This window comes from Rhizobium sp. 768_B6_N1_8 (assembly GCF_051811225.1).
Taxonomy (GTDB): domain Bacteria; phylum Pseudomonadota; class Alphaproteobacteria; order Rhizobiales; family Rhizobiaceae; genus Rhizobium.
Genome location: NZ_JBPWPV010000001.1, coordinates 3,280,164 through 3,387,963, shown reverse-complemented (window position 1 = coordinate 3,387,963; position 107,800 = coordinate 3,280,164). Strand labels below are relative to the sequence as shown.

At 58.7% G+C, this 107,800-nt stretch carries 138 protein-coding genes and 1 pseudogene (2 of these 139 only partly in view); 109 read left to right on the top strand and 30 right to left on the bottom strand.

Annotation, left to right across the window (positions count from 1 at the left end; all coding sequences use genetic code 11):
• Both AB8B33_RS17570 and AB8B33_RS17565 read left to right on the top strand, forming a co-directional pair.
• Positions 1-261, top strand: partial view of an SDR family oxidoreductase gene (locus AB8B33_RS17570; RefSeq protein WP_439016337.1) — the end only. The gene continues 480 nt to the left of window position 1, outside the view; 261 of the gene's 741 nt are visible here — the last part of the coding sequence; its start codon lies off the left edge, out of view; the stop codon is at positions 259-261.
• A 53-nt stretch (positions 262-314) separates the two neighbouring features.
• Positions 315-1,217, top strand: coding sequence for an SDR family oxidoreductase (locus tag AB8B33_RS17565; RefSeq protein WP_113319566.1), 903 nt, complete (start codon positions 315-317; stop codon positions 1,215-1,217).
• A 240-nt stretch (positions 1,218-1,457) separates the two neighbouring features.
• On the opposite strand, the gene AB8B33_RS17560 is transcribed toward AB8B33_RS17565, so the two are convergent.
• Positions 1,458-2,369 (bottom strand): LysR substrate-binding domain-containing protein, encoded by a 912-nt coding sequence (locus tag AB8B33_RS17560; protein ID WP_439016336.1) that lies wholly within the window; start codon positions 2,367-2,369, stop codon positions 1,458-1,460.
• Between the two features lie 165 nt (positions 2,370-2,534).
• On the opposite strand from AB8B33_RS17560, the gene AB8B33_RS17555 reads away from it, so the two are divergent.
• The 6 genes and pseudogenes from AB8B33_RS17555 to AB8B33_RS17530 all read left to right on the top strand — a co-directional run bounded on the left by AB8B33_RS17555 (position 2,535) and on the right by AB8B33_RS17530 (position 12,779).
• A complete protein-coding gene (locus AB8B33_RS17555; protein WP_113319568.1) occupies positions 2,535-3,347 on the top strand; it encodes an alpha/beta hydrolase in 813 nt (270 codons plus the stop codon).
• Between the two features lie 47 nt (positions 3,348-3,394).
• A complete protein-coding gene (locus AB8B33_RS17550; RefSeq protein WP_439016335.1) occupies positions 3,395-4,585 on the top strand; it encodes an efflux RND transporter periplasmic adaptor subunit in 1,191 nt (396 codons plus the stop codon).
• Positions 4,586-4,706: 121 nt separating this feature from the next.
• Positions 4,707-7,904, top strand: coding sequence for an efflux RND transporter permease subunit (locus AB8B33_RS17545; RefSeq protein WP_439016334.1), 3,198 nt, complete (start codon positions 4,707-4,709; stop codon positions 7,902-7,904).
• 249 nt (positions 7,905-8,153) lie between these two features.
• A pseudogene (locus AB8B33_RS17540) lies at positions 8,154-9,071 on the top strand (NAD(P)-dependent oxidoreductase); the annotation flags it as partial.
• On the top strand, positions 9,068-10,852 hold the full coding sequence (locus tag AB8B33_RS17535) for an IlvD/Edd family dehydratase (RefSeq protein WP_439016333.1): 1,785 nt from the start codon (positions 9,068-9,070) through the stop codon (positions 10,850-10,852). The pseudogene AB8B33_RS17540 and the gene AB8B33_RS17535, both read left to right, overlap by 4 nt.
• A 115-nt stretch (positions 10,853-10,967) precedes the next feature.
• Positions 10,968-12,779, top strand: a complete 1,812-nt coding sequence (locus AB8B33_RS17530) for a putative bifunctional diguanylate cyclase/phosphodiesterase (protein ID WP_439017269.1) — start codon at positions 10,968-10,970, stop codon at positions 12,777-12,779.
• Between the two features lie 131 nt (positions 12,780-12,910).
• On the opposite strand, the gene AB8B33_RS17525 is transcribed toward AB8B33_RS17530, so the two are convergent.
• Positions 12,911-13,111, bottom strand: coding sequence for a KTSC domain-containing protein (locus tag AB8B33_RS17525; RefSeq protein ID WP_051942244.1), 201 nt, complete (start codon positions 13,109-13,111; stop codon positions 12,911-12,913).
• Between the two features lie 266 nt (positions 13,112-13,377).
• Between AB8B33_RS17525 and AB8B33_RS17520 the strand changes: the two genes are divergently transcribed.
• Positions 13,378-13,890: a hypothetical protein gene (locus AB8B33_RS17520; protein WP_439016332.1), complete on the top strand. Its 513-nt coding sequence runs from the start codon at positions 13,378-13,380 to the stop codon at positions 13,888-13,890.
• 21 nt (positions 13,891-13,911) lie between these two features.
• Here AB8B33_RS17520 and AB8B33_RS17515 read toward each other — a convergent pair whose 3' ends face one another.
• Positions 13,912-14,751 (bottom strand): DUF6030 family protein, encoded by an 840-nt coding sequence (locus AB8B33_RS17515; RefSeq protein WP_439016331.1) that lies wholly within the window; start codon positions 14,749-14,751, stop codon positions 13,912-13,914.
• A gap of 126 nt (positions 14,752-14,877) precedes the next feature.
• On the bottom strand, positions 14,878-15,087 hold the full coding sequence (locus AB8B33_RS17510; protein ID WP_113325391.1) for a KTSC domain-containing protein: 210 nt from the start codon (positions 15,085-15,087) through the stop codon (positions 14,878-14,880).
• A 263-nt stretch (positions 15,088-15,350) separates the two neighbouring features.
• On the opposite strand from AB8B33_RS17510, the gene AB8B33_RS17505 reads away from it, so the two are divergent.
• Positions 15,351-15,689 (top strand): hypothetical protein, encoded by a 339-nt coding sequence (locus AB8B33_RS17505; RefSeq protein ID WP_113325390.1) that lies wholly within the window; start codon positions 15,351-15,353, stop codon positions 15,687-15,689.
• Positions 15,690-15,956: 267 nt separating this feature from the next.
• Positions 15,957-16,805: a GNAT family N-acetyltransferase gene (locus AB8B33_RS17500; protein WP_113325389.1), complete on the top strand. Its 849-nt coding sequence runs from the start codon at positions 15,957-15,959 to the stop codon at positions 16,803-16,805.
• Here the strand turns inward: AB8B33_RS17500 and AB8B33_RS17495 are convergent.
• Positions 16,802-17,719, bottom strand: a complete 918-nt coding sequence (locus AB8B33_RS17495) for a DMT family transporter (RefSeq protein ID WP_439016330.1) — start codon at positions 17,717-17,719, stop codon at positions 16,802-16,804. The two genes, AB8B33_RS17500 and AB8B33_RS17495, sit on opposite strands and share 4 nt — an antisense overlap.
• A gap of 188 nt (positions 17,720-17,907) precedes the next feature.
• Between AB8B33_RS17495 and AB8B33_RS17490 the strand changes: the two genes are divergently transcribed.
• Complete coding sequence (locus AB8B33_RS17490) at positions 17,908-19,206, top strand: adenylosuccinate synthase (protein ID WP_113325387.1); 1,299 nt, start codon at positions 17,908-17,910, stop codon at positions 19,204-19,206.
• Between the two features lie 60 nt (positions 19,207-19,266).
• Positions 19,267-21,651 carry a hypothetical protein gene (locus tag AB8B33_RS17485; RefSeq protein ID WP_439016329.1) on the top strand — a complete coding sequence of 795 codons (2,385 nt, stop codon included), beginning with the start codon at positions 19,267-19,269 and terminating at the stop codon, positions 21,649-21,651.
• 87 nt (positions 21,652-21,738) lie between these two features.
• Here AB8B33_RS17485 and rpoH read toward each other — a convergent pair whose 3' ends face one another.
• On the bottom strand, positions 21,739-22,647 hold the full coding sequence (rpoH, locus tag AB8B33_RS17480) for an RNA polymerase sigma factor RpoH (protein WP_037104500.1): 909 nt from the start codon (positions 22,645-22,647) through the stop codon (positions 21,739-21,741).
• A 268-nt stretch (positions 22,648-22,915) separates the two neighbouring features.
• Between rpoH and AB8B33_RS17475 the strand changes: the two genes are divergently transcribed.
• Positions 22,916-23,077, top strand: a complete 162-nt coding sequence (locus tag AB8B33_RS17475) for an entericidin (protein WP_113321620.1) — start codon at positions 22,916-22,918, stop codon at positions 23,075-23,077.
• 13 nt (positions 23,078-23,090) lie between these two features.
• Here AB8B33_RS17475 and AB8B33_RS17470 read toward each other — a convergent pair whose 3' ends face one another.
• Complete coding sequence (locus tag AB8B33_RS17470) at positions 23,091-24,116, bottom strand: RluA family pseudouridine synthase (protein ID WP_439016328.1); 1,026 nt, start codon at positions 24,114-24,116, stop codon at positions 23,091-23,093.
• Between the two features lie 42 nt (positions 24,117-24,158).
• Here AB8B33_RS17470 and AB8B33_RS17465 point away from each other — a divergent pair, with 42 nt between their 5' ends.
• Both AB8B33_RS17465 and AB8B33_RS17460 read left to right on the top strand, forming a co-directional pair.
• Positions 24,159-24,551, top strand: a complete 393-nt coding sequence (locus AB8B33_RS17465; protein WP_113321622.1) for a hypothetical protein — start codon at positions 24,159-24,161, stop codon at positions 24,549-24,551.
• Positions 24,552-24,558: 7 nt separating this feature from the next.
• A complete protein-coding gene (locus AB8B33_RS17460; protein WP_439016327.1) occupies positions 24,559-25,383 on the top strand; it encodes a TrmH family RNA methyltransferase in 825 nt (274 codons plus the stop codon).
• 6 nt (positions 25,384-25,389) lie between these two features.
• Here the strand turns inward: AB8B33_RS17460 and AB8B33_RS17455 are convergent, their stop codons facing one another.
• From AB8B33_RS17455 to AB8B33_RS17400, 12 genes are all read right to left on the bottom strand, one after another.
• The gene (locus AB8B33_RS17455; RefSeq protein ID WP_439016326.1) at positions 25,390-26,550 is read right to left on the bottom strand and encodes a hypothetical protein; all 1,161 of its coding nucleotides are present in this window, start codon (positions 26,548-26,550) and stop codon (positions 25,390-25,392) included.
• Positions 26,551-26,679: 129 nt separating this feature from the next.
• Entirely contained in the window at positions 26,680-27,270 is a 591-nt protein-coding gene (locus AB8B33_RS17450; RefSeq protein ID WP_007815180.1) for a DUF1134 domain-containing protein, read from the bottom strand.
• 137 nt (positions 27,271-27,407) lie between these two features.
• Positions 27,408-28,604 (bottom strand): integrase, encoded by a 1,197-nt coding sequence (locus AB8B33_RS17445; RefSeq protein WP_439016325.1) that lies wholly within the window; start codon positions 28,602-28,604, stop codon positions 27,408-27,410.
• The gene (locus AB8B33_RS17440) at positions 28,577-28,888 is read right to left on the bottom strand and encodes a hypothetical protein (protein ID WP_439016324.1); all 312 of its coding nucleotides are present in this window, start codon (positions 28,886-28,888) and stop codon (positions 28,577-28,579) included. The genes AB8B33_RS17445 and AB8B33_RS17440 overlap by 28 nt, the downstream gene beginning before the upstream one ends.
• Before the next feature lie 210 nt (positions 28,889-29,098).
• The gene (locus AB8B33_RS17435; protein ID WP_439014637.1) at positions 29,099-29,863 is read right to left on the bottom strand and encodes a hypothetical protein; all 765 of its coding nucleotides are present in this window, start codon (positions 29,861-29,863) and stop codon (positions 29,099-29,101) included.
• Complete coding sequence (locus tag AB8B33_RS17430) at positions 29,860-30,129, bottom strand: hypothetical protein (protein WP_439014636.1); 270 nt, start codon at positions 30,127-30,129, stop codon at positions 29,860-29,862. Before AB8B33_RS17430 ends, AB8B33_RS17435 begins: the two co-directional genes overlap by 4 nt.
• Entirely contained in the window at positions 30,126-30,749 is a 624-nt protein-coding gene (locus AB8B33_RS17425; RefSeq protein WP_439016323.1) for a phosphohydrolase, read from the bottom strand. Before AB8B33_RS17425 ends, AB8B33_RS17430 begins: the two co-directional genes overlap by 4 nt.
• The gene (locus AB8B33_RS17420) at positions 30,746-31,009 is read right to left on the bottom strand and encodes a hypothetical protein (protein WP_439016322.1); all 264 of its coding nucleotides are present in this window, start codon (positions 31,007-31,009) and stop codon (positions 30,746-30,748) included. The genes AB8B33_RS17425 and AB8B33_RS17420 overlap by 4 nt, the downstream gene beginning before the upstream one ends.
• A gap of 351 nt (positions 31,010-31,360) precedes the next feature.
• Entirely contained in the window at positions 31,361-31,489 is a 129-nt protein-coding gene (locus AB8B33_RS17415) for a hypothetical protein (RefSeq protein ID WP_439016321.1), read from the bottom strand.
• On the bottom strand, positions 31,486-31,824 hold the full coding sequence (locus AB8B33_RS17410; RefSeq protein WP_439016320.1) for a hypothetical protein: 339 nt from the start codon (positions 31,822-31,824) through the stop codon (positions 31,486-31,488). Before AB8B33_RS17410 ends, AB8B33_RS17415 begins: the two co-directional genes overlap by 4 nt.
• The gene (locus AB8B33_RS17405; protein ID WP_439016319.1) at positions 31,821-32,021 is read right to left on the bottom strand and encodes a hypothetical protein; all 201 of its coding nucleotides are present in this window, start codon (positions 32,019-32,021) and stop codon (positions 31,821-31,823) included. The genes AB8B33_RS17410 and AB8B33_RS17405 overlap by 4 nt, the downstream gene beginning before the upstream one ends.
• 87 nt (positions 32,022-32,108) lie before the next feature.
• Entirely contained in the window at positions 32,109-32,849 is a 741-nt protein-coding gene (locus AB8B33_RS17400; RefSeq protein ID WP_439016318.1) for a LexA family transcriptional regulator, read from the bottom strand.
• A gap of 509 nt (positions 32,850-33,358) precedes the next feature.
• On the opposite strand from AB8B33_RS17400, the gene AB8B33_RS17395 reads away from it, so the two are divergent.
• The 4 genes from AB8B33_RS17395 (at position 33,359) to AB8B33_RS17380 (ending at position 35,914) form a co-directional block, all read left to right on the top strand.
• Positions 33,359-33,955, top strand: a complete 597-nt coding sequence (locus tag AB8B33_RS17395; RefSeq protein WP_064247021.1) for a hypothetical protein — start codon at positions 33,359-33,361, stop codon at positions 33,953-33,955.
• Between the two features lie 768 nt (positions 33,956-34,723).
• Positions 34,724-35,254: a hypothetical protein gene (locus AB8B33_RS17390; protein WP_439016317.1), complete on the top strand. Its 531-nt coding sequence runs from the start codon at positions 34,724-34,726 to the stop codon at positions 35,252-35,254.
• Positions 35,251-35,526, top strand: coding sequence for an HNH endonuclease (locus AB8B33_RS17385; protein ID WP_439016316.1), 276 nt, complete (start codon positions 35,251-35,253; stop codon positions 35,524-35,526). Before AB8B33_RS17390 ends, AB8B33_RS17385 begins: the two co-directional genes overlap by 4 nt.
• Positions 35,527-35,554: 28 nt before the next feature.
• Positions 35,555-35,914, top strand: a complete 360-nt coding sequence (locus AB8B33_RS17380) for a hypothetical protein (RefSeq protein ID WP_439016315.1) — start codon at positions 35,555-35,557, stop codon at positions 35,912-35,914.
• Positions 35,915-36,112: 198 nt separating this feature from the next.
• Here AB8B33_RS17380 and AB8B33_RS17375 read toward each other — a convergent pair whose 3' ends face one another.
• Positions 36,113-36,727 (bottom strand): hypothetical protein, encoded by a 615-nt coding sequence (locus AB8B33_RS17375; protein ID WP_439016314.1) that lies wholly within the window; start codon positions 36,725-36,727, stop codon positions 36,113-36,115.
• A gap of 98 nt (positions 36,728-36,825) precedes the next feature.
• On the opposite strand from AB8B33_RS17375, the gene AB8B33_RS17370 reads away from it, so the two are divergent.
• From AB8B33_RS17370 to AB8B33_RS17255, 24 genes are all read left to right on the top strand, one after another.
• Positions 36,826-37,170, top strand: a complete 345-nt coding sequence (locus tag AB8B33_RS17370) for a hypothetical protein (protein ID WP_439016313.1) — start codon at positions 36,826-36,828, stop codon at positions 37,168-37,170.
• Positions 37,167-37,454 (top strand): hypothetical protein, encoded by a 288-nt coding sequence (locus AB8B33_RS17365; RefSeq protein WP_439016312.1) that lies wholly within the window; start codon positions 37,167-37,169, stop codon positions 37,452-37,454. Before AB8B33_RS17370 ends, AB8B33_RS17365 begins: the two co-directional genes overlap by 4 nt.
• Positions 37,454-38,653, top strand: a complete 1,200-nt coding sequence (locus AB8B33_RS17360) for a ribosomal protein L7/L12 (RefSeq protein ID WP_439016311.1) — start codon at positions 37,454-37,456, stop codon at positions 38,651-38,653. Before AB8B33_RS17365 ends, AB8B33_RS17360 begins: the two co-directional genes overlap by 1 nt.
• A gap of 66 nt (positions 38,654-38,719) precedes the next feature.
• On the top strand, positions 38,720-38,860 hold the full coding sequence (locus tag AB8B33_RS17355; RefSeq protein WP_439016310.1) for a hypothetical protein: 141 nt from the start codon (positions 38,720-38,722) through the stop codon (positions 38,858-38,860).
• Positions 38,857-39,129 (top strand): hypothetical protein, encoded by a 273-nt coding sequence (locus AB8B33_RS17350; RefSeq protein WP_439016309.1) that lies wholly within the window; start codon positions 38,857-38,859, stop codon positions 39,127-39,129. Before AB8B33_RS17355 ends, AB8B33_RS17350 begins: the two co-directional genes overlap by 4 nt.
• 97 nt (positions 39,130-39,226) lie before the next feature.
• On the top strand, positions 39,227-39,463 hold the full coding sequence (locus AB8B33_RS17345; protein ID WP_439016308.1) for a hypothetical protein: 237 nt from the start codon (positions 39,227-39,229) through the stop codon (positions 39,461-39,463).
• Between the two features lie 14 nt (positions 39,464-39,477).
• Positions 39,478-40,314 (top strand): ATP-binding protein, encoded by an 837-nt coding sequence (locus AB8B33_RS17340; RefSeq protein WP_439016307.1) that lies wholly within the window; start codon positions 39,478-39,480, stop codon positions 40,312-40,314.
• A complete protein-coding gene (locus AB8B33_RS17335) occupies positions 40,314-40,463 on the top strand; it encodes a hypothetical protein (protein WP_439016306.1) in 150 nt (49 codons plus the stop codon). The genes AB8B33_RS17340 and AB8B33_RS17335 overlap by 1 nt, the downstream gene beginning before the upstream one ends.
• Positions 40,464-40,494: 31 nt before the next feature.
• Positions 40,495-41,079, top strand: coding sequence for a DUF669 domain-containing protein (locus AB8B33_RS17330; RefSeq protein ID WP_439016305.1), 585 nt, complete (start codon positions 40,495-40,497; stop codon positions 41,077-41,079).
• A 111-nt stretch (positions 41,080-41,190) separates the two neighbouring features.
• Complete coding sequence (locus AB8B33_RS17325) at positions 41,191-42,024, top strand: hypothetical protein (protein WP_439016304.1); 834 nt, start codon at positions 41,191-41,193, stop codon at positions 42,022-42,024.
• An 85-nt stretch (positions 42,025-42,109) separates the two neighbouring features.
• Positions 42,110-43,168: a DNA polymerase III subunit beta gene (gene dnaN / locus AB8B33_RS17320; protein WP_439016303.1), complete on the top strand. Its 1,059-nt coding sequence runs from the start codon at positions 42,110-42,112 to the stop codon at positions 43,166-43,168.
• Between the two features lie 4 nt (positions 43,169-43,172).
• Positions 43,173-43,394, top strand: a complete 222-nt coding sequence (locus AB8B33_RS17315) for a hypothetical protein (RefSeq protein ID WP_439016302.1) — start codon at positions 43,173-43,175, stop codon at positions 43,392-43,394.
• Positions 43,394-43,786, top strand: a complete 393-nt coding sequence (locus tag AB8B33_RS17310) for a hypothetical protein (RefSeq protein WP_439016301.1) — start codon at positions 43,394-43,396, stop codon at positions 43,784-43,786. The genes AB8B33_RS17315 and AB8B33_RS17310 overlap by 1 nt, the downstream gene beginning before the upstream one ends.
• Position 43,787: 1 nt before the next feature.
• Positions 43,788-44,729 carry an oxidoreductase gene (locus tag AB8B33_RS17305; RefSeq protein ID WP_439016300.1) on the top strand — a complete coding sequence of 314 codons (942 nt, stop codon included), beginning with the start codon at positions 43,788-43,790 and terminating at the stop codon, positions 44,727-44,729.
• The gene (locus AB8B33_RS17300; RefSeq protein ID WP_439016299.1) at positions 44,726-45,211 is read left to right on the top strand and encodes a sigma-70 family RNA polymerase sigma factor; all 486 of its coding nucleotides are present in this window, start codon (positions 44,726-44,728) and stop codon (positions 45,209-45,211) included. Before AB8B33_RS17305 ends, AB8B33_RS17300 begins: the two co-directional genes overlap by 4 nt.
• Positions 45,208-45,726, top strand: coding sequence for a sigma-70 family RNA polymerase sigma factor (locus AB8B33_RS17295; protein WP_439016298.1), 519 nt, complete (start codon positions 45,208-45,210; stop codon positions 45,724-45,726). The genes AB8B33_RS17300 and AB8B33_RS17295 overlap by 4 nt, the downstream gene beginning before the upstream one ends.
• A gap of 208 nt (positions 45,727-45,934) precedes the next feature.
• Positions 45,935-47,704 carry a DEAD/DEAH box helicase gene (locus AB8B33_RS17290; RefSeq protein WP_439016297.1) on the top strand — a complete coding sequence of 590 codons (1,770 nt, stop codon included), beginning with the start codon at positions 45,935-45,937 and terminating at the stop codon, positions 47,702-47,704.
• 65 nt (positions 47,705-47,769) lie between these two features.
• Entirely contained in the window at positions 47,770-48,390 is a 621-nt protein-coding gene (locus AB8B33_RS17285; RefSeq protein ID WP_439016296.1) for a hypothetical protein, read from the top strand.
• Positions 48,387-49,124: a hypothetical protein gene (locus AB8B33_RS17280; RefSeq protein WP_439016294.1), complete on the top strand. Its 738-nt coding sequence runs from the start codon at positions 48,387-48,389 to the stop codon at positions 49,122-49,124. Before AB8B33_RS17285 ends, AB8B33_RS17280 begins: the two co-directional genes overlap by 4 nt.
• Entirely contained in the window at positions 49,124-49,309 is a 186-nt protein-coding gene (locus tag AB8B33_RS17275; protein ID WP_439016293.1) for a hypothetical protein, read from the top strand. The genes AB8B33_RS17280 and AB8B33_RS17275 overlap by 1 nt, the downstream gene beginning before the upstream one ends.
• Positions 49,309-49,692, top strand: a complete 384-nt coding sequence (locus AB8B33_RS17270) for a hypothetical protein (protein ID WP_439016292.1) — start codon at positions 49,309-49,311, stop codon at positions 49,690-49,692. The genes AB8B33_RS17275 and AB8B33_RS17270 overlap by 1 nt, the downstream gene beginning before the upstream one ends.
• 91 nt (positions 49,693-49,783) lie before the next feature.
• Positions 49,784-51,196, top strand: coding sequence for a DNA-methyltransferase (locus tag AB8B33_RS17265; protein ID WP_439016291.1), 1,413 nt, complete (start codon positions 49,784-49,786; stop codon positions 51,194-51,196).
• A gap of 155 nt (positions 51,197-51,351) precedes the next feature.
• Complete coding sequence (locus AB8B33_RS17260) at positions 51,352-51,570, top strand: DUF6511 domain-containing protein (RefSeq protein WP_439016290.1); 219 nt, start codon at positions 51,352-51,354, stop codon at positions 51,568-51,570.
• Entirely contained in the window at positions 51,567-52,778 is a 1,212-nt protein-coding gene (locus AB8B33_RS17255) for a DNA cytosine methyltransferase (RefSeq protein WP_439016289.1), read from the top strand. Before AB8B33_RS17260 ends, AB8B33_RS17255 begins: the two co-directional genes overlap by 4 nt.
• A gap of 3 nt (positions 52,779-52,781) precedes the next feature.
• Here the strand turns inward: AB8B33_RS17255 and AB8B33_RS17250 are convergent, their stop codons facing one another.
• Both AB8B33_RS17250 and AB8B33_RS17245 read right to left on the bottom strand, forming a co-directional pair.
• Positions 52,782-52,979 (bottom strand): hypothetical protein, encoded by a 198-nt coding sequence (locus AB8B33_RS17250; protein WP_439016288.1) that lies wholly within the window; start codon positions 52,977-52,979, stop codon positions 52,782-52,784.
• A gap of 1 nt (position 52,980) precedes the next feature.
• Positions 52,981-53,205 (bottom strand): hypothetical protein, encoded by a 225-nt coding sequence (locus AB8B33_RS17245; protein ID WP_439016287.1) that lies wholly within the window; start codon positions 53,203-53,205, stop codon positions 52,981-52,983.
• Between the two features lie 89 nt (positions 53,206-53,294).
• Here AB8B33_RS17245 and AB8B33_RS17240 point away from each other — a divergent pair, with 89 nt between their 5' ends.
• The 53 genes from AB8B33_RS17240 to AB8B33_RS16980 all read left to right on the top strand — a co-directional run bounded on the left by AB8B33_RS17240 (position 53,295) and on the right by AB8B33_RS16980 (position 90,852).
• Positions 53,295-53,543, top strand: coding sequence for a hypothetical protein (locus AB8B33_RS17240; protein WP_439016286.1), 249 nt, complete (start codon positions 53,295-53,297; stop codon positions 53,541-53,543).
• Positions 53,540-55,903, top strand: a complete 2,364-nt coding sequence (locus AB8B33_RS17235; protein WP_439016285.1) for a bifunctional DNA primase/polymerase — start codon at positions 53,540-53,542, stop codon at positions 55,901-55,903. Before AB8B33_RS17240 ends, AB8B33_RS17235 begins: the two co-directional genes overlap by 4 nt.
• A gap of 269 nt (positions 55,904-56,172) precedes the next feature.
• On the top strand, positions 56,173-56,691 hold the full coding sequence (locus AB8B33_RS17230; RefSeq protein ID WP_439016284.1) for a VRR-NUC domain-containing protein: 519 nt from the start codon (positions 56,173-56,175) through the stop codon (positions 56,689-56,691).
• A gap of 74 nt (positions 56,692-56,765) precedes the next feature.
• Entirely contained in the window at positions 56,766-56,996 is a 231-nt protein-coding gene (locus tag AB8B33_RS17225) for a hypothetical protein (protein ID WP_439016283.1), read from the top strand.
• Positions 56,997-57,005: 9 nt separating this feature from the next.
• Positions 57,006-58,022: a hypothetical protein gene (locus AB8B33_RS17220; protein ID WP_439016282.1), complete on the top strand. Its 1,017-nt coding sequence runs from the start codon at positions 57,006-57,008 to the stop codon at positions 58,020-58,022.
• Between the two features lie 1,063 nt (positions 58,023-59,085).
• Positions 59,086-59,433: a hypothetical protein gene (locus AB8B33_RS17215; RefSeq protein WP_439016281.1), complete on the top strand. Its 348-nt coding sequence runs from the start codon at positions 59,086-59,088 to the stop codon at positions 59,431-59,433.
• 4 nt (positions 59,434-59,437) lie between these two features.
• The gene (locus tag AB8B33_RS17210; RefSeq protein WP_439016280.1) at positions 59,438-61,144 is read left to right on the top strand and encodes a terminase large subunit; all 1,707 of its coding nucleotides are present in this window, start codon (positions 59,438-59,440) and stop codon (positions 61,142-61,144) included.
• Between the two features lie 45 nt (positions 61,145-61,189).
• Positions 61,190-62,437, top strand: coding sequence for a phage portal protein (locus tag AB8B33_RS17205; RefSeq protein WP_439016278.1), 1,248 nt, complete (start codon positions 61,190-61,192; stop codon positions 62,435-62,437).
• Positions 62,434-63,066 (top strand): HK97 family phage prohead protease, encoded by a 633-nt coding sequence (locus AB8B33_RS17200; protein WP_439016277.1) that lies wholly within the window; start codon positions 62,434-62,436, stop codon positions 63,064-63,066. The genes AB8B33_RS17205 and AB8B33_RS17200 overlap by 4 nt, the downstream gene beginning before the upstream one ends.
• 74 nt (positions 63,067-63,140) lie before the next feature.
• Complete coding sequence (locus AB8B33_RS17195; RefSeq protein WP_439016276.1) at positions 63,141-64,379, top strand: phage major capsid protein; 1,239 nt, start codon at positions 63,141-63,143, stop codon at positions 64,377-64,379.
• A gap of 49 nt (positions 64,380-64,428) precedes the next feature.
• Entirely contained in the window at positions 64,429-64,695 is a 267-nt protein-coding gene (locus AB8B33_RS17190) for a hypothetical protein (RefSeq protein WP_439016275.1), read from the top strand.
• Complete coding sequence (locus AB8B33_RS17185; RefSeq protein WP_439016274.1) at positions 64,692-65,267, top strand: head-tail connector protein; 576 nt, start codon at positions 64,692-64,694, stop codon at positions 65,265-65,267. Before AB8B33_RS17190 ends, AB8B33_RS17185 begins: the two co-directional genes overlap by 4 nt.
• A 15-nt stretch (positions 65,268-65,282) precedes the next feature.
• A complete protein-coding gene (locus AB8B33_RS17180) occupies positions 65,283-65,717 on the top strand; it encodes a hypothetical protein (protein ID WP_439016273.1) in 435 nt (144 codons plus the stop codon).
• 54 nt (positions 65,718-65,771) lie between these two features.
• Complete coding sequence (locus AB8B33_RS17175) at positions 65,772-66,182, top strand: hypothetical protein (RefSeq protein ID WP_439016272.1); 411 nt, start codon at positions 65,772-65,774, stop codon at positions 66,180-66,182.
• A 163-nt stretch (positions 66,183-66,345) separates the two neighbouring features.
• Positions 66,346-66,489: a hypothetical protein gene (locus AB8B33_RS17170; RefSeq protein WP_439016271.1), complete on the top strand. Its 144-nt coding sequence runs from the start codon at positions 66,346-66,348 to the stop codon at positions 66,487-66,489.
• An 11-nt stretch (positions 66,490-66,500) separates the two neighbouring features.
• Positions 66,501-66,836 carry a phage head completion protein gene (locus tag AB8B33_RS17165; RefSeq protein ID WP_439016270.1) on the top strand — a complete coding sequence of 112 codons (336 nt, stop codon included), beginning with the start codon at positions 66,501-66,503 and terminating at the stop codon, positions 66,834-66,836.
• Positions 66,836-67,294: an HK97-gp10 family putative phage morphogenesis protein gene (locus tag AB8B33_RS17160; protein WP_439016269.1), complete on the top strand. Its 459-nt coding sequence runs from the start codon at positions 66,836-66,838 to the stop codon at positions 67,292-67,294. The genes AB8B33_RS17165 and AB8B33_RS17160 overlap by 1 nt, the downstream gene beginning before the upstream one ends.
• A 2-nt stretch (positions 67,295-67,296) precedes the next feature.
• Positions 67,297-67,713: a DUF3168 domain-containing protein gene (locus AB8B33_RS17155; protein ID WP_439016268.1), complete on the top strand. Its 417-nt coding sequence runs from the start codon at positions 67,297-67,299 to the stop codon at positions 67,711-67,713.
• 41 nt (positions 67,714-67,754) lie between these two features.
• Positions 67,755-68,192 (top strand): phage tail tube protein, encoded by a 438-nt coding sequence (locus tag AB8B33_RS17150; RefSeq protein WP_439016267.1) that lies wholly within the window; start codon positions 67,755-67,757, stop codon positions 68,190-68,192.
• Positions 68,192-68,557 carry a gene transfer agent family protein gene (locus tag AB8B33_RS17145; RefSeq protein WP_439016266.1) on the top strand — a complete coding sequence of 122 codons (366 nt, stop codon included), beginning with the start codon at positions 68,192-68,194 and terminating at the stop codon, positions 68,555-68,557. Before AB8B33_RS17150 ends, AB8B33_RS17145 begins: the two co-directional genes overlap by 1 nt.
• Before the next feature lie 86 nt (positions 68,558-68,643).
• The gene (locus AB8B33_RS17140; protein WP_439016265.1) at positions 68,644-68,766 is read left to right on the top strand and encodes a hypothetical protein; all 123 of its coding nucleotides are present in this window, start codon (positions 68,644-68,646) and stop codon (positions 68,764-68,766) included.
• A 279-nt stretch (positions 68,767-69,045) separates the two neighbouring features.
• Complete coding sequence (locus tag AB8B33_RS17135) at positions 69,046-71,244, top strand: tape measure protein (protein WP_439016264.1); 2,199 nt, start codon at positions 69,046-69,048, stop codon at positions 71,242-71,244.
• A gap of 170 nt (positions 71,245-71,414) precedes the next feature.
• Positions 71,415-71,975, top strand: a complete 561-nt coding sequence (locus AB8B33_RS17130; protein WP_439016263.1) for a hypothetical protein — start codon at positions 71,415-71,417, stop codon at positions 71,973-71,975.
• 33 nt (positions 71,976-72,008) lie between these two features.
• Complete coding sequence (locus AB8B33_RS17125; protein ID WP_439016262.1) at positions 72,009-72,575, top strand: hypothetical protein; 567 nt, start codon at positions 72,009-72,011, stop codon at positions 72,573-72,575.
• Positions 72,560-72,967, top strand: coding sequence for a DUF6950 family protein (locus AB8B33_RS17120; RefSeq protein ID WP_439016261.1), 408 nt, complete (start codon positions 72,560-72,562; stop codon positions 72,965-72,967). The genes AB8B33_RS17125 and AB8B33_RS17120 overlap by 16 nt, the downstream gene beginning before the upstream one ends.
• Positions 72,968-72,970: 3 nt before the next feature.
• Positions 72,971-75,022, top strand: coding sequence for a hypothetical protein (locus AB8B33_RS17115; protein WP_439016260.1), 2,052 nt, complete (start codon positions 72,971-72,973; stop codon positions 75,020-75,022).
• 58 nt (positions 75,023-75,080) lie between these two features.
• Positions 75,081-76,607, top strand: coding sequence for a hypothetical protein (locus AB8B33_RS17110; RefSeq protein WP_439016259.1), 1,527 nt, complete (start codon positions 75,081-75,083; stop codon positions 76,605-76,607).
• A gap of 3 nt (positions 76,608-76,610) precedes the next feature.
• Positions 76,611-77,408 carry a hypothetical protein gene (locus tag AB8B33_RS17105; protein WP_439016258.1) on the top strand — a complete coding sequence of 266 codons (798 nt, stop codon included), beginning with the start codon at positions 76,611-76,613 and terminating at the stop codon, positions 77,406-77,408.
• Positions 77,405-78,004: an SGNH/GDSL hydrolase family protein gene (locus AB8B33_RS17100; protein ID WP_439016257.1), complete on the top strand. Its 600-nt coding sequence runs from the start codon at positions 77,405-77,407 to the stop codon at positions 78,002-78,004. The genes AB8B33_RS17105 and AB8B33_RS17100 overlap by 4 nt, the downstream gene beginning before the upstream one ends.
• Before the next feature lie 30 nt (positions 78,005-78,034).
• A complete protein-coding gene (locus AB8B33_RS17095) occupies positions 78,035-78,817 on the top strand; it encodes an SGNH/GDSL hydrolase family protein (RefSeq protein WP_439016256.1) in 783 nt (260 codons plus the stop codon).
• Positions 78,811-79,278 carry a hypothetical protein gene (locus tag AB8B33_RS17090; RefSeq protein WP_439016255.1) on the top strand — a complete coding sequence of 156 codons (468 nt, stop codon included), beginning with the start codon at positions 78,811-78,813 and terminating at the stop codon, positions 79,276-79,278. Before AB8B33_RS17095 ends, AB8B33_RS17090 begins: the two co-directional genes overlap by 7 nt.
• 62 nt (positions 79,279-79,340) lie before the next feature.
• The gene (locus AB8B33_RS17085; RefSeq protein WP_439016254.1) at positions 79,341-79,592 is read left to right on the top strand and encodes a hypothetical protein; all 252 of its coding nucleotides are present in this window, start codon (positions 79,341-79,343) and stop codon (positions 79,590-79,592) included.
• Positions 79,579-80,175 carry a lysozyme gene (locus tag AB8B33_RS17080; RefSeq protein ID WP_439016253.1) on the top strand — a complete coding sequence of 199 codons (597 nt, stop codon included), beginning with the start codon at positions 79,579-79,581 and terminating at the stop codon, positions 80,173-80,175. The genes AB8B33_RS17085 and AB8B33_RS17080 overlap by 14 nt, the downstream gene beginning before the upstream one ends.
• Complete coding sequence (locus AB8B33_RS17075; protein WP_439016252.1) at positions 80,172-80,558, top strand: hypothetical protein; 387 nt, start codon at positions 80,172-80,174, stop codon at positions 80,556-80,558. The genes AB8B33_RS17080 and AB8B33_RS17075 overlap by 4 nt, the downstream gene beginning before the upstream one ends.
• 219 nt (positions 80,559-80,777) lie before the next feature.
• The gene (locus AB8B33_RS17070) at positions 80,778-81,119 is read left to right on the top strand and encodes a hypothetical protein (RefSeq protein ID WP_439016251.1); all 342 of its coding nucleotides are present in this window, start codon (positions 80,778-80,780) and stop codon (positions 81,117-81,119) included.
• A 41-nt stretch (positions 81,120-81,160) separates the two neighbouring features.
• Positions 81,161-81,475 (top strand): hypothetical protein, encoded by a 315-nt coding sequence (locus AB8B33_RS17065; RefSeq protein ID WP_439016250.1) that lies wholly within the window; start codon positions 81,161-81,163, stop codon positions 81,473-81,475.
• Between the two features lies 1 nt (position 81,476).
• Positions 81,477-83,177 carry a hypothetical protein gene (locus AB8B33_RS17060; protein ID WP_439016249.1) on the top strand — a complete coding sequence of 567 codons (1,701 nt, stop codon included), beginning with the start codon at positions 81,477-81,479 and terminating at the stop codon, positions 83,175-83,177.
• 159 nt (positions 83,178-83,336) lie between these two features.
• Positions 83,337-84,023, top strand: coding sequence for a trypsin-like peptidase domain-containing protein (locus AB8B33_RS17055; protein WP_439016248.1), 687 nt, complete (start codon positions 83,337-83,339; stop codon positions 84,021-84,023).
• Between the two features lie 136 nt (positions 84,024-84,159).
• Positions 84,160-84,300, top strand: a complete 141-nt coding sequence (locus AB8B33_RS17050) for a hypothetical protein (RefSeq protein WP_439016247.1) — start codon at positions 84,160-84,162, stop codon at positions 84,298-84,300.
• Entirely contained in the window at positions 84,297-84,740 is a 444-nt protein-coding gene (locus tag AB8B33_RS17045; RefSeq protein ID WP_439016246.1) for a hypothetical protein, read from the top strand. The genes AB8B33_RS17050 and AB8B33_RS17045 overlap by 4 nt, the downstream gene beginning before the upstream one ends.
• Positions 84,741-85,017: 277 nt before the next feature.
• Positions 85,018-85,311, top strand: coding sequence for a hypothetical protein (locus tag AB8B33_RS17040; protein WP_439016245.1), 294 nt, complete (start codon positions 85,018-85,020; stop codon positions 85,309-85,311).
• A complete protein-coding gene (locus tag AB8B33_RS17035; RefSeq protein ID WP_439016244.1) occupies positions 85,311-85,511 on the top strand; it encodes a hypothetical protein in 201 nt (66 codons plus the stop codon). Before AB8B33_RS17040 ends, AB8B33_RS17035 begins: the two co-directional genes overlap by 1 nt.
• Complete coding sequence (locus tag AB8B33_RS17030; RefSeq protein WP_439016243.1) at positions 85,508-86,044, top strand: hypothetical protein; 537 nt, start codon at positions 85,508-85,510, stop codon at positions 86,042-86,044. Before AB8B33_RS17035 ends, AB8B33_RS17030 begins: the two co-directional genes overlap by 4 nt.
• Positions 86,044-86,169, top strand: coding sequence for a hypothetical protein (locus AB8B33_RS17025; RefSeq protein WP_439016242.1), 126 nt, complete (start codon positions 86,044-86,046; stop codon positions 86,167-86,169). Before AB8B33_RS17030 ends, AB8B33_RS17025 begins: the two co-directional genes overlap by 1 nt.
• Entirely contained in the window at positions 86,166-86,597 is a 432-nt protein-coding gene (locus AB8B33_RS17020; protein WP_439016241.1) for a hypothetical protein, read from the top strand. Before AB8B33_RS17025 ends, AB8B33_RS17020 begins: the two co-directional genes overlap by 4 nt.
• On the top strand, positions 86,594-86,797 hold the full coding sequence (locus AB8B33_RS17015; RefSeq protein ID WP_439016240.1) for a hypothetical protein: 204 nt from the start codon (positions 86,594-86,596) through the stop codon (positions 86,795-86,797). Before AB8B33_RS17020 ends, AB8B33_RS17015 begins: the two co-directional genes overlap by 4 nt.
• Positions 86,797-88,065, top strand: a complete 1,269-nt coding sequence (locus tag AB8B33_RS17010; protein WP_439016239.1) for an oxidoreductase — start codon at positions 86,797-86,799, stop codon at positions 88,063-88,065. Before AB8B33_RS17015 ends, AB8B33_RS17010 begins: the two co-directional genes overlap by 1 nt.
• Before the next feature lie 142 nt (positions 88,066-88,207).
• Complete coding sequence (locus tag AB8B33_RS17005) at positions 88,208-88,438, top strand: Thoeris anti-defense Tad2 family protein (RefSeq protein WP_439016238.1); 231 nt, start codon at positions 88,208-88,210, stop codon at positions 88,436-88,438.
• Positions 88,438-89,244 (top strand): hypothetical protein, encoded by an 807-nt coding sequence (locus tag AB8B33_RS17000; RefSeq protein ID WP_439016237.1) that lies wholly within the window; start codon positions 88,438-88,440, stop codon positions 89,242-89,244. Before AB8B33_RS17005 ends, AB8B33_RS17000 begins: the two co-directional genes overlap by 1 nt.
• Positions 89,244-89,477, top strand: a complete 234-nt coding sequence (locus tag AB8B33_RS16995; protein WP_439016236.1) for a hypothetical protein — start codon at positions 89,244-89,246, stop codon at positions 89,475-89,477. Before AB8B33_RS17000 ends, AB8B33_RS16995 begins: the two co-directional genes overlap by 1 nt.
• Positions 89,474-89,752, top strand: coding sequence for a hypothetical protein (locus AB8B33_RS16990; RefSeq protein WP_439016235.1), 279 nt, complete (start codon positions 89,474-89,476; stop codon positions 89,750-89,752). The genes AB8B33_RS16995 and AB8B33_RS16990 overlap by 4 nt, the downstream gene beginning before the upstream one ends.
• Positions 89,739-89,969, top strand: coding sequence for a hypothetical protein (locus AB8B33_RS16985; RefSeq protein WP_439016234.1), 231 nt, complete (start codon positions 89,739-89,741; stop codon positions 89,967-89,969). The genes AB8B33_RS16990 and AB8B33_RS16985 overlap by 14 nt, the downstream gene beginning before the upstream one ends.
• 193 nt (positions 89,970-90,162) lie before the next feature.
• A complete protein-coding gene (locus AB8B33_RS16980) occupies positions 90,163-90,852 on the top strand; it encodes a deoxynucleotide monophosphate kinase (RefSeq protein ID WP_439016233.1) in 690 nt (229 codons plus the stop codon).
• Here the strand turns inward: AB8B33_RS16980 and AB8B33_RS16975 are convergent.
• A complete protein-coding gene (locus tag AB8B33_RS16975; RefSeq protein ID WP_439016232.1) occupies positions 90,849-91,043 on the bottom strand; it encodes a hypothetical protein in 195 nt (64 codons plus the stop codon). The genes AB8B33_RS16980 and AB8B33_RS16975 overlap by 4 nt on opposite strands.
• A 1,082-nt stretch (positions 91,044-92,125) precedes the next feature.
• On the opposite strand from AB8B33_RS16975, the gene chpT reads away from it, so the two are divergent.
• Complete coding sequence (gene chpT / locus AB8B33_RS16970) at positions 92,126-92,773, top strand: histidine phosphotransferase ChpT (RefSeq protein WP_113321625.1); 648 nt, start codon at positions 92,126-92,128, stop codon at positions 92,771-92,773.
• A gap of 113 nt (positions 92,774-92,886) precedes the next feature.
• Positions 92,887-93,249: a response regulator gene (locus tag AB8B33_RS16965; protein WP_037104520.1), complete on the top strand. Its 363-nt coding sequence runs from the start codon at positions 92,887-92,889 to the stop codon at positions 93,247-93,249.
• A 127-nt stretch (positions 93,250-93,376) separates the two neighbouring features.
• Here the strand turns inward: AB8B33_RS16965 and ctrA are convergent, their stop codons facing one another.
• The gene (gene ctrA, locus AB8B33_RS16960) at positions 93,377-94,078 is read right to left on the bottom strand and encodes a response regulator transcription factor CtrA (RefSeq protein ID WP_007815188.1); all 702 of its coding nucleotides are present in this window, start codon (positions 94,076-94,078) and stop codon (positions 93,377-93,379) included.
• A 436-nt stretch (positions 94,079-94,514) separates the two neighbouring features.
• On the opposite strand from ctrA, the gene AB8B33_RS16955 reads away from it, so the two are divergent.
• Complete coding sequence (locus tag AB8B33_RS16955; RefSeq protein ID WP_007815190.1) at positions 94,515-94,865, top strand: hypothetical protein; 351 nt, start codon at positions 94,515-94,517, stop codon at positions 94,863-94,865.
• 116 nt (positions 94,866-94,981) lie between these two features.
• Here the strand turns inward: AB8B33_RS16955 and AB8B33_RS16950 are convergent, their stop codons facing one another.
• Positions 94,982-95,260, bottom strand: coding sequence for a GNAT family N-acetyltransferase (locus tag AB8B33_RS16950; protein WP_113321626.1), 279 nt, complete (start codon positions 95,258-95,260; stop codon positions 94,982-94,984).
• A gap of 52 nt (positions 95,261-95,312) precedes the next feature.
• Between AB8B33_RS16950 and AB8B33_RS16945 the strand changes: the two genes are divergently transcribed.
• Positions 95,313-95,828: a paraquat-inducible protein A gene (locus AB8B33_RS16945; protein WP_439016231.1), complete on the top strand. Its 516-nt coding sequence runs from the start codon at positions 95,313-95,315 to the stop codon at positions 95,826-95,828.
• A 15-nt stretch (positions 95,829-95,843) separates the two neighbouring features.
• On the opposite strand, the gene sciP is transcribed toward AB8B33_RS16945, so the two are convergent.
• Positions 95,844-96,119: a CtrA inhibitor SciP gene (gene sciP, locus AB8B33_RS16940; RefSeq protein ID WP_007533628.1), complete on the bottom strand. Its 276-nt coding sequence runs from the start codon at positions 96,117-96,119 to the stop codon at positions 95,844-95,846.
• 399 nt (positions 96,120-96,518) lie between these two features.
• Here sciP and AB8B33_RS16935 point away from each other — a divergent pair, with 399 nt between their 5' ends.
• Positions 96,519-97,265: a helix-turn-helix domain-containing protein gene (locus AB8B33_RS16935; RefSeq protein ID WP_439016230.1), complete on the top strand. Its 747-nt coding sequence runs from the start codon at positions 96,519-96,521 to the stop codon at positions 97,263-97,265.
• 24 nt (positions 97,266-97,289) lie between these two features.
• On the opposite strand, the gene AB8B33_RS16930 is transcribed toward AB8B33_RS16935, so the two are convergent.
• Together AB8B33_RS16930 and cysQ are read right to left on the bottom strand one after the other, a co-directional pair.
• On the bottom strand, positions 97,290-98,006 hold the full coding sequence (locus tag AB8B33_RS16930) for a sugar transferase (protein ID WP_439017268.1): 717 nt from the start codon (positions 98,004-98,006) through the stop codon (positions 97,290-97,292).
• Positions 98,007-98,691: 685 nt separating this feature from the next.
• Positions 98,692-99,489: a 3'(2'),5'-bisphosphate nucleotidase CysQ gene (gene cysQ / locus AB8B33_RS16925; RefSeq protein ID WP_439016229.1), complete on the bottom strand. Its 798-nt coding sequence runs from the start codon at positions 99,487-99,489 to the stop codon at positions 98,692-98,694.
• A 507-nt stretch (positions 99,490-99,996) separates the two neighbouring features.
• Here cysQ and AB8B33_RS16920 point away from each other — a divergent pair.
• The 7 genes from AB8B33_RS16920 to AB8B33_RS16890 all read left to right on the top strand — a co-directional run bounded on the left by AB8B33_RS16920 (position 99,997) and on the right by AB8B33_RS16890 (position 106,650).
• A complete protein-coding gene (locus AB8B33_RS16920; RefSeq protein WP_113321631.1) occupies positions 99,997-100,899 on the top strand; it encodes an ABC transporter permease subunit in 903 nt (300 codons plus the stop codon).
• Positions 100,900-100,902: 3 nt separating this feature from the next.
• Positions 100,903-102,300, top strand: a complete 1,398-nt coding sequence (gene livM, locus AB8B33_RS16915; protein ID WP_113321632.1) for a high-affinity branched-chain amino acid ABC transporter permease LivM — start codon at positions 100,903-100,905, stop codon at positions 102,298-102,300.
• Positions 102,300-103,166 carry an ABC transporter ATP-binding protein gene (locus tag AB8B33_RS16910; RefSeq protein ID WP_113321633.1) on the top strand — a complete coding sequence of 289 codons (867 nt, stop codon included), beginning with the start codon at positions 102,300-102,302 and terminating at the stop codon, positions 103,164-103,166. The genes livM and AB8B33_RS16910 overlap by 1 nt, the downstream gene beginning before the upstream one ends.
• Complete coding sequence (locus AB8B33_RS16905; protein WP_439016228.1) at positions 103,166-103,897, top strand: ABC transporter ATP-binding protein; 732 nt, start codon at positions 103,166-103,168, stop codon at positions 103,895-103,897. The genes AB8B33_RS16910 and AB8B33_RS16905 overlap by 1 nt, the downstream gene beginning before the upstream one ends.
• 25 nt (positions 103,898-103,922) lie before the next feature.
• Positions 103,923-104,276, top strand: coding sequence for a DUF6867 family protein (locus AB8B33_RS16900; RefSeq protein WP_439016227.1), 354 nt, complete (start codon positions 103,923-103,925; stop codon positions 104,274-104,276).
• A 119-nt stretch (positions 104,277-104,395) separates the two neighbouring features.
• Entirely contained in the window at positions 104,396-105,517 is a 1,122-nt protein-coding gene (locus AB8B33_RS16895; protein WP_113321635.1) for a branched-chain amino acid ABC transporter substrate-binding protein, read from the top strand.
• Positions 105,518-105,681: 164 nt separating this feature from the next.
• The gene (locus tag AB8B33_RS16890) at positions 105,682-106,650 is read left to right on the top strand and encodes a 2-hydroxyacid dehydrogenase (RefSeq protein WP_439016226.1); all 969 of its coding nucleotides are present in this window, start codon (positions 105,682-105,684) and stop codon (positions 106,648-106,650) included.
• Positions 106,651-106,669: 19 nt separating this feature from the next.
• Here AB8B33_RS16890 and AB8B33_RS16885 read toward each other — a convergent pair whose 3' ends face one another.
• Positions 106,670-107,581, bottom strand: coding sequence for a response regulator (locus AB8B33_RS16885; protein ID WP_439016225.1), 912 nt, complete (start codon positions 107,579-107,581; stop codon positions 106,670-106,672).
• Positions 107,574-107,800: the end of a hybrid sensor histidine kinase/response regulator gene (locus AB8B33_RS16880; RefSeq protein ID WP_439016224.1), read on the bottom strand. It continues 3,160 nt past the right edge of the window; the window shows 227 of its 3,387 coding nt (coding positions 3,161-3,387); its start codon lies beyond the right edge, outside the window; the stop codon is at positions 107,574-107,576. The genes AB8B33_RS16885 and AB8B33_RS16880 overlap by 8 nt, the downstream gene beginning before the upstream one ends.

Sequence of the window (107,800 nt, the reverse complement as noted above, 5' to 3'; positions counted from 1 at the left end):
GTCGAGACGATGGGCGCGATCCTGTCCAAGGAAATGCGTGGCCGCCAGATTACCGTCAACTCGGTCGCCCCCGGTCCGACAGGCACCGATCTCTTCCTCAACGGCAAGTCCGACGAACTCATCGACCACCTTGCCAAGGCAAACCCGTTGGAACGTCTCGGAACGCCTGAGGATATTGCTGGTGTCGTTGCCTTCCTCGCCGGCCCTGATGGTGCTTGGGTCAACGGTCAGGTGCTGCGTGCCAATGGCGGCATGGTCTGACGCAAACTCGTGGCGGTGTCGCGCCGCCCCACTCTCACAGAAGGAATAGGATCATGAGCAAGCAAGTCATCGTCATCACCGGCGCTTCCAGCGGTTTCGGCGCTCTTACCGCCCGCGCTCTCGCCAAGGCCGGTCACACCGTCTATGCCTCGATGCGTGAAACCGAAGGCCGCAACCGGCCGCAAGTCGAGGCAGTGGAGGCCTTCTCCAAAGAAAACGGCGTCGAGTTGAAGGCTGTCGAACTGGATGTCGCCTCGGATGCCTCCGCCGAGGCCGGGATCGCCAAGGTGATCGCCGCCGAAGGCCATATCGATACGATCATCCACAATGCCGGTCATATGTCCTTCGGTCCGGCCGAAGCCTTTACGCCGGAGCAATATGCAGAGCTTTTCGATATCAACGTGCTGTCGACCCAGCGTGTAAACCGCGCGGTGCTGCCGCATCTGCGCAAGCAGGGCAAGGGACTGGTTGTCTGGGTTTCTTCCTCCAGCACCCGCGGCGGTACGCCTCCGTACCTTGCTCCCTATTTCGCCGCCAAGGCCGCCATGGACTCGCTTGCCGTTTCCTATGCCAGTGAGCTAACCCGGTGGGGCATCGAAACGGCAATCATCGTTCCCGGCGCCTTCACCAAGGGTACGAACCACTTCGCCCATTCCGGCTCGCCTGCCGATGCCGCCCGCGCCGCCGAATATAATGAAGGTCCCTATAAGGGCCTGCCGGAACAGGCGCTGAAAGGTCTTGCCTCGCTCGAACCCGCTGATGCAGATGCCGCTTCCGTTGCGACCGCCATCGTCGATGTCGTGAACATGCCCTTCGGAAAACGGCCGTTCCGTACCCATATCGATCCGTCGGAAGACGGCGCGGAGATCGTCAACGGCGTTGCGGACCGCGTGCGCGCCGAACTCTTCCGCCGCATCGGCATCGAGGATCTGCTGAAGCCCGTCACGAACGGATAAAGATCGTCGCAAACTTGTGAACGGTCTCTTGGGTGCGGCCCCTTACTATCCGGCTAAGCGCACCTATATCAAAATGGACGGAGGCGGACGGCAATCGCCGCCCGCCTCCCGACCTCCACTCCAGGGCCTGCCGCGCCTTTCCTGCGGTGCGACAGGCCTTCAGTTTCAGACATCAGATCAAGGCCCGTGACGGTTATCCCTCCCATCACGGGCCGCTTCTTTTCTACCAATGGCTCTATGTCAGTGGGCGTTGAGTTTGGCATCTGCCAGCAGTTTCACCAGCCAGTCGACGAAGACGCGAACCTTGTTGCTGAGATGCCGGTTCGGCGGATAGACAACGTAGAGCGGCAGCGACTCGCGCGTCCATTCCGGCAGAGTCTGAATCAGTTCCCCCTTTGCCAGTGGCTCACGAGCCATGAAGATCGGGATCTGGGCGAGGCCGAGGCCGGCAAGAGCTGCCGTCATATAGGTGCGGCTGTCGTTGACCGAGAGAATGTAGCGCGGATTAACCTCAATGATCTCGTTACCCTTCCGGAATTCGAAAGGCACCGTGCGATTGTTCTGGGCGCGAAAATAATTGACAGAATAATGTTCCGTTTCAAGCTCTTCCGGCCGCTGCGGCAGGCCGAATTTCTCGACGTAGAGGGGTGCGGCGCAGGTGACCATTTCGATCTCCGAAACGCGCCTCGCAATCAGCGACTGGTCGGCCGGCGTGCCGGCGCGCAGAGCACAGTCGACGTTTTCAGCGAGATAGTCGACGGTGCGGTCGCCGACGCCGAGGTCGATGCGGATATCGGGATAACGCTGATAGAAATCACAGAGCGCCGGCACCAGAATGGAATCGGCAAAGGCGCCCGCCATCTCGACGCGCAGCCTGCCCGTCGGCAGGCTCTGGGAGTTTGAAAGACTGCCGTCCAACTCCTCAAGTTCGGAAATGATCTGCGCGGCGCGTTCGTAATAAAGGGCGCCATCCGTCGTCACCATGACACGGCGGGTGGTGCGGTTGAGGAGCTTGGTGCGCAGATGCGCTTCCAGTCCTTGAATGAGATTGGTCACCGTCGCCTTGGGCATGGCGAGCATGTCGGCGGCGCGGGTGAAATTGCCCGTCTCCACTACGCGGATGAAGACGCGCATTGCCGAGAGTTGATCCATCGGTTCAATTCCGCAGTTTGCGTTGCAACATTGTTCGGGATTTGGAATAGTGTTATCGCGATATCGCTTCTTATTCCCGGTTTTGAATAACAATATCTTTTTAGTGCAAAATGCAAGAGACGGGCGTCATCCGTCCATCTGCAAAGCAGCGAAGAGATAGAGATTATGGTGCCCGAAATTAAGGACATGGTGCTGGAAAAGGTGGCCGCTGGCCCCGTTTCTGCGCGCGTCTACATGGGCGCCGATTTCGGCAAGGGTCCGCCGATCGTTCTCTATCTGCATGGCGGCGCGTTTCTCGACAGCGACCCCAATGCTGATCGCCCGATTGCCGCCAGCCTCGCAAAGGCAGGCGCGATCGTCGTTTCCGCGGATTACAGTACGCTTTCGGGCAATGTCTTTCCGAAGGCGCTCGAAATTTCCTTTTCGATCTTTTCCTATCTCGCTCTCAAGAAGGCCGGCCTCGGCGACCGCAAGTCACTGCTGTTCGTCGCCGGCGAAGAGGCGGGCGGCAATGTGGCCGCCGGTGTGGCGTTGAAGGCCCGCGACCAGATGCCGGATGCGCTTGACGGCCAGATCCTACTTTCGCCGCTTCTCGATCCATTCATGGGTACGTCCTCCATCCGCAAGGCGGACAAAATTGGCATGCGCCAGCGCTGGACGGAAGGCTGGAGCCACTACCTGAGTGGTGGCGGTTGTCATCCCTATGCCGCGCCTTGCCTGTGCTCGCGTATATCAGGTGTTGCGCCTGCTCTGATTTTTACAGCGGAGGATGATCCGCTGCACGACGAAACTATCGGTTACGCCGCTCGCCTGAAGAAGGCAGGTGTTGGCGTGCGCCAGCATGTTCTTCCCGCCGGGACAGGTTGGCCATCCATTTACGGCGGAAAATCTGAGGGGACTTCCACGTGGCAGGGCAACGTCAGCCGCCACTTTGGAGATTTTCTTCAGGACGTGAGCGTTCAGCCACAATTGCATTGAAGACGAACTGATTTTTACGGCCATTCGGGGCCGCAAGGAGAGTACCAATGACGTCCAGAAGTAAGCGCTGGGCCCTAGTGGGCGCCGGTCTGGGTGTTGCTGCGTCCGTTTCGGCCGCTGCCATCTTTTTCGAACTGCCGATGAGCGCAACCGCCACGGCCGCCTCTGAACCTGCGCAGCCTCCCGCTGTGCCGGTGACGGTTGCCGTCGTCGCCAGCCGTGATGTGACGAACTGGGAGAATTTCTCCGGTCGTCTTGAGGCTATCGACCGTGTTCAGATCCGTCCCCGCGTTGGGGGTGCCATCCAGTCCGTGCATTTCCGCGAAGGTGCCCTGGTCAAGCAGGGCGATCTGCTTTTCGCCATCGATCCCGCCCCCTATCAGGCGGCCGTATCCCAGGCGCAAGGTCAGGTCGCTTCGGCCGAAGCCAAGGTCAGCCTGGCGCAGACGGAACTCGACCGCGGTCGCCGTCTCTCAGACAACCGGACGATTTCGCAGAGCGACCTCGACCAGCGTCAGAGCACACTGGCCGAAGCCCAGGCAAGCCTGCGTTCGGCACAGGCGGCTCTCCAGTCCGCGCAGCTCGATCTCGATTATACGCAGGTTAAGGCACCGGTTTCCGGCCGTATCGGCAAGATCGAGGTCACGGTCGGCAACATCGTTGCAGCCGGTTCGGCTTCGCCTGAACTGACGACGCTTGTCTCTGTCGATCCGATCTATGCAAGCTTCAATGCCAGCGAAGAGATGGTCACGAAGGCTCTTTCGGAGCTTCCGGCAACCGACGCCGCATTGCCGGCCGTTGAACAGATCCCGGTTGAAATCGGCACGCTTGCCGATGAGGGAACGCCGATCAAGGGCAAGCTTCAGCTGGTCGACAACGAAGTCGATGCTGCCAGCGGCACCATTGCCGTGCGGGCAGTCTTCGACAATCCCGGCGGCAAGCTGATCCCCGGTCAGTTCGTTCGGGTGCGCATGGGCCAGCCGAAGGCCGAGAACAAGATCGTCATCAGCGACCGCGCAGTCGGCACCGACCAGGACAAGAAGTTCGTCTTCGTTGTCGATGGTGAGAACAAGGTCAACTACCGGCAGATCAAGCTTGGTTCGCTGTTCGATGGCCAACGCGTGGTCGAAGACGGCCTCGAAGTCGGCGACAAGATCGTCGTCAACGGCCTTCAGCGTATCCGTCCGGGTGCAGTCGTAGCACCCCAGATGGAAGAGAAGGTCGCGACCGCTCAGTAAGATCTGAGCTTCCTTCCCTCGGGGAGGCGGCCGTTACCCTAGACAACATGACCTGCCGGTGCGCCTTCGAGCCGCCGGCGAGGGACTTTGCATCCATGTTCACCCCGGAGAGGGCGTTAAAATGAACATATCCAGATTCTTTATCGACCGCCCGGTCTTTGCCGGTGTTCTTTCGGTCCTCATCGTGGTCGCCGGCCTCATCGGCCTCCGGGCGCTGCCGATCTCCGAATATCCGGAGGTCGTGCCGCCGTCGATCGTCGTGCATGCCACCTATCCCGGCGCAAACCCGTCGGTCATCGCCGAAACGGTGGCCACACCGCTCGAAGAACAGATCAACGGCGTCGAGGGCATGCTCTACATGTCCAGCCAGGCAACGTCTGACGGCGCCTTGAACGTCACCGTCACCTTCAAGCTCGGCACTGATGCGGACAAGGCACAGCAGCTCGTGCAGAACCGCGTGTCGCAGGCCGAACCGCGCCTGCCGGCGGAAGTTCGCGCGCTCGGCATAACCACGGTCAAGAGCTCGCCCGACTTCATCATGGTCGTCAACCTTGTCTCTGACGGGAACAGCCATGACATCACATATCTGCGCAACTATGCGACGCTGAACGTCAAGGACCGGCTAGCCCGTATCGCCGGTGTCGGCCAGGTGCAGGTCTTCGGTGCCGGCGACTATTCCATGCGTGTATGGATCGATCCGCAGAAGGCAGCCGAGCATAATCTTGCCGCAAGCGACATCAGCAATGCGATCAGCTCGCAGAACGTCCAGGCCGCTGCCGGCATCATCGGCGCTTCGCCGAGCCAGAAGGGTGTCGATCTTCAGCTCAACGTGAACGCCCAGGGTCGTCTGCGCACGCCCGAGGAGTTCGGCAGCATCATCGTCAAGACGGGCGCCAATGGCGAGATCACCCGTCTGCGCGATGTTGCCCGGATCGAACTGGGTGCCGCCGACTACACGCTGCGTTCGCTGCTCGACGGCAAGCCGGCTGTCGCCGTTGCCGTTCTCCAGGCGCCGGGTTCGAACGCAATCGAGATCGCCGACAATGTCCGCGCGACGATGGACGAGCTGCAGTTGGCCATGCCTTCAGGCGTGAAGTACGAGATCGTCTATGATACGACGAAGTTCGTTCGCGCCTCGATCGAGAAGGTCATCGACACGCTGCTCGAAGCCATCGCGCTCGTCGTTCTCGTCGTCATCCTGTTCCTGCAAACATGGCGTGCCTCGATCATCCCGCTGATTGCCGTTCCGGTATCCATCATCGGTACATTCGCGGTCATGTACATGTTCGGCTTCTCGATCAATGCACTCAGCCTTTTCGGCCTGGTGCTGGCGATCGGTATCGTTGTGGATGACGCGATCGTCGTCGTTGAAAACGTCGAACGCAACATCGAGGCTGGGCTCAGTCCGCGTCAGGCGACTTACAAGGCCATGAAGGAAGTCTCCGGCCCGATCATCGCGATCGCGCTGGTGCTTGTCGCGGTCTTCGTGCCGCTCGCCTTCATCTCCGGTCTGTCGGGTCAGTTCTATCGCCAGTTCGCGCTGACGATCGCGATCTCGACTGTCATTTCGGCCTTCAATTCGCTGACGCTGTCTCCGGCGCTTGCCGCCCTTCTCCTGAAGGGGCACCATGCGCCGAAGGACTGGCTGACGCGGTTCATGGACGCGATCTTCGGCTGGTTCTTCCGCGGCTTCAACCGCGCTTTCGGCGCCGGTTCGAACGCCTACGGCAAGGGCGTCGGCGGTCTGGTATCGCGCAAGAGCATCGTCATGGTGATCTATCTTGTGCTGGTCGGAGCGACATACAGCATCTTCAATACGGTGCCGGGCGGCTTCGTGCCGTCGCAGGACAAGCAGTATCTGATCGGTTTTGCCCAGTTGCCGGATGCTGCAAGCCTCGACCGCACGGAAGACGTCATCAAGCGTATGACCGACATCGCTCTGGCGCAGCCGGGCGTTGCCAACGCGATCGCCTTCCCGGGCCTGTCGATCAACGGCTTCACCAACTCTTCGAACGCTGGCATCGTCTTCGTGACGCTGAAGGATTTCGAGGAGCGCAAGACGCCTGATCTTTCGGGTGGGGCAATTGCCATGGCCCTGAACCAGAAGTTCGGCGCCATCCAGGACGCCTTCATCGCCATGTTCCCGCCGCCGCCGGTCAACGGCCTCGGCACGACGGGTGGTTTCAAACTGCAGATCGAGGATCGCGCGGGCTTGGGCAACCAGGCGCTCGACGAAGCCACGAAGGCCGTGCTTGCGAAGGCCTATCAGACGCCTGAACTGGCCGGCCTGTTCTCCAGCTTCCAGATCAACGTGCCGCAGCTCTATGCCGATCTCGACCGCGCCAAGGCCGAGCAGCTCGGAGTTTCCGTCACCGACGTCTTCCAGACGCTGCAGATCTATCTTGGCTCGCTCTATGTGAACGACTTCAACGCCTTCGGCCGCACTTACAGCGTCCGTGTGCAGGCTGATGCCAAGTTCCGCGCCCAGCCGGAAGATATCGGCCAGTTGAAGGTTCGCTCGGCATCGGGCCAGATGATCCCGCTTGCAGCCCTCCTGAAGGTGGACGCAAGCACTGGTCCGGAGCGTGCGAACCGGTATAACGGCTTCCTTGCTGCCGATATCAACGGCGGTCCGGCACCGGGCTTCTCCTCCGGGCAGGCTCAGGCGGCAATCGAGAAGATCCTGCATGAGACACTTCCCGCTGGCATCGACTTCGAGTGGACGGACCTGACCTACCAGCAGATCCTCGCCGGTAACTCCAGCGTCGTCGTCTTCCCGCTGGCCTTGCTGCTCGTCTTCCTGGTGCTTGCTGCCCAGTATGAGAGCCTGACACTCCCGCTTGCGATCATCATGATCGTGCCGATGGGTGTTCTCGCCGCCTTGACCGGTGTCTGGCTCACCGGTGGAGACAACAACATCTTCACGCAGATCGGCCTCGTCGTCCTTGTCGGTCTATCGGCCAAGAACGCGATCCTGATCGTGGAATTTGCCCGCGAACTCGAGTTCGAAGGCAGGACGCCACGTGAAGCCGCGATCGAGGCCAGCCGCCTGCGTCTGCGCCCGATCCTGATGACCTCCATGGCCTTTATCATGGGTGTCGTGCCGCTCGTCACCTCGACCGGTGCCGGTTCCGAAATGCGCGCGGCCATGGGTGTCGCGGTCTTCTCGGGCATGATCGGCGTGACCTTCTTCGGCATCTTCATGACGCCGGTATTCTACGTGCTTCTGCGCCGGATGACGGGCAACCGCCCGCTCGTTCAGCACAACGACAATCATCCGCAGGACGAGGACGACCATATGAAGGTCGCTGCGGAATAACCTCTCCTTTGTCGGGTAAATCGGGCGGGGGCCTTGGTCCTCGCCCGTTTCGTTTTAAAGCGTCCTTTGTACGTCCATCCGGATGCCCAAAGGACGCTTTAACTCTTTGAATCTACTCATAGTGCTTCCAAAAATCGATTCCGATTTTCGGGCCGATGCTGTGGGTATGAGACAAAAATGCGTTACGTCCATCAAAACTGTTGCATGCTGAGGTAAGGAGATTATCAAAGGCAGACAACAGTTCGGGAGGGCTGGGTGACGCACGCATCAAAAGACAGCGGGAAGCGCAAGATCGCTTTCCTTGGCACCGGCCTTATGAGCGCGCCGATGGCGCGGCGCCTGCTTGGCGCAGGCTTTTCCGTCACCGTCTGGAACCGTGATCGAACCAAGGCTGAGACCCTTTCCGGCAATGGTGCCACTATCGCCTCCGCACCCACCGAAGCCGCCTCAGGGGCCGATATCGTTATCTGCATGCTGACCAATGCTCAGGCCGTCAGTCAGGTGCTGTTCGACATGGGCACGGCGGAGGCCATGAAGCCGGGTGCTGTTGCCATCGACATGAGCTCGATCGCTCCACCTTTCGCGCGGGAACACTCAGAGAAGCTTGCCAAGCACGCCATCCGCCATATCGATGCGCCGGTTTCCGGCGGCGTGGTCGGGGCTTCGGCAGGGGCGCTTGCCATCATGGCGGGTGGGGATGCGTCCGTCATTGCTGAACTCTCGGATGTTTTTGCGCCGATGGGGCGCGTCACTCACGTCGGCCCCGATGGGGCAGGGCAGCTTGCGAAGCTCGCAAATCAGCAGATCGTGGCAGTGACGATCGGCGCCGTCGCGGAGGCGATGATGCTGATCGAGGCCGGCGGTGGTTCGCCGGCCGCTTTCCGGGATGCGGTGCGTGGTGGCTTTGCGGACAGCCGCATTCTGGAGATCCACGGCAAGCGCATGATCGACCGGCAGTTCGCGCCGGGTGGTTCTTCGGCTAACCAGTTGAAGGATCTCGACGCCGTCATGGCGACCGCGAAAGCCCTTTCCCTGACCTTGCCGCTGACGGAAGCGGTTCATGCCGAATTCACAGAATTTGTTGCCAGGGGCAACGGCGAGACGGATCACAGCGCCTTGCTGCTCCATCTCGAAGACAGGAATGCCCGACCGGGAGGAAAGAAATGACCGACAGCAAGACCGCCAAGCGCCGCCTGCGTTCGCAGGACTGGTTCGACAATCCCGATCATATCGACATGACGGCGCTCTATCTGGAGCGCTTCATGAATTACGGGGTAACGCCGGAGGAGCTGCGGTCCGGCAAGCCGATCATCGGCATCGCCCAGAGCGGCAGCGATTTGACCCCCTGCAACCGCGTCCATATCGAATTGGCAATGCGCGTGCGGGACGGCATCCGCGATGCGGGCGGCATCCCGATCGAATTTCCGACGCATCCGATCTTCGAGAACTGCAAGCGCCCGACGGCAGCACTCGACCGCAATCTCGCCTATCTCGGCCTTGTCGAAATTCTCTACGGCTATCCGCTCGACGGTGTTGTGCTGACGACCGGCTGCGACAAGACCACGCCTTCGGCGATCATGGCGGCTTCGACGGTCGATATTCCGGCGATTGTTCTCTCCGGCGGGCCAATGCTCGACGGCTGGCATGAAGGAAAACTCGCCGGCTCGGGCATGGCGATCTGGCAGTCGCGCCGGAAGCTCGCGGCTGGCGAGATCGACGAAGAGGAATTCCTGCAGACGGCACTCGATTCGGCACCCTCCGTCGGCCATTGCAACACGATGGGCACGGCCTCGACCATGAACGCGCTGGCCGAGGCGCTAGGCCTGTCGCTGACAGGCTGCGGTAATATTCCGGCTGCCTATCGTGAGCGCGGCCAGATGGCCTATCGCACCGGCCGTCGCGCAGTCGAGATCGTGCTCGAAGACCTGAAGCCGTCGGATGTCCTGACGCGCGAGGCCTTCCTCAATGCCATCAAGACCAATTCCGCGATTGGTGGCTCGACGAACGCCCAGCCGCATCTTGCCGCCATGGCGAAGCATGCTGGGGTCGAGTTGTATCCCGAGGATTGGCAGGTGCATGGTTTCGATATTCCGCTGCTGGCGAATGTGCAGCCGGCGGGTGCCTATCTCGGCGAGAAGTTCCATCGCGCCGGCGGCACCCCTGCTGTCATGTGGGAATTGCTGCAGGCCGGCAAGCTCGATGGTGACTGTCGCACCGTCACCGGCAAGACCATGGCGGAGAACCTGAGCGGGCGAGAGTCACGTGACCGCGACGTCATCAAATCCTACAGCGAGCCTCTGAAAGAGCGTGCGGGCTTCCTCGTACTCAAGGGCAACCTCTTCGATTTCGCCATCATGAAGATGAGCGTCGTATCCGAGGATTTCCGCAAGCGTTACCTGCAGGAGCCGGGCCGGGAAGGCGTCTTCGAGGGTAAGGCTGTCGTCTTCGACGGTTCGGAGGATTACCACAAGCGCATCAACGATCCGGAGCTCGGCATCGACGAGAACACGATCCTCGCCATCCGCGGTGCCGGCCCGCTCGGCTGGCCGGGCTCTGCGGAAGTGGTCAACATGCAGCCGCCGGATCATATCCTGAAGCGCGGTATCAAGAGCTTGCCGACGATCGGTGACGGGCGCCAGTCCGGCACTTCGGACAGTCCGTCGATCCTCAATGCCTCCCCGGAAAGTGCTGCAGGCGGCGGGCTTGCGTGGCTCAGGACCGGCGACATCATTCGCATCGATTTCAATCAGGGGCGTTGCGATATGCTGGTTGACGAGGCTGAAATCGAGCGACGCAAGGGCGACGGAATCCCGCCGGTGCCGGCCGATGCGACGCCATGGCAGCGCATCTACCGGAAAACGGTGACGCAGCTGTCAGATGGTGCGGTCATCGAGGGGGCAGCAGAGTTCCGGCGGATTGCCAGGAACCCACCGCGACACAATCACTGATTAAAGCAATACTGATTGAAAAGAAGGCAGTCGTAACGAAGAGTTCACCTAGTAACTAGTTCGGTACTTACGAAAAGGCTTCATTAATGAGGGCTTGCGACTATATTATGAGTTTTTGCAGGCTTCGAAGGCTGAAACGAAATTGCCCGAGAATAAACCAACGCGATCAGAGCGAGAGTTCCAGGATCTTCTTCGGCGACTGGAGCTGGCGCTTGATGCTTCGCAAATTGGTGTGTGGGAACACAGCATCAACAAGGATGCTATTCTCTGGGACGCGCAGATGCATCGCCTCTACGGCACCGGTCAGACAAATCGAGAGGTGCCGACCTCTGTCTGGTCCGAGGCCATACATCCTGACGACAGGGGGCAGGCCGAGCGGGATTTCGAAAAAGCGGTTGCCGCCCGCGGCGCCTATAATTCTCAGTTTCGCATCATCCTGCCAAGCGGCGAGATCCGCTATCTGCGGTCACGTGCGCATTTCTATGTTGATGAGGAGGGCACCCCCTCCTTCATCGGTGCCGAATGGGATGTTACATCCGATGTGCTGCTCAATGCCGAGCTCGGCAAGCAGAAGATTATGGCCGAGGCCCGGGCGCTGGCGCTTGAAGAAAGCAATGCGCGGATCGAGCATGTCGCCAATCATGATTACCTGACCGGCATGCCGAACCGGCGCCTGTTCGACAGGCGGCTCGCGGCGTTGCTGGCGGATAAGAGCGTGTCGACGCTTGCCGTTCTGCATCTCGATCTCGACCAGTTCAAACAGATCAATGACAGCCATGGCCACGCCGCCGGTGATGCCGTGCTGCGCACGGCATCACTCAGAATTGCCGCTGCCATTCCCTCAGATGGCATGGCTGCCCGTGTCGGCGGCGACGATTTCGTTATCGTACTGATCAATTTCGCCGGCCTCGATGCGCTGAAGGCAATCGTTGAGGATGTGCAGCGGCGATTGCTGAAGAAAATCCGCTTCGGGCAGGAGATGCTGCAATCCGGTGCGTCGATCGGCGTATCCTGGAGCGGCGACAAAAGGGCGCGCAACCTGCTCGCCGAATCCGATCTGGCGCTCTACCAGGCAAAAAAGCTCGGCCGTAATCGCATCGAATTCTTCAGCCGACAGCTTCAGGACGACTTGCGCGGCAAGCGTCGCCTGGCCGAAGATCTCGCCCAGGCCCTGGAGCAGGGTGAGATCATTCCCTACTATCAGGTGCAGCTCGATGCGCACACCCGCGAGATCACCGGGCTGGAAGCGCTGGCACGCTGGAACCATCCGGAAAAGGGCGTGCTTGCGCCAGGCGTCTTCCTGCGCATTGCGGATGAATACGGGCTTTCGGCGGAGATCGATGCCGCAGTTCTGCAGCGCGCGCTTGAAGATCGGGCCGCCTGGCAGGCCTTGGGCTACCATGTGCCGCGGATCGCCGTGAACATCTCGCCCGGGCGTCTTGCCGATCCTGCTCTGCTGGACAAGCTGCGCCGGCTGGCCATTCCGCCGGGTGCCATCGTCTTCGAGCTGGTGGAGACGATCTTCCTCGACGATTGCGATGAGAAATTCCTCGCCAATATCGACCTCATCAAGCAAATGGGCATCGATATCGAGATCGATGACTTCGGTTCCGGCCATGCCTCGCTCATCGGCCTCGTGCGACTGAAACCGAAGCGGCTGAAGATCGACCGCCAACTCGTCACCGATGTGGTGGAATCGGCTGAGCAGAGGCGCGTGGTCGGATCGATTGTCGAGATTGCCAAGGCTCTCGATGTGGAAGTGATTGCGGAAGGGGTGGAGACCGAAGCCCATGCCGTGACGCTGTCATGGCTCGGCTGCGACAGCCTGCAGGGTTTTGCGCTCGGCTATCCCTCCAACGCCGCCGATACGGGGCGCCTTCTTGCATCAAACGGCCACGGCGGCAAATCGCGAAGTGTGGCCGGTTGAGATTTGCGGATGAAGTTTAGTCGATGAATGGAATGGGAAGCCGATTTCGGTTCGAACGATCCAGTCGGCGAGCACTTTAAGCTAACTCTCAGTGCACTGACACGGCACGCCTTGGGTGCGTGCCGTATTTTTCAGGTAGTGCGGAAGCGGCCCCGGATCTGGCTCATGTAGAAGTCGCCAGGAGAAGCTGCTGCGGTCAGTCCGACGACGATGCCTTCAGGGACATCTTCATAATGGCGGCGTTGACCGTTGGTCAGATAGAGCGTGAGGTGTCGAGTCTCGCGCTTGTAATCGATCGCTTCAATGAGTTTGGACTGCAGTCTAGTTTCCATGCGGTACTCCCCGATGTGTTTCGCGCGAGAGAGGTGGCTGCTGGATCCGACGAGCGGTTCAAGACAGCGTCAAGCTAATCTCTGGTCGATTCAAGTCAAGGATCCAAAGAGTGGAGCCCTACCTATTTTGAGTTAAATGCGTCTGAAGTTTGACGCTCTAAATTAGCCCGAAAGCGTTATGACAATTAAGCGCAACCTGCAGCGGAACAATGCTCCCTCAGCGAGCGTTCAAAAGCGTTTCGTCCAGCCTTGAAATGGGGATGTCCTTGCGGGTGATTGCAGAGCTGATCATTCTTTTCGGCCGCATCTGTTGCGCGCTCGTGGCCGTTGTGGGCACGATGGCTTTCGCCTCCTATCTGATCGCCTCTCCGGTGGATGCGACGCCACGGATGGATGCAGAAAGTGGAGCGATCTGGACCCTCGTGCCGGTTCATATCGATCTGAGCCATCAGCCCTATGAACGCGCGCCTGATCGCTATCCCTTCAAGTTTTCTGCCGGCCCGGCCCTGAAGGTCATCGACAATGCGACCTTTTCCCTTGATGGCAACACCTTCGTCATTGCCGGTGTCGCGCGGATCGCCCCGCGGGCGCTTTGCGCCGATGCGCAGGGTCGGCGCCTTGCCTGCGGCCAGAATGCAGCGGGCCTGCTGCGGACTGCCTTGCGCCGCAGCTTCATCGAATGCAGCAGCAAGGAGTTAGCGCCGAAGCTGTTCATGGTGAGTTGCCGGCGGGACGGTCAGGACCTCGCCGGGTTGCTCAACGAAATGCCCGAGGTGTAGCTCGTTGCCAGCGCGAAGTGATCAGGCGCGTCGCCAGAAGATGAGTTCCGGCACCTGCCAGGAGGGGTCGGGCGCGGGTAGCCAGGTCTTCGGGGAGAAGTAATCCTTCGTGCGGCGCTGTTGGGCGGAGGCCTCCTGAAGCAGGAGTGTGAAATTGAAGGCGCCCGGCCGAGAATATTCCGGGGTGAAATTGATGAGGGCACCGAAGCCTTCCTCCTTCACATCCCTGAGATTGCGGATTGCCGTCAGTGCATCATGGAAATCCAGCCACGCCGGCTGAGTCAGCATGGTTTCAAAGATGCGCGATATGCTGGGATCAAGCTGTCCGTTGCTGTCGGTCGCGGGACCGAGGAGCTTCACGCGCATGCTCGTAATCGTGCCTCTGCCATTGCCGCGCACGACGAGGAAGAGCGAGCTGACGACGTGCTCTTTCTCCTTCTTGTAGACATGTTCGTAGGAGCATTCGAACGTATCGGAATTGAACGCCGTTTCCGCCCATTCGCTGGTTTCCACGCCGGCTGAGCGCAGCGCTTCGCACATGACCGGGCCGGAAATCCGCCAGGTGCGGAGGAAAACGCTCGCGAGCGCCGGCTGCGGCGGGTCGAACATGCGCGGTGCGATCTTGATGCTGACAGGTTCGGTGCGGCGGAAGACCTTGGGCGGCGGGGGAGGCGGAGGTGCCGCGGGCGGAAAAAGCTCTATGCCGAAGTAGTGGGCCAGCGACTTCAGGTGCCGCATGTCATTCGACAGCAGCACCGTTGCGCCAACAATTGAAACGGACAGAACAATCAGCAGCCACATGACGGCGCGGCCCTTTCGCGGCTGCGGCGCCAGTTTCATGTTCTGATCGGACGATGGCATCGTCAGTTCGCGAGACCTCGGACAATGGAAGTCATCATTTATAAGGCTCGGACCGATGTGGCAATCGATCTCACCTGGCGCGGCGTAATCGATTTAAAGCCGCGCCGGTAAAAGTATCGAAGTGCTTTAAGCTGCGATGCGACGGTAACGCTTTCTGATGCGGTCGATATAATACTGGCCCGGGGAGGGCGCCATCACCATGGTGCTGACGTCGTCAGCCGGTACGCCTTCGAACAGGCGTTCTTCGCCGTTGCGGAAGCAGATGCGCAGGCGCCCGTCTTCCTGACTGAAATAGACGTTCTGGATAATACGGGATTTGACTGGAACTTCGTGCATCGTTTTTGCCCCTGTTTCGTTTTGAGGCACCTTAAAAGTAAGGATGCGAAGATACCGTCAAGGCGTATGGTAAAGATTGTTTTCTGCTTGAACAGCGACAGTCTAAAAAATCGCGTTTCAATAAAATTGTACGGATCGGCTTAAAAAGCCTGCAAATACTGGCATGTAGAGTGCCCCTCATGAAAGCGGCCGGGCATGGACAGATGCGACCGGCGCTGCGGCCAGGCGGAAATCGCCGGCCGACTGGAAAAGGGGACTTTAAGATGAGCAGACTTCTTCTCGCCGCGACGCTCGCAATGACGGTATCGGCTGCAAGCCAGCCGGCTTTCGCCTTTGGCCCGGGCGGTTTCGGCCGCGATCTCATATACACGTCGGCCATCGGCCATCTGCCCGAGGAGCCGCTGACAACGAGCATTGGCTTCGTTCGCCCGAACATTCCCTTTGCCCTGAGCGCTCCGGCACAGGTCGAAGGCGAGGGCTATCAGCTGAAGGCCTATTCGCAGCAGCTGACCATCGTTGTCGGCTTCGTTTTCGACAGTGTTCTCAGCCAGGCTGCCCAGACCATCGGTACTGCCGAAGCGCTGGGTCCGTTTCTGCGCTAAGGCTTAAATACTTCATATGTCGTCTTTCGATTTGCGCCCGCCGGAAGGATCCGGCGGGCGCAGTAATTTTCTTGAGATTGCAATTACATTGTTTCATGGTAAGGCGAGATCGAAGTTCTTTTGCATTGCATTTCAAAACGACGACACACATCGTTCAAGCCGTGAACGCGAGTTCATCATGACCGGTCTGAGCGCAGGGACAATCGACTTGACGATTGCTTGGCGCATGGCGGAATGGACTTGCGGGTTTCAATCTGGGAAGGTTGCATGAATTCGGAATTTGCCGTTCGTTCCATGCGGCCCGGCGAACTGGAGCTTGCGCTGGAATGGGCACGTCAGGAGGGCTGGAATCCCGGCCTCGACGACGCGATCGCATTCCACGAAGCTGATCCTTCCGGATTTTTCGTCGGCGCCATCGGTGAGGTGCCGGTCGGTTCTATCTCGGTCGTCAAATATGGCGACAATTTTGCCTTTCTCGGTCTTTACATCGTGCATCCCGATTTCCGTGGCCGGGGCTTCGGCAAGGCGATCTGGAACGCCGGCATCGCTTCGGCGGGAGACCGGACGATCGGCCTCGATGGGGTTGCGGCTCAGCAGGCAGCCTACCGCAAGGCCGGTTTCGAGGTCGCCTATAACACGATCCGCTATGGCGGCGTGCCGACATCGGTGCCGCAGTCGTCACTCGTCGCGCAGCCGGTCCCGGATGCGAGGCTCGAAGGCCTGCTTCGCTATGACAGCGGTATTTTTCCGCAGCCCCGTGCGGCCTTCCTTGCCGCCTGGTGCACGGGCCGCAAGGGGCGCAGCTCGGTCGTCGTGCGCAAGAGCGGCAAGATCCGCGGTTACGGTACGATCCGCCGCTGTTATGAGGGCTACAAGATCGGCCCGCTTTTTGCTGGCGACGCAGATAGCGCCGCCGCTCTTCTGGCCGGCCTCATTCCTCAGGCGCATGGCGCGTCGATCTATATCGATATCCCCTCGGCCAATGCCGAGGCTATTGCACTTGCAGAAAGCGTAGGGCTCGAGCCAGTCATGGAAACCGCGCGCATGTATCGCGGTCCGGCGCCGGAAATCCCGCTGAAGAACGTCTATGGCGTGACGACGCTGGAGCTTGGTTAGTCGACCGGCGAAGCCGGCACGGTGGGTGCAGCCGTTTTCGGGCGGCCCTTTTCGGCGATAGCGATGCCGCCGAGCGTCAGCACCAGCGCAATCATGTGGAAAAGCTGCAGCGTTTCGCCGAGCAAGGCGACAGAAAGCAGCGTGCCGAAAACCGGGACGAGATTGATGAACAGGCCGGCGCGATTGGCGCCGATTTCCTCGACGCCTCTGATATAGAGTATCTGCGCCAGCAGCGAGGCGAAGATTGCCGTATAGAAGGCAATCGCCCAGCCTTTGTCATCAGGCCATTGGGCCGCACCGCGGGAGGCTTCCCATAGAAGCAGTGGCAGGGCAGTCAGCGCCGCGCCGAGCGCGGGAATCGCCATCAGCGTGCGCCAGTCGACGATGGGCTTCCAGCGCAGGAAGATCGTATAAACGGCATAGGCGGCGACAGCGATCAGCATCAATCCATCGCCGCGGTTCAGGCTGAGCTGCAGCAGGGTTGCAAGATCGCCATGGGCAGCCGTCAGTGCGACGCCCACAAGCGTCATGCCGAAGCCGACGACCTGGGCCAGCGAAACACCGGTGCGGAAAAAGACGAAATTCAACAGGAAGATCAGCATGGGAATGCCGGCCTGCTCGATCGCGACATTGATTGCCGTCGTGTACTGAACGGCCGAATAGAGCATGGCATTGAAGGTCGTGTAGCCGACCACACCATAGAAGAAGAGGAGGGGCAGGTTCTTGCGCACCACCGGCCAGTCCTTCTTCAACTGTGGCAGCGAGACGGCGGCGATCAGCACGACAGCCAGGAACCAGCGAAGGAAGGTCAGCATCATCGGGCTGACATGGCCGAGCGCCAGCTTGCCTGCCACGGCATTGCCGCCCCAGCAGAGAGTTGCAATGACGAGGCAGATATAGGCTGTAGCTTGCAAGGGGATCTTCCCGTCTTTGTCGTCTCTGGCAGGCTTTTTATGACGGGGCTTAGCCTGCCGGCGGCTGATTTGTCACGTAAAAAGCCGAATCTGCTGTGACAACAGGGTCGCTTTCCCAAAAACAAAGCTTTATAGATGCGCGGGTTTGAGCAGGTGTGCGGTTCTCCGCCGGTAACAGGAAGAGTTTGATGACGAACGTGGTCGTGGTCGGTTCGCAGTGGGGCGACGAAGGCAAGGGCAAGATTGTCGATTGGCTTTCGGAACGTGCTGACATCGTTGTGCGCTATCAGGGCGGACACAATGCCGGCCATACGCTCGTCATCGACGGTACGAGCTACAAGCTCTCGCTGCTGCCTTCCGGCGTCGTACGCCCCGGCAAGATGGCCGTCATCGGTAACGGTGTCGTCGTTGATCCGCATGCGTTGATCGCCGAGATCGGCCGGCTGGAAGCGCAGGGCGTGAAGGTGACGCCTGAGAACCTGCGCATCGCCGACAACGCGACCCTCATCCTTTCCCTGCACCGCGAGCTCGATGCCTACCGCGAAGACGCAGCCTCCAACAGCGGCACCAAGATCGGGACGACGCGGCGCGGCATCGGCCCGGCCTATGAAGACAAGGTCGGCCGTCGTGCCATCCGCGTCATGGACCTCGCGGACCTCGAAGCCTTGCCGGGCAAGGTCGATCGCATCCTGACCCACCATAACGCGCTTCGCCGCGGCCTCGGCGTTGCCGAAGTCAGCCACCAGACGATCATGGACGAGCTGACCTCGATCGCCGACCGTGTGCTGCCTTTCCGCGATACGGTCTGGCTGTTCCTTGACAAGCAGCGCCGCAAGGGCGCCCGCATCCTCTTCGAAGGTGCGCAGGGCAGCCTCCTCGACATCGATCACGGCACCTATCCCTTCGTGACCTCGTCCAACACGGTGGCCGGCCAGGCCGCTGCCGGTTCGGGCATGGGTCCGGGTTCGCTCGGCTATATCCTCGGCATCACCAAGGCCTATACGACGCGCGTCGGCGAAGGTCCGTTCCCGACCGAATTGACGGACGAGATCGGTCAGTTCCTCGGCGAGAAGGGCCATGAATTCGGCACGGTGACGGGGCGCAAGCGCCGTTGCGGCTGGTTTGACGCTGCACTGGTGCGCCAGTCGGTCGCCACGAACGGCATCAGCGGCATTGCGCTGACAAAGCTCGATGTGCTCGATGGTCTCGACGAACTGAAGATCTGCGTCGGCTACAATCTCGATGGCGAACAGATCGACCATCTTCCGGCAAGCCAGGCGGCACAAGCTCGGGTCGAGCCGATTTACGTCACGCTGGAAGGCTGGAAGGAATCGACGGTTGGCGCCCGCAGCTGGGCGGATCTGCCGGCGCAGGCGATCAAATATGTTCGCCAGGTCGAAGAGCTGATCGGCGCGCCTGTCGCGCTTCTCTCGACAAGCCCTGAGCGTGACGACACCATACTTGTGACCGATCCGTTTGAGGATTAATGTCGCGGGTCACTTAAGGCGACCGTTCGGGAGTGTGCCGGACTTCTTGAGAAAGTACTGATGGCGGATTTTATTGCAGTTATTCGGCGGGCAGTCGACGGCCTGTCTGAAAATACGCCCGAGATGCGGGTGAAGGTCTACGAGCGTGCGCGCGGCGCAGTGCAGCGGCAGCTCGAGAACATGAAGCCGCGTCCGCCGGAAGCCATGCTGCAACGCCAGCTCGAAAAGCTCGAGGCCGCAATCCGCGAAGTCGAGGGCGAACACTCGGAAGCCGTGCCTGTCGAGGAACCGGTCGCAGCCGCGCCGGAGCCTGAGGTCCATGAGGAGCCCGCGCTCGAACATGAGCCTGTCGCGGAGACGGCCCCTGCTGCTGAGGAACCCGTTTCCGAAAGCCATGAGCAGCAGGAGGACGTAGAACATCCCGCCTACGAGCAGCCTGCCGAGCCAGAGGAGGTCGTTCAGGCGGCGGCTCCCGCCGAAGAGGTGGTGTCCGAGCACGCCGAATGGCATCCGCCTCATGAGGAAGAAGCGCCTGCAGACGAATGGCGCGCGCCGGAGCAGGCAGAGGTTCATGCTGAGCCCGAGAGCCCTCATGAGCCGGTAAAGGAATATTATCCGGAAGAACCGCGGCCGGAAGAGGTCGCTGCAGAGTCGGTAGCCGAAACCGCCCATGAGGTGGAAGAAGAGCTTCAGCGCGAAGAGGCTCATCAGCCGGCTCCACGCGGCCTTGACCGTGCGTCCAACCGGCTCGTCGAGCCGATGGCCGATTTCGAACCCCAATCGCAGCCGCAAACCAGCGACTTCATCGAGCACACGCGCGAAGAACCGATTGCAATGGATGCGGCAGCGCATTTCGATCGCATGTGGTCCGAGCCGGCTGCCGAAACACCGGCTCCAGTAGCGCAGGAAGCTGAGACCGAATGGGCGCGCGAAGAACTCCATTCCTATGCTGAGGCAACGCCCGCCGTTCCCGCCGATGCTTCGGCACGCGCTCTCAATGAGGTTTCAACGCTCAGAAACAGCGCTTCGCCGGCCGTCATGCCGGCTGCCAAGGAAAATTTCTCCTGGGAAGCTGCCGCTTTCGACGATCTGCCGCCGATCGAGGCTGGCACGGACAAGAAGACACCAGCTTCCGCGCATTTCGACGACGTCGATATCTTTGCGGAAGTGCATGCTGGCAACGGTTCCGGCTCTGCAGCTCCCGCACCGGCCGCAGCGCCAAGCGAAGGCTGGCGTGAGGCGCGGACACTGCGTGGTTATGACCGCCGCAACGCTGCGACCGATGACGACGACAGCAATCCGCCGATGGATCTGGACCAGATCGTTGCCTCGAAGATGCAGGGCAAGAGTTTCCGCATGGAACCGAAGCGCCGGCGCTTCGGCATCGGCACCATTCTGGCGATTCTCGTTACGCTCGGCATTCTCGGTGGCGCCGCCTACGCGGGCTGGATGAACCGCGAAGCGGTGATGGAAATGGTCGATGGTCTCGTCAGCTCAGCGCCGTCACAGGCTGCGCGCGACGAGACGGTGACGCCAGCCACAACGCCTCCGGTGCAGCAAAACAGTACGCCGGCCACGGCCCAGCCGGCAGATCAGAGTGCTACTACGCCGCCGGCGCGACCCAACCAGGAAGTTGCCTCGCTGGACGGTTCGGCTGCCAATACCAAGTTTACCCAGCGGCTGCTCGCCGATGGCACCGAAGTCGATAGCGGCCCTGCAGCAGTGCCGGGAACGCCGACGGCGGAAGGCAAGTCGGTTGCCGCGCAGAACGTTGCTGCAGCCGATACCAGCACGCCGAGTGTCCAGTCCGATGCTGCGCCTGCTGAAAACCTGACGCCGAACGGCCCTGCCGCAGCACCTGCGGCGCAGAACACACCTATCGGCGCCACCGAAAAGATGTTCCTCTATGAGGAGCGGATCGGCGAAAGCTCGCCGACGGCAATCGAGGGGTCGGTCGTCTGGACCGTTCAGCATGAAGCCGGACAGGACGGCCGCCAGGAAGCCACCGTGCAGGGCAATGTCACCGTTCCGGAGCGCAATCTTTCGGCGCTTGTAACCTTCAAGCGCAATTCCGACCCGTCGCTGCCGGCAAGCCATCTGGTCGAGATCGTCTTCTCCGTTCCGCCGAATTTCGAAGGCGGCAGCATCGATAGCGTCCAGCGCATCTCGATGAAACGTACGGAGCAGGATCGCGGCGATCCGCTGATTGCGGTGCCGGCCAAAATTACCGACGATTTTCACATGATCGCGCTCAACGACTATCCGGATGCGCGCAAGGCCAATCTGGACCTGCTTGCCACGCGCGACTGGATCGACATTCCGGTCACCTATCGCAACGGCCGCCGTGCGCTGCTGACCATGCAGAAGGGCGCCACAGGCGGGAATGCCTTCAACACGGCTATCAAGGAATGGACAGCGCTCGGAGATCTCTCGACCAGCCAGTAAGGCCGGCGTCGCGGAGCCTCGGAAATCACGCAAAATAAAAGGCGGGCCGCAGGGACCCGCCTTTTTTGATTTCAGATGACGACCAGCTTATGCGGTGGCTTCGACCACACGCACGGCCTTGGCACGCTCCAGCGCTTCCTTGCGGACCGCATCCTGCACCTTTTCAAAGGCGCGGACTTCGATCTGGCGGACACGCTCGCGGCTGATGTCGAACTCGGCCGAAAGATCTTCCAGCGTTACCGGATCTTCAGCAAGGCGGCGAGCCTCGAAGATGCGGCGTTCGCGGTCGTTCAGCACGCTCATGGCCTTCGACAGCATACGGCGACGGGTATCGAGTTCATCCTGCTCGATCAGCACGTCTTCCTGGCTGTCGTGGTCGTCCACGAGCCAGTCCTGCCACTGGCCGCTGTCGCCTTCGGAGGCCTTGATGGGGGCGTTCAGCGATGCGTCGCCGGAAAGGCGGCGGTTCATCGAAACGACCTCTTCCTCAGAGACGTTCAGCTTGGTAGCGATTTCGGTCACATGCTCCGGCTTCAGGTCGCCGTCATCAATGGCCTGGATACGGCCCTTCAGGCGACGCAGGTTGAAGAACAGGCGCTTCTGATTGGCGGTCGTGCCCATCTTCACCAGAGACCACGAACGCAGGATATATTCCTGGATCGAGGCCTTGATCCACCACATGGCGTATGTGGCGAGGCGGAAACCACGTTCCGGATCGAACTTCTTGACGGCCTGCATGAGGCCGACGTTACCTTCGGATACGACTTCGCCGATCGGCAGGCCGTAGCCGCGATAACCCATGGCGATCTTCGCGACGAGGCGAAGGTGGCTGGTGACAAGCCTGTGTGCGGCGTCACGATCGCCGTGCTCGGAGTAACGCTTGGCGAGCATGTACTCTTCCTGCGGCTCCAGCATCGGGAATTTACGGATTTCGTCCAGGTAACGATTGAGACCGGCTTCGCCGGCGGTAATGGACGGCAAGTTATTTCGGGCCATGATGCACCCTCCTTATATGGATTCCGGTTCCCGATGGAACGCGCCCTCGCGTTAAAGGCAAACCGGGACATGCGGCTCTCTCCAAGCCCGCAATAAGTCCATTTACAGATAAGTATGGCGAAACAGCGATTCAAGGTCCCCTCGGCGTTCACGAGGGCGTTATCCGGCCGTTGCCAGAGCCAATCAGAGGCATTGATTTTACCGACAGCTGCCGCATTTTTCCAGTGGTGGTGGCACTCTTGCCAGCCACTTTTATGAGGGGAACCAGATGATCAGACCAGCCCTTGCTGCCATCCTGCTGCTTTCGCTTTCGACCGCTCTTTCATCCTGCGGAAACACCGCCAGGGGACTGGCGCAGGACGGGCGCGACACCAGCCACGCTCTCGACAATGCGACGCATCGGGTCCTGGGTGCTGGCTCCAAGAAATAGTAGCGGCCATTTCTCATCCGCGCAGGGCGTCAGCGAGCTCCACCATATCACCTGGTAGCGGCACCTCGAAATGCATCACTTCGCCGGTGCGCGGATGCTCGAATTGCAGCATGTAGGCATGCAGCGCCTGGCGATCGAAAGCCTTGACGACCTTGCGGGCGTCGTCGGGCAGGAGATTGGCCTTGGTCTTGAAGCCGGCGCCGTAGACGGCGTCGCCCAGCAAGGGATGGCCGATATGGGCCATGTGGACGCGGATCTGGTGCGTGCGGCCGGTTTCGAGGTGGCATTCGACGAGCGAGGCAAGCGCGCTCGCATCCGGGCTTTCATGGAAGCGCTCGAGCACTTCGTAGTGGGTGATCGCCTCGTCGGCACTCTCGTTTTCGGGGCGCTTGACGGCGCGGCGGGTGCGGTCGCCGGTGGCGCGGCCGAGCGGCGCGTCGATCGTTCCTGAGAGCGAGCGCGGACGGCCCCAGACGATCGCCCGATAGGCACGTTCCAGCGGCATGGTGCGGCCGTGATCGGCGAACTGCAGCGAGAGATGGCGATGCGCCATATCGTTCTTGGCGACGACCATGACGCCGGTCGTATCCTTGTCGAGGCGGTGAACGATGCCGGGGCGGCGCACGCCGCCAATGCCGGAGAGGGTATCGCCGCAATGGTAGATCAGCGCGTTGACGAGCGTACCGGTCCAGTTGCCGGGGCCGGGATGGACGACGAGGCCAGCCGGCTTGGAAATGACGATGACATCTTCATCCTCGTAGAGGATATCGAGCGGAATATCCTCGCCCTTCGGGGCCGGGTCTTCGGGCTCGGGCAGGATGATCTCGTAGCTGTCTCCGGCTCGCACCTTCTTTTGGGGATCGGTAATCGGCGCGCCCTTCAAAAAGACCTGCCCGTCCTTGATCAGCGCCTTGATGCGGCTGCGGGAAAATTCCTCACCGACCTGCGCGGTCAGCCAGGCGTCGAGGCGGCCTTCGGCTGTCTCATCGGCGGTCAGGACTTTTCTATTGTCATCTGCTTGTTTAAAGGGGTCGCTCAAGACGCTTCTTCTCCGACGTATTTTTAGAACGGGACGCCATAGATGACGAAATTCGAGCCAGCCGACGATGAGCAGGAAGAAAAGCCCCTTGATCCGGCTATGGAAAGTGTCCGGCGCAAGATGGTTCGCCTGCAGATCGTCTCGGGCGCCATCATGTTCGTGAGCCTTATGGCGGTCTTCGGCGCTGTTGTCTACAAGGTGACGCGTACGGAGCCCTCGCAGACCACAGCGTCCGCAGGCTCTTCCGGTGTTCCCTCCGACGCGCCGATGAATTCGACAGCCTCGCTGCCGCTCGGCTTCAAGATCGAGCAGACATCGCTTTCGGGCGGACAGATCCTGTTTTACGGCACGGCGGTGGACGGCAAGCGCAGGGCCCTTGTCTTCGATATCAAAGCGGGCCGCATCGTGGCTGACATCACGCTGTCAGGCAATTGAGGCCGGCATGGCCGGACAGCCCCTCACGATCGAAACCCCGGACGATCTGCGGATCGCGGAGTTTCGCGATATCCGCGAGCGCGACCTGACGGGCCGGCAGAACCGCTTCATCGCCGAGGGTACCGTCGTGCTGCGCATGCTCGCCGATGCGCATGCGACGGGTAGAGGATTTTCAGCCGAAAAGATCTTGCTGCTCCGCAATCGGCTCGACGGCGTGGCGGAGATCCTCGACACCTTTCCGGAAGACGTATCCGTCTATGTGGCCGACGCTGATGTTCTTGACGGTATCGTCGGCTTCAACATGCATCGCGGCGTGCTTGCGCTCGGTCGCCGCGAGCAGGCGACGGAAACCATGCTTCTCGATGCGCTACCCGAGCAGGCGCTAGTCCTTGTCGGCTGCGGCATTTCCAATCACGATAATGCCGGGTCGATGTTCCGCAATGCCGCTGCCTTCAGGGCGGATGCGATCCTCCTTGATGAGACCTGCTGCGACCCGCTCTACCGCAAGGCACTGCGCGTTTCGGTCGGCTCGGTCCTGAGCATGCCCTATCATCGCGGCGGCGATGCGCTCGCTCTTCTTTCGAGCCTTGCCGAGCGCGGCTTTGCAATCTGGACGCTTTCGCCACGCGGCGAGACGGATATCCGGCAGATACCGGCTTCCGGTCGCATGGCGCTCGTCGTCGGCACTGAGGGCGAGGGACTGCCGGAAGCGGTGCTTTCCCGTTTCCGCAGTGCGTGCATTCCGCAGTCTGAAGGACTGGACAGTCTCAACGTGGCGACGGCGACCGGTATTGCGCTCTTTGCGATATCTTCGGCGATGGCGCGGATCTGATGAAGTTCAGCGCTGCGGATCGGCGATGATCGCGGCTGCGCGGTCGGCGAGGTTCACGCGGTCGTTTGCGCCCTTCTTCTCCCCGCCATCGGGCAGCAGGGACAGGATCGGAGAGGACGGGCCTTCCTTGAGCGCAGTGAGCGCTACCATGTTGGCGGCGATCGAGGTGATTTCCTCGCGAAGCGCGCCATCACGGCCGGTATTGTTTCTTGCCTTCTGAAGGTGGTCGGCAAGTGCTGCGCTGCGCCGGCGCACATTGTCGCTCATCTGCGCTGTGATGGCAGCGAGATCGAGTTCAGAGGCCTCTGCTTCGCTGGCCGCTTCGGCGGGCAGATCGGCAATGTCCTTGGAGAGGCCGGCATCACGCAGCACCTTGGCGACCTTACGGAGTTCGGCATTGGCAGCCTTCAACTGATCCTTCAGCTTGGCGATTTCCTGTTGCCGGCGGCCGAGCAGGGCTTCCTTGTCCGTGGCAGAGGCGGCCTCACGGGCGGCCTTGTCTTCCAGGCGAATGACCATGTGCTGCTGCTGGCTGAGCTTCTGTTCGGCATCCTTGGCGCGCTTCTGCAGCACGGTCACGTCCTGGCGCATCGTATCGCGTTCGTCGCGCAGGGCATTGGTGCGGAACTTCATATTCTCGGCTTCAGTCTCACGCGCAGCAAGGTCGATCTTCAGGTTGTTGGCCTGTTCGGTGATCTTGGAAAGCCGCGCCCGCAGCGTTTCCAGCTCGCTATCCTTGTTGGAGCCAGCCTGCTCGGCAATATGCAGGCTCGTCTTCAACTGGCTGATATAGTTTTCGTCCTTGCGCAGGTGGGAGCGCTGCTCGGCAGCCTCTACCTGCATTTCGCCGATCTGTGCGCGCGCCTCATTGACTTCAGAGGCCAGCCTGCCGGCATCGACGGCGAGTGCGTCGTGGCGCAGCTGGAGGGAGAGCGACTTTTCGCGTTCGCGGTGCAGGTCCTGTGCGGTGCGGGCATTTTCAGCGGCGTAGAGCGCGCGCACCATGTCCTTCTGTGCCCGTACTTCCTGCGGGCTCAGCGGCATCGTCGCCTTGAGGCGGTTTTCGGTATACCAGACGATGCGGCGGTGAACCGCGGGCGAGACCAGAAAGACGAGAAAGGCCGCGGTCAGGAAGCCCAATCCGAACAAAAGAGCGTATTCGATCACGGCGCGGCCATCGATTCGAAGGTTGATACGGGTCAGTCCGCCTGATTAAGCACGCAGCGCGCGCAGCGACAAGGCTGCGGGCACCGGCAAGACTGTATTCCCAAGGATATTAGCGCCGATTTTGGCTTTTCAGAAGGGGTTCCAGGTCGGGTTCGGGGTGACCTTCAGATAGCCGACATTGATGCCGAGGCGGGCGCCGACACCAGTGCGGATCGGCACGACCAGAACATTGTTGTTCTTGAGAAGCGTCATGCCGAAGCCGGCAATGACATAGGCCGAGCCGCTGACGCCGCCGAAGCGAGCATAGATGGAGTCGATGGACGGCAGATCGTAGACCAGCATCATGACGCGGGAGCCCTGGCCACCGTAATCGAGGCCGAGAGATGGACCCTGCCAGTAAAGCGGATGCTCGCCGGCATTCTTGGTATTGAGCTGGCCTTCGCCGTAGGTGAGGCCGGCGATGAAGGCGCCGCCGCCCTCCTGGCCGAGGATGTAGCCGTTCGGCAGGCCGTATTTCTGGAAGGCGCTTTCAACGACTTTGGCAAGGCCGCCGCTGGTCTCGCCGAAGAAGGAATGACCGGCATCAACGATTTCCTGCACTGTGTACTGGCCGTTGTTCTGCTGTGCTGCGGCCTGTCCGGTAATCATCACCGACGAGATCATGATAGCGGTCAGCAACTTGCAGAAGCCGATAAATCTTCCGAGAAATTGGAGGCGCATGATGTCATCCATTCGTCATTGTCGGGGGCATTGGCATTTGATGCATTTTGCTCCGATCGTCTTAACAATCGGTTAAGTATTTTTGTGCCTAAGTCATTGATATTGCTTAGGCGCGTTATGTAGCGTTACCTAATGCGTTACGACATGGGCTTTCGTCCTGTGGTGCGAGCATCGGCGAAACGCTCCGCAGCTGCAAGTGCAGCTCGATCATATACTGCTGATGTCGTTTTGGTTGAGGCGTGTCCAGCAACCTTCGCGGCATCGTCTGTAGCGACCCCAGCGGCTCGAGCTTCTGAGATGCCACTTGCTCGCAGGTCGCGAGCCCAGATGTTGCCGGGTAGACTAGCGGCCTTCCGGTCTTTGGACCACATGCTAGAGAAGACCTCCGACAGATACGGACGACCATTCATCTCATATACGATGACTGGCCCGGTGCGTTTCTCCGCAGGCCAATGCGCCAGCTCTTCCATGACCATCTGAGCTTTGTGCAACGGGTACGCCACGGCAAGACCAGTCTTCATGGAAGTCTTGGATGGAACGTAGCGGAGAACCATATGCTCATCGATGTCATCCCATCGAAGCCCAAACCATTTGTTCCCCGTTCGATGGTTGATCACATCACTGACGCCGGCCGAGTCTAGTGGGACCCACTGGCCGATGACATCCCACAGCCGCAGCGTCGTCTCGTAGACGAGCGCATAAGCAAGTGCGCTAGACGGTCGGCCAGCCGCATGGGCCGCCTCGCGCAGCGCAATTACCTGATCGGCCATGATGACGACCTCTCGGCGCTTTGGGTTCGGCAACTTACGGCTGGCCGCCTTAAGTACCTCTCGGAGCTCGATGCATGGCGTTATGCGGCACATGACGCCATAACTTACCGCAGCGTCTATCACAGCTCGCATCATCTTTGATGCGGCCAGCCGCTTGCCATTTTCGGACCAGGAATCGTGCCATCGCTTTAGATCGACACCCGTTATCTTGTCGATACGCCTGTCACCGACCTCATGAATAAGACGAGCCAGATAGAAGTCGTATGGCTTCCGTGACTTTGGACGCAAGGCGAAATAGGGGCTATCTGCCTCTGTTTGGTATTTATCGAGGATGGACTTAAGCGACCCATCAAACGTGCGGTCGCGGTCACGAAGGCCGGCTTTCCACACATTCATTTCCGCCTGAAGAAGCGCGCATTTGGCGACAAGCTGCTCTGGCTCATCGCGCAAATGCGAAAGATTCACCGTCTTTGGCTCGTAGTCTTTTACGCCGGCCACCCATATAGGTGTGCGGCTGGCGCGCCGTTTGATCCACTTTAGTCCCGGCGCCGTGACTTCTTCCATTGCCCAAGCCTTTCTTCGCCATCTGGTGATGCGGCCGAAAATCCGGCGGTTATTCCAAAGTACCCATCATAGAATTTCTTGACTAGTGGCACTGGTCTTCCGTCATGGAGTGGGTCGATCCTGGGGAAGCCTTTACGCTCAAGTGCAGGAATAACCGTCTTAACCCACATAGACGCGCGTGACTTGCCGACGATTGCGATGGCAAGCTGGTGGTCGGTCGCGAAGAGCGGCAGGCCGCTAAGCCCTACTGCAGGTTCATTATCGTTGGCTGGGGTGCGGGTCATGCCTCCTCCCCCTGTGAGGGCGGTGGGGACAGCGCGGCGCGGCCAGCTTCCGTGATAACCCATCGGATAGTCACTTCCGCTCGGACGTTTTTGATGCGTCGGGCAAACCCGCGTTTTTCCAGTGCCAGCATGGTCCGGTTACCCATGGGGAGGACGTCGCCGACTTCTCCACGACGCCTCAAGAGATCCAAGGCTTTTTTCATGGCTGGACTAAGCATCGCCGCTGCCCTCCGTTGCGGAGGCGGCAAAGATCGGCGTCAAAGCATCAATGTCGAATTGATCGACGCCGGAAGCCTTCAACTCATCGAGCGTGGTGAACCCGGCCGTGGTGAGGATTTCATGGGCATAAACTTCTTGTCCCCACACACGCATGATGATGCCGGCGGCAATCGCCATGCCTATACCAATGCCGCGCTCTTCGGTCCCAACCACATGATCGGCGGGAGCGGGATTTTTGTTCTGGCTCTGGAGCAGGCTGATACTTTCCCACGCCGCGAACGGGTCGTCTGGCTCACCGACATCACTGGCAATTTTGATCATCTCACAGGCAAGAGCGGTGACCTGTTCGGGTGTCGTGTGGCCCTGGCCTTTGCAGACACCACACAGCAGCGAGGGATAGCCAACCGGGCAATCCTCATCCTGCTCTATCAGGGTGCAGGGGCAAGGCACGGTCACCACCAATTGTGGTGAGGGCGATGGGATGTCTGCCAACCGGATCCGGTCGCACATGATGGCAAAGACTTCCTGCGCCGTGCGGTTCTCGATTCCGATGATTGGCCGTGTCAGGGCCTCCGCATTATCGCAGACCTTGCGAGGGCTGAGTGTGGTGTGCGGGATGAGCGCGACAACAGATGCCCCGGCAGTTACCCATTGCTTCGCCTGTCGCTCGTCCATGGTTATATGTTCGCAACCGGTCGAGTCGGTGAACGTCCATGCTACTGCGGCATCCAAGCCGCGCTGTTCGTTGCTGGTCATGGGCGGGGCTCCTTCACACCTAGAACTTCGCGGATTTCGCGTTTTGCAGCGGATCGGCCCAGTTCGTAGACCTTCTCAAGGAAGGAGATCAGGGCGGCCATCCGGTAATTATCCTGGTCGGTATTCGCGAAGGTCTGCTCGCCGTATGTATAGGCACCAAGCGGCGTAACCTTGCACTCGGTCCAATCCTCGTCGGCTTTTGCTGCGGAGTGATCCGTCCAGTAGGAGACGCGGCAGAAATCGTAGCGTTGATCGTGGGTGCTCATTGGCCGCTGCCCTCTGTTGCGGTCAGGGCGCGGTAGCGGTTTAGAAACGCGAGCTTCGCGCCAGCCGGTGACAGGCCGATGATCCGCACGCCAAGCGGCGGCTCCGGCAAAATCCAGTCTTTCGGCTTAGTCCCCATGATCTGCGCCGCCTCGTCTGCGAGGATGGCGTTGTCGGCGCGCTTGACGCTTGGCGGCTCGATGTAGGGCAGATCGAAAGCGCCACAGACGGCGGCCATGATGTTGGCCTCCATCTGCTTGTAGCCGTCGATGAACCGCTTTGCCGGGCGAACGATGTCCGCGATGTATGCTTCGGAAGCATCATGCAGCAGAGCCCAAAGGGCATCCTCCGGCGGCACGTTCTCGCTCACCAGGACGCTATGCTCGGCGACCGAATAGAACCGCTCGCAGTGGCCGTTAAACCGACACATCATCGAAAGCGAGTGGGCGATATCCTCAATGAAGACATCTTCCGGGCGAGGATCTAGCGGCCAGAACTGCCGGCCGGAAACGGTCTGCATCCAGTCGCCGCGCCGCCCTTCAGTCCCAAGCACATGTGATGAGGGCGATGGGGTGTCGAGGCGGGATAAACCCGCCTCCATCTTGTCGCGGTCGCCACTCACGCCGCCACCTGCATATCCTGCTGGCCAGCCACGGCGCGCAGGCGATCGGCAATTACGCGATTGCGGCCAGTGAACTTCGCGTCATGCCAGGCAGCCACGGCCAGAAGGCGCCAGCTTGGCGCCGCGCCAGACTGCAGATCGTCGACGACTTCAGTTCCAGTGCCGGCATACGGCAAGAACTCGTAGTTGCTGGGGCGGTTTGGTGCGCGGTTGTTGTTGGCCGGCTTCGGTCTTCTGTTGTTGCTGTTGTTGTTGGTCATGGTGTCTCCTTCTCGTGGTGGTGGTGAATTGGTTAATTGGTCATTTTCACGTACCCGCCGTGGGGCGAACGATTACGCGAATTACACGGCAGCCATCGCGATATGCGCGGCGCCAGCCCTGCATTGGCGTTTCCCCTTCACGAGCCCATGACACGCCTACGCATTCGCATGCTTCTCGGCGGGTTAGGCGGGTGGTGTGGACGAGAATGAACGGATGCGGAGTGCCGTTAGGCCAGAAAGCTGCCCATCCGTGATCTTCAATTTCCATCCTTCTCTCCATTGGTAAGGGCGCGGCTGGGACAAGCGGTTGCAGCCAGCTTCACCGACCGCGCCCTATTGCCACTAGGGCAATTAGTAATGCTGTGCGACGTATGGCAGCCAGATCGAGACTGCCGCGATGAATGCACCTGCGGCCAGCATGCCGCAGAGATCCTTGAAGAAGTCGCGCAGCGTAATGCGATCGTCGTGGTGATGATTCACAGCTCGCCCCCATGGTTTACCAGAAGGCACTCGACGGCATCGCGAGCGGCTACGGACTGGCCACGCTTAAGCTTGCTCTCAATATCGCGAAGGCCGGCCACAAGCTCATCATGAGCATTCGCGGCCTTAACGATGAACGCAGCGTGCTCAGCGGCATCCGTGAATGGCACCGGCCTCGACGTGCCGCCATTGCGGACCGACAGCGAGGACGGATCGGACATGGCGTAGAAGTCGCACACGGTCGAGCCGTAAGCGGTGCAGATGTATGGGCCGTGATGCTCAGTCGCTTCGACGAGCTCGTAGGGCAGGACCGGATGCCACTTGACCGCGCTCATTCGTCACCGCCCATCTCCGCGAAGACGCGGCCGGGCTTCTGGTGGCGCAACGCAAAACGACCGCGGCAATCAACGTTGCGCGGCTTCGGGTGGCGTTTGGCTTTATGGTCAGGCTTGCGGAAAGGCTCTACGCTGCCGCAGGCTACTGCAGCTGGCGCGTAATCGTCGTCATTACGGAAAACTCTTCTGTCCAGCATTTTCGTCTCCTCAGTGGTGCAGCCAGGTTGCGGCTGTGAGGAGGGTTATAAATCAAAATCTAAATTGATGCAACAACTAAATTGACCTCAATTATATTTTCCGGACTGCACGATGAGATGCACCGACACAACATCGTCGATCGGTATCTCAATCTGTTTTTCAGGGTTGTATTGGCGCAGAATCAACTTTGATCCTGTCTGGGCGACATACTCCTTGATGTACCCAAGCGGCACACCGTCGTCGCCACGCCCCCTGACCTGCACGACCACATCATCCCCACGGCGCGGCGGCCTGCCGGGGTGAACAAAGACCGTCTCACTGGGCCGGTATCGCGGCACCATGGATTCTCCGCTCACATATACAGCGTAGGCATCCGGAACGGACGCCAGAACGGGCGGTCGTTCTGTATAGTCTATCGCTTTGCCATTCATGAGAAATTCCCCATCATCCCCTCCGGCGACCTGGCCCAAGTATGGGATCATTGCCATTGGTTTCACGGCATTTTTCCTCTCCGCATCGCGATCTGCAGAATCGCCATCTGCCTCCTTCGCTGATCGCTCCCTTTCCATATGCGCCACCAAGTCGATGCGCGGAAGCTTGGTGCTCTTGAGCGGGTCTCGGCCGGCCTCTATCATGAGAGACCGCATCTCGCTTTCAGATATCTGGAGCATGGAAGCTATTTCACGCCAATATTCTGAAGAAGCGGCGCGACCGTTGAAAAGGTTATTAATTGCCTGCGGAGTCACATTTAGCTCGCGTGCGATCGCGGCTTGCGAAATTCCAATAATTTTTGATTGTTCGTGCAACCTATCAGTCAAACGTGACATAAAATATCTCCTTGTTGATCAACTGCTTAGCAAATTTTATATCAATTGGCAATATAAGCCTGTTGACTCCATCAATTGATAATGTCATTCATAATCCCATCAACGGGCGCCGAACGGGTCAGCAAAGGAGGAACGCGATGCTGGCAGTGATCGACGACAGAAGAGTTTAAAGCAGGGCAAAGTAAGCCGACGAGTTTTCAGCAGGGGCTCCGGCCTCAATTTTAACAGGGCATCATTTCCGACAACCGCCATTTGAGGAGTGACGACATGCGGCAACAGCAGAAAGAAACAACCGTCAGAAGAAGAGTTGCGACGAAAGGTCGTGGACCACCCAGAAGAAGATGAGGCTGGGGCATGAAGCCCCAGCTCCTCTCCAGCCAGTCCGCTTGATTGCAAGCTGATCAGGGTGGAGACACCACCACGCGACACACCACGCCACGACACAACTTCTCGCCGCGCGAGTCGCAGCATCTCAACGACCACTCACCACCACCATAGAGGAGACTATCATGGACTTTTCCGTAGCCACCGTAACACTCAGAAGCTTTTCCCCATACAGCCAGAGCAAGCAGCATGACGAGCCGACGCTCAAGGGCGAGGGCAAGGGCGACTACGACAAGCGCACTTGGAAATCAAAGGCGCACATCACGAAGGACGGCACACTTGGCATTCCTGCCGCGTCCATGACGCAGGCCATCGCCGAAGCCGCAAAATATTCCAAGAAGCAAATCCCCGGCCAGGGCAAGGCCACATGGACCGCCAAATTCAAGAGTGGCATCATGCTTGTCGATAGCTTCATCGACACCGGCATCACACTCAAAGACACCGACTTCGTCGACATCATGTGCGACGCCCAAGGCAAGACCGGCTCTGCCGTCAGCAGCCGCGTACCGCGCCGCTTTCCGCAGGTGCCGGAGTGGTCGGCCACATTCCAGGTATGGATCCTCGATCCTATCATCACCGAAGAAATCTTCCGCGAGATGGTCGAACTGGCCGGCATGTTCATCGGCATCGGCCGCTGGCGGCCAGTCATGAACGGCGGGATGAACGGACGCTTCATCATCGACAAGCTTCAATGGGAAGACAACCGCAAGTTTGCGGCCTGATCGGTTCATGCTTTGCAAGACCGGCTCTTTCGGGAGCCGGTTCATGGAGGGCATTGTCTTTCCACTTGGTTCCGTTCCGCAGCGCGCCACAGGGTTACGCAGGGCACGGCATCTCAACGCAAGGAACTATCATGACTATCGTTGCCCAACATTATCAGCCTGAAAGACCGATAGCGGTGGGCAACCGCCAATCGCGCGTCGAAGCGTTACGCAGCGCCGCGCCTCGCCGTGCACGTCCTGTCATCTCAACGTTTCCTAGCTTGGTCGGTTCTTTCGGGAACCGCCTTGGGGTGGGAAACCGCCAACTAAGCCACATTGCGCGTCACGGCGCGGCGCGTCGCAACACAACGACCTGCAACTCTCCTCGACGAATACCAAACTCAGCAGCGACCGCATTCGTGCGGTCATTGGTGGGCTTGTCCTGCCTTGTCGCTCTACAGCTTTGCGCGCCACTACACCGCACTGTGCGTTGCGTCGCATCTCAACGAATTACGCTACCCAGCGTCGTCGGCCTTCGGGCCGAGTGCGGTGGGTATCTCCTGCCAACTGCCGCAAGGTTGCGCCGCTCAGGTCGCCGCTGCGCCACATTTCGCAACTCTTCTCACCTCAACGAATACCTGCCAAGCGTCGGTTGCCTTCGGGCAACTTGCGGTTCGCAGGAACCACGACAGCGTTGCTAACCGCAACTCGACACAGGGCCGCGTCTATTTACGCAGCGCTGCGCACGTCATCTCAACGCACCGATCCATCACCACATGAGGAGACAACATGGCCTACGAAAGCACGCCTGAAAGATTGGAGATCCGCAATCGCCTCGTCGATGCCTTTCTTCATGTATCGGCACAAGGACTCATCACCCATAAGGAAATCGCCGACCTGATCGGCAAGAAGACCACCTCGCCGGATGCTATAAAGCATTCTGCCTTTCGCGTCGCCTCAGATGAGCACGGTATCGTCTTTGAGAATATTCGCGGCACTGGCTACCGCCGCATAGCAGCAGGTGACGTTCACCGCGTCGGCACGCAGACGCGCCACAGCATTCGCGGCAAAGCAAAGCGCGGGTCGAAAAAAATCATTGCCGTGCTCTCCACCAATTCAAATTCCATGACGAACGGCGAGCGCATCAAGGCGCATGCCGAGCTTGGCATTCTGGGAATGATCCGAATGTCAGCTGGCCGTGGCGCTGCAGCCAAGGCGTATCGAGAGGCGGAGCGTCACGAAGAAAAGCACCATAAGCCACCGACCCAGGAAGAGATTTCCAAGTCTGTCTTGCGCGCCTTAGCGGGCAGGGCGGCATGACTGCGGATACCGTTGGCGTTCGCCGGATACTAACGGAGCGTCAAAACAACAGGTGCTGTTATTGTGAATGCATTCTTCTCCCGACAAATGCCCAGTGGCGAAAAGTAATTCATCCTCGATCACAGACTATAGAACACCTTCACCGCAAGGCAGATGGCGGAGGCGGACATCGCGATAATAAAGCTCTTGCCTGTTACGAGTGCAACACTGGTCGAGGCAGCATTGACTGGCTCACCTATAAGTCAATCAAGATGGGTGAGATAGTTACCTGACCAAACCACCACAGAAGAGGAGACGTAAATGGATAACCCCACTCACGATGAAACCGAATTTGTGCTTAGCGCCTATTTCGGAAAGATGCGACGGCCCCAACAGGCCGTGGTCTGTGACCCGCACGAAGCCTACAGGATTCTGCGCAAGAACGGCATGAAAATCAGCGTCCGCGTCGGCAAGGCGGAAGACTGTGACGTAAAGTTGACGGCCTTCACAAAGATGGATGAGGACGGCAGGCACGCCGGGATGGTTGTATCTGTCGAAGATGTCACAATCGAAGACGCGTTGATTGCCGCCGCCCGACAAGTGTGTCGAGTTGCGTCGACAATGCAGATCTACGCTGAATCGGCTGGCGAAGAAGATTTCGCTGATTTCATATTTCTTTAACACCAATCCATCCCACCCGAGCTGACCCGAAGGCCAGCACCACCTGATTATCAGCTCGGGGAAATGGTTCCTACTATCTCGGAGGAGGAGACTTGGCTGGAGCCACGCCGTAAAACTCCGGATTTCGTTACTGCCACCACAGCAGCGTGGGATGTCTACCAAACATTCCACAAATTTGTCAAGCCTTAATAGCGCCACCTACTGCGCTATCCTTTCAGAAAGGACGATGGCATGCACAGCTTCGACATCGCGGATCGTCATCGTCAGCCCGCCGCGTTCAATCTCGGCCGTCTGGCCAACCACGGCAACAAGCCGACCAAGCCATGCTGCGCCACCCTTGGCGTGAACCATGACCTCATACCCCGGCTTAGGCCAGACTGCAGGATCGACCCAAGCCCGCGTTCCGACGGGCAGGGCTGGCTCCATGACCTTCGTATCGATCTCGATCCAGTAACGGCCGTCGGGAATGCGCTTGCGGCCCTGATTGAACGCCTCGAAGGCATACTTGCCGTCTTTTCGATCGGACACGCGGCCGTAGGTCTTGGCCGTGTTGAACACCCCCGTTCGCGGAACCGGAGAGGATGCGGTTTGCCGCGCCTCAAGAACCAACGATTCTACGGCGTCGCGATCGATGCCAAGGAAAGTCGCCAACGACGCATACATATCGGGGCGCGGCACGCCGCCGTTCTTCCACCTATTGAAAGTCTGCTGCAGCCAGCCGTGACGCTCCGCGACTTCGCGGTCGGTGTCGCCGCCCTGCTTCTCGATAATCAATCGCGCCAGGCGAGTTCTCTGTTTTTGCTGGCGTGGCATAGAAACCCCTTTGACAAATTTGTAAAACACTATCACCGTACGATTTGACTGGCAATACCACCATTGCGCCGGTTCCACCACGCAGAAGAGGAGATACGATGACGATCGAAAGCAAGATTTCGATGTCCGAAATGCTGGCCATGAGACAGGCCGGAGCGGAATTCGAAGACATAGCAGCAAAAGCCGGCCTGAAGTGGATCACGGTCTACCAGCGTATGCGGCGCGCATTCGGCACCGACGCCATCCGCGCCAGACGCCAGGCTGCAAATGACAACAACCCCAACCGCGCTACCATGATGATGCCTCGCAACGGCGGATGCTCGACGACGTCTGGAGAAATGCCGGTGTCCGTAAAGCGCATCCCCACGCTCGACAAGGCAGAAGTTGAGCCTTCCGACCGCGAGCTTCTGCTTGCTGGCCTTGAGATGCAGGTGGCGGCATGAGTTGCCCTGATTGTGATTGCATTGGCATCGGCGACGTCGTCGAGCACAAGATGAACACCAGCGTTTTTGGAATCGTCATCGGCTTCATGGGAAGCATCGTCCTCATCCGTGTGTCGCCTTCCTTGGAGGTTCTGCAGTTCCACGAATGGGAGCTCGAGATCGTCGAGGATGACGAGTTGCCGCCGCCGACCGCCAAGAAGGCGCCGGTCGACGATGACAAGGTCATCGATTTCACCAAGGAGCGCGAGCTCCGCAAAACCACCAAGACGAGAGGAGCTGCGTGATGGGTAAGTTTAAGGTTGGCGATCGCGTTCGCGTTATCGACGCTGCTGGCGGCGGGAAGCTGGGCGACATCTGCACCGTGACTGATTTGGGAGACGATGGCTATATCGTCCTCGACGGACTTACTGGCGGCGCTTACGGCCTATACGACCATCGCATCGAACTCGTCGAGCAGCCATGGCAGCCGAAGGTCGGCGACCGGGTGGTGTCGAATGACGAAGACAATCGTGGCGAAATCGGTACCGTCGTGAACGGACCTGGGGGTTATGACGGCCTCACCATGGTCAAGTTCGATACCTGGCGCCGAGGCCATGATGGCGTCAACCTGCTTGGAAATTGCGGAAAGGATCATTGGCTCGTAAGGAGCAATGATCCGCAGCCAGCAACAGCCACCCTCACCATCACCGCCGGCAAATTCTATACGACGCGCGACGGCCGCAAGGTCGGGCCTATTTCTCGTAACGTAGGGAGGGAAGGTCACTGGTACTGGGAAGCCGATGAATTTCTGTTGGAAGGCTTCGGATCGTACTGGTGCAAGAATGGTTCTTTCTATGAAAGTGGGAAGTCAAATAACGACCTCATCGCCGAGTGGGTCGACGAGCCTGCCGCGTCGGCAAGCAACGACAATGGCCCGTTTGCATCGCTGATCGGCAAGATGGTGACGGTTCAGGTCGCCAAGCCAAAGTTCAAGGTCGGTGATCGCGTTCGGCTGATCAGTAATGTTGCTTCGTACCAAACTCTCGGATTGGAAGGTATCGTCACTCATGTCGGCACTTCATCCGTAGAGGTCGACTATGCGCCCCACCGGGCTGGGCAGTGCACGGAATTCTTCAATGACGTCGAACTCGTCACCGACGCACCGGTCACTCCAACCGCCATCGTCGCCCTCATTGAGGACGGCCAGCCCAAGACCGCCAGCCGTCCTTACGTTCACGCCACCGAAGCATCCGCCCGCGCAGAAGCCAACCGCCTCGCATCCATCCACAAAGGCCAGCAGTTCGGCGTCTACGTCCTGACGACCACCAGCCAGGAAGTTGCGCCGACCTACGCCCACGAATGGCAGCGGCTTGCCGCAAAAGGCGAGAAGATCGCGGCAATCAAGGAACTGCGCGGCATCACTGGCCTCGGCCTGAAATCCACGAAGGACGCAGTCGAGCACTGGCTCGCGAACGACGAGCCTCGCTCGCGCATAGCCGCCTAAGCAGACACCACCAACCACCACAACAACGCCGTGCGGCCACCACCGCACGGCTGAGAGGAGACTATTGTGAGAACATTCCATCTAATTTGCGTCGTTGCAGCACTGGCTGGCTCGATTTATTCGACCTTCACCGGTAACGACGCCGGCGCGGCTGCACTTATCGGCCTTGCCGTCCTGTCAAAACTATACGCGCAGGAATCTGCATGAGCTGGCGCGACCCACCACTTACCGGCACGCCGCTCGACTACGTGCCGATCGACGCACCCATAGAGCCGACAACACCAACCGTCTTCCGCGCCCTGATCATCAGGCGCGCTCTCATTGCCGCGGCGGCATTCGGCGGTGCGGTTGCCGCCCTTCTTTTCTTTCCTGTCGCTACCATCGCGATCGTCGCGATGCTCGGGGCGGTGCGCTGCGGAGACTGGGCGGCAAGTCGCCTCAACGCCTACGAGGACAGCAATGACCAAAAACCCTGACGCGGCCGGTATGTGGCCGCTCAATCCGTTCAGCTGGTGGCCGGTCATTCTGGTCTGCTTGGCTATCGTTGCATTTTTCTTTCTCTAGGAGGTGTGAATGGCGCAACTAGGCGCAACATACGAAGACCGCATCACCGGTTTTCGCGGCGTGGCCACCGGCTACGTCCAATACATCACCGGATGTAATCAGGTGCTTTTGGCGCCGCGATCGACTGGCGAGATGAAGTCTGAGTGGATAGACGAGCAGCGTCTTGAGCTCGACAGCTTCTATCCAGTCATCACTATCAACAATGGCGCAAACCCCGGAAGCGACCGGGCAGCACCGAAGCGCTGATCGGAGGCAATGGAATGTCGGTTTTCGACAAACTGAAATCAAGCAAACGAAAGACGCCGCCAGTTCTCGCAATCTATGGAATCGGAGGCATCGGCAAGACAACACTTGCCGGTGAGTTTCCAGACCCGATCTACCTGCATACGGTAGGCGAGGAGACACCCGTTGATCTCGACGTCCCGTCGATCGAGATCGAGAACTACAACGAAATGATGGATGCATTCGAGCATCTGCTCACGCAGGAGCACGAATTCAAAACAATCATTATCGATAGCTTGGACGCCTTCGAGAAGATGGTCTGGGACTACACATGCGCTCGCATGGGCGGCGTTGTCGCCGGATGGAGCACCATCGATAGCAACGACAAGGGCTCGCCGACATCATTTGGCAAAGGCTACCTCGAGGCGGATAACGACTGGCTTGAATACATGTCAGCCGTCCGCGCCCTGTCTCGCTCCGGTATTCATGTGGTGCAGATCCTGCATAGCAAGGTCAAGGCCTTCAACGACCCGCTTGTAGACTCTTACGATCGGTACAGGCCAAAGCTGCAGGACCGCGCGACCGACATCATCATGGAGAAGAGTGATGCTCTTCTCTTCATGAGCAAGCGCACATCGGTCAAGCAGGTCGACAAGGGCTTCGGCAAGAAGGTCAACAAGGCGGAAGGAATGTCAGGCGCAGAGCGCGTCATCTACACTGACGAGCGGACGGGCTTCTTGGCAAAGAACCGCCTCAACATGCCTCCGACAATTCCATTCAAGAAGGGTAGTGGCTTCGCGACGATCTCGAAATACTTCTACACGGCCCATCCTGTCGCAGCCAACGAAAGCATCGACGAGGACGAGGCCGCCTGATGTTCCGGCAAGAGCAATGGTTCGCGTGGTTCCCGGTGATGGTCCGGACGCGCGGCGGCCAGCGCTTGGCCTGGCTTGAAAACGTGATGCGCGAATGCGCGCACACCGACTACGGCAGCGGCGCTTGGCGCTACTACGCCATCAACTAACCACCACACCACCACAGAAGGAGACTACTGAATGGCCAGACTTGGTACAGCATTCAATGCGCAGGATCACGACACAACGCAGCGCGACTATGCCGGCGAAGTTCCGAACGGCATCTATCTTCTCGAGATCGAGACTTCCGAGGTGAAGCCGACGAAGAAGGGCAACGGCACCATCCTCGCGACAACCGTCAAGGTCATCGAACCGGAAGAGCTCAAGGGCCGCACGATCTTCAATAACAACTATAATCTCGAAAACGACAACCCGAAGGCCCAGGAAATCGGCCAGAAGCAGTTCGCCTCGCTTTGCCGCGCCATCGGCGTCGACAGCGTCGAAGACAGCGAAGAGCTGCATTTCCGCGCCTTTACCGCCAAGGTCGGCCGAGGCAAGGCATCCGTCGGCGAAGACAGCAAGTCGTATCCTGGCCGTGCCGAGATCAAGCGCTACTACTTCCCTGACGAGGGCAACGTGCCGTCGCCTGAGATCGACGCGGTGCAGCCTGCCGAGGAAGCGCCGCCAGCCGCCGCCAACGACAACCGTCCGGCACAGCTCAGCGCGCCGGCGCAACAGCAGCAGGAAGCCAAGCCTGCCGGTCGCCGGCCGTGGGGCGCGAAATAGCCCATACAATGTAGCGGAAGCTAACTACGGGTATGCTTCCGAGTGCCGCGCCTTCGTGTTGCTCAACAATGAGTTGGCGCGGCCCGTTATCCACCACAAGAGGAGATACAGGTGACAAGCTACAAAGCTGAAGCCAGAAAGATTACCGAAAAATGCTCACCAATCCCCGGCGCTTTCGCTGCCGGTGGAGCGGTGACCAGTATTTTCACCAATCGCGACATCAATGATGTCGACGTCTATTTCAAGAGCCGCGAGGCTTTTGACTACGCCGTCGCGCAGGCCTACGAGGATGGCTGGTGGTGTGTCGCCGCCACGAAGCGTGCCGTAACGTTCAGCGATCATGGCGGCACCCCAGTCCAGTTCATGCATTTCGATTTCTTCCCGACGGCGCAGGATATCTTTGCGGCGTTCGACTTCACGGTCGTCATGGGCGCTCTCGACTTCGACACCGACGAATTCGTCTTTCATGATGACTTCCTGAAGCACAACTCGCAGCGCTTCCTTCGTTTCCATCCCGGAACGCGCTTCCCGCTGGCGTCGGCAACCCGCGTCCTGAAATACCAGGATCGCGGATACACCATCGGCAAGGGTGACATTCTCAAGATCGCGCTTGCTAGCCGCAAGGTGAAAATCGACACCTGGGAAGAACTGAAAGACCAGATCGGCGGGGCATATGGCGAGAAAGTCGTACTGGTCGGTGAGCATCAGGCGTTCTCGCTTGATGCTGCAATCGAAGCTCTCTCCGTAGGCGAAGACGGGAAAGAGCAGTTCATCGCCAACGACAATGAAGAGCAACCTGGCAGCGCGATCGGACTGCAGAAGAAGATCGCCGAGCTGAAGGGCGAAACTTTCGATGAAAGCCGCTTCGACGATGGAGGGGACGGCTACGGCTACCCCGTCGGCTACGAGCCGCAGCCGCGCAATTCGTTCCCTTGGGCAGCATAAGAATACATCGCTGGTGTTAGCGCACCAGTAGGCCCGTAGACGTTGGCGCGTCTACGGGCGCACCACACCACAAGAGGAGACCACCATGAAACTCACCATTGCTCGCGGCGAGCTCGCGCGCGTGCTGACGAATGTCGGCCGCGTTGTCGAAAGCCGCAACACCATTCCGATCCTTGGCAATGTGAAGCTGTCCGCCGTCCCAGGACAGTTGCGCATCACAGGCACCGACCTCGATATCATCGCGACCGACGTTGCGCCGGCCGACGTCACCGCGCCTGGCAGCATCTGCGTTGACGCGAAGCTGCTGGCTGATATCGCCAAGAAGGCTGGCGGCGACGTTTCCATCAGCCTTGAGGCTGATAGGCTCATCGTAAAATCAGGCCGCAGCGTGTTTAAGCTGGGCATCCTTGATGCGAAGGACTTCCCCAGTTTCGGCGATGAAGCATATGCGGCGTCGTTCGATATCGATCTGGCCGCACTGTTCGCACCGGTGGCGTTCGCGATCGGCAACGATGCCAACCGCCCGTTCCTTCATGGCGTCTTCTTCCACGTTCTGGACGGCGAGGCAGTCGCGGTAGCTACCAACGGCCACCGCCTGGCTAGACACAAGGGCGGGGAGCTTCCGGAGTTCGAAGGCGTCATCGTGCCGCAGAAGACCGTCGGCATGTTGCCCAAAGGTTCGGCCAGCGTGTCGGTCAACGCGAACCTCATCCGCATCGTGTCGGGCGATTTCACACTCACCAGCAAGCTCATCGATGGCATTTTCCCAGACTATCAGCGCGTCATCCCGACCGAGAACGATCTCGTTGCCAGCGCCGAGAAGGACGAACTGCTCAAGGCATCGGATCGCGTCGCCACGGTCAGCAGCGAGCGCGGCAACGCCGTCAAGCTGTCAATCGCACCAGGCGCCATTGCGCTCACCGTCAATTCTATCGAGCGCGGCGAAGCGGCCGACGAAGTGCAGGCAGAATACAGCGGAAAGCCCGTCGATATCGGGTTCAACTCGATCTATTTCCGCGACGCGCTGCAAGTCTTCCCGGCCGGTCTGGTGAACCTTGCGGTGCGGGATGGTGGATCACCAGCGCTCATCACGTCACCGATCTATCCGGCGCTCGACGTCACTCTCATGCCGATGAGGGTGTAGGGAGATGGATGAGCAAATAAAGGAGCTGATCGAAGAGGCAATTGCGGCGCTGAATGCAGGCGACACCGAATCCGCATTGCTTGTTCTTGAGCGGACAATGCGGCCGAAATACAAATCGGTTGAGCACGCCACAGGCGCCTACGCGATGTTTAAGGCTGATGGTCCGATCGACCAGATGCACGACTTCTTCGCGGAGGCGCTTGGCCACCAGATTGCGGCGGCATAATGGCCCCCATTCCAGCGATCTATAAGGCACCGCCAGCCATCCCACAGAAGCCGTCAAAGGCGAACAACCTTGCCGTTACGCCAGCGTACTTGGCGAACCGCACGGCGCGCGCCGTGGCGCTTGGTTACGGCAAGCCTCGCTGGATTGAATTCTGTGAAGTCGCGCTCCGGCGCGGCCTCACTGTCAACCTTTACGAAGCCCGCCGCACTGTCTCGAAATACGTCACGCTCCGCCATGGAGGAAAGTCCTTCAAGGTCCGGTTCTCTGATCACAAGCCAATCCCGCGCCGCGAGGCACAGAATGATTGTGACTTCTTCGTCGGCGTCACCAATCAGACAGTGACTACCACCGGCGACGCCGTGCGCGCTGCGCTCGCGCATTTTGGAGTTTGATATGGCCCCCATCCCCAAGCCAACGCCATCGACACTCCGCGCCATCCAAACCGCTCTCGTCGCCGACTACGACGACTGGGAATCGGTCGGCGTGCCTGCCGGCGATATCGGCGTGGAGTGTGACCGGGCAATCTGGCTTTCCTTCCGGCGCGCGTCTGTGCCGGAAGAGATCACCTGGCAGAAGCGCCGGATATTCGAACGCGGCAACATCGAGGAGGAGCGACTGCTTGATCTCCTGCGGCTGGTTGGCTGCGAAGTCTGGGGCCAGCAGGACAAGGTGCGAGCCGTCGGCGGGCACCTGCGCGGGAAGATCGATGGCCGAGTCCTGGGGCTGATCGAGGCCGCCAAGACCGAGCACATCGTCGAATGCAAGTCGGCCAAGCAGGAGGTATTCCGCAAGGTTGTCAAGGAAGGCGTAAAAACCGGCAAGCCGGAGCACTACGCCACGATGCAGTTCTATATGCATGGCCTCGGCGTCGATCGCGTCGTCTACATGATGACCAACAAGAACGACGAAGACGTGCATATGGAGCGCGTCCACTCCGACGCCGAATTCGCCATGCGGCAGGTGGCGCGCATCGAGCGCATCATCGCGTCAGACGAGCCGCCGAGCCGTATCTGTACCAAGCGTGACGACTTCCGCGGCATGTTCTGCCGACAGGCAGCGGTGTGCTGGGGCGAGGTGAGGGCCCGCGTTCATTGCCGGACCTGCATTCACGCCTCGCCACTCTTGGACGGCAATGCCGGCTGGGATTGCGCCCGCTGGTCAAAGCCTCTTTCGCTAGACGAGCAAGACGCAGGTTGCCCAGCCCATCTCTTTTTGCCGTCATTGATGGTCGGGTGGGAGCAAGTGGATTGCGACGAAGAGGCGGAAACAATCACCTATAGGTCACCGGCAGGTGACATTTACGTCGATGGTGCCACCACAGAGGAGACAACATGATCAGCCGTCCCACCGGCTTCGACGCCGCCTTGGCTGCTTACCTGCCGCAACTCAAGCGGCAAGCCCGATACATGGCCGGCGCACGCCATGAAGACCTTCTGCAGGACACGCTCGTCATGATGCTAAGCCTGGCCGACAAGTGCCGCGTCGAGACGTTCCGCACATGGGCGCAGTTCATGCTGAGGCGAGCGGCCGGCAATCATAAGCGCGCCATGAGGGCGGAGAAGCGCACCGGACATGCCGTCGATCTAAAGGCTGCTTACCACGTCGGCACAGCGCCCAATCAGGAATATGCAACGGATCTCGCCATCGTCACTGACGCACTGGCAGGCATCAAGAATGGCGACATCGTTCTGCGTCGTGCCGACGACGAGTTGCTGCGCGAGATCGGCGCGGAGCGCGGCGTCAGCCGTGAGGCGGTGCGCCAGCTGGAAGAAAAAGCACGAGCACGGCTCAAGGATATTTTGAAGGAGGCTGCATGACGAACCAATATACCGCCGCGAACGACAATCCAGAAGGCCGGCCTGCCGCATTCGATAAGCGGCTGATGGAATACATGCCGGGGCTCACCGTGCTTGCCAGAAAGCTATCGCGTCACCCGAAGGAGCGCGAGGATCTGGTCACCGACACCATCATCTATTGCCTGGGGCACTGGACCAGCTACCGCGAAGACGGCGGTTTCTGGAACTGGCTCTACTGGTCGATGCGCGGTGTGCTGAGCTCGCGACGTGACGCTTATGGGCGACAACTGAAGATTGTCGATGACGCCGACGGCAAGCTGCTGGCCGGTCGCCACGTCGATGCTACGCAGCTAGTTCACATGGAACTGGTGCAGACGCTGGAAAGCATGACTGCGCGCGGCGGCAACATCGTGATCCGTCGAGCAATGGGGGACGGACTTGGCGAGATCGGCGCGGATATGGGCATATCCAAAGAGCGCGTGCGGCAGATCGAGGAGAAGGAATTGAATCGGCTGCAGTCGGCGAGGGCGGCTTGATGCGCCACCATATGGAAGAGGCGCTTCGCCTGATCGCCAAAGATGGTTGTGAACGTGTCACGAGTGGGTGGTGTGGTGACGGCGTCGAAGATTGGAGCCCATATGCGCGATATGGGGACGACTTGTGGTGCCATGCTTGCATTGCAAAGGCTGGGCTAGATGCCTCGCTCCCGCCGCGGCCGCTTTGCATTGATGCAGAAGAGGTGCGATGATGCTCCAACTTCGCCACTACCAGCGCGCCGCCCTAGACGCCTTGTATGCCTATTGGGCCAACGGCGGCGGTAACGGCCTTATCGTGCTGCCGACCGGCGCGGGCAAAGCCCTAGTCATCGCCAAGCTGATCGAGGAGTTGCTGGCCGACTATCCGGACATGCGCATCCTCAATGTGACGCATTCCGCCCCGCTCGTCGGACAGAACTACCAGGAGTTTCTTGGTCTGCTGCCATTCGCTCCGGCGGGCATTTACTCTGCCGGCCTCAAGCGCAAGGACGCGAGGGCACAGGTGCTGTTCTGCGGCATCCAATCGGTATGGAGCAAGGTCGAGCAGATCGGCGAAATTGATCTCGTCATTGTCGACGAGGCGCACGCCATCTCCCGCAATTCGAATACGCAATACGGCAAGTTCTTCAAGGCTGTGCGCCAGCACAACCCGGAAAGCAGGACGTGCGGCACGACGGCGACGGACTACCGCATGGATTCGGGCAGGCTGACCGATGATCTGGACGATGACGAGCCGTTGGCGGCCAACGACAACGTTGCTGCCGTGTCCGCGCCTGCAGACGCAGTCGCCGTAACGCCCACCAAATTCAAACTATTCGATGACGTGGTCTATGAAATAGGCATCGGCGAACTGATCGAGGAAGGATATCTAACGCGGCTGACGAGCCAGAAAACCACCAGCAAGATTGACCTGAAGGGCGTCGGCACGCGCGGGGGCGAATACATACCGGGCCAGGTGTCCGAAGCGGCCGAGCGCATTATCGAGGAAGCCGTAGCCGAAGACATGATCTTGTCAGAAGGCAGACGTGCCGGTCTGTTCTTCAGCACCAGCAAGGAGAACGCGGCCCACGTCGCCGAGGCGGTGCGCAGGCATGGCCGGACATGCGCCGTGCTCACGAGCGACAACTCACATGAGACCGACAAGATATTCAAGGCTTTCCGCGCGGGTGAGATCTGGGCCATCTCGTCTGTCAGCATGATAACGACCGGCACCAATTTCCCGTTCGTGGATTTCATCTCGCTGATCCTGTCCACAAAGTCGCCGGGCAAGTTGGTGCAGATCCTCGGACGCGGCACGCGCAACTCGCCGGGCAAGACCGATTGCCTCATCGCCGACCACGGCAAGAACCTAGCCTATCATGGACCGATCGACCAGATCCGGCCGCGTGAGCCTGGCAAGGGCTTGGGCGAGCAGCCGAAAAAGCTATGCCCGCAGGACCAGATGGACGTGAATGGCAACTGCGGTTGCGGCGAGCTCATTCCGATCTCGATCATGACGTGCCAGTGCTGCGGCTACGTCTTCCCGCCAAACGAGGAGGAAAAGATCACAGCGCAGGCCGACACGACGCCGGTGCTGTCGACGGAAAAGCCGTGGAGCGAGGTGTCGTCGAGGACGTTCCGTCATCATCCGGGCAAAGACGGCAAGCCGGACTCGGTGAAATGCACTTACATGGTCGGGATGAAGGCAGTGAACGAATGGATTTGCTGCTCCCATAAAGGATATCCAAAAAGCAAGGCCGATAGGTGGTGGATGATGCATCAAGGCCAGCGCCCGTTCCCGTCAACGGTGCTGGAATGGCTTGAGCGCCAGCATGAGCTGATGGACACGACCGAAGTTCAGCTCGATTACGCTCGCAATGCGAAATATCCCGATGTCGTAGCGCATCGTGTCGGCCCACGAGCCGCAAACGACAATGACATGCCGGCCGCGAATGACAATCACCTAGCAGACTTTGAGCGGGACGAAATTCCGTTTTAGCGTTGACAAATTTGTAAAACGCCACCAGCGTACAGATACCACCACACCACCAGAGGAGACTGATGATGAGCGAGAGAAGAGCCGATGAATTCGGCATGTCCGGCTATCTGAACAAGGCCGATATGGAGGCAGACACCGCCGCAACTACCGAAGCGGCGGGCGACTACAAATCATGGTACGACGAAGCAATTCTTGCTGCAAATGAGGCTGGCTACGGTCCATGCTCTGCGGCCGATGCAATCCGTGGCCTTGCCGAAGAAGTCACACACTACAAGCAGCTCGCCGAAGAAGGCACGGCACCGCTCATCAAAAGCATGAAGCTTGAAGACGGCCATTTCGACCTGTCGGTCACCGGCCCGATCGTCGAGGCTATGGCCTGCGCGTTCGTCGGCCAATTCAAAGAGGGCGGCTCGGTCAACTACATGGAGATGAGCCTCTTCGATCGCGACGAGCCTTTCCAGCGCTACACTGTCACGGTGCAGAAGGTTGGCGCTAAGTCGCCGGCCGATCTGGTGAATGAGGCGCGCCAGGTAGTCGCTAATCTGAAGGCCGAAGCGCAGTTCCTGCTTGATCGTCTCGACGACATTTGTCTCGACGACGACACGGACGAACTTATCCGTGACTGGAATGGCCACGTTGAGCCGTCTATTGCGCGTCTGCGCCAGCTTGTGCAGGTGTCCGCATGAGCTTCGACCCCGCAGCCATCGCCACCATAGGCCACAATCAACCCGAGCCGACGCCATTCGACGCCGTCAAGCAGGAGATCGAAGATCTCTTCGAAGAAGCGAAGCACTGGGCGGACGGCGACCCAATAACCAACCAAGAAATGCACGACGCCATCGAGAAACTGCGCGACGGCATCCACGAGGCGGGGAAGCGCGCCGATGCGCTGCGCGTTGAGGAGAAGAAGCCGCTAGACGATCAGGTCAAGGCTATTCAAGACCGCTACAACGTCTACATCCAACCTAAGCGCGGCAAGGTCGATATGGCAAAGTCCACCCTCGACACTTTGTTGACCCCCTGGCGCACCCGTGTCGCCCAAGAAAAAGCCCAGGAGGCCGCACGCGTGGCCGCAGTGGCAGAGGCGGCTAGGGTGGCCGCGCAGGAGGCTATACGCGCGTCCTCAGGCAACCTAGCGGCGCGCGAAACCGCCGAAGAACTGCTGGCCGATGCCAAACGTTTGGAGAAGACCGCGAAGCGGGCAGACAAGGCGGCGACGGTTGGCACGGGGCTGCGCACTGTGTGGGTGGCGACGCCCGATCTGGCGGACAACAGCGAGGAGCTGCGGCTGGAATGGGCATACAACAAAGACCCGTCGCGCTTTGCTGAGTTGGTGCAGCAGATGGCGTCAGAGGCTGTCCGTGCTGGCGTGCGCTCTATCCCCGGTTTTGTTGTGGCCGAGAATAAGGTGGCCAACTGATGGCGTGGCTAGCCTTTTACTTCTACGTCGCCGGCGCAATGACGGCATTTCACCATATCAACGAGGCGTTGGATGATGGACTCACCCTCACATCGATCTTTCTCGGCGTGGTGGCCTGGCCGCTCTTCTGGCCGGTTATGTACGCCGTCGCCTTCTTCGGCACGCCGGTTCGGAGGTCTGCGTGATGCAATCACTGACCAGCCAGATGATCGACGGCGTATTCCCGACGAAGGCAAAGGCTGTAGGCGAGCTGTCCAAACTTTGTGCGCAATCTTCGGACAAGGCCGCCATCTACGACAAGACCGGCCGCGCCATTGCGGTCGGCGACGTTCTCAAGGTCTACCATTTCACCGCCGCGCTGCGTCGCAAGAAGCACTACATGTATAAGCAGGTGGTGGCCAATGATAACTTCCGAGACGGCACGCCGGTGTTGCGCGTCAGTCACCTTGATCTATCAGGAGACGGATACACGCTGATCTGCGACGGCAGTCATCTCGCCGACTATGAGATCGTCCAGAGCATCGACTGCAAGCACGAAGACCGTCCACGCCCCACTGCCGCGCCCTAGCGCGCAGTAGGGCAACTTTCTCGTACCTGAAACACGCAATAGTTACCCGCGCGCCACCAACGCGCGGGACTGCACCACAAGAGGAGATAAGATGACCGAACCAAGAACGTTCTTGGACGGCAGAGTAACGCTTTACGGCGGCGATAACCGCGACATTCTAAAGTTTCTGCCAGACAACAGTATCGATTCAATCGTCACCGATCCGCCATATGCGCTCGTTTCCATCGTGAAGCGGTTCGGCGGCGCAAACGCTGCTCCCGCTTCCGGCAACGATGCATACCAGCGCGCTTCGGCCGGTTTTATGGGCAAGCAGTGGGATACTGGCGAAGTCGCGTTCAGCGAGGTTTTCTGGGCTGAATGCTTGCGCGTTCTGAAACCTGGCGGCCATGTCGTCGCGTTCTCCGGCACGCGTACTTATCACCGCATGACCGTTGCGATCGAGGATGCTGGCTTTGAGATCCGAGACCAGCTGGCGTGGGTTTATGGATCGGGCTTTCCGAAAAGCCATGACGTTGCAAAGGCTCTGGACAAAAGCGCCGGCTTTTGCGCGCCAAAAGCCGGCGCTATCAAAGAGGCAACAATTGGCCAAGCTGCCAAAGGCACTGAATACGTACGCGGCGAGAAGGGCGAGCCAATCACCGATGACGCGAAGGCTTGGGATGGCTGGGGCACGGCGCTGAAGCCAGCCTGGGAGCCTATCGCACTCGCTCGCAAGCCGCTAGCCGGTACGGTTGCAGACAACGTGCTCGAGCATGGCACTGGTGCGATCAATGTGGATGGGTGCAGGGTTGCCACTGATGAAGTCATTAGTAATCACGGCGAGACGGGCGGAAGCGAACCAACCAGTTTTAGCCTTGGTGCGCGCACAGCAATGCAGACGGACGGGCAGAAACTAGGCCGCTGGCCAGCCAACATCATCCATGATGGCAGCGACGAAGTCGTGGCGGCGTTTCCTACTGCGCCAGGCCAGCAGCGTGCGGTAGGCCCGCAGCACGGCGCGAAAGACAGCGTCAATGTCTTCGGCGACTACGGCCCGCGTGATGATTTCGCGCCGCGTCTTGATTCCGGCTCGGCTGCCCGCTTCTTCTACTCAGCCAAAGCCGACAAGTTGGACCGACTCGGCAGCAAGCACCCAACCGTCAAGCCGGTTGACCTGATGCAGTGGCTGGTTCGGCTGGTCACGCCGAAGGGCGGTGTTGTGCTGGATCCATTCGCCGGCAGCGGCAGCACAGGCGAGGCAGCTTGGCGTGAGGGCATGCAGTGCATCCTCGTTGAGCGGGAAGAAGAATATCAGGCAGATATCGCCGAGCGGCTGCGCCTCACCAACGCAGGGCCAGTCGCACGGAAAGCCCGCACCGTTAAGAACATTGCTTCGGCGGGTCCGCTATTTGGTGACAATGACAATACCCCCCCCCAGAGCCGGACGGCAGATCTACGGGAAGTTCGCGGATCAACAACCGGACTATCGGGCCAATCGGACTCAGGAGGTGAGGTAGCGGCATGACCAAACTCCCAACAGGCAAGCCCATCCTGCCCTTCACCCCAACAGTCGACCCTGCCGGAGACCCAACCACGTGTTTTTGCTGTGGAATGAGGGCGGTAGCACTGGGCATCAATCCAAAGCCGGGCGACCCGCAATATCTGTGCAGGAGGTGCATCGTGGCGATCGACGACTACAAGAAGATCCGGGCTTTGGATCAATATGAGCTCGCAGCCCTGGATGGCGGCGTTGATGCGGTCGGCGATTGGATCGCGGAGCGGGGGATCGGCACGGAATTGTCCGTCTATGACGAGCTCGACCAGCGGATGTTAGTCAAGGCGGCATGGGAGGGGTGTGCGCGACGGTTGAGGGAGTTGTTGAAGGAGGCGCCGTTTTGATCCGCGTCCTTGACCTATTCAGCGCGGCAGCCGGCGGCTGGTCCCTTGGTATGCACCGCGCCGGCTACCGCACCATTGCCGCCTGCGAGGTGATCGACTGGCGGCGCGCCCTCTATTCCGAGAACAACCCGGGAGTTCCTGTTTATGACGATGTCACCACCCTCACAGCAGACAGACTTATTCGGGATGGTGTTGGACTTCCCGATATCGTCGTCGGCAGCCCGCCGTGCCAGGACATCAGCAGCGCCAACACCAAAGGCAAAGGCGTCGACGGAGAACGCAGCAGCCTCTACTTCGAAGCCGTTCGCATCATCGACGAATGCAGACCTCGTTGGTTCGCTCTTGAAAATAGCGCTAATCTCCGAACTCGAGGCGCAGACCGGGTTATCGATGCACTGGCGGCAATCGGCTACACCTGCTGGCCATTCGTGGTTAGTGCTGGAGACATCGGCGCCAACCATGAGCGCAAGCGAAGCTGGCTTATCGGGTTCAATCTTTCACACGCCGACGACGCAGGCAAATTTCGCAGCGCCAAGCATGCAGAAATGGGAATCGTGCCGGCCGTGGAATGTGATGCTGGCGACGCCTCGCAAGACGGATGCGGATCGCGGTGGGCGAGGGGATGTGTTGAGCCAGTTGAGGGGCTACCCTTCGAAGCATGCGGGGATGCCAACACCGCGAGCATCGGACATGAAAGCGGGTGGCCATGGCGACACGGGCAGGATGGGAACGGTGCGCCATCAGTTGCACCAGGCGATGATGCTGACGCCAAGGGCGTCGGATGCGGCACATGGGCCGGAGATAACCAAGGCGACGAGCGAGAACACAACGGGCGTGTCGCTGGTAACGACAATGGCCATGGGAGAGAGGGACAGCAAGGCGGACAAATGGGCGGGAGCGAGGGCTCTAGCATCCATGCTGCAGAGCCATGGGCTGACTGGAACGGCGGCCTTGCCCATCACCTACGGGTGGATGATGGGTTATCCGGCTGGGTGGCTCAGTCGCGCATTGCGGTCGGCGGTCCAAAAGGGACTGTTGCAGCAAGCCTCATCGTCGAAGCGTTCGGCGACGCGGTCTGCCCGCAAATCCCCAAAGCCATCGGCCGCGCCATCATAAGGGTGGAGCGCGCCCTTGCCGCCATCACCAAAAACGAAAAACCCGCCGCTGCCAATGACAACGACGGGATGCGTGATGAAAATGCTGCTTGAAAATCAATCAAAAGTCGCGAGATATCTACGCCAGACGTCGCGGCCTTCTTCCGTGACGTTGCCAATGCGAACAGCTGCCTCGGCAAGTCTTCTGCGGGCGGCTACCGACTTTGTCTCGCGCTCCATGGTTTCGATGATTGCTGCGACTTGCGCGGCATTCATCGGGATTCTGGCGCGTGCTTCTTCGTGTGTCCGTTCCATGTCAGATCTCCACAATCTCAACGGATGCCACGACATGCCCAAGGCCGGTCGGGTCGGGCTTGCCGATCGCCGCGTTGGCGCGGGAGAGGTAAGCGTCACGCTGCGCCACGTCCTTGGCATAATAATTAAACGGCTCGCGCACGTTATCCAAAAACGTAACGCGAACATGCAACCCGTTCGCGGCTCTACGTGCGGCATTGGCGGCGAGAAAAGCTTCGATGTCCATGGCTGCCTCCTGTGGTGTTGGTGATGCTGTTCTAGCGCGCATTGCCAAGCATGTCAATCTACAAATTTGTCAAGAAATGAGGAGGTTTCATGCAAGACAATGAGCAGCCGCCGTTCCATGAAGAACTGCAGTGTTTTACAGTTGGCGTTGAGTATGACTTCAGCAAAAAAGTCGGAGTTCTTTTGATGGATGAAGGCAGCTGCTGCGACATGCAGGGCTGCCTGAACATGTTTCTGCGCATCGATCCAGAAGTTAAACACATTCAGACGATCGCTGGATCTGAACTAGATACGTCTTACACGAAATACGGAAATGATTGGAAGGCTCGGCTGGCATGACGAAATCACCCAAGGATCTGGCACTCTCCTATGTTGCGCATGGCGTGCCGGTCTTCCCGTGCAGGGCGGCCGACGAGCACACCGACCAGTTCGACCCAGACACCGGCGAAGAAATCGTCCTGAAGGCAAAGACGCCGCTCGTGTCGAACGGGTTTAAGGGCGCGTCCAAAAACGTCCGCGTCACCGGTGTTTTGTGGGATCGTAACCCGATGGCTATGGTCGGCATCCCCACCGGCGAGCAACTCGGCGCATGGGTGCTCGATGTCGATATGCACAGGGATGATAAGGGCAACGTCATCAATGGATACGAGACGTTGGCTGCCCTTGAGGTAAAACACGGTACGTTGCCCGAGACGGCCACAGCAAGAACGGCGGGTGGCGGAGAGCATCGCTATTTCAAGCACGTGCCGGGTGTGCGCAACCGCGGCAAGCTTGGTCTTGGCCTCGATATCAGGGGTTCTGGCGGATACGTCATTGCACCCGGCAGCGTAACGGCTGAGGGCAAGGAATATGTTTGGCTAGACTATGACGGCGATGGCATCCCGCCATTGGCTGATGCCCCAGAGTGGCTGCTGCAACTGGTATTGCCCCCCGTTACGGCTCGCACAGATTCAAATTATGAGTATCGGTCTGGCAGCAACGATGCCTACGTCGAGCGCGCCATTCAGCTCGAGCTCGAAGAAACGGCGTCCGTGCCTATGGGGGGCGGTCGTAACATTCGCCTTAACCAGGCATCTTACTCGCTCGGCACTCTTGTAGGCGCTGGCGCACTATCGGAATCCGAGGCGCGCGCCCTCCTGCAAGATGTCGCCCGCGGCTGGGGCAGGGATTGGACACAGTGCTGCAAGACAATCGAGAATGGCCTCAAGGCCGGCGTGATGAACCCGCGGGAAATTCCTGAGCCGTCTGTCTTTGACGAGATTGCCCCCGTCGACCACTCCCGCATGGTTGCGAAAGCGGCTGAGAAGCGGGCTTCACCAAAGGGTGACAGTGATCCCGTACGGGATAAAATTAGCGAAGAACCGCCCGCGCAGAGCGAAATGATCCCGCACGGTAACGATGAAGAAGACCTGCCAGAATACAAGCTTGAGGCCGTGGCCGATCTGGAAAGCCTCACATATCCAGGTGGTCTCGTCGAGGATCTGATCGACTGGATTGTATCAAGCGCGGAACATCCGTCTAGAGCGCTTGCCATGGCCGCTGTCCTGCCGCTTGTTTCGGCACTCTGCGGCCCGCGCTATTCCACCGGTAGCCGCGACACCAGGCCGAACATCTACACTGTGGCGTTGGCTGAGTCCGGTTTCGGCAAGGAGCACGCACGCAGTCAGATCAAGCGATTGTTGATGTCAGATCAGGGTGTGTTTGCCAATTTCAGCGGCCCGGCCCGCATCATGTCAGCTTCGGCGTTGCGCGAGGTGCTAGAAGCAAACCAATCCGTCAATTGCCAGATCGATGAGTTCGGCGGGTTCGTGCGCGATATCACCGATCGCAAGGCAGGAAGTCACCAGCGGGCGATATCGACAGACTTGCGCGACTATTATTCCGCATCGTCGACGTTCTTCGAGGGCGCGGCGTACCGTGGGAGCCCGCCTAAGCGGATCTACAATCCAAACCTCTGCGTCCATGGCACATCGACGCCTGAGCAGTTCTGGTCTGCCCTGTCGTCTGCCAGTGCGGAGGACGGCTTACTGCCTCGCCTTATCCTCTTCCATGTGACGGGAAAGAAACCGCCCACAGTCGTTCCGCAGCGCGACGTCCGATATGTGCCCCATACATTGCTTATGCGTATGTCTGACGTAGCCGGCATCGATGTAGCGAAGCAGCGGGGCAACCTGCATGGCGTGGTGCAGAAAGCACCAGGAGAAGTGAAGCCGACGGTGGTCCAGTGGACGGAGGATGCGCTTGGTATTCTGCGATCTGTTAAGGAAACGATCGATGCGAAGGAGAGCGCTGTTGCGGCGGAATCGCAGCCGTTCGTTCGGCGCATTATCGAGAACGCCATCAAGCTTGCCCTCATAGTGGCCGTGGGCACAGACCCAAAACAACCGGTAATCACCGAGGCTATCTTCGAGTGGGCGGCTGCTGTGGCGTGGACGTGCGCCGCTGCAATGCTGGCGGAAGTGAGCGAGCGTCTGTCCGACAACCAGCGTGAGGCGAACTATAAGAAGATCGCTGCGCTGATCCGCAAAGCCGGCGGGAAAGGTGTCACAGAGGGCAAGATTGCCGATCGATGCAAGGCCATTGATGGATGGCAGCGTGACGAAATTCTGAAGGATCTGCAGAAGACTGGACAGGTCGAAATCGCAGCGAATGATAACAAAACAGGGCGGCCGTCGAGGCGCCTTATGTGGGTGGGATAACGTCCATCCACGCTTGAGTTTCGTCCATGGATGAAACTCTCGACAGATAGTTTCGTCCGGGATGAAACCCATGCCATTGCGGACGAAACTAATTCCAAAAAGATGAATGAAATCAATAGGGTAATATACCTATATATAGTTTCATCCATTTATCCTTAACGTTATAGAAGTGTTCTATTTTCTCTCTTTTTCTTCATTTGTGTAGAATAGAGGGGAAGAAAGGACAAAAGGCCCACCAAGCCCACCAACCACCACACCAGGAGACCGACATGGCCAAGACCACCACACAGACAACCCGCATGAACGGCAAGCGCGTCCGCATCGTGACCACGACTGGCGCAGCCGGAACGAAGGTCAAGATCGAAGCGGCGCCGGTTCTCGAATGGCAGCTACAGGCCGAAGCCGTCCGCCAGCTGAAGTCCATGCCTGAATACGCGTCTACGGCAAGCATGGTTGCTGCCAATGACAACAGCGGCCGGTCGAGCTTCGCGATCGCAGCCGACATGAACGGCGACTATCGCAGCAAGCGCGCAGCTGTCATCGCCAAAGCAACCGGCATCGCAGCCGGTGATCCAGACCTCCGCCTATACGGACAGAACGGCAGGCTGATGCTCATCGAGTTCAAGAACGCGGAAGGCCGACTGTCAGGCGACCAGAAAGAACGGCATGCACTGCTTAGGGCCTTGGGGTATCGGATCGAGATTGTGAAGGCCACCAGCGAAGACGATGCGGCACGGCAAGCCGTGGATCAGGTGAGGTCATGGCTCTCACTTGCCGACGCTGCTTGACAAATTTGTAAAATGGTGTAGCTTGGGTGCATCACCAACGCCGCATAGCGGCACACCACGAAGAGGAGACCATCATGAAATCCATTGTTCTCGCATCCGCTCTTATCGCCATTCCGCTCAGCGCCAACGCGCAAGCCGTAGTTTCGTCGGATTGCCACCTGTCTCGCTTCATCGAAGCCTACGCATGGCAGGCCGTTGAGGACGCCGAGCGATTGCCGGCCAGTGCAGCGATCCAGAATGGCCTGCGTGTCTATCTGCGCACAGTCCAGCAGCAGACGAAGAAGGTTTGCCGCTCTGCGGCGTAGCACGGTATTGTGCTTGACAAATTTGTTATTTGGCGTGGTTTTGCCTATATATCCTTCAATCACCATCAACCACCACGATTGCAGGAGACGGAAGTGGCCAGACACGGTTCACTAGCAGAGCAGCTAGCCTCAATGGGCGTGTCGACGCCAAAGGCAGCAAACGACAACAATCCGCAAAGGAAGCCAAGGGAGCCACATTACCGCGGTACGCTTCCAGCCTTGCGATGGCTATGGGATAACCGGCCAGATCTGGCGCAGGCTCTCGCTGATGCCCTTCCTCGTCCGTCGGCTAACTGGTTTGTCGATGTTGAGCCAACGCGTCAGGAGATCCGCCCGACCATCGGCGAGCTCATGAAGGCATCGCACGACGAAGAAGGCGAGCAACTACCGATGGCTTATGAAACCGAAAAGCGAGTTTCGATCGGAAAGCTGCGGTTCCTTAGTGGACGTCTAATCGAATGGGGAAGCACCAAGAAGGGCAAGAAGCTCAAGCCCACCGACAGGCCACGCAGCACGGAGAGCAAAGAGAACAAGGTCAGGTCGCCATGGTTCTATCTCTCTCGCCGGCCATCAACGCCTTCGCCAATGGCTGCGGATCACTACCACCGGCCAATATCCGACCAGCCTGCAATCGCATCAATGTATGACCCGCTGCCTGGCGTAGAGGCGGCAAGGGCGCTCTTGCGTTCCCTTGGCGTAGATGGCGGCACGCCTGCCGGGAAGCTTCCTGTGGCGGCAACCATGTGCCCTACAGCTGTTGCTGATGGCGCCGGGTTCCTCGGTGGAGTTTCGAGCCCATCTGGCAATTCATCTAGCGGTGCAGTCATGTGGGATTTGCCAGAAGCACCCATGAGCAATGCAGCAGATGTGATTGAGGAAGTAGCGGCACGCGGAACCCTCAAGTCAATCGGCCTGCGGCTCGGCCACAATGAAGGATCGGCGATCGAGGCGGGCAAGACTGCCCTGATTGATTTGGCCGAGATACTGCTTTCCGTAAAGAACGGAAAAAAGTCGAAGGCGGCATAATTTTCGTGTGTCTTTGATGCGTACTCTTATGAGGGGGATGGAATAGCCATCCTCGTAAGAGTTGCGGTTGCGACCGCCCCGCCGTCATGCTGCATTTAGTGCAGCCGCTGAACGCTGCGGGTAACTATCAGGAGGACCAGCCATGACGATACTTGCATCGATAGCCATGGTGGTTGGCGGCATCATTGTTGGCGCATTAGCTGTTGTGTTCGCACTGGCATATGCGCTTCGTGGCATCCGCTTCAGGTAACTATCTGCGACACCACAACGTGGTGTTCGTCGGGGATGGACAACGGCAGCATTAACGCCCCACGTGATGCTCGTTGCCATCCCCACCTATTCGAGAACACGAAGATGCCGCGGCCCAGTGATGGTGTCTGCTTTGGCTAGCATCCATGGATTTGGAGGCTCTGCTAGCGAGACTGACGGGACGCGTTCCAATCCGCTATCCCCATCTTCGTTCCCCATTGCCTAGCGCGCCTCCTCTCGCTGCTGGGTAATCATGCGCCAGGTTGAGCTTGTAATAAGGCTCCCTGGCGCTTTCGTTTCTGGTGTTGGATGCCGTCACGACCACCAACATTCAAGCCAGCTACACAGCGCACATCATCACATCGCAAGCGTGACTCCGATAGGCGTAGGTACGACACGCCTTGGAGAGCATGGTATAAGACAGCAAGGTGGCTAGGCATACGTGAGGCCCAACTATCGGCTCATCCATTATGCGTTATATGCCTTGATGAAGAGGTGATAGAAGAGGCCAGAGTATGTGACCATGTCACGCCTCATCGAGGAGATGAGGCGATCTTCTGGTCTGGCCCATTTCAGTCTCTTTGTGAAGCATGCCATAACGGTCGCAAGCAGCGTGAAGAGCAAGCCTGTTCATCAAATAGAATAAACATCAATGATATCAATGGCTTACTAGACTGATGGGGAGGGGCGCATCGCGCTTCTCCGCCGTTTCGCCCTAGGACCGGCGCGGTAAGCAATTTTTCTCATCCGCAAAATTCGCAATTCGGAGTGTGGCACCATGGCAAGGCCGAGGAAGCCGACGGCTGCCCTCGAATTGAAGGGCGCGTTCAAGAAAGATCCGCAGCGAGCCAAGGCTCGAAATAGTGAACCAAAGCCCGATGGCAAGATAGGCCCTCCGCCTGTTGCTTTCAACATGGATGAGAAGAAGCTTTGGGCCGAGTTGGCCGGATATGGATTCTGGCTGACCGACGCTGACCGCCTCATGCTGGAAATTGCCGTCAAGCTCATGGTCCTCTTCCGGGCCAATGCGCTGGATGGGGGCGGCATCTCAAAATTAATCGCGTCTCTGGCGAAGTTGGGCTTCAGCCCTACAGACCGGAGCAAGGTTCAGGCGCCGGGCGCCAAGGAGCCTGAAGCGGACCCATTCGCAGACTTCAAGTGAGATCATGGAAATCGACGCTGAGCAGTACCCGCACGTCGCGGCTGGATACGGCTATGCGCAGGATGTGGTTTCTGGTCGCATTGACGCGTGCGAGTATGTCAAACAGGCATGCCAACGGCAATTGGACGATCTGAAGCGAGCAAAGGAGGGCTGGCTTTACTATTTCGATCACAGAGCCGGTGAGCTAGTATGCAGATTTACGTGCATGTTGCCTCACATCAAGGGGCCGCTCGCCGGACAGAACCTGACGCTAGAGCCGTGGCAGTCGTTCATTCTGACGACTGCATTTGGCTGGCTTAGGCACGACAACGGCAAGCGCCGCTATCGTCGCGCCTATACCGAAGTGCCGCGCGGCAATGGAAAGACCACACTCTCCGACGGCCCGGCGCTTTATTGCGGCTTCGGCGAAAAAGAGGGGGGCGCTGAAATATACTCTGCGGCGCGTACGCGCGACCAGGCCAAGGTGGCATTCTCGGCGGCGCAGGCGATGCTCCGTCGCGCAACCGCTCTGCGGACGGCACTTGGCATCGACGTTGAGGCGCACCGCATCATTCAGATGAGGTCGAACAGTTATTTCGAAGCGTTGTCTGCAGACGCTGACTCGCTGGATGGTAAGAACGTTCATTTTGCGCTCATCGATGAGCTGCATGCCCACCGCGACCGCAGCGTGTACGACGCCATTGAAACGGGCGCCGGCAAGCGCAACCAATCTATGGTGTGGGCAATCACCACAGCAGGCGCCGATAAGACCGGAATCTGCTACGAGCACCGTGCCTACACGATTAATCTCCTGAAAGGCACAGCTCAGGACGACACTTATTTCGGCATCATCTACACGATAGACAAGGACGATGACTGGACGGAAGAGTCGACCTGGCGGAAGGCAAACCCTAACTATGGGGTTTCAGTTGAGCCAGAGCATGTTGCCGCGCTTTGTCGCAAGGCAATGTCATCGCCAGCATCTCAGGCAAACTTTCTGACGAAGCATCTTAACGTCTGGATTCAGACGAACGAAGCGCTTTACGACATGCGGGCTTGGGATCGGTGCTTTGATGAAGATCTAGATATCGAGGACTTTATCGGCGAGCCGTGTAGAATCGCTGTGGACTTGGCGTCCAAGGTCGACATCGCAGCTGTTGTGGCCCTGTTTGAGAGGGATGACAAGGTCTATCCGTTCGCTCGCTTCTATGTCCCTGAACAGGCGATCATCGAAAGCAGGAACGACTCCTACAGCGGGTGGGAGGCTGAAGGGAAACTTATCACCACGCCGGGTGATGTAATCGACATTGACCGAATTGAAGGCGACATCATCGAACTCTCTGGGAGATTTCAAGTCCTTGAAGTCGCCTACGACCCTTGGCAGGCGCAGCAGATGGCAAACCATTTGATTGAGCAGGGTGCCAATGCTGTCGAGTATAGACAAACGGTTCAAAACTTCTCCGAGCCGACCAAGGAACTAGATGCGCTTATGCGCTCCGGCAAGTTGGGGCACAATTCAGGGCCTCGCGATCCGCTGTCGTGGATGATTGGCAACGTTGTCGGTCACTACGACGCGAAAGAGAACGTCTACCCCCGCAAAGAGCGGCCCGAAAACAAGATAGATGGCGCGATCGCCCTTATCATGTGTCTGGGTTTGCATCTTCGTGCTTTTGGTGGCGCAGCGCCATCATCCCCCTGGGAAGACGAAAACTTCAAGATTGCCGTCGTGTGACGGCGGCAAGGAAATTGCATGTGGCCTTTTAAGGAGAGGGTAGCCGTGGAGACACGCGCCACCCTAGAAAGTCCGTCCGTCCCGCTTTCAGATGTCGGCGCGTGGCGGACGCTGATGGGTGAGTGGCATGGCGTTGCTGGCGTCGTTGTGACGCACGAAACGGCGCTTGAGGTGCCGGCTGTATGGTGTGCGGTCAACTTTATCGCAAACACAATCGCCAGCCTCCCACTTCAGGTTTTCCAGAAAAGCGGCGATGGCCGAGATACGGCGGACAAGGATCCGCTTTACGCCATCATGCACGATGCCCCGAATGAAGAACTCACGTCATTCATGTGGCGCAAGGGCATGATGATAAATGTTCTGCTCCGCGGTCGAGGCGTTTCGTTCATCGAGCGAAACAAGGCCGGCCGGGTGATGAACATCTGGCCTCTCGACACGGACAAGTTGACGATCGAGCGCAAGAACGGTCGCAAACTTTACCACTATAACGATGGCGGGCGGCCAGTAACCTACTCTGCCGGCGAGGTCATCGATCTTACCTTCATGCTCAAACCAGACGGCGTGTCTCATGTCGACCCTGTTACAAAGCTGAGGGGTGCCGTGGGCCTGGCCCTAGCGCTTGAAGAATACGCACGCAAGTTCTTTGCAAACGGCGGCGTTCCTCCTTTGGCGCTGTATGGCCCTATGCCGTCGCCAGGAGCTGCATCCAGGGGCGCATCAGACGTCAATCAGGCGATCCGAGACGCAAACGCCGAGCGTCGAAACGTCTTGATCATGCCGACAGGGCATGAACTTAAGCCGATCGGCATTGATCCTCAGAAATCGCAGATGGTGGAAGCCCGCCGCATGCAGATTGAGGAAATTGCCAGGATATTCGGCATTCCTCCGGTTTTTCTGCAGGATCTGACGCACGGCACATTTTCGAATACCGAGCAGCAGGATCTGAACTTGGTCAAGCATCTTATCGCCCAGTGGGTGAAGGCTTGGGAGCAGGAACTTAACCTGAAGCTCTTTTCTGCGCGCAATCGCATCAAGTTTGTTGAGTTCAATCTCGACGGGCTTCTTAGGGGCGACTTCGCAACGCGCATGGCAGGATACGCCACGGCAATTCAGAACGCCATCAACACGCCAGATGAGGTGCGCGCGATGGAGAACTGGCCGAAGAAGGGCGAGGACGCCGACAAACTTCACATCCAGGGTGCCACGGTGCCACTGGGTATGCAGATGACGCCGGCGCCAACCGCCGCTCCTGCGAATGACAACAAACAGAACGACGGGACGCAGGCCGCATGAAGACGAACATTGAGAAGCGCACCCACGCTGGCGGCGTCGAGCATCGAGCAGAGAACGACAAGCGCGTGCTTGTTGGCTACGCCGCTGTTTTCGAGCGTCTTGCCAATATAGGCGGCTACTTCAAAGAGCAGATCGCGCCAGGCGCCTTCACGGAGGCTATTGGCGGCGATATCCGCGCCTTGGTGGATCATGACCCAGGCCGCGTCGTCGGTCGCACCAAGAGCGGCACGCTGCGCCTTTCCGAGGACGGCGTCGGCCTTCGTGTAGAAATCGATGTCCCGAACACCACGGACGGAAACGACCTGTGGGTTCTCGTCGAGCGTGGCGATATCAGCGGCATGTCGTTCGGTTTCCGCGTCACTAAGGAAACCTGGGACGAAACCGGAGATATTCCGGTTCGGACCATCCAGGCTCTTGAGTTGATGGAAGTCTCCGCTGTGGCTTGGCCCGCCTACGATGACACCACCATTGGGGTCCGCTCACTTGAAGAGTGGCGGTCGGCCAACCCTACCGAGCCAGTCGTGCCTGCAGAAGAAATTACCGATCCGGCGGCAGCGCCGGTAAGCAAGGCTGCGCACCGTGCGCGCCTGAAGATGGACCTTGAACTTAAGGTCCGCAGCATGCGCTGACCAAGCGCTGTCACCCACCAAAAACCACCACACTGAGCTCGCCACCGGCGGGCTCTTTCCATTTTGGAGACCATATGCCCACCATTCTTGAAATGCGCGAAAAGCAGCAGAAGCTTGTCGCTGACGCCCGCGCCCTGCTTGCCGACATCAAGGACGACACCGCAGAAGCGCGCGTCTCCGAACTCGAAACGCAGCACGACGCCGCAATGGCGGAATTCGACAAGCTCGAGGCCCGCATCAAGCGCGAAGAAGAAGCCGAAGCCCGCGAGCGCAAGCTGAACGAAGCTGACGTTCGCCGCCCGAACGCTGACACGCGTGCCGTCGCTGGCGAAGTCGAAAAGACTGCCGATGAAAAGTATGCAGACGCATTCCGCAGCTTCCTGCGCGGCGGCGTTTCCAGCCTTTCGGTTGAACAGCGCGCCATCATCAAGAAGGTCGAAGAACGCGGCCAGTCCGTCGGCAACCAGACACAGGGCGGCTACCTTGTCCCCGGCCAGTTCCTGGCAGAGCTCATTAAGTCGCTGAAGGCTTGGGGTCCGATGCTTGATCCTGGCGTCACCCGTCAGCTGAATACGGCTACCGGCGCCACCATCACTATGCCCTCCATGAACGACACCGGCAATGTCGGCGCGCTCATCGGTGAAAATCAGCAGGTTTCCGTTTCTGAAATCGCCTTCGGCACCAAGTCGCTCGATGCCTACAAGTACACCTCCGGTGTCGTGCTGATTTCTGATGAGCTGCTGCAGGATGCCGTTATGGACGTCGAAGGCATTGCCCGCGACGCCATGGCAGAGCGCATCGGCCGTATTGCCAACACGCACCTGACGACCGGCGACGGCGCCTCCAAGCCGAACGGCATTGTAACTGCGGCCGGCACCACAGCCGCTGCTGGCGCATCTGCCATCACGTTCGACGACTTGTTCAACCTCGAGCACTCTGTTGATCCGGCCTACCGCTCTGATCCGTCGGTTGGCTGGCAGTTCAACGACGGCACACTGAAGGCACTCCGCAAGCTCAAGGATCTGAACGGCAACTACATCTGGCAGCCGGCAGACGTCAAGAGCGGCGCACCCGCTACCATCAGCGACTACCGCTACTCGATCAACCAGGCGATCGCCGACATCGGCACCGGCAACAAGTCTGTGATCTTTGGCGCGATGAACAAGTACGCCGTTCGCGTTGTCAATGAATTCGCGATGAAGCGTCTCGTTGAGCGGTATGCTGACTACGGTCAGGTTGGCCTCATCGGCTTCCTGCGCCTTGATGGCGAACTGCTCGACAGCGCTGCCGTCAAGAGCCTTCTGCATCCGTAATCTTTGTGGCGCCGTCAGAAATGGCGGCGCCACCAAAATGGAGGGCGGTATGCTCGTCAAGGTAAATACAAGTTTGGCCGGTGCCAACTTCGCGTTCCGTTTCGGAGAGGAAGTTGAGCAGGATGTTTTTGCCGCACTGGTCGGCAACGGCTGGGAATCGCTGTGCGACCCGGTCGAAGCCGACGGCAATGATGCGATTGTTGAAAACGCAGTCGAGGCACACGCCGATGAAACAGCCGTGGCTGAGCCGGTCGTTGAAACTGCCGACGCACCGCCCACTGGCGAAACCACGTCGAAGCGAGGCCGCCGCAAATGAACGAGTGGACGCGACTGGTAAGGACGGTAGAGCCAACCGAGCCGGTTGTGTCTCTTGCCGAGGCCAAGCGACATCTGCGCGTCCTGCACGATGACGACGATACCGACATCGAGCTCTTTGTTGCAGCGGCCTCCGCTGCGATCGAAGGTCCAAATGGGATTGGCATAGCACTTTCGCCGCAGACATGGCGCCTATCGCTTGATCACTTCCCGTGCGAAATCGTCGTGCCACTCGGGCCGGTAACGGAAGTCACCTCGGTAGCGTATCAAGACGCCAACGGCGATACCGCTACGGTGTCAGGTTTGCGTTTCGATCTCGATGAAAGCCCATTGCGCATTTGGCCGGCGCGCGACACTGCATGGCCTGAAACTTATTGCGAGCCAGGCGCCGTGAAGATCACGTTTGCGTGTGGCTACGAAAAGCTGCCCGCCGATCTGCGCGCTGCGATCCTTCTCCTTGTCGGTCACTTCTACGAACACCGCGAGGCCGTCACCACTGACCTCAAGGCTGTCGAACTGCCTATGGGTGTCGCTTCAATTCTCGAAAGATATCGGGTCGGCCGCTTCGCCTGACCGAAAGGAAACATCATGCCTAATCGTGAAATTCACAACGTCCTTCACTTCGTCCCGCTCTTTGACCCGAAGGCTGCCGTCGCCGACAACACTGCCCAGGTCAGTGCAATCATCGATCTGGCCGGCTACAACGCCGCCGAAATCGTCCTGCAGACCGGCACACTTTCCGACGCTGACGCTACGTTTGCTGTAACCATCGCAGAATCCGACGCAGCCAACATGTCCGGTTCGAATGCCGTTGCCGCAAGTCAGCTTGTCGGCACGCTTGCCCAGGCCAGCTTCGACTTTGCGACCGACTCCAAGGCTCGCAAGATCGGCTACATCGGCACGAAGCGATACATTCAGGTCACGGTCACGCCGTCCAACAACACCGGCAACCTGTTCCTGTCCGGCGTCGCTGTTCTCGGTTATCCGGCAACTGGCCCGACTGCCAACCCGCCGCAGGCCTAAATTAGGTGGCGCGTCGTAAGGCGCGCCTATTCTCTTTCGAATAGGAGATCACCAATGGCAGACATCACAATCACCCCGGCAAACGTCGTGGCTGGCGCGGACTCGTCCGCAGTCACCGGCGTTGCTGGCGAAACCATCGCGGCCGGCAAGGCCATCTATCTCAGCTCCACGACCAAGAAGTGGATGCTGGCTGATTCCAACTCGGCAACCGCCGAGGCGCGCAAGGCCAAGGGCATTTCGCTCAACGGCGCTTCGCTCAATCAGCCGATCGCAGTTCACAAGGCTGGCGACATCACCATTGGCGGCACGCTCACGGCCGGTACGGCATATTTTCTGAGCGATACGCCCGGTGGCATCTGCCCACTCGCCGATGTCGGCGCTGGCGAATACATCTGCCAGCTTGGCTTAGCTAAGTCGACCACCGTTCTTGCCATTGATGTGCAATTCCCCGGCGTGAGCCTCTGATGCCATGGGTCCGCTTTACCGCGGACTTTGATTGGAAGCCCATCCCAGCCGTAACCATAGCCTACAAGGCCGACATGGTGCGGCTGGTGACGCGCGCCTGCGCATCGAAAGCTGCGGAACTTGGCAAAGCCGAGAAGGCCGAAAGGCCGGTAAAGGATCCGAAATGAGCGCTTGGTACGTTAAGCCTCTGCGCTTTTTCGGCGCGGCGGGCCAGTTTTTCCTCGATGTCAAAATCGGTCTTGATCTGGGGCGCAGTATTCCGGATTCGGTGCGGGTTGCTCGCGCCATTTGGGGATGGCGCCAGTGACGGCCGGAAATATGCGCGCCAAGCTGCAATTCCAGCGGCGCGGCCAGAGCGATGACGGTTTTGGCAACGCGGTGACGGGCGAATTTGAGACTGTCTTCACCGACAACGCCGAGCTTATCCCGCGCATGGGGTCCGAGGCCGTTATCTCGAGCCGACTGCAGGGCATCCAACCATATACGATCCGCATTTATAGCCATGAGGCAGCCCGCGCGATCGATGCCACTTGGCGCGCCGTTGATGCACGCAGTGGCGCGATTTACGCGCTGGTTTCGCCACCGGTGAATACGGATCAGAAAAACCGGCATATCGAGATGCTCGCAACCTCGGGCGGCCAGACGGATAGTTGATGGCGGCAACAATCAAAGGCCTAAAAGAACTTCAGCGCAAGCTCGATCGGCTTCCGCAGGTCGTGAAGGCCCGCATCCGCGAGGCTATGGAGCAGGGCGCGCAAGAGATCGTTGATCTCGCGAAGTCACTGGCGCCATACGACTCCCTGCGCGACAGTATTGGCTGGACATGGGGCAGGGCGCCGAAAGGCGCCATCACTATTGCCAGGGTAGAGAGCACAGGCGGCGATCTCACCATTACCGTTTACGCCGGCAATAGCGAAGTCTACTGGGCTCGCTGGGTCGAGTTCGGCACCGCCGCACACACGGCCGGCGGCAAGTTTGCGGGCGCACAGATACCCGCCCAGCCAGCGAAACCGTACTTCTTCGTGAGCTTCAGGGCGTCGCGAAAGAAGGTAAAAAGCCGCATCACCCGCGCCATCAATAAGGCAGCCAAAGAAGTGGCGGCCGGGAGCTAGCCGTGGATCCAACATATGAGCTGGCCGCGGCTGTTGTCGCGCGCCTGAAAGCCGACGCCTCGGTTTCTGGCTTTGTCGGTGCACGCGTCTACGATCGCCCGCCCGACGGCGCGATTTCCTCGCCGTATATTTCCTTCGGCCCTTCTGACGCAACGACCGACGACGCAGAATGCATCGACGGTCTCGAAATTTCGATGCAGATCGACTGCTGGTCGTGGGGATCTGGCGAGGCTTACAGCAGCGCCGAAGTCCGCAAGATCGCGGGGGCGGTCAGGGCATCGCTTCATGACGCTGAGTTCGAACTGGCGCAGAATGCGCTGGTGACGATCAGACACCGCATCTCGCGCTACCAGCGCGAGAGCGACGGCGTGACCAACCGCGCCATTATCACCATCACGGCATTCGTTGAGCTTCCGTAGCAACGGCCGGCACCACTCATCACCACATTTTGGAGACTGCAATGGCCCAGCCCTCTACGGCTCGCTTTGGCAAATTTCGTATCATGCTCGGCAACAGCGCCGACCCAATCGTCTACGCCGCGCCTTGCGGTTTCACTTCCAAGAGCCTGACGCTCACCAAGGATCTGACCGACGTCACGCTTCCGGATTGCGATGATCCCGACGCCGTCGCCTGGGTTGGCCGCGATGCCAGCACGCTGTCGGCTTCCGTCTCCGGCGAAGGTGTTCTAGCCTCTGAATCCGTCGAGACCTGGCTTGATGCCTGGGAAAACGTTGAGTCCGTTCCGGTCAAGATCGAGATCGAATTTCCCGCAAAAACCATCACCTGGACTGGACTTATGCACGTTTCCTCGCTCAATCCTTCAACTGAGCAGGGCGGCCGAGTTACGATGTCGGTCGAGATGCAGAGCGACGGCGAGCTCGTGCGCACGGTGGCCTAATGAGCCGTGACGCAAAGATTACGCTGACTTGGGCGGATGACGATTACGTCTTCCGCCTTGGATGGGGCGAGCTGGCCGAGCTCCAAGAGAAGACTGACGCCGGCCCGTATGTCGTGCTCAATCGCTTGCACGTCGGCCAGTGGCGCATCGAGGATATTTCCAGCGTGCTGCGCCTCGGCCTAATTGGCGGCGGCATGGAGCCTGTGAAGGCTCTGAAGCTTGTTCGGACTTACGTCGAGGCGCGTCCGCCGATGGAAAATCACCCCTATGCCGTGGCCGTGCTTTCAGCCGGTCTGATCGGCGCTCCGGAGGAGGCATTGGGGGAGGGCGAAGCGCCAAGTCAGACGCCGGAAGCCAGTCAATAGATGACCTTCCAAACGGCAAGATCAGATTTGGCGCCATCTACGGCACCGGCGCGGCGATCGGGTTCACCCCGCAAGACGTGAATGCGATGTCGATGTGGCAATTCATGGCGGCCGTCGAAGGCTACGTGAAGGCCAACAGCGGCGAAGAAGCGAAGATGTCCGACAAGGAAGCCGACGAGATATTCGATTGGCTCAAGTCGAAGGAGTAGGAGGCGCGAGTTTTTGCGCCTTCATTGCCTGTTTGTACTTGCGCGGGACGTACCCAAGCGTCTTTGCCCCGCATCGCGGGCAGCGGTAGGCGCCAGATCCAAACAGCGTGACCAGCAGCCAAACCGGGATCCAAAATCCGGCAGTCACGACTGACAGAAGCAAGTGTAGCAGATGGTTAGGTGTCTGCCGCTCGGCAAGCACCATTGCCACGTCATCTTCGCAGAACATTCGCCGCTTCCGTATTCCCATACACTAATAAATAGAACGAGATCGAACGTATGGCAAATGACCTCGAGCGTCTCGTGGTGCAGCTTTCTGCTGACATCAAAAAATATGAGAATTCGCTCAATCGGGCGATGGGCATTACAAATAAGAACACCCGCGCGATCGAGAACCGTTTCGCGTCTATGAATAAGCGCTTGAGCAGCGGTTTTGATGGCTTCGCCTCATCTGCTGCCCGCGCATTTGCATTGGTCGGTGGGGCCGCCGGCGCAAAAGAACTGCTGGACGCAGGCACGCGCATCAGCAACTCGCTGAAGGTTGCTGGCCTCGCCGGCGAGCAGCTCGATACGGTTTACCAGAAGCTTCTGGCATCTGCTCAAAAGAACGCCGCACCGGTGGAAACGCTGGCAACGCTGTATAGCAAGGCTGCGCAGAGCCAGAAGGAACTAGGCGTTTCTTCCGAGCAACTTCTGTCGTTCACGAATAACGTCGCTCTTGCGCTTCGCGTCGCTGGCACTGATGCCACGACCGCAAGCGGCGCGCTGCTTCAGTTGGGCCAGGCACTCGGATCTGGCACTGTGCATGCCGAAGAATTCAATTCGGTGCTCGAAGGCGCTCCGACGATCGCGCAGGCTGTCGCGGCCGGCCTCAAGGAGGCGGGTGGATCTGTCGCGCAGCTGAAGTCCTTGATCGTTGACGGCAAGGTATCGTCCGAGGCGTTCTTCCGTGCATTCGAGGCCGGCGCACCTGTCCTTCAGGAGAAGGTTGCCGGCGCGACGCTGACACTAGATCAGCACCTGACAAATTTGCAGAATTCGCTGATCGACGCGGCGAAGCGATTCAACGAAAGTTCTGAGGCCAGCCAGTCGTTCGGAGCGGAAATAGATCGCGTTGCCGGATTCGTCAACGGCATCAATTTCAATAACCTGATTGCGCAGGTCAATGCCGTCATCACAGCTCTTAATCAGGGCATAGCGACTGCCAACGCGTTCGCCGCCAAGATCGGCGAGATGAGCGGCCTTGCCAACGCAGGAAAGGCCCTTGTCAATGCGTTGCCCGGCGATACGACCGTCAAAAGCTATCTCGGCGGCGCAATATCGATAAAGCAAAACGATCTCATCACGGATCGCATTAACGACGCATTCAGTGGCCAGATTGAAGAAGTCGGCAAGCTTACTCAGGATGCGATCAAGAATAGTGTCCTGGGCAAGGATGCGCCGGTAACGCCTAAAGGTGGCAGGGTTCCCGCCGCTCCGGGTGTTGCGCCGACTACGGTCGTTCCTATTTCGATCAACGACTTCAAGCCGACTGGGACGAAAAGTTCTGGCGGCGGCGGCGGTGGCCGCAAAGGCGGCGGCGGCGGCGGCAAAAGCGCCGACGAGTATCAGCGTGAAATAGAGCAGATCAAGGAGCGCACTGCCGCCCTTCAGACGGAAACTGCCGCACAGTCTGGCATCAATCCGCTCATCGACGACTATGGCTTTGCCATGGAGAAGGCGCGCGCACAAAGCGACCTGATGACAGCTGCCCAACGCGCTGGCCTGGCTATCACTCCGGCACTCAAGGCATCGATCGATCAGCTGGCAACGGGATACGCGAACGCTAGCGTTGCCGCTGAAAAATTGCAGGAGTCGCAGGCTCGGGTAAAAGAAGCAGCCGATGACTTCAAGAATACCGCGAAGGACATCACCAGCGGCTTTATTGACGATCTCCGCAGTGGATCTTCAGCCGCAGAAGCGCTGTCGAACGCCCTTAACAGGGTGCTCGATAAGGTCATCGACATCGGCCTTAATTCGCTGTTCGGAACTGGTGGGGGTGGTGGTGCCGGCTTGTTTGCTGGTATCGGCAAGCTCTTCGGCTTCGACAAGGGCGGATATACCGGCGACGGTGGCAAGTACGAGCCAGCTGGCATCGTGCATAAGGGCGAATACGTTCTCGACGCGGAAACCACCAAGCGCATCGGCGTGAAGAACCTGAAGAAACTGCAAGGCTATGCCGGCGGCGGCTATGTCGGCGCTCCATCCATGCCCGTTGTTCGCAGCGGTGGATCAGCCGCCGGCAAGTCCAGCGCAACAAAAATCGATGTCGGCGTCTCCGTCGACGACGACGGCGGCCTGCGCGCCTACGTCAAATCCGTGAGCCAAGACACGGTAGCCGCGGCAAGCCCGCGCATCGTGTCGGCTGCCAATCAGTCGGCGCCCGCCGCAATGGCCAGATATCAAAATAACACGGCAGGCGCCGATTACCGGAATTAAGGAAGCAAATGGCTGACATGATTCATTGGCCGTTCTGCCTTTTGACGCCCCAGCAGGTCCAGGCAAATGTCGTCGCTTTCACGAGAAGCGGCGGCAAGTCACTTGGTGGTATCGAGCCCGTCACGCGCACTGATCTAGGTTACTGGGCCATCGATTATTCTGGCGTTGTGATGCAGAACAAGCAACGCGACCAGTGGAATAGTTGGCAGGCCGTCAGGCAGAAACTCGGCGGCAGATCTGGTCTCGTGATTGTGCGCGTTCCGTCATCTCTGTCGGCGCCGTATGCATCTGGGCATTTTGAGGCTTCCGGGTCTGTTCCCTATGACGATGACTCCGACTTCGATGATGATACAGAATTCGAGCAGAGCGCCATTTCAGTCGTGACCGACGGGACCACGCCTATCGGCGCCACCACGATCCGGCTTCGAATAATCAACGCTTCCGCCAACTTGGCAGGCGTACGATTTTCGTTCAATCACGCGCTCTACGAAACGGGGCCGGCCATCTCGATCGATGGCGATGTCTGGACTGTTCCGATCTCACCAACCGTCCGCGAACTCATCCCGGCCGGATCCGATCTGGAATTCGACAGGCCCACCTGCCTTTGCCACCTCGCTGAAGACCGCGGCATGGACGTGACGCAAGACGCCATCACCAAGGGCACCAGGCCCAACGTCAGCTTCATTGAGGCGACTGATTATTGGAATCAGTTGGCTCTCGGCCTACTTTAGGCGGCCATTCCTCTATCTTTCAAGGAGCATCGCATGGCGTCTTTGCGCGTTCTATGCCAGCTCGATTTTCCATCGAAGACTGTACGTCTATGGGATGGCTCAGGCGGGCCGTTCGTCGATTCAGACGGAGAAATCTGGCGGGCATGCGTCCTCACAGAGGATGCGCTTGACCAGATCGAACTGGCGATCAATGCCGAGGCCTTCACGCTCTCTCTGACGCTCTCAGGCATCGATCAGGAAGCGTCGAACACAATCTGGTCAGACTATCAGGACGGAGAAATCATCGGTTCGCGAATGCGGATATTGCTTCAGGAGCTCGACGATTTCGACCAGCCTGTCGGCGATCCGGAGATAAAATTCACCGGCACGATCGATGACCTGATCTTCGACGATATGGCTAGCGGTGATCAAGTCGTTTCGACTGTTACGGTCGAGATCACCAATCGCTTCACCCTTCGCACGCTACGGAACGGGTCGGTGCTGTCTGACGTCGACCAAAAGGCTATTTCGGCCGTTATCAATCCAACTGGTAACCCCGACAGGTTCTGCGAACGAATCCCAGGCCTGCTCGACAAGACCATTGCATGGCCGAACTGGTAGCCGGCAGGCTGACAGCCTTCATCGCCGACAACAACGCCAAGCCATGGTCCCCCGGATCGGTCGACTGCTGCATGGTTTTGGCAGACTGGGCTATATGGCTTGGCCACCCAGATCCCGCACGCCACCTGCGCGGCACATACGGCGATGAGGTTGGGTTTCGACGCATCATAACGGACGCTAGCGGCGCCGTTCCAATCGTCGAGCGCTGCGTCGACCATATCCGAGGCGCGCGCATAGCGAAGCCCGCCTTGGGCTCCATAGGCGTCATAGGCAGTCATCACAACATCGATCGGCAATGGGGCGCTATCTTCGACGGGCAGCGTTGGCTGGTCCGTTTCGCTAATGGCTTCGCGCCAATGGTGGCCCGCCCGCTGGCAATCTGGAAGATTTAATAAATGCCTCAGACACTACTGTCGTTGCCGCTGATCGTATCCTCACTCGGCACAACGGTTTTCGCGGCTAACGCACTCTATCTCGGCACTGCCGCGCTTTTGTATGGCGGCCTCGCCGCTGGCGCCACTTTGCTATCAAGGGCGCTGGCACCGAAGGCTCCAACAGCCCCAAAGCCAGAGGACGGACAGTATAATCTCAAGCAGAGCGTGCCGTCCCGCACCTATGTCCTAGGCACCGTCAAGAAGGCCAGCGATTACGTTTTTCTAGAGGAAAACAACGGCAACGCCTGGCATATTCTTGTTTGGGCCTGCCACCAGATCCACAGCTTCGACACCTTCTATCTCCACGACGAGGCCTGCACCCTCGATGGTAGCGGCTATGTCGTTTCGCCAAGCCACTTTGTGCTCGATGGAACGCCAAAGGTCAGCATTCAGGCGCGGCTTGGGGTTGCGGTAGAAACTCCGTATTTCGACGTTGTTTCGACGTTTCCGACGATTTGGACAGGCGACCACCGAGGTGACGGCCTCGCCACGATGCGGATGGCTGCAGCTACCGTTTCGTCTGAAGACTTCCTGAAGGTTTTCCCGAATCAGATGCCGGCAATTTCCGCCGTCGGCAATGGGGCGTTCCTTTACGATCCGCGGACAGGCTTGGCGCCGTTCTCAAGAAACCTCGCCTTGATGAGGCTTTGGCATCTCACACACCCCGTCGGCGGCAAACTTAACATCGACGACTTGTATCTTCCGGATTGGTCGAACGCGGCCAATATCGCGGATCAGTTCGTAACGAACCGCTCCGGCGGCACGGATCGTCGTTATCATGGCGGCCTGTGGTTCAGGGCGGAAAACGATCCGGTAGAAATCGGCAGGATCATGGACCAGGCTGCGGAGCTTGTTGTCTATGAGCGAGCCGATGGCCTAATCGGCGTTCACGCCGGTGAATATGTGGAGCCTGACATCAGGCTGACTGCAAACGACATCATTAGATGCTCGCACGACGTGAACCAGCGTCGGTCGTCAACGGTTCTCGCCGTCCGCGGCAGATGGACCAACCCGGCAGAGACCTACAACACGGTCGATGCGGCGATCTATGGCGATCCGTATGTCGGTGAAGATACCGAGCGAACCAAGACGATCGACAACCAGGCGGTTCAGGCTCACAACCATATGGCCCGCCTTCAGAAGCTGGCCTATATCAGAGCCAACGCGCCGCGCGTCTCCATCACGGCGCACTACAGCGCTGCCAAGAACGTTGCCTATCGTCGCTTCATTCGTGTCCATCTTCCGCCAAGGCTGAATGAGGTGGTCATAGAGATCACATCGACGCCAAAGCTGTCCTTGCGCAACATGACTGTCGAATTTTCCGGCATCATGGTTCCTTCCGACCTCTACGCCTTTGACGCGTCGACGGAAGAGGGCGCCCCAGGATCCAGCGTCATTCCCGCTCCGCCAGGCGGAGTGCCTGCGCCGATCAACTTCGACGTTGTCATTCAGAACGAAACGCTAGCCGGCGGCGCGACCGCTGCCTACGCCTTTGCCACGTGGGATCACGTCTCGGATTCGTTGATATACGAACTCGAGTGGGAGCCTACAGCCGCAACGGAACCGGCGCGCTCAGCCAACTCCAAGGCCGGCGACGATGAAGTCAGATCCAACTACCTCTCCGATGGCGTGCAGTACCGCTTCCGGCTTCGGGCGTGGTCGAACGGCGCCAATTCGGATTGGACTGATTACGAAATCAGGACGGCCACGGCAGATCCTGTTGCTCCTAGCATCGTAACCGGTGTTTCTGCGACCGGCGGCGCTGGTCAGATCACGTTCGACTGGACGGCGCCAAACAGCCCGAACTACGGCGCGGCACGGATCTACACCAATAGCACCAACACGTTCGTCGGAGCCACGCTTCGCGCAACGGAATATGGGCCGCCGAGCTTTGCCGACACCCGTATCGTAACCGGCTTGGCGGCGGGAACTTACTATGGCTTCATCGAGGCCATCAACCGATCCGGCGTTCCCGCGTCAGCGGTCGCCACAGGGGCGAAGACGGTCACGTAAGTGACCAAGCCTCTTATAGCCCGCTATCGGCGGGCTTTTTCATTCATCCGGAGAAAGCATGGCCGACACAGCCGCTAACATTTGGCGTGACTTCGTCACGGCCGGCGTACCGTCCTCTGGCAAAAGCAAGCCAGCAAAATCCGCCATCCGCACCTGGGGGACATGGGTTGAATCCATCCTCAACGCAATTGGCGTAAACAGCGGCACGGTTTACCAGCAGCGCGCGCTGCTGTTCGCTGACCTTGCCAAGGCTGCGAACACCATGGCGTGGGTCACCAACGATCCGACGGTCGCCTACAATGGCATCTACCAGAAGGTCGGCGGAACCGGCACAGGCTCCTGGACGCGCGTCGCAGACCTGCCGTATTCTTTTATCACGGCGATTGATGCTGGCGCAGGCACTCCGAACGCCATTCAGGCGACGAGCACCATCCCGATCTCAGGATCGGCGCTGGTTCTCTTGAACATTTTCGAGGCCAACACCGGTTCACCGGTGACGGTGTCGTTCAATGGTGGCTCGGCACTTACGGTCAAGACAAATACGGGCAACAATGTTACCGTCGGCGGCCTGCCTACTGGTATGCAGACCTTAGGTATTGTCACGGGCTCAACCTTCCGGCTCGTCACCGATCTGGATGTCAGCGCAGCCGTTGCTTTGGCTGAGGCAGCTGCTGCTGCGGCCGCAGATTCGGCTGCGGATGCTGCTGATTATGCTGCGCTGGCGCGCAACGACAAGGTCGTCAAGCGCTTTGCGGGCGACGGTGTGACTGTTGCCTTCGATCTGACCGTAGACCCCGGCAGCAAAAACAACATCGATCTATTCATTGACGGCGTCTATCAGCAGACTGACACATTTTCGCTCGCCGGTACGGTAGTCACACTATCAGAAGCCCCGCCAGTCGCAAACGACCCGGCTAAGCCCAACAATATCGAATTCAAACTCGGCTTTGCGGTTACCGTGCCGACGCCTGGCGACGCAACGGTATCAACGGCCAAGATCGTTGATGATGCAGTCACCTTTGCGAAGATCCAGAATATCCCGACCGCATCGATACTTGGTCGAACCACTGCCGGCACTGGTGATGTGGAGGTTCTTTCTACTGGCGGCCTTTTCAACTCCATCGCGCCGAACGGCGCCGTGGTTGATAGTGGCTATGCGGAATATACGGCAAATACCAATCTCTCGTCTGTCATTCCTCTAGACAACACCATTCCACAAAACACCGAGGGGACACAGATCCTTTCTGTCACGATCACCCCGAAAAGCACAACGAACAAGCTTCGCGTGCGATTCCAGGGACAAGCGACGTCTACCACGAACCCAAGTTATCCGTCGTGGGGAATCTTCCGAAATGGCGTCGCTAATGCATTGCGCTCAGGCTTCGTAACACAAACCAATGGCGGTCAGCTCTACCAGTGTGCTGACGAGTTGGAGTTCGTTCCTGGATCCACATCAGCAATCACGATCACCGTGCGCGCAGGCCCAGGTACTGCCGGGAACATGACATTCAACGGAAACACTGGCGCCCCACTTCATGGGGGCGCCATGGCAGCAACACTCACCGTCGAAGAAATCAAGGCCTAATCCATGACGCTGACAAAAGTTTCGCCTGCGCTCGTGCAGGAATCAGCCGGCGGCGCAAGCGGCACTGGTTTTATTAGAGGGCTGTGGGTCGCCAATGATGTAACCACGCCAGCCACAAAGTTTACCGTTGCCGCCGGCGTGGCGAGGGATGATGCCGACACGGAGACCATGGAGCTTCCAGTCGGATTGATGAAGCGCCTAAATACGACTTGGGCGGCAGGCAACGATCAAGGTTGCCTGCAATCAGGCCTCACCATGACTGCTGGCACATGGTATCATGTGCACCTGATCTACAATCCAACTACCGACACCAGCGAAATTTTTGCGTCGACATCATCTACGGCCCCAACGCTGCCGGCCGGATATACAAAATTCCGTTGGTTCTGGTCGCTACTGACTGACGGATCGAATAACATCAAGACGTTCGTGCAGACAGGTGACGATTGCCTCTGGAAGGCAACTTTCAACACGATATCCAGCGCGGACGATGGTGGCGCAACGGGACGTACTCGTGCAGTGCACGCTCCTCCCGGGTCAAAGTTCAAGGTTCGACTTCTGCATTTCGTACAGGGGGCAACCAGCTTTTTCACCGGCCTCTCTGACCCGGACCTAAGTACGGGTGTGAGTTATGCTGCAGTCACCAATTACCACAGCGGCGGCGAGACGACGGCTTATGTTGTCGAATGCTACACAAACACAAGCGCCCAGGTTCTGAGCTACTCAAACGTCGCTGGCGTTTCTGATTCTGTGATCTCTATCGCAAACCTTGGCTTTACCCATCATCGAGGCAGGCGTGTATGAGGCGGCCAATAACCGTAGCCACATGCGGCACTAGCTTGACGTATGGCGTTGACAACGGCGACCCATGGCAGGGCTGGGTCGAGCGCATGCTGACCGGACTCACCAGTAGAGAGGTGCGGGTTCTCAATTTCGGCGTTGCGGCACAGGACTCTGTGATGCGACTGGCCGAGTTGGAGGCTGGACTATACCTGCCGACTCAGCCAGACGTCGTCGTTGTCGAGTTCGCGATGAACGATGCTTACACACCAAGATCGATAACAACCGCGCAATGCAAGGCCAATGCACTGGAGATCATTGAGCGATTCCAGGCTGTCAATCCTTTGTGCCGCGCGTTCGTGATGACGATGAACCCTTGCGTTGCCGGCAGCGCACAGGCAGCCTTGCGGCCAAGCCTTAGCCTCTATACCAACAAGTATCGAGAAATTGCCGCAGAGAACCCGCTAATCGGCCTGATCGACAACGAACCAGACTGGGGTGCGGCAGACTATGGTCGCATCCCAGACGGCGTTCACCCTACAAGGAATGCAGAGCGGCCTATTATCGTTCCTAACATGGTTGAAGCGCTCTTGCCGATTGTCAACGCCATGGCCGGTTGACGTTGGGCGCCTCTATGATAGAAGGCGGCAATGAAAAAGCTTGCGCTTTTGGTCGTTGCCGTTTTCGTTTCATTAGCTGGTCATGCTACGGCTGACGAGCTGTATGGACGCGAAAACCTTGCGGCTTTCTTTGCCGCCGAGGTTAGGTCCATCAAGACTGGCGAAGCTATAAAGATCCATATTGTAGGAGACAGCAAGGTTGCCGGCAACGGGGCTACTGACGGCTTTCGGCTCGATCAGCTACTCAAGGAGTCATCTCGGGGGTTCCCTGTAAATGTTACTTTCGATGGATACGGCGGCCAGAACTCGTATCTCTTCAAAAGCGACGTGGCTGCCGACTTCATTGCAAAGCACAGTGATGCAGATTTGCTGATCGTAGATTTCGGCACGAATGAGCGAGTTCATTCTGCTGCTGGCGGACCTCAGACGATCGAGCAAACCAAGCAAAACAATCTTGATGCAATCGCCAGGATCAGATCGGCGCGCGGTCTTGGCAAATTGTCGATTCTGTTTCTGGGGCAGCCGCCGGCCAACAACTGGCAGCCAGCATACAGCCAGACGACGGAAGTGATGGCTGAGATTAACACCGCCATCAAAGATGTGGCTGCTAAAACTAATAGCGGCTACTTCGATACACTGCAACTATTTGGTAGACCTCACTCTGAAGCCGGATGGATGGAGCAGTTGCCGACACCTGAGTACGGCGGAGGAAACGTACACACCGGAGACGCATTCAATCTGGTGTTTATCGGGGAATTGTCTAAGGATCTATTTCCGATGGAATTCCCGAAGGGTGCCGGCTCGCGATGGTGAAAATGAAGTGGCTAATTCCGCTATTTGTTCTCTCGTCGTCAGCATTGGCCCAGGAGCAAATCTCGGACCACACCTATTGGCGTAAAAAAAATACTGACATGCAGGCCGGCCAGGTTGTGTTGGCTGGTGATCCTATGTTCGTCTTTGCTGGCAAATCGATGGCCTCGGAGGCGCTCATGTGGTTCACCCCTATCTGCGGGGTGACTGGCTTCAATGCAAGCGTAGCTGGGGCAAGCGATCAAGTGGTGGAGGACATGGCTACCGGAGTAGCGCGCAAAATAAAGGCGCGCTTTATCGTTGCCATAGGCATTCCGTTTGATGACGTGAGCGACATTCCGGTTATTCACGTGGATGATGCCACCCCCCAAAGCGAGACAATCGAAGATATCCGGAAGGTTATAGGGCCGCTGTCTCGATCGGTCCACGACGCGGCGCTCAAGCAACTAAGTTGCAGCCAGTAAACTAATCGAATGGCCGCCCTAGAGCGGCCTTTTTCTTACCCACCAAACAACCGGAGCCCACCATGCTTCGCACGCTTTTCACAGGCGCGCGTGACGCTGTCGCGCGTGTGCTTATCCCCGATGCGGCTGCAACGGCCAAGAAGGCATGGTCGCTCCGGCTGATCGAGCTCGCCGCCGTGTCCGACATCATCCTCAACGTCGTGCCGTTCGTCTCCGACTACCTTCCGTGGTGGTTGACGCTTGTGCTGCTCGTTGGCGCATGGATCGCGCGACACCTCATCCAGAACAAGGAGGCACCCGTTGCCGATAAATAAGATTGTCGCTACAAAGCGCGGCAAGTCTGCCGTTGCTGGCGCGATGTTCGCGGCAGTGCTGGCCGCCGGAGGATCGTATTTCGCCGAGCCGGAGCGGCCGGCCGCGGTCATCCTCGCAACCGACGAGCTGATCAAGCCGTGGGAAGGCCTCGTGCTCAAATCGCATTGGGATCCATACGCCAAGATTTACGATATTTGCCACGGCGAAACCCGCATCAACGGCAAGCCGGTGCAGCCCGGCATGTCGTTTACCGCAGCCGAGTGCGATGCGATCCTGGAGGAGCGCGTCAAGCGTGACTACTACTTGCCGCTGACGAAACAGATCAAGGGATTCACCCGCTTCCCGGTTTCGGTGCAGGCGTCGATGATTTCAGGCGCCTATAACTTCGGCGTGTCAGGCATGGTCAACTCGACTGCAGCACGCCTTGCGGTGCAGGGGAAGTATCGCGAAGCCTGCATCGCCCAGACCGCATGGAACAAGGCTGGCGGTCAGGTTGTGCAGGGTCTCGTTCGTCGGAGAGAAATGGGCGATGCCCAGCGCGCCGGTGAGGCCGAGATCTGCGTGTCGGGGCTGGAGCCATGATTGCGGGCCTAGCGAAACTTCTTGGCGTCGACAAATGGCTTGTCGGCGCTGTTGCCGTGCTGATCGCCGTGTCTGCGCTCTGGAGTGTATACGCCTACATCGACCACCGCGGATACCAGCGGGCCGCCGTGACCTATCAGGCGCGCATTGACAAGCTGGTCAATGACTACAAAGCCGCAGAGAACGCCGAGATTGAGCGCCAGAACGCCGCGAATAACGCAGCCAAGGCGCGCGAGGCAGCCGCTATTGCGGAGATGCAGGCAGCCAACTCCAAACTTGATACAGACACGAAGGGGCTGGCCGATGAAGCTGCCGCAGATCCTGATGCTGGCAAGCCTGTGCTTGGTGCTTCCAGCGTGCGCCGCATTAACAAAGTCCGTTAATGTTAGACCGGCCGCGCCGCCGCAGATTGCGCGCCCCTCCGACGAACTTCTCAAGAAGTGCAATCTTCCTGTCGACCTGGGCGATGGGCCTTTGGCGCAAGAGCGGCTCGAAAAGCTGTGGATCACAGATCGATCGTCTTTGATCAAGTGCTACCGCAGAAACCTTGCTCTGGTAGATTTCATTCTCGATCGAGACGGCCGCTTGACCGCGAGGCCAAAATGACCGGAACCGAACTAATGGCGGTCATAGGTTTCTTCGTCATGCTCATGGGCGCCATTTCCGGCGTCTGGTGGCGCATCGAGGGCCGTGTTGACCGTGCGAAGGACGAGGCGGTGCGGAAGGCAGCGGATGCCGCCATGGAGGCCGCTTCGGTGCGCGCCGACCTTGCTGCGCACCGTCTGCACGTCGCCGAGCAATATGTTTCCAAGCAGGGGCTTCGGGAGACCACCGATCAGATCATGGAGGCGATCCATGGCGTTAAAACCGCCGTCGACCACATGACGGCGCGCGTTGATCGCATCGTCGAAAATCAAGTCAAGCGCCCCACCACGCGCGCATAACACCGGCCAACCAGCCAACCACCACATTTTAGGAGACTCTCATGGCTTTCTCAGGCCTTCACGTCGTATGCGGCTATGCCGGTTCCCTTTTCGCTCGAGACAAGTCGCAGGCCATCCTCGGCAAGATCGCATGGTCCGAAGCTCCGGCCACCGGCGTCACGTCCACCAACGTTGCTCCGCAGGAAAGCGCCGCCTCCGGCCAGGCGATCTTCCGCATTCGCGCTGCTGCCGACTCCTGGGTCTCGGTAGGCCCGACGCCTGACGCGACGACTGGCAAGCGCTTCCTCGTGCCTGCGTCGACGGACTATGACGTCTACGCCGAGCCGAACGACAAGTTCCAGTGGATTGCCGCATAACATGGCGGGGCTCAGGCACTCGTTGAGAAGGGGGACGTCGCTTTCGACGTCCCTGACTTCTCTGGGCGTGCGCGCCCGTAATCAGGGCGGTGGGGGGCAGCAGCAACAGCTCGCCTTTGGTTCTTCTCGCTTGAGGGTGCCGGATCGAACGGCACAGCTAAACGTCGCCTCATCCTTCAAGGGTGCGATTAATACGCTTTCGGCAGGTTCCGCACCGTTCGACATCACAAACATTCGAGTTTTCCTGCCCGGTTTCGCATGCAACAACGGCGGAGCAACGCCGTCCGAGCAGCAGATCCCCGCCACATTCCAAGCTGGCTATAGTCTAGAAGTCGGCGGTGTTCGTTATCCAGCAACTTTCGGCGGCCAGCAGCTAGCCACATTGGGCGGCCCAGGCTCCACGAACGGCAGGGCAACACTTTTCGACTGCGGCAAGTGGTCGGACATCATCATGAATGGGGCGAACCCACTCACGGTCACGGCCAACAGCAACATTCGCCACGTGGCATTGCTTTCTATGGCGGCGGTTGGAGATCTATTCCCGGCTTCGCAGTATCTCGCGACACTCGTTGGCGATCAGTGCAAAAACGCAGCCGATCCGACTACCCTGCTTTCGCTCTTGGCGAGTGGCGCGATCACTTCCTCGGGCTCGGCACCCACCAAGCAGTTCTGCCCAATGTTCATGGTGGGCGAGCGCACGGACGGTAATCGCTCCCCGGTGATCTTGATCCATTCCGATAGCATCGGCTACGGCGTGGGCGACTTCACCACTGGCATACCGGCATCGGAACCGCGAGGTGCCATTGGCTGGATGGAACGTGGTCTCGATGACCCGACGAATGGTCGGATTATGAGTGGCCACATCGGTCTGCCGGGCTCTTTCTCGACCCAGAACACGAATGGCGTTTTCGGGAGCGTCGATTATACGCCAGGCATTGTGCACCGTGTCACGCCATTGCTGGAACTGAAAAGCCTCTACGGCGGACGCCTGCCTTTCACGTGCATTTTCGATCAGCACGGCAACAATGGCGATGCGAATTCCGGCAGCATGACGATGTCTGCGCTCTACCAGGGCGTAAGTGTGCTCAAAGGCTATTTCCCCGGTATCCGATATGTGAAGGCAACCCTGCCGGCCCGCATCGGAACAGGCGGCGATTATCGCGACCCGACGCTGCAGACCCCCGGCGTGAACGATGTCTACCCCGCAGCATCCTATCAGAACGGCTATCGGCAGTATTACAATGATCAGATCATGGCCGACGCCGGCGTGCATTTTGATGCGGTTTTCGACGTGGGCTATTACGGCACTGCGGCCTACCAGCCGAATTACCATTCAGGCGATCCGAACTATAACCAGTATCGCTCGGCGGCACCTGTCTTCGATAGCGTGACATTGGCCGGTTCCGGCTACGCCAGCAGCGCCACGACGTTCCAGCTAAACGAGGATATCCCGCTCGGCGCTCTCTTGTCGTTTGATGGTGTCCGCGCCAACATCCTCGGGCCCGTCGTCAGCAAGAGCGGATCAGGGCCCTACACGTACAACATTCAATCCGGATCTGGGAAAGCAGTTACATATGCCGCCAGCACGGCCGGCAAGGCTGTCGGCAATAACGATGGCACGCATCCGGGCCCGCAAATGGCAAAGCAGATCGCCCTTGGTGTCATTGCCATGAAGCAAGCTTCAATGTTCGGGACGGGTTAATACCCACCGCCCCATCATCTTTTGCTAGCGCCCTCTGCTTAACCGCGGAGGGCGCTTTTTTCGTTTATAGCGCCGTTGACAAATTTGTATAATGGACCCAGCGTGTAATAGCTGAGGTCACCAGCCTCCGCTTTCACCACCACAGCAAGAGGAGGCGTTATGAGATATTATAGATCCGTAGGCATTGCCGTCATTGCCACAGCAGTTATTGTTTTTGGCGCCGTCAAGCTGGCGCCAGGTCAACCGGTCCACACCACGATCACAAACACCATCGTGCAGGCGCCGCCCACGACATCGGAAGATTCCGTCGTCATGGTCAACGTCGAGGGCGGACACGGCTCTGGCGTCCATATCGGCAACGGTTTCGTCATTACGGCGGCCCATGTCGCTAGCGACAACAAGGAAGTCGAGCTCAAGACCACCGATGGCAAGACCGTCAAAGCTGAAGTGCTCTGGGTCAACAAGGCCTACGACATCGCGCTCCTGCGGACGGCTGGCAAGGTGGGAGGGCAATCCTCGCTGGATTGCCGAGTGCCGCACTTGGGCGATGAGATACAAGCCGCAGGCAATCCTCTCAATCTTGAATTCGTCTCTTCCTTTGGCCGCATCGCCGGTAATGCGCGCGCAGCCGATCCGTGGCGCGAAGTGGTCATTACCGACATCACCACGGTTATGGGGCAAAGCGGTGGTCCGTTGTTCGGCAAGGATGGCCGCGTCGTCGGCATTGTCGTCGGCGTGGTTCCTGCCCCCCTCAAGAATGGTGAAGGCTATGTTCCTTCTCTGACTGGTTTCGGGACTGCTGTCCCGGCAAGCGCCGTTTGCGCACTGCTGGGGAGGGTTGTTTGATGAATGCTATACTCACTTTTTGGACAGTGTTTTCCGCAATCATTGCTGTTTGCATGGGCGCATCCGACTTTCGTTTCGGAGCGATCGTCATGGCCGTAATAGCTGGCGCTTTCGCGGCGCTCAGGGAGTTCGACCAATGACCGGCGCCAAATCCACCACAGCCCAACTCGAGGCCGCGCGAGAATTCTCCGCCATCGGCAGATCTGACTATGCCGAGAACTGCAAACGCGTCGCCAAGGAGACGGCGGCAGTAGCCAAGAAGGATGGCGGCAAGTGACCACATCACCTAACATGGCATTCCCAAACATTGCAAAACTCATCATCCTCAACATCTGCTGGGCCGCGCTGGTCATCTGGGCCACGGTTATGGGCTATACGCAGTTCGTGTTCACGCATGATGTGTCGCGCATCAGCTATGTGATTACCGCGCTCTTCGCGGCAGGCATTGCCGCCGTCTTCTTCGGCCGCATCAATCATCTGGCGCGGCTGGAAGTCTGGCTGGTGACGCTCGGCCTGATTGGCAACGTCATCGGCTTCATCATCGCCTTGCAGGAAATCGACACCGGATCGCTCGGCTCAGCAGAAGGCGTGCAGCGCGTTGCGGCAAGTCTGCTGGCCGGTATGGGCGTGGCGTTCTGCTCGACGCTCGTTGGCGCTATCGGCGCGCTGTGGATCTCCACGGTGGCGTGGGTCGTCGGCGAGAAGGGGGCGGTGTGATGACGGACACAAAGGCACGCGACTGCGGCGTAAACGGCGGCCCATTAACAGAATCTCGTGATTGCATCGGCAGCGCCTACACCAAGAGCAAAGGCATGCGGGAGCTAAGGGCATCGCTAATCGCCAGAACTGTTCGCCAGTCGCTTCGCGCTTATGGGCACAAGTCAGCAGAGTCCGTGTTGCCGGAGTGCATCGCGGCCGACGTGGAGCGAGCCCTGGCTGCTGACGAGGTGCTGTGGGGTAGCACCTCGTCATGGCCCGCTAAGGAGGTGGTGTGATGAGCCCAGACAAATTCCCCGGCATCAAGCAGGCTGCGCTTGCAATCGCTTACGACAACGGCGGTATCTTCACAGGCCGCTCTGAGAAGCAGATGCTTCGCGAACTTGGGCGCTGGCTGGACAAGCAGCCTGAAGAGATCCTTCAGCCGATCGACACATGGCTTTCCGCCTTGAGTAAGGAAGACATGGAGATCGCCTGCTGCGGCGAGGACGATGAGCGCGAGCTGTTGCTGGCCTCGGCTCCGCCATTCACCGACGACCTTCTCAACGCTTATTTCAATGAGGTGTGCTGATGGGCGACGACATCGACCAGCGTGCATTGGACCTCGTGGAGGCCATCTTTTCAGACATGGCTTCAAGGGGGATCGTTCTCCGCAACAAAGGAGATTTCGAATCTGTCTCCATCTCGCGCCGAATACAGGCGAAGGCCGCATGGCAGGTGATTGCTAGACGTGCTCTTGAACAAGAGAGTTCTCGTGAGGTGGCACCATGACCGCCATCCTCACCCGCGACCTTCTTCTCAACATGCTGCTCGGCCTCGTGGCGCTGGTTGTCCTTGTGCTCGCACAGGTCAACCCAGCCAGCACCGAGCAACAACTGACGCCACCCGGCAACCTCGTTGCCTCCATCACGTGGCCGGCCGGGTCTGATGACGTCGATCTCTGGGTCTCCTATGGGGACGAATATGCGGTCGGCTACTCAAATAAATCCGCGCGCGTGTGGAGCCTGCTGCGCGACGATCGCGGCATGGCCGACGACGAGACGCCGCTCAACTTCGAATCGGCGTTTACGCGCGGCCTTCCAGATGGCGAATATGCAGTGAACGTTCGCTGCTTTCGATGCTCGACGATACCCATGCCGGTATCAGTTGATGTTCGGCTTGCCGAGGGGGTACCGGTGTGGGCCGGCGTCGTCGAGCTAGCCAAGGATGGCCAGGAGCGAACTGCGATCCGGTTCCGCGTCGCCAATGGTCGCGTCTTGAGCGACGGCGCAAATCAGGTTTTCAAGCAGATGAGGAGGAAGTGATGGCCTTTAAGGTAACAAAAGATCGTCTTGGATTTGACGTTTTGGAATTCACCGGCGTCCACGCCTTTCTGGTGGCGGCCGTACTGTTTTCTCTTGGCGTCTTCATCGGTGCTCACCTGCCATGACCCCCGCAATCACACTATGGCTCACCTTCGTCCTCGCCACCGGCGCCGTCGGTTGGTTCGGCACAAAGCGGCAAGCCGTTGTCTTCGCGATCATCGCCGTCCTGACGGTGCCAGCCACGCTCCTGACACTCGGTCACGCCGCACCATGGCAGCCAGATGGCAAATTTACTGTCCTCGGTGCCCGCATCGATGTCGATGAGGCAATCTACGTCATGCTGGACCACAGTCCGGAGCCGCGCCTCTACAAGCTGCCGTATTCGGCCAAGACGGCTAACGAACTGCAGAAGGCGCTGGATAACGCCGAGAACGGCGGGACAGTCAACGTAGAGATGGGCGGATCTGGCGGGCCTGGCTTTGCTTACGAAAGCCCGAACCACGAAGTGCCGAAGCAGACCGAGCCGCAGGCGATTATTGGAGGTGGGAATTGATCAAATGGATAAAGGACGCCTTGGGCGTCACTAGATATTTCGTTGCTTGGAACTTCGAAACCAATGGCGGCATCTGCCTCTCCGGCAACAGCGTCGAGAGGCACGGCCACGCTCCATACGCAAAGAAGACCGCAACCTACATCGCCGATGAAATGTGCAAAATCTACGGCAAAGACACTCACTGGATCGAGGCCGCCTAATGCCAACACCACCCCTAAGTGACGAACTAGCCAAGGAAGCCGCCGACGCGTTCATTGCGCTCGGCAATAAATCGCAGGCCGCCGAACTCCTAGGCCTGCCGCGCAACACGTATTGCTCGAGGCTCAAAGCAGCCGCAGAGCGCGGCATGCTGGGCACGAAACCGGTGCTGCCGGGGTTTCGCATCAGCCAGGTCACAAGCACACCGAATGGCGATTTCGTGCAGCAGAAGCCAGAGCGAGGGCCGGAATGGGAGATGCCTGCGGGCCACGTCATCAAGGGAGTGTCTGCGCTGGTAGATGCCGACGGCAAGGTTATCCAAGCGTGGCATAAAACGGCGCAGGACAGCCAGCAGCAAGCCGCCGTATTCGCGGCTACCGTTGATGCACTGAAAGAGGAGTTGCCACGCGTCTCGATTATGCCGCCTCCGGCGAGCGTCGAGGAAGATCTACTCAATCAGTTCGTTGTTACCGACAGCCATTTCGGTATGCTTGCGTGGCGAGAGGAGACCGGTTCCGATTACGATCTTCGCATTGCGGAGCAGCTGCTGCTCGACTGGTTCGCCGCAGCGATTGCTGGTTCTCCGCAGGCGCATACCGCTGTTCTGGCGCAGCTTGGCGACCTGATGCATCACGATGCCCTTGAGAGCGTGACGCCAGCGCACAAGCACGTGCTGGACGCTGACAGCCGACTGCAGAAGGTTATCCGCGTCGTCATCCGCACCGTGCGCCAAATCATCGACATGCTCCTGCAAAAGCACCAGCATGTGCATGTGGTCATGGCGTCGGGAAACCACGATCCTGCATCATCGGCCTGGCTGCGCGAGATGCTGGCCGCCATGTACGAGAACGAGCCACGTATCTCTGTAGACCGCAGTCCGTCTCTCTACTACGCCTATGAACGGGGTAAGACTGGCCTCTATTTTCACCATATGCACAAGCGTGGCGTGAAGGATCTTGATCGCGTGTTCGCCGGAATGTTCCGCGAGATGTTCGGCCGGTGCGAGTTCAACTATGGACACGGCGGCCACCTTCACAGCGATGCGGTCGTTTCTACTCAGTTGATGCATATCGAGCGCCACGAGACGCTTGCCGCGCCTGACGCATACGCCGCTGGCGGCGGCTGGCTGTCTGGCCGATCCGCAAAAGTCATCACCTACTCTCGCCTGTATGGCGAAGTCGGCAGAGCTACGCTCCGGCCCGGTGCAGTTGCCGGCCGTTATGTCGCAGCTAATGACAATGCGCCGGCGGAGCAGAGGAGGGCGGGTTGACCTGGGTCGACAAATTCATGTGGTTCGGCATTGGGTGCGCATTGGGATCCATCTACGCGTCTGCCTGCTTTACCATTTTTCACTAACCACACCCCTGCCGCCGACCACCAATCGGCGGAAACCACCACGAAGAGGAGACAACATGAATTACGGCGAGGCCATTGAGGCCATGAAGGCCGGCCACACTGTTGGCCGAACATCGAACAGACCGGCTGCGGTCTACATCTCGCATCCAGGCACCTCGCTTCAGTATCTGGAGGTGGTAACCGACGGCGTGCGCAAGCCTTACGCGCCGACAACTGACGATCAGCTTGCAGAGGATTGGGTCGCGTCGACGCGATGGGCCATTCAGGATGCGGAGGTGGCCGCGTGATGTCGGTTATAACCTTTCCGCAAAAACAGTATAACCTGGACGACGGCGGCCCTATCGACAAATACGTCGGAGCCAATGACAACGTGCCCATCGACGAAAGCGGCGCGTCGGCTGGGTTCCACGTAGGTGGACTGGTTGGTCCTGTCGCCGATCCCAAGCCAATTATCAACCGCGACTATGTCATGCCAAAGGAGCAGTTTGAGCGGCTGCAGGCTCGCGGCCAGTACATCGGCCTGACGCGTCCTTCGTCCTCGGACAGCGGACGCTACGGCGATTTCATGCAGACTTACACCGGCCGCAAGTTTTGGAGCATGGATCCGCGCGCCGACGAAGTCTTCATCGAAGACATTGCACACAGCTTGGCGATGCAGAGCCGCTACGCTGGTCATTGCTTGCGTTTCTATAGCGTAGCGGAGCATTGCGTGCTGATGGCCCGCCACCTGCGCTGGGAAGGCGTAGATGTGGCGCTCTGGGCACTTCTTCACGATAGCTCGGAGAGCTATTTGGTGGACGTCCCCCGGCCGGTGAAGCCGTATCTCACCGGCTACAAGGCGGCCGAGGCGAAGGTCATGGCGGCGGTCTGCGATCGATACGGCCTTCCGCACGCAATGCCGGCCGCAGTTCATGATGCAGACGATCGCATCATTGGCGACGAGCTCGTCAATCTCGTGCCGATGGATTGGCACGCTCGCCATAATAACCCGCTCGGCGTCGAGCTGCGCTATTGGTCGCCGGAGAAGGCAGAGGTGGAATTCATGGCGACATTCGATGCGCTGATGGATTGCCGGGCGAGGGGGATGGAGTGATGGACGCGATAACGGCAAGACAGCGCCAAGCTCTCAAGGTCTTAGCGCGCCGCCACGATGACTATCCAGACAGGAAAAACTTCGCCACCGCACATCTTGGCGAGGGCACGACTGCACTTCTCCGCAAGCTTATCCCGCACGGATTGGTGGAAGCAACGCGCGGCGGATCCGGCTTTCGGCAATGGTTTTCTATCACAGAAGCTGGACGCGAGCTCATGAAGGAGACCACATGACCACCATCCGCCCGGGCGACGAAATCGTCTGCATCGATGACGGCATCTACGCCGAGCAATACCTCGGCATCACGGCTGGCGCCGTCTATAAAGCAAGGTGGGTAGGTCCAGCCAGGAACTACATGAACGGCGATTATATCGACGTTCGGCTGGAGGGCATCTATCGCGGCGTCTGCCCGCATTTCGGCGATGAGGATCCGCCGTTTGCGGCAAGGCGGTTCCGTCCTGTTGTCGCGCCGAAGACGAAGAAGGAGCTTGTGCATGAACATGATTGAGCGGATCGGCGACGAAATCATCTACCAGAGCAAGCACTATGGACCAGACAACCCGAAGATAGAGCAATGGTTGGCTCGCATAGCCTTGAACGCAATGCGAAGCCCGACTGAAGCTATGAAGCAGGCCGTTCTCGACGCAGGCGGACCGCAAGCGTTGGCATACGCTTTGGCGGCATGGCCAACAATGATCGACGCAGCGCTTAAGGAGGAAGCATGAAGCCGACGGAAGCAGACAAGAGCTTTCTGCGTTCTTTGCCGCCAGACGGCAGCCAATCTGCTGTCACTAGCGACACACCAGAAAGCCGATCAGCACAAACCCGATCCGTGCTGAATGGGTGGGCCGTAGTCGATCGATCGGTATGGAAATTTAGCATCACGCCGCTTGGCCTTTCAGCGCTTAAGGAGGAAGCATGACCAACCTTGCATATTTTACATCCGCAGACACCGGCTGCCTCACTGCGGTTCCGGCAGCCAATGATAACAGCCAGATTGCGCGTTTGGGAGCGGCGATCGGGAAGCTTTCAATTGGACGGCCAGAGACTTTCAATCAGTCGGCGCCCGCAAACGACAACCTGCCGCCTGTCGTTGCCTTCACCGGACCGGCGGGCGCTGGAAAGTCCACGGCGACGCGCTATCTCGTTGAAAATCATGGCTACACGCTCGTGAAATTCGCCGGACCGCTCAAGGATATGATGCGTGCCATCGGTCTGGATGAGCGGCAGATTGAGGGCGATCTGAAGGAGACGCCTTGCGAGTTGCTGCAGGGCAGAACACCACGGCACGCTATGCAGACGCTCGGCACACAGTGGGGCAGGGACTGTATAGGGCCATCGTTCTGGCTGAAGCTTTGGCGCGAGCGGGCAGTTGATATCCTGGCCCAGGCTGGCCGCGTGGTCGTCGATGACTGCCGCTTTCCGAATGAAGCACAGGCCATCCGCAAGCTTGGCGGTGACATCTACAAGATCGAGGGCCGAGGCGGCATTTCTGGCAACCACGAATCAGAGCGCGGCTGTGGCGACCAAGATCTGGCGATAGCCAATACGGGGGGCGTCGACGAGCTCTACGGCAAGATCGAGGAGGCGCTGGTCAGGTATGGCTAACGACGCAACCTAGCAAGATGTTCGCCGGCCTCGCGGATCTTCCGCTTGGCTTCGGCGAGTGTCGCCGCAGTGACGTCTTCAGTGCCATCGCCGTGGTTGCGGCTCCACTTGTCGCCGTCTTCTTCTATGCCTTTGACGATGGTGGTGTTGCTGCTGATTTCTCGTTCCAGAAACTCAATAAGACCGTCCATAATTCCTCCAGAAGACTAAGGCCCGCTCGCGCGGGCCTCTTTTTTAGCTCTTGTCCCTACAGCATTCGCTGCCTTGCCTAAAGCGGCATGACGCGCATCTCTGATCAAGGAATTTCACTCTCGTAGTGACTCTGCCGGAAATTACTCTGTCGCGCCTTGTGTCGCTCAAGTCGACAAGGCGGATGTCATAATTCTCGCTTCCAGCCAGTGTCTTGGTCCGCCCCAGGACGATTGCCGTCATCGCCCCAGCCATATGGTCTACGCAGTCCCCAACCTTATGCTTCCACCTGTGCATATTCTCCTCGTACTCGCTTTACAATGTCCCGACACTGGTATGCTGACATTCTCTGGTAGCGTTAACAATAGCTAATTCTTGGGTATTAGCGTATTCTTATTTAATACCCTGTATGGGCGGCCTGCCGCTCTAGTTGCAATCCATAGTGAGTACATTTCACATCCGCGAGCCGATCGCTCACGCGACAACACTATTGCGTCCATATCCGCGGCCCGCACAGCCTGTCCGATCGAGAAAATCCAATGTGCTTGATAAACCCGCCGTCTTCGTGTCGGCGCATCGTTGTCTGCGTATGCCATCAGCATTGTTGTGACGCCTAGCCAATGAACCCGGTGGGCAGCACCGGAGCCGGGGGTTGAACACGCGCTTCACAGACACGCCGATGCGCCTTTAGCTCGCGCCTGGACATACGCGCATCGCCCGCCGGCCATGCAATGGCTCAGGCAATGCGCCTGCCGCTAAGCAGCGCACGTGTTCGGCTATTTCGCTTGCGCGAAACCTATGTGAAGTCAGGGTGTTCAAGCCCACTGCAACCTATAGCCTATTCGGGCTACGGTGCAACATCACGATTTTTGAGGAGTGTTAACAGTGAACAAATAGGGCACGACATTTGCGTAACGCCGTGCCATATTTTGTAACGACAATTAATTTTATCAATGCGTTAGATTTAACAATCGGTTTACCAAATATGGTGTCATTATGGCGGCGAGTACGGTCGCAAACTTCGCGCAATTTTGATCAGGCACACTACCGGGTGGAATGACACTGCCGCCCTCAGGAGACGATGATGTCCAAGAACCCGAATCTCACTCTGTCCGGCCCGGACCTGGCAGCACTTCTTTGCAGTCGTGTGTGCCATGACGTGATCTCGCCCGTCGGCGCGATCAATAACGGTCTGGAACTTCTGGACGAAGGCGGAGCGGATTCGGACGCGATGGATCTCATCCGCACCAGTGCGCTCAATGCCTCGGTCCGTCTCAAATTCGCGCGCCTTGCCTTCGGTGCATCCGGTTCCGTCGGCGCCTCGATCGATACCGGCGAGGCCGAACGTGCAGCCAAGGACTTTGCCGTGGCAGAGAAGAAGACCGAGGTCAGCTGGAGCGGCCCACGCGCGATCGTCGCCAAGAACAGGGTCAAGCTTCTCCTTAACCTCTTCCTCGTCGCATATTCTTCCATTCCGCGTGGCGGCAATCTGGATATTACGCTGGAAAATCCGGAATTCGATGCCAGTTTCAAGCTCGTCGCCAGGGGCAAGCTGATGCGCTTGCCGCCGAAATTCGTCGAAATCGCCACCGGCACCGCCGAGGAAGCGATCGATGCGCATTCGATCCAGCCTTATTACACTGTACTGCTAGCGGAAGAATGCGGCATGGTTCTGGATTATTCAGCCAGCGCCGAAGAGATCGTCTTCACTGCCAAGGTTGCCGCAGCGTAGTTCACCGATTGCTGATCGAAGCCGGTGCAGTAACGATTCCTTAGCCTGATCAACCTATCCTCGAAGGTCAGGAAGACCCTCGACGGAGACAGCGCGAGGGGTAAGGAGCTGCCATGCAAAGATTCATGATCACCGATAGTTCGGACATCGTTCGCAAGGTCGGCAAGCGAATCCTTTCAGAGCTCGATTTTCTGGTCAGCGAAGCTTCGAATGCCGAGGAGGCGTTGCAGCGCTGCCAGGCTGAGCTTCCCGAATATCTGATCGTTGATTCGGGCATGGAAGGCGCGCTTGATCTCATCGCCAATATCCGCGCCATGGACGGCGGCAAAGAGGTCAAGATCTACTATTGCGTCATCGAGGCCGATCTGAAGAAGCTGATGGCCGGCAAGCGGGCAGGGGCAACCGACTTCCTGCTCAAGCCGTTCGACCGCAAAATCCTTACCGCCGTGTTCGGAAATCGCGCAATCGCTGCCTGAATAGGTCGCACAAATCGTTAACGGGGGCCGTCCTTTTGGGCGGCTTTTTCATTTCCGCACATTGCCGACAAAATAAAAGTCCCGCCGGCGAGGCGGGACTTTTCATTTGGTAAGGGGATTCGGCGGATCAGGCGGTTTCGGCGTATTCGGCACCATCGGGCTCGCGCAGCACATAGCCGCGGCCCCAGACGGTTTCGATGTAATTGGCGCCGCCGGCAGCATTTGCGAGCTTCTTGCGCAGCTTGCAGATGAAGACGTCGATGATCTTCAGTTCCGGCTCGTCCATACCGCCATAGAGGTGGTTCAGGAACATTTCCTTGGTGAGCGTGGTGCCCTTGCGGAGCGAGAGAAGCTCCAGCATCTGATATTCCTTGCCCGTCAGGTGGACGCGTTGGCCGCCGACTTCGACGGTCTTGGCGTCGAGGTTGACGATAAGCTCGCCCGTGATGATGACCGACTGGGCATGACCCTTGGAACGGCGGACGATGGCGTGGATACGGGCGACGAGCTCGTCCTTGTGGAACGGCTTGGTCATGTAGTCGTCGGCGCCGAAGCCGAGACCACGAACCTTGTCTTCGATGCCGGCCATGCCCGAGAGGATGAGGATCGGCGTCTTGACCTTCGACAGGCGGAGAGTGCGCAGCACTTCGTATCCGGACATGTCGGGAAGGTTCAGATCGAGAAGGATGATATCGTAATCATACAACTTGCCCAGATCCACGCCTTCTTCGCCGAGATCTGTCGTATAAACATTAAAACTCTCAGATTTGAGCATCAGTTCGATGCTCTGCGCCGTAGCGCTATCATCCTCGATGAGAAGTACCCGCATAATTATCCCCTTTACCGCCGCCGAAAGGTGGCATGGCCCCCTACGCGATACCGAATAAGCTACGTGATTTGGAAGCTGCCACGAAATGGTTAACAAATTCTAATTCACTCTGGCAAGGAGTATCGAATTTATTAAATAATTTTTCCATTTCCCTGTTTTCCAATGGGAATCTCGAAGCGCAACTCTCAACTTCAACATTAAGAATATGCGCTAAGTGATTCATCCGACTCGCTAATGAAAAGGTTCGGCTTTCCTGTCCTGGTGTTTACCGAGCCTTAAATCATCGGGCCTATCATTAACGATGCCCGTAAACGAAAGGTTACCAGCGGTAGGTTTTTGTTAATATCGCAGGAAATTTTTTAGCAAACCGTGTCAAAGCGGCGCGCAAGGGCGGTTTCAAGTTGAGCCGGGGTCTCGCATCACGGGAGTAATGCGTATGAAGTCGCGAGAGAGCCTCGTTCGCCTGAAAGAGTTTCAGGTTAACGAAAAACGTCGTCAGCTGCAGCAGTTGCAGATGATGATGTCCGAATTTGAACGGATGACGAAGGATCTGGAGAGCCAGATCGTCGTCGAGGAAAAGAAGTCCGGTATTTCCGACCCGAATCACTTTGCATATCCGACCTTCGCCAAGGCCGCACGTCAGCGCGCCGACAATCTTCAGGTTTCGATCAAGGAACTGAAGGTTCAGGAGGAGGCGCTGGAATTGGCGCTTGAGGAAATGCAGGCGGAATATGCCAGGGCAACGGCGCTCGAAGAGCGTGATGGCGCGGTTCGCGTCCGGGCCTGACGAATGTTGCAGGCGCCGGTCACGGCGCCTTGGGGGATAACCACAGAAGCCATGCATGACGGGCGCGGTGTCCGTCATGCATGGCTTTTGGTGTTTCTTTCGTATGGTGGATGTTCTCAGTTTACCACGTCGTTCCATTCCGGATGGCGCTGCGCCTGTGATTTAAAGAAGGGGCAGAGCGGGATGATCTTCCAGCCGCCCTCGCGAGCCGCCTCGACCGCATGAAGGGCGAGTGCCTGGCCGACGCCCTTGCCGCGCAAAGCGTCCGGCACGCCGGTATGATCGATGATGATGAGTTTCGGTGATGTGCGGGAATAGGTCATTTCCGCTTCATGGCCTTCCAGCGTCGCAACATAGCGGCCGCCGGAGGTGTTTTCTTCAATCCTGATATCCATGTCTGTCTCCTGACGAATTATGTGATCGCGAACGTGACATGGCGGCATCGGCATGCCAAGCCGTAGCGGCAGGAGACAGTGTGTTCAAAGGGGAGGCGGAAAATTGAACAGGCTTTCGGCGGTCCGGCCCGTTCTATTGGTGACGGCGCCGTTTCTACTGGCGCTTGGCCTCGTGTTGCCGCTCATCCGCTTCGAGAAGCTCTGGTTCTTCGACGAGACGCCGTCACTGCTGGAAATCGTGGCTTCGCTCTGGAATGGAGGTGACGTGGCGCTTGCGGCACTGGTTGCGCTCGTCTCGATCGTATTGCCGGTTTTGAAAATGATCGGGATCGCGGCTGAATCCATGGCTGCCGGCGGCACCGGCAGCCTGTTTTATCGCAACGTCGTGCCGCATCTGTCCAAGTGGTCCATGATGGACGTGCTGCTCGTCGCGATCGTGATTGCGGCAGCGAAGACGACGGGACTTGCGAATGCGTTTACGCAACCCGGCCTCTGGTGTTACGCGGCCTCGGCAATGATTTCGGGCCTTCTTCATTCCCTCGAGGGAAATGCGTCCGGCCCGAAATAATCAAATCGAATGGAATCAGTGGCGGTACTGCTGGATGCGCGTAGTGCGCAGGCCGGCGAGACCATGGCTGTTGATGGAGGACTGCCAGGAAAGGAATTCTTCGACAGTAAGCGTGTAACGCTCACAGGCTTCTTCCAAGCTCAACAGGCCACCGCGAACAGCCGCGACAACCTCTGCCTTCCGGCGGATGACCCAGCGCCGCGTGTTCGGCGGCGGAAGATCCGCAATCGTCAGGGGGCTGCCATCGGGGCCGATGACATATTTCACTCGGGGACGTATCATTTCGGTCATTGGACTCTCTACACAACGCAAGACCACGGGCGCCACTCTAACTTGCCACATTTAAAAATTGCCTAAACGCATCGTAAGACTTTGATAATAACTTTAGACGCGCTCCCGGAGGGCTGATTTGCTGGCCCCTGCCGTTACGTCAATTTGATGCGGCTGCATGGGAGCCATGCGGAATAAATGTTACATATTTCTTCTGGATAATTTTATAAGCGCTGCAACATAAGTTGAGCGCAAAGACTTCGTCTCCGTTGCTCTCGCAGTATCAATAAAGATTGCCGTTTGAATGCTTCGTATCCTTCGGATGCGGGGCAGATGCCGTCTTTCCTGATCGTCCGGCGCGTCCAATCCGCTGCCGGTTGCGAGGCCGAGCCGAAGCGAGGCCCGTGAAGGAATAAGAGAATGAAGAGACGTGAACGCGCAGTCCGCGACTGCGCCGATGATGCCGCATTTTCTGCGTTCGAGGCCCGTTCTGCGGGCATTTCCGCTGTCGACGGTGCAAGCCGCCTGGACGAGCTGACGAAGGCCGCCGGGTTCGAATTCCATCTGTTTTCCGTATTCCCGCGCGGGGACCGGACGGCCTTTCTCGAGAACAAGCTGATCAGCAACTGGCCGCAGAGCCTCGTCAACTTTTATGAGGAGGCGGACCTCTTCTATTGCAGCAAACTGGTCGCTGTCATGAAGCGCACGATCATGCCTGTCTTCTGCGAAGAGGGGTCTTTTGGTGGCAATGCAGCGAATCAGGAAAACCGCCGTCTGAACACGATGTTTCAGATGCACGGGCTGAAGCATACGTTCGCATTCGCGCTGCACGACGCTGACCTGAAACAATACATCTTCGCCTTTTCGGGCGCGCGTGCCATGCCCGCTCGCGAAGAAGCGACGACGCTGATTTATGGCTGTATGGAGCTTCTGGACACGCTGCCGGGCGACGAGAAGCCGCAAGACCGGCCCTCGGAAAGCCTCACCCGGCGCGAGATCGAATGCCTGCGCTGGTCGGCCGCAGGCAAGAGCAGCGACGAAATTGCGATCATTCTCGATCTCTCATCGCATACGGTGGTGGGATATCTGAAGAGCGCGATGCGCAAACTGGATTCGGTCAACCGCATGCAAGCCGTCGCCCGGGCATTTCGGTATCGGCTGCTGTAGCAGCCGATACCCTTACTTCTCCAATCAGAAGCCTTTGCCGCCATTCAGCTCGGAAATCAGCGTTCCGATGATGATGCGGATGTCCATCAATATCGAGAAGTTCTCGACATAGTGGAGATCGCTGGCGATGCGGGCGCGCGCCTTGGCCGGACGGTCTGTCGGGCCGCGCAGGCCGCGCATCTGCGCCAGACCAGTGATGCCCGGACGCATGGCGTGGCGGTGATGATATTCCGGAACCAGCTCTTCATAGAGCATGCCGCCGGCACGCATGCCGATTGCATGGCAACGCGGCCCGACAACCGACATGTCACCCTTGAGCACGTTGAGGAGCTGCGGCAGCTCGTCAATGTTCGAACGGCGCAGGAAGGCACCGACGCGGGTAACGCGGGGGTCATTCTTGACCGTTTGTGCAACGCCGGTGACGTCTTGCATATCCGTACGCATGGAACGGAACTTGTAGACCTTGATGGCGCGGCAATTCTTGCCCCAGCGGGTCTGCTTGAAGAGCACTGGACCGCGGCTGTCCATCTTGATCAGGGCTGCGACGACCAGAAGAAGCGGAGCAAGCACGATAAGTGCGCTGATCGAGGCAAAAATGTCGAAGGCTCGCTTCAGCACGAACTGCATGGAAGCAGGTGGCGGAACGATGCTGTCAAGTGCGGTAACTGGGAACCTCGCGTTTACCTGACGAACAGGCGGAACGCGAAAGCTCTCTTCAGAAATACTCTTGTTAAGGTCCATGACGCTCAAGGATCTACCCTTTGTATTTTGAAGCTTTCGGCGGTGTCATTCGCTGGCTTGGTTAGCGCCACATTAAGGCACCAGAATGTTAGGCGACGTTTAACCCTACTACATCCTAAATTTGCGACATTTGTTTAACCGAGTCCAGAGAAATTTCGCATCGCAGCAAACTTCGCAGTTGCGTTAAGTTTATGCAAAATCAGGAGTTTTATTTTTCAACCGGGGTTTTTATTAGGAATCTTATGTGTTTGGCCAGATTCGGAACACAGACGACGGTTGTGATGGGCATGGCTTACACCGTGCCAAAACGCTCCAATCCCGGTAGGGCCTACGGGATCCCGGTCCCGTTTGGATCGAATTTATTGTCTATTGCGCCGGAGCCGGATGAGCGGAGGCTGTCAGAATTGGTATTCCTAAACTATGGATTTGATGCCATAATTATGTCTGCCTCTGCGCTGATGTTACCGAAGTCACATGATGGCGGCGGCGGCGATTATGGCGACATTGCGGCGGGAGAGCATGCGACCGGAAGAAGGGAAGGGTGCGGACTCCGAATCAGAAGTGAAGACCGGAGATGGAACCTACCGGGTGATTTTCCCGGCCGGAGGCATCCAGGCAATGGTGTCGAACAGCCCGCTACAATATTGCAGCGACAAAGCTGAAAGACACCGACTTTCGGCGGTCGCTACGCCCGCTCGAGCGCAGGCTTTGTGCCGCCCCATGAGACGAAATGGGGATTTGCGAAGTCGAAATCAGCAGCCGCACCGGTTTTGCCGTAGATCAGCGGCTGGCCGTCCATGGTGACAGTCGATCCGCCGGCTGCGCGCAACACCGCATCGCCGGCCGCCGTATCCCACTCCATGGTGCGGGTGAAGCGTGGGTAGACGTCGGCCTTGCCTTCTGCCAGCAGGCAGAATTTCAGGGACGAGCCGATGTTGGTGCATTTGGAGATCGCGTGCCTAGCGAGGAAGAGGCCAGTCTCGGGACTATCATGCCGAAAACTCGCGAGCGCCATACTTTCTGTGGGCTGTTTGCGCACTTTGATTGGCATTCTCTCCGTTATCGCAAAGTTCTCGTCGATCACTAGTTTCTCTGCGCTTCCGCGCTCGCCGGAAAAAGCGATGCCGAGCGCCGGGGCATAGACGATACCGGTGACGGGGATGCCATTTTCCACATAGGCGATATTGACGGTGAACTCCTGGCGCTTATCCAGGAATTCGCGGGTGCCATCCAGAGGATCGACCAGAAAGAAGGACTTTCCGGCAATATCAGGCACTCTGCCAGCGGCTACCGATTCTTCGGCGATGACGGGGATCTCAGGGAAATCGCGTTTCAGATACGCCAGTATGATGCGCTCGGCCTCCTGGTCGGCGATCGTCACCGGGCTTGCATCAGCTTTCATTTCCACCGGGCAGCCATCGCAGAAGACTTCTATGATGGCTTTGCCGGCTTCGAGTGCCGCCCGTTCAAATGTCTTCAGCATATTCCTGCCGTTCGTCTGCAAATTCGTCTTGAGACCACCGCGCTATATATAGTGTATAGGAGGTGCTGCTGCACCCCTTTGCTGGAATCCCGTAACATTAGCACAGGCTCGTGGGGTTTGCACAAAGCGCGTCAGAAGCGATTGCTCGTGAAATGCCATTTGCAATTGACAGCATCTTCGAGTTTGAAATTTCGTCAATTTCCTTACTTGTGGAACAATTTACGCACAAGGGGAGCGTTTCTGGTTTCGTTCGGTGCCAAAAGATTAATTGACGAAGCCTGCTCTGGCTAAAAATTTGCCAGTCGATGCCGCTTTTATGTGGATTTTGGTTTGAATTGCGCCATTTAGGCCTGTTTACCCAAGATTCTGGCGCAATAAATCCTTTTTGTCTTCACATTTCCAACGAAACCGCTATGCAATGCGACTAGTGGCTCGTGTGAAAGCACGCGCGATAAAACTAATAAGAGATGCAACTTAAATTTGGTTCGCATCCAGGGGAAATGACATATGGAGTATTTTATCCAGCAGCTCTTCAACGGGCTGACTCTCGGATCCATCTATGGCCTTGTGGCTATTGGCTATACGATGGTTTACGGCATTATCGGCATGATCAACTTCGCCCATGGCGACATTTTCATGCTCGGTGGTTTCGCTGCTCTTATCGTCTTTCTCGTTCTCACATCCATCTTTGCAGGTCTTCCGGTAGCCGTGCTGCTGCTGGCAATGCTTGTGGTTGCGATGCTGATGACGAGTTTGTGGAATTGGACGATCGAGCGTGTCGCCTACCGCCCGCTGCGCGGTTCTTTCCGCCTGGCGCCGCTGATTACCGCGATCGGCATGTCGATCACGCTATCGAACTTCATCCAGGTCACGCAGGGTCCGCGCAATAAGCCGATCCCGCCACTTGTCGGCACGGTTTATAATGTCGGCAATCTCTCGATCTCGCTGAAGCAGATCATCATCATCATTGTGACCGTCGTCCTGCTCGCCGCCTTCTGGTACATCGTCAACAAGACGGCACTCGGGCGCGCCCAGCGCGCAACGGAGCAAGACCGCAAGATGGCGGCACTGCTCGGCGTCAATGTCGATCAGACGATCTCCATTACCTTCATCATGGGTGCGGCACTCGCTGCCGTCGCCGGCACGATGTACCTGATGTATTATGGTGTCGCCTCGTTCAACGACGGCTTCGTTCCGGGCGTTAAGGCCTTCACTGCAGCCGTTCTCGGCGGCATCGGCTCACTGCCGGGCGCTGTTCTCGGCGGGCTGATGATCGGCCTTATCGAATCCCTGTGGTCGGCCTATTTCACCATCGCGTACAAGGATGTCGCTACCTTTGCCATTCTTGCATTCGTGCTGATCTTCAAGCCGACGGGCATTCTCGGCCGGCCGGAAGTCGAGAAGGTATAAGTCATGGCAAACATCGACACTTCCGCTGGCAAGTCCGACGCCGGGCTTGTCCAGAAGGGGCTCAGGGAAGCCTTCTTCTCCGGCCTCATCGCACTTGGCCTGTTCGTTCTCTATGTTGGTCTCGGCACGCAGCAGAACATCAACAACGAGTTGATCGTCGTTCAGCGCTGGGGATTGCTGGCCATTTTCGTGCTGGTCGCCGCCATCGGCCGTTTCATCGTGGTCGTTTTCGTCAGGCCGCATCTTGATCAGCGCAAGCTTTCGAAGGCGCGTCGCGGCGATCTTGAGATTTCGACAGAGAAGGGCTTCTTCCGGACGCATTTCCTGAAGATTGCGCTCGTATTCCTTCTGGTCTATCCGCTTGCCACTGCCTATTTCCTCGGCCCGCAGGGCGCGTTGAAGTGGGTGGACAATTTCGGCATCCAGATCCTGATCTATGTGATGCTCGCCTGGGGTCTGAACATCGTCGTCGGCCTCGCCGGGTTGCTCGACCTCGGTTACGTCGCCTTCTACGCTGTCGGCGCCTATTCCTATGCGCTGCTTTCGGCCCATTTCGGCCTGTCCTTCTGGGTTCTGCTGCCGCTCGCCGGCATCTTTGCAGCTCTTTGGGGCGTCATCCTCGGCTTTCCGGTGCTGCGCCTCCGCGGCGACTATCTGGCGATCGTCACGCTTGCCTTCGGTGAAATCATCCGCCTGGTCATCATCAACTGGACGGAAGTGACCAAGGGCACCTTCGGTATCTCCGGCATCGCCAAGGCTTCGGTCTTCGGCATCTTGAGCTTCGATGTCGGCAAGGCGAACAATTTCGCCAAGGTTTTCGGCCTGCCGTCATCATCGGCCTACTACAAGATCTTCCTGTTCTACGTCATTCTGGCGCTCTGCATGTTGACGGCCTATGTGACGATCCGGCTGCGCCGCATGCCGATCGGCCGTGCGTGGGAAGCATTGCGCGAGGATGAAATTGCCTGCCGCTCGCTCGGCATCAACACGGTGACGACGAAGCTGACGGCTTTCGCCACCGGTGCGATGTTCGGTGGCTTCGCCGGCTCCTTCTTCGCCGCACGCCAGGGCTTCGTCTCGCCGGAATCCTTCGTGTTCCTGGAATCGGCCGTCATCCTCGCCATCGTCGTTCTCGGCGGCATGGGTTCGCTGACAGGTATTGCGATTGCCGCCGTCGTCATGGTCGGCGGTACGGAAGTGCTGCGCGAAATGGACTTCCTCAAGGTCGTCTTTGGGCCGGATTTCACGCCGGAACTCTACCGCATGCTGCTCTTCGGCCTTGCCATGGTCATCGTCATGCTGTTCAAGCCGCGCGGTTTCGTCGGTTCGCGTGAACCGACAGCCTTCCTCAAGGAGCGCAAGGCGGTATCCGGAAGCTTTACCAAGGAGGGCCATGGTTGATGAGCCCCGTCGAGAATACGATGTCGAATGACACTTTGCTCAAGGTCGAGCACCTGTCGATGAAGTTCGGCGGCCTGATGGCCATCAACGACTTATCCTTCGAGGCCAAGCGCGGCGAGATCACCGCGCTGATCGGCCCGAACGGTGCGGGCAAAACGACCGTCTTCAACTGCATCACCGGCTTCTACAAGCCGACGATGGGCATGATTACGCTGACGCAGAAGAGCGGCAAGCAGTACCTGCTCGAGCGTCTGCTGGACTTCCGCATCACCAAGGAAGCCAAGGTTGCCCGTACCTTCCAGAACATCCGCCTGTTCTCGGGCCTCACCGTTCTGGAAAACCTGCTGGTTGCCCAGCACAACAAGCTGATGAAGGCTTCGGGCTTCACGGTGCTTGGCCTGCTCGGCATCGGTCCCTATAAGAAGGAAGCGGCTGCCGCCATCGAGCTTGCACGCTTTTGGCTGGAGAAGGCCGATCTTATCGACCGCGCCGACGATCCGGCCGGTGACCTGCCTTATGGCGCCCAGCGTCGTCTGGAAATCGCCCGCGCCATGTGCACTGGTCCGGAGCTGCTTTGCCTCGACGAGCCGGCTGCTGGTCTCAATCCGCGTGAGTCGGCGGCGCTCAATGCGTTGCTGAAAGGCATTCGCACCGAAACCGGGACCTCTATCCTGCTCATCGAGCACGACATGTCGGTGGTCATGGAAATTTCGGACCACGTCATCGTTTTGGAATACGGTCAGAAGATTTCCGACGGCAACCCTGACCACGTGAAGAACGACCCGAGGGTTATTGCGGCCTATCTCGGTGTCGAGGATGAAGAAGTCGAAGAGGTCATTGCGACCGTAGAAGGGGGCGCAATCTGATGGCGGCCGGTGAACAGCTTCTCAAGGTTCAGGGCGTCGAGACCTATTACGGCAATATCCGCGCGCTCGCCGGCATTGATGTCGAGGTGAAAAAGGGCGAAATCGTCAGCCTGATCGGCGCCAACGGCGCCGGCAAGTCGACGCTGATGATGACGATCTGCGGCAGCCCGCAGGCCCGCACCGGCTCGATCATCTTCGACGGCCAGGACATCACCAAGCTGCCGACGCACGAGATCGCACGGCTGCGTATCGCGCAGTCGCCCGAGGGACGACGCATCTTCCCGCGCATGACCGTTCTGGAAAATCTCCAGATGGGCGCGGGTCTCGACAACCTCAAATATTTCAATGAGGACGTCGAGAAGATTTTCACGATGTTCCCGCGCTTAAAAGAGCGCCAGTCGCAGCGCGGCGGTACCCTTTCGGGCGGTGAACAGCAGATGCTTTCGATCGGCCGTGCGCTGATGGCGCGCCCGAAGCTGCTGCTGCTCGACGAACCTTCGCTCGGCCTCGCGCCGCTGATCGTCAAGGGCATCTTCGAAGCCATCAAGGTGCTGAACGAGAAGGAGGGGCTGACCGTCTTCCTCGTGGAGCAGAACGCATTCGCAGCGCTCAAGCTGTCGCACCGTGCCTATGTGCTCGTGAACGGCAAGGTGACGATGAGCGGCAGCGGCAAGGAACTGCTTGCCAATCCTGAGGTCCGTGCTGCCTATCTCGAAGGCGGGCGGCATTGATCGCGGCAGAAGGGAGAGTTTGATTATGCAGGGACTTTTCTTCGAAAGCGACAACGGCGTAAAGCTCGTCATCCGCTCGCTCGTTGTGCTCATCGGTTTCTGGACGGCGTGGCGCGCCGGCAGGGCGGTTGCGGACGGCTGGAACAACTATCCGCTGGTCGTCGTCTATACCTTCCTGCTCGCATGGGCGATGCAGTTCCTGCATCATGCGCTGTTTAACGGCCCAATGCTCAGCGCCCTCTTCTACATTATCGATTTCGTAACTCTGCTGATCTTCTCGACAGCCGGGTTCCGCTATCGCCGCACCAACCAAATGGTCAACAACTATTACTGGCTGTACGAAAAAACTTCCGCGTTTTCGTGGAAGGAGAAACATTGACAGCCCGTTGAAACTAGGCATGAATTGCCTTCAGAGCGGAACAGCTTTCCTGGCGCAGTCAAAGGTGGGGTATGCGTCAGGCCTTGGAAGAAACCCGCCCAAAAATTGGGAGTAACAATATGAAGAAGTCTCTCTTGTCAGCGGTGGCACTGACGGCGATCGTCGCTTTCGGCGGCATCGCACGAGCTGACATCCTGATCGGCGTGGGTGGTCCGCTGACAGGCCCGAACGCTGCGTTCGGTGCCCAGCTGCAGAAGGGTGCCGAGCAGGCAGCCGCTGACATCAATGCTGCTGGCGGCATCAACGGCGAGCAGATCAAGATCGAACTCGGCGACGACGTTTCCGACCCGAAGCAGGGTATCTCCGTTGCCAACAAGTTCGTTGCTGACGGCGTGAAGTTCGTTATCGGTCACTTCAACTCGGGCGTTTCCATCCCGGCTTCTGAAGTTTACGCCGAAAACGGCATTCTCGAAATTACCCCGGCTGCTACCAACCCGGTCTTCACCGAGCGTGGCCTGTGGAACACCTTCCGCACCTGCGGCCGTGACGACCAGCAGGGCGCTATCGCCGGCAAGTATCTGGCCGACCACTTCAAGGACGCCAAGATCGCCGTCATTCACGACAAGACGCCTTATGGCCAGGGTCTCGCTGACGAAACCAAAAAGGCTCTGAACGCCGCTGGCGTCACCGAAGTCATGTACGAAGGCGTGAACGTCGGCGACAAGGACTTCTCGGCCCTCATCGCAAAGATGAAGGAAGCCGGCGTTTCGATCATCTACTGGGGTGGTCTGCACACCGAAGCCGGTCTCATCATCCGCCAGTCGGCCGACCAGGGCCTGAAAGCAGCGCTCGTTTCGGGTGACGGTATCGTCTCGAACGAACTTGCTTCCATCGCTGGTGACGCCGTTGCCGGTACGCTGAACACGTTCGGCCCGGATCCGACGATCAACCCGGCCAACAAGGACCTCGTTGCGAAGTTCAAGGCTGCCGGCTTCAACCCGGAAGCTTACACGCTCTACTCCTACGCTGCGCTGCAGACGATCGCTGCTGCTGCCAAGGCTGCCGGTTCGACCGACGCTGAAGCTGTTGCCGCAGCCATGAAGGAAAAGGGTCCGTTCCCGACCGTTCTCGGCGATATCTCGTTCGACGGAAAGGGCGACCCGAAGCTTCCGGGCTACGTCATGTACGAATGGAAGAAGGGCGAAGACGGCAAGTACAGCTACTTCCCGAAGGCCGACTAATTCAGCCTCTGGCAGTGATGCCTTTTATGGAAGCCCGGTCATCGACCGGGCTTCTTTCGTTTCGCCTGCGCCGGTCAAGATCGCAGTCTCTACGGGTTCGAAAGCCATTCCATTCCTAGCCTTCATGGCCTAAGTCAGAGGCAAAGGATGGAGGATCCAGATTCATGCCAAAACCCCGCATTCTCGTCACCCGACGCTGGCCTGCCGCGGTAGAGGCCGTGCTCGCGGAGCGCTTCGACCTGACGCTCAACAGAGATGATGTACCGCTTGCTGAAAGCGAACTGCGTCAGGCGCTGGCGGATTATGATGCGGTGTTGCCGACCGTTTCTGACAAGCTGCCGGCTGCGGTCTTTTCCGGGGATGTCCGTACGAAAATCCTCGGCAATTTCGGGGTCGGCTTCAATCACATCGATATCGCCACCGCCAAGGCGAAGGGCATCGTGGTGACGAACACGCCTGGCGTGCTGACCGATTGCACGGCTGATATCGCCATGCTGCTTCTTCTGTCCGTCGCACGTCGCGGCGGGGAGGGCGAGCGGCAGCTGCGTTCCGGCGAATGGAAGGGCTGGTGCCCAACGCATATGGTTGGCACGAAGGTGACGGGCAAGACGGTCGGTATTATCGGCTTTGGACGAATCGGCAAGGCTTTCGCACAACGCTGCCATTTCGGCTTCGGCATGGATGTCGTGTTCTACAACCGCTCACAGATCGATCCCGCCGAAGCGACGCGCTACGGAGCGCGCCAGCTTGCTTCGGTGGAGGAGGTGCTCGCGGCTTCCGATTTTGTTTCCCTGCATTGCCCCGGCGGCGCAGAAAACCGGCATCTGATGAATGCTGCGCGGCTTGCGGCAATGAAGCCAGGCGCCTTCCTCATCAATACGGCGCGCGGCGACGTGGTCGATGAGACGGCGTTGATTGCTGCGCTTGATAAAGGCACGATCCGCGGCGCAGGGCTCGATGTCTACGAGGCGGAGCCGCATGTGCCGGACGCATTGCGGCGGATGGAGAATGTCGTTCTGTTGCCGCATCTCGGCAGCGCGACCGAGGAAACCCGCACAGCGATGGGGATGAAGGTCGTGGAGAACGTGACTGATTTCTTCGAGGGCCGCGAGGCGCCGGACCGGGTGGTCTGAGGGCGCTGTCTGCCATCCCTCACATCTCGTGCAGCACATGTGCCGCTTTCACGGCGGCGGATGCCCTGTTCTCGACGCCGAGCTTCACGTAGATCTGTTCCAGGTGCTTGTTCACTGTGCGCGCAGAGAGGCCGAGAATTTCGCCGATATCGCGGTTGGCCTTGCCTTTGGCGATCCACATCAGAACCTCGGATTCGCGCTGTGTCAGCGCAAAGTGCTGACGCAGGACCGCGTCGTCGTTGCGCTGGTTGGCGGCCGTCAGGCGGAAGAGATATTCGTCCGGGCCGATCGCGCCAAGGAAGGCGAGCTGCAAGGCGGCCTGCCCGGCATGGGCGATGGAGATGAGAGCGTCGCGGGCAGCAGCGGCGCGTTCCTTCATCCAGTTGCCGATAGTGCGGGAGACGACCTCCATGCCGTCGTCGCTGCCCATGGCGGCGTTGACGAGGCGGGTCGCCTGCGGCGTCGACCAATGGATCGCGCCATCGCCCTTGGCCGCCAGCAGATGGCGGCCGGCGGCATCGAGCGCGACACGTGCGCTTTGGGCCGAGCGGGCATTGCGCAGGTGAACGCGGATACGGGCGCGCAGCTCATCGATGTTGATCGGCTTCGACAAATAATCGACGCCGCCTGATTCCAGCGCATGCACGACATGCTCGGTTTCGGTAAGCCCGGTCATGAAGATAACGGGCACCTGGGCGACGGCAGCATTGGCCTTCAGCCGGCGGCAGGTCTCAAAACCGTCCATCGAGGGCATGACCGCATCAAGCAGGATGAGATCGGGCGTGATGCGCTCGACGATATTGAGCGCGGCCGAGCCGGAGGTGGCAATCAGTACGGAAAATCCTGATTGTTCCAGTGCGTCGGTCAGGAAGCCGAGGGCTTCGGGCGAGTCATCGACCAGCAGAACGATGTCGCGGGGAAGCTCAGCCAACGGTTTCACCTTTTTCTTCGAACTTGTGCAGGAAATCCATGAAGCCGGCGAGATCGAAGGCGGCGACATAGGAGCGGAGTTCTTCTGTGAATGGCTGATTTGCCTCCACCTTGGCAAGGTCGGCGAGCTTGGCTTCTATGCCTCTGATGTAGCCGATCTCGCCGAGACGCAGCAACTCCCGCACATGCGCTGTTCCAGGGCTCTTGAGCGGCATGGCGG

What these genes read in the sequence shown, in the direction of transcription:
- AB8B33_RS17535 (WP_439016333.1), top strand. Translation starts at nt 9,068, where the DNA reads ATGACCGACAGCAAGACCGCCAAGCGCCGCCTGCGTTCGCAGGACTGG.
- AB8B33_RS17035 (WP_439016244.1), top strand. Translation starts at nt 85,311, where the DNA reads ATGGGCGACGACATCGACCAGCGTGCATTGGACCTCGTGGAGGCCATC.
- AB8B33_RS17545 (WP_439016334.1), top strand. Translation starts at nt 4,707, where the DNA reads ATGAACATATCCAGATTCTTTATCGACCGCCCGGTCTTTGCCGGTGTT.
- AB8B33_RS16975 (WP_439016232.1), bottom strand. Translation starts at nt 91,043, where the DNA reads ATGGACGGTCTTATTGAGTTTCTGGAACGAGAAATCAGCAGCAACACC.
- AB8B33_RS17505 (WP_113325390.1), top strand. Translation starts at nt 15,351, where the DNA reads ATGAGCAGACTTCTTCTCGCCGCGACGCTCGCAATGACGGTATCGGCT.
- AB8B33_RS17485 (WP_439016329.1), top strand. Translation starts at nt 19,267, where the DNA reads ATGGCGGATTTTATTGCAGTTATTCGGCGGGCAGTCGACGGCCTGTCT.
- AB8B33_RS16905 (WP_439016228.1), top strand. Translation starts at nt 103,166, where the DNA reads ATGGCGGCCGGTGAACAGCTTCTCAAGGTTCAGGGCGTCGAGACCTAT.
- AB8B33_RS16900 (WP_439016227.1), top strand. Translation starts at nt 103,923, where the DNA reads ATGCAGGGACTTTTCTTCGAAAGCGACAACGGCGTAAAGCTCGTCATC.
- AB8B33_RS17295 (WP_439016298.1), top strand. Translation starts at nt 45,208, where the DNA reads ATGACGAACCAATATACCGCCGCGAACGACAATCCAGAAGGCCGGCCT.
- AB8B33_RS16980 (WP_439016233.1), top strand. Translation starts at nt 90,163, where the DNA reads ATGACCAACCTTGCATATTTTACATCCGCAGACACCGGCTGCCTCACT.
- AB8B33_RS17170 (WP_439016271.1), top strand. Translation starts at nt 66,346, where the DNA reads ATGAGCGCTTGGTACGTTAAGCCTCTGCGCTTTTTCGGCGCGGCGGGC.
- AB8B33_RS17290 (WP_439016297.1), top strand. Translation starts at nt 45,935, where the DNA reads ATGATGCTCCAACTTCGCCACTACCAGCGCGCCGCCCTAGACGCCTTG.
- AB8B33_RS17310 (WP_439016301.1), top strand. Translation starts at nt 43,394, where the DNA reads ATGGCCCCCATTCCAGCGATCTATAAGGCACCGCCAGCCATCCCACAG.
- AB8B33_RS17490 (WP_113325387.1), top strand. Translation starts at nt 17,908, where the DNA reads ATGACGAACGTGGTCGTGGTCGGTTCGCAGTGGGGCGACGAAGGCAAG.
- AB8B33_RS16910 (WP_113321633.1), top strand. Translation starts at nt 102,300, where the DNA reads ATGAGCCCCGTCGAGAATACGATGTCGAATGACACTTTGCTCAAGGTC.
- AB8B33_RS17450 (WP_007815180.1), bottom strand. Translation starts at nt 27,270, where the DNA reads ATGCGCCTCCAATTTCTCGGAAGATTTATCGGCTTCTGCAAGTTGCTG.
- AB8B33_RS17335 (WP_439016306.1), top strand. Translation starts at nt 40,314, where the DNA reads ATGTTCCGGCAAGAGCAATGGTTCGCGTGGTTCCCGGTGATGGTCCGG.
- AB8B33_RS17010 (WP_439016239.1), top strand. Translation starts at nt 86,797, where the DNA reads ATGCCAACACCACCCCTAAGTGACGAACTAGCCAAGGAAGCCGCCGAC.
- AB8B33_RS17280 (WP_439016294.1), top strand. Translation starts at nt 48,387, where the DNA reads ATGAGCTTCGACCCCGCAGCCATCGCCACCATAGGCCACAATCAACCC.
- AB8B33_RS17360 (WP_439016311.1), top strand. Translation starts at nt 37,454, where the DNA reads ATGGGTAAGTTTAAGGTTGGCGATCGCGTTCGCGTTATCGACGCTGCT.
- AB8B33_RS17515 (WP_439016331.1), bottom strand. Translation starts at nt 14,751, where the DNA reads ATGCCATCGTCCGATCAGAACATGAAACTGGCGCCGCAGCCGCGAAAG.
- cysQ (WP_439016229.1), bottom strand. Translation starts at nt 99,489, where the DNA reads ATGCTGAAGACATTTGAACGGGCGGCACTCGAAGCCGGCAAAGCCATC.
- AB8B33_RS17235 (WP_439016285.1), top strand. Translation starts at nt 53,540, where the DNA reads ATGACGAAATCACCCAAGGATCTGGCACTCTCCTATGTTGCGCATGGC.
- AB8B33_RS17270 (WP_439016292.1), top strand. Translation starts at nt 49,309, where the DNA reads ATGCAATCACTGACCAGCCAGATGATCGACGGCGTATTCCCGACGAAG.
- AB8B33_RS16945 (WP_439016231.1), top strand. Translation starts at nt 95,313, where the DNA reads ATGCCAAGCCGTAGCGGCAGGAGACAGTGTGTTCAAAGGGGAGGCGGA.
- dnaN (WP_439016303.1), top strand. Translation starts at nt 42,110, where the DNA reads ATGAAACTCACCATTGCTCGCGGCGAGCTCGCGCGCGTGCTGACGAAT.
- AB8B33_RS17465 (WP_113321622.1), top strand. Translation starts at nt 24,159, where the DNA reads ATGACGAAATTCGAGCCAGCCGACGATGAGCAGGAAGAAAAGCCCCTT.
- AB8B33_RS17300 (WP_439016299.1), top strand. Translation starts at nt 44,726, where the DNA reads ATGATCAGCCGTCCCACCGGCTTCGACGCCGCCTTGGCTGCTTACCTG.
- AB8B33_RS17225 (WP_439016283.1), top strand. Translation starts at nt 56,766, where the DNA reads ATGAAATCCATTGTTCTCGCATCCGCTCTTATCGCCATTCCGCTCAGC.
- AB8B33_RS16950 (WP_113321626.1), bottom strand. Translation starts at nt 95,260, where the DNA reads ATGGATATCAGGATTGAAGAAAACACCTCCGGCGGCCGCTATGTTGCG.
- AB8B33_RS17150 (WP_439016267.1), top strand. Translation starts at nt 67,755, where the DNA reads ATGGCCCAGCCCTCTACGGCTCGCTTTGGCAAATTTCGTATCATGCTC.
- AB8B33_RS17375 (WP_439016314.1), bottom strand. Translation starts at nt 36,727, where the DNA reads ATGCCACGCCAGCAAAAACAGAGAACTCGCCTGGCGCGATTGATTATC.
- AB8B33_RS17410 (WP_439016320.1), bottom strand. Translation starts at nt 31,824, where the DNA reads ATGAGCGCGGTCAAGTGGCATCCGGTCCTGCCCTACGAGCTCGTCGAA.
- AB8B33_RS16985 (WP_439016234.1), top strand. Translation starts at nt 89,739, where the DNA reads ATGAACATGATTGAGCGGATCGGCGACGAAATCATCTACCAGAGCAAG.
- AB8B33_RS17430 (WP_439014636.1), bottom strand. Translation starts at nt 30,129, where the DNA reads ATGAGCACCCACGATCAACGCTACGATTTCTGCCGCGTCTCCTACTGG.
- AB8B33_RS17420 (WP_439016322.1), bottom strand. Translation starts at nt 31,009, where the DNA reads ATGACCAACAACAACAGCAACAACAGAAGACCGAAGCCGGCCAACAAC.
- chpT (WP_113321625.1), top strand. Translation starts at nt 92,126, where the DNA reads ATGTCCAAGAACCCGAATCTCACTCTGTCCGGCCCGGACCTGGCAGCA.
- AB8B33_RS16965 (WP_037104520.1), top strand. Translation starts at nt 92,887, where the DNA reads ATGCAAAGATTCATGATCACCGATAGTTCGGACATCGTTCGCAAGGTC.
- AB8B33_RS17020 (WP_439016241.1), top strand. Translation starts at nt 86,166, where the DNA reads ATGACCCCCGCAATCACACTATGGCTCACCTTCGTCCTCGCCACCGGC.
- AB8B33_RS17525 (WP_051942244.1), bottom strand. Translation starts at nt 13,111, where the DNA reads ATGGAAACTAGACTGCAGTCCAAACTCATTGAAGCGATCGATTACAAG.
- AB8B33_RS17185 (WP_439016274.1), top strand. Translation starts at nt 64,692, where the DNA reads ATGAACGAGTGGACGCGACTGGTAAGGACGGTAGAGCCAACCGAGCCG.
- AB8B33_RS17145 (WP_439016266.1), top strand. Translation starts at nt 68,192, where the DNA reads ATGAGCCGTGACGCAAAGATTACGCTGACTTGGGCGGATGACGATTAC.
- AB8B33_RS16920 (WP_113321631.1), top strand. Translation starts at nt 99,997, where the DNA reads ATGGAGTATTTTATCCAGCAGCTCTTCAACGGGCTGACTCTCGGATCC.
- AB8B33_RS16955 (WP_007815190.1), top strand. Translation starts at nt 94,515, where the DNA reads ATGAAGTCGCGAGAGAGCCTCGTTCGCCTGAAAGAGTTTCAGGTTAAC.
- AB8B33_RS17040 (WP_439016245.1), top strand. Translation starts at nt 85,018, where the DNA reads ATGAGCCCAGACAAATTCCCCGGCATCAAGCAGGCTGCGCTTGCAATC.
- AB8B33_RS17055 (WP_439016248.1), top strand. Translation starts at nt 83,337, where the DNA reads ATGAGATATTATAGATCCGTAGGCATTGCCGTCATTGCCACAGCAGTT.
- AB8B33_RS17400 (WP_439016318.1), bottom strand. Translation starts at nt 32,849, where the DNA reads ATGTCACGTTTGACTGATAGGTTGCACGAACAATCAAAAATTATTGGA.
- AB8B33_RS17385 (WP_439016316.1), top strand. Translation starts at nt 35,251, where the DNA reads ATGACTGCGGATACCGTTGGCGTTCGCCGGATACTAACGGAGCGTCAA.
- AB8B33_RS17365 (WP_439016312.1), top strand. Translation starts at nt 37,167, where the DNA reads ATGAGTTGCCCTGATTGTGATTGCATTGGCATCGGCGACGTCGTCGAG.
- AB8B33_RS17100 (WP_439016257.1), top strand. Translation starts at nt 77,405, where the DNA reads ATGAGGCGGCCAATAACCGTAGCCACATGCGGCACTAGCTTGACGTAT.
- AB8B33_RS17180 (WP_439016273.1), top strand. Translation starts at nt 65,283, where the DNA reads ATGCCTAATCGTGAAATTCACAACGTCCTTCACTTCGTCCCGCTCTTT.
- AB8B33_RS16990 (WP_439016235.1), top strand. Translation starts at nt 89,474, where the DNA reads ATGACCACCATCCGCCCGGGCGACGAAATCGTCTGCATCGATGACGGC.
- sciP (WP_007533628.1), bottom strand. Translation starts at nt 96,119, where the DNA reads ATGACCGAAATGATACGTCCCCGAGTGAAATATGTCATCGGCCCCGAT.
- AB8B33_RS16930 (WP_439017268.1), bottom strand. Translation starts at nt 98,006, where the DNA reads ATGGACCTTAACAAGAGTATTTCTGAAGAGAGCTTTCGCGTTCCGCCT.
- AB8B33_RS17060 (WP_439016249.1), top strand. Translation starts at nt 81,477, where the DNA reads ATGGCGGGGCTCAGGCACTCGTTGAGAAGGGGGACGTCGCTTTCGACG.
- AB8B33_RS17090 (WP_439016255.1), top strand. Translation starts at nt 78,811, where the DNA reads ATGGTGAAAATGAAGTGGCTAATTCCGCTATTTGTTCTCTCGTCGTCA.
- AB8B33_RS17190 (WP_439016275.1), top strand. Translation starts at nt 64,429, where the DNA reads ATGCTCGTCAAGGTAAATACAAGTTTGGCCGGTGCCAACTTCGCGTTC.
- AB8B33_RS17350 (WP_439016309.1), top strand. Translation starts at nt 38,857, where the DNA reads ATGAGCTGGCGCGACCCACCACTTACCGGCACGCCGCTCGACTACGTG.
- AB8B33_RS17025 (WP_439016242.1), top strand. Translation starts at nt 86,044, where the DNA reads ATGGCCTTTAAGGTAACAAAAGATCGTCTTGGATTTGACGTTTTGGAA.
- AB8B33_RS17000 (WP_439016237.1), top strand. Translation starts at nt 88,438, where the DNA reads ATGTCGGTTATAACCTTTCCGCAAAAACAGTATAACCTGGACGACGGC.
- AB8B33_RS16895 (WP_113321635.1), top strand. Translation starts at nt 104,396, where the DNA reads ATGAAGAAGTCTCTCTTGTCAGCGGTGGCACTGACGGCGATCGTCGCT.
- AB8B33_RS17435 (WP_439014637.1), bottom strand. Translation starts at nt 29,863, where the DNA reads ATGACCAGCAACGAACAGCGCGGCTTGGATGCCGCAGTAGCATGGACG.
- AB8B33_RS17110 (WP_439016259.1), top strand. Translation starts at nt 75,081, where the DNA reads ATGGCCGACACAGCCGCTAACATTTGGCGTGACTTCGTCACGGCCGGC.
- AB8B33_RS17555 (WP_113319568.1), top strand. Translation starts at nt 2,535, where the DNA reads ATGGTGCCCGAAATTAAGGACATGGTGCTGGAAAAGGTGGCCGCTGGC.
- AB8B33_RS17275 (WP_439016293.1), top strand. Translation starts at nt 49,124, where the DNA reads ATGGCGTGGCTAGCCTTTTACTTCTACGTCGCCGGCGCAATGACGGCA.
- AB8B33_RS17130 (WP_439016263.1), top strand. Translation starts at nt 71,415, where the DNA reads ATGCAGAACAAGCAACGCGACCAGTGGAATAGTTGGCAGGCCGTCAGG.
- AB8B33_RS17440 (WP_439016324.1), bottom strand. Translation starts at nt 28,888, where the DNA reads ATGACCCGCACCCCAGCCAACGATAATGAACCTGCAGTAGGGCTTAGC.
- AB8B33_RS17050 (WP_439016247.1), top strand. Translation starts at nt 84,160, where the DNA reads ATGACCGGCGCCAAATCCACCACAGCCCAACTCGAGGCCGCGCGAGAA.
- AB8B33_RS16935 (WP_439016230.1), top strand. Translation starts at nt 96,519, where the DNA reads ATGAAGAGACGTGAACGCGCAGTCCGCGACTGCGCCGATGATGCCGCA.
- AB8B33_RS17565 (WP_113319566.1), top strand. Translation starts at nt 315, where the DNA reads ATGAGCAAGCAAGTCATCGTCATCACCGGCGCTTCCAGCGGTTTCGGC.
- AB8B33_RS17240 (WP_439016286.1), top strand. Translation starts at nt 53,295, where the DNA reads ATGCAAGACAATGAGCAGCCGCCGTTCCATGAAGAACTGCAGTGTTTT.
- AB8B33_RS17200 (WP_439016277.1), top strand. Translation starts at nt 62,434, where the DNA reads ATGAAGACGAACATTGAGAAGCGCACCCACGCTGGCGGCGTCGAGCAT.
- AB8B33_RS17095 (WP_439016256.1), top strand. Translation starts at nt 78,035, where the DNA reads ATGAAAAAGCTTGCGCTTTTGGTCGTTGCCGTTTTCGTTTCATTAGCT.
- AB8B33_RS17330 (WP_439016305.1), top strand. Translation starts at nt 40,495, where the DNA reads ATGGCCAGACTTGGTACAGCATTCAATGCGCAGGATCACGACACAACG.
- AB8B33_RS17085 (WP_439016254.1), top strand. Translation starts at nt 79,341, where the DNA reads ATGCTTCGCACGCTTTTCACAGGCGCGCGTGACGCTGTCGCGCGTGTG.
- AB8B33_RS17245 (WP_439016287.1), bottom strand. Translation starts at nt 53,205, where the DNA reads ATGGACATCGAAGCTTTTCTCGCCGCCAATGCCGCACGTAGAGCCGCG.
- AB8B33_RS17370 (WP_439016313.1), top strand. Translation starts at nt 36,826, where the DNA reads ATGACGATCGAAAGCAAGATTTCGATGTCCGAAATGCTGGCCATGAGA.
- AB8B33_RS17230 (WP_439016284.1), top strand. Translation starts at nt 56,173, where the DNA reads ATGGCCAAGACCACCACACAGACAACCCGCATGAACGGCAAGCGCGTC.
- AB8B33_RS16890 (WP_439016226.1), top strand. Translation starts at nt 105,682, where the DNA reads ATGCCAAAACCCCGCATTCTCGTCACCCGACGCTGGCCTGCCGCGGTA.
- AB8B33_RS17140 (WP_439016265.1), top strand. Translation starts at nt 68,644, where the DNA reads ATGTCGATGTGGCAATTCATGGCGGCCGTCGAAGGCTACGTGAAGGCC.
- AB8B33_RS17125 (WP_439016262.1), top strand. Translation starts at nt 72,009, where the DNA reads ATGGCGTCTTTGCGCGTTCTATGCCAGCTCGATTTTCCATCGAAGACT.
- AB8B33_RS17195 (WP_439016276.1), top strand. Translation starts at nt 63,141, where the DNA reads ATGCCCACCATTCTTGAAATGCGCGAAAAGCAGCAGAAGCTTGTCGCT.
- AB8B33_RS17165 (WP_439016270.1), top strand. Translation starts at nt 66,501, where the DNA reads ATGCGCGCCAAGCTGCAATTCCAGCGGCGCGGCCAGAGCGATGACGGT.
- AB8B33_RS17005 (WP_439016238.1), top strand. Translation starts at nt 88,208, where the DNA reads ATGAATTACGGCGAGGCCATTGAGGCCATGAAGGCCGGCCACACTGTT.
- AB8B33_RS17070 (WP_439016251.1), top strand. Translation starts at nt 80,778, where the DNA reads ATGACCGGAACCGAACTAATGGCGGTCATAGGTTTCTTCGTCATGCTC.
- AB8B33_RS17135 (WP_439016264.1), top strand. Translation starts at nt 69,046, where the DNA reads ATGGCAAATGACCTCGAGCGTCTCGTGGTGCAGCTTTCTGCTGACATC.
- AB8B33_RS17105 (WP_439016258.1), top strand. Translation starts at nt 76,611, where the DNA reads ATGACGCTGACAAAAGTTTCGCCTGCGCTCGTGCAGGAATCAGCCGGC.
- AB8B33_RS17550 (WP_439016335.1), top strand. Translation starts at nt 3,395, where the DNA reads ATGACGTCCAGAAGTAAGCGCTGGGCCCTAGTGGGCGCCGGTCTGGGT.
- AB8B33_RS17285 (WP_439016296.1), top strand. Translation starts at nt 47,770, where the DNA reads ATGAGCGAGAGAAGAGCCGATGAATTCGGCATGTCCGGCTATCTGAAC.
- AB8B33_RS17265 (WP_439016291.1), top strand. Translation starts at nt 49,784, where the DNA reads ATGACCGAACCAAGAACGTTCTTGGACGGCAGAGTAACGCTTTACGGC.
- AB8B33_RS17395 (WP_064247021.1), top strand. Translation starts at nt 33,359, where the DNA reads ATGGACTTTTCCGTAGCCACCGTAACACTCAGAAGCTTTTCCCCATAC.
- AB8B33_RS17560 (WP_439016336.1), bottom strand. Translation starts at nt 2,369, where the DNA reads ATGGATCAACTCTCGGCAATGCGCGTCTTCATCCGCGTAGTGGAGACG.
- AB8B33_RS17380 (WP_439016315.1), top strand. Translation starts at nt 35,555, where the DNA reads ATGGATAACCCCACTCACGATGAAACCGAATTTGTGCTTAGCGCCTAT.
- AB8B33_RS16995 (WP_439016236.1), top strand. Translation starts at nt 89,244, where the DNA reads ATGGACGCGATAACGGCAAGACAGCGCCAAGCTCTCAAGGTCTTAGCG.
- AB8B33_RS17390 (WP_439016317.1), top strand. Translation starts at nt 34,724, where the DNA reads ATGGCCTACGAAAGCACGCCTGAAAGATTGGAGATCCGCAATCGCCTC.
- AB8B33_RS17075 (WP_439016252.1), top strand. Translation starts at nt 80,172, where the DNA reads ATGATTGCGGGCCTAGCGAAACTTCTTGGCGTCGACAAATGGCTTGTC.
- AB8B33_RS17405 (WP_439016319.1), bottom strand. Translation starts at nt 32,021, where the DNA reads ATGCTGGACAGAAGAGTTTTCCGTAATGACGACGATTACGCGCCAGCT.
- livM (WP_113321632.1), top strand. Translation starts at nt 100,903, where the DNA reads ATGGCAAACATCGACACTTCCGCTGGCAAGTCCGACGCCGGGCTTGTC.
- AB8B33_RS17460 (WP_439016327.1), top strand. Translation starts at nt 24,559, where the DNA reads ATGGCCGGACAGCCCCTCACGATCGAAACCCCGGACGATCTGCGGATC.
- AB8B33_RS17030 (WP_439016243.1), top strand. Translation starts at nt 85,508, where the DNA reads ATGACCGCCATCCTCACCCGCGACCTTCTTCTCAACATGCTGCTCGGC.
- AB8B33_RS17510 (WP_113325391.1), bottom strand. Translation starts at nt 15,087, where the DNA reads ATGCACGAAGTTCCAGTCAAATCCCGTATTATCCAGAACGTCTATTTC.
- AB8B33_RS17115 (WP_439016260.1), top strand. Translation starts at nt 72,971, where the DNA reads ATGCCTCAGACACTACTGTCGTTGCCGCTGATCGTATCCTCACTCGGC.
- AB8B33_RS17210 (WP_439016280.1), top strand. Translation starts at nt 59,438, where the DNA reads ATGGAAATCGACGCTGAGCAGTACCCGCACGTCGCGGCTGGATACGGC.
- AB8B33_RS17345 (WP_439016308.1), top strand. Translation starts at nt 39,227, where the DNA reads ATGGCGCAACTAGGCGCAACATACGAAGACCGCATCACCGGTTTTCGC.
- AB8B33_RS17340 (WP_439016307.1), top strand. Translation starts at nt 39,478, where the DNA reads ATGTCGGTTTTCGACAAACTGAAATCAAGCAAACGAAAGACGCCGCCA.
- AB8B33_RS17175 (WP_439016272.1), top strand. Translation starts at nt 65,772, where the DNA reads ATGGCAGACATCACAATCACCCCGGCAAACGTCGTGGCTGGCGCGGAC.
- ctrA (WP_007815188.1), bottom strand. Translation starts at nt 94,078, where the DNA reads ATGCGGGTACTTCTCATCGAGGATGATAGCGCTACGGCGCAGAGCATC.
- AB8B33_RS17315 (WP_439016302.1), top strand. Translation starts at nt 43,173, where the DNA reads ATGGATGAGCAAATAAAGGAGCTGATCGAAGAGGCAATTGCGGCGCTG.
- AB8B33_RS17305 (WP_439016300.1), top strand. Translation starts at nt 43,788, where the DNA reads ATGGCCCCCATCCCCAAGCCAACGCCATCGACACTCCGCGCCATCCAA.
- AB8B33_RS17065 (WP_439016250.1), top strand. Translation starts at nt 81,161, where the DNA reads ATGGCTTTCTCAGGCCTTCACGTCGTATGCGGCTATGCCGGTTCCCTT.
- AB8B33_RS17445 (WP_439016325.1), bottom strand. Translation starts at nt 28,604, where the DNA reads ATGGAAGAAGTCACGGCGCCGGGACTAAAGTGGATCAAACGGCGCGCC.
- AB8B33_RS17120 (WP_439016261.1), top strand. Translation starts at nt 72,560, where the DNA reads ATGGCCGAACTGGTAGCCGGCAGGCTGACAGCCTTCATCGCCGACAAC.
- AB8B33_RS17500 (WP_113325389.1), top strand. Translation starts at nt 15,957, where the DNA reads ATGAATTCGGAATTTGCCGTTCGTTCCATGCGGCCCGGCGAACTGGAG.
- AB8B33_RS17160 (WP_439016269.1), top strand. Translation starts at nt 66,836, where the DNA reads ATGGCGGCAACAATCAAAGGCCTAAAAGAACTTCAGCGCAAGCTCGAT.
- rpoH (WP_037104500.1), bottom strand. Translation starts at nt 22,647, where the DNA reads ATGGCCCGAAATAACTTGCCGTCCATTACCGCCGGCGAAGCCGGTCTC.
- AB8B33_RS17250 (WP_439016288.1), bottom strand. Translation starts at nt 52,979, where the DNA reads ATGGAACGGACACACGAAGAAGCACGCGCCAGAATCCCGATGAATGCC.
- AB8B33_RS17475 (WP_113321620.1), top strand. Translation starts at nt 22,916, where the DNA reads ATGATCAGACCAGCCCTTGCTGCCATCCTGCTGCTTTCGCTTTCGACC.